Annotated in this window: 97 protein-coding genes and 1 pseudogene (2 of these 98 cut by a window edge); 44 read left to right on the top strand and 54 right to left on the bottom strand. The window is 67.9% G+C overall.

Annotated elements, in window-relative coordinates:
- Positions 1 to 579, bottom strand: partial view of an HpcH/HpaI aldolase/citrate lyase family protein gene (locus MB1_RS10925; protein WP_066906648.1) — the 5' portion only. It extends 270 nt beyond the left edge of the window; 579 of the gene's 849 nt are visible here — the first part of the coding sequence; its start codon is at positions 577 to 579; the stop codon falls past the left edge of the window.
- Between the two features lie 251 nt (positions 580 to 830).
- On the opposite strand from MB1_RS10925, the gene MB1_RS10920 reads away from it, so the two are divergent.
- The 3 genes from MB1_RS10920 (at position 831) to MB1_RS10910 (ending at position 3,135) form a co-directional block, all read left to right on the top strand.
- Positions 831 to 1,301, top strand: a complete 471-nt coding sequence (locus tag MB1_RS10920; RefSeq protein WP_066906646.1) for a hypothetical protein — start codon at positions 831 to 833, stop codon at positions 1,299 to 1,301.
- A gap of 79 nt (positions 1,302 to 1,380) precedes the next feature.
- On the top strand, positions 1,381 to 2,385 hold the full coding sequence (locus tag MB1_RS10915) for an MBL fold metallo-hydrolase (RefSeq protein ID WP_066906645.1): 1,005 nt from the start codon (positions 1,381 to 1,383) through the stop codon (positions 2,383 to 2,385).
- Positions 2,386 to 2,388: 3 nt separating this feature from the next.
- Positions 2,389 to 3,135: a methyltransferase domain-containing protein gene (locus MB1_RS10910; RefSeq protein WP_066906643.1), complete on the top strand. Its 747-nt coding sequence runs from the start codon at positions 2,389 to 2,391 to the stop codon at positions 3,133 to 3,135.
- 39 nt (positions 3,136 to 3,174) lie between these two features.
- Here MB1_RS10910 and MB1_RS10905 read toward each other — a convergent pair whose 3' ends face one another.
- From MB1_RS10905 to MB1_RS10885, 5 genes are all read right to left on the bottom strand, one after another.
- Positions 3,175 to 4,065 carry a 3-methyladenine DNA glycosylase gene (locus MB1_RS10905; protein ID WP_066906641.1) on the bottom strand — a complete coding sequence of 297 codons (891 nt, stop codon included), beginning with the start codon at positions 4,063 to 4,065 and terminating at the stop codon, positions 3,175 to 3,177.
- Between the two features lie 32 nt (positions 4,066 to 4,097).
- Positions 4,098 to 5,255, bottom strand: a complete 1,158-nt coding sequence (locus tag MB1_RS10900) for an alkaline phosphatase family protein (protein ID WP_066906639.1) — start codon at positions 5,253 to 5,255, stop codon at positions 4,098 to 4,100.
- 54 nt (positions 5,256 to 5,309) lie between these two features.
- A complete protein-coding gene (locus tag MB1_RS10895; RefSeq protein ID WP_245650129.1) occupies positions 5,310 to 5,861 on the bottom strand; it encodes a flavin reductase family protein in 552 nt (183 codons plus the stop codon).
- Positions 5,862 to 6,025: 164 nt separating this feature from the next.
- Positions 6,026 to 7,270: a lipase family protein gene (locus MB1_RS10890; protein ID WP_084351545.1), complete on the bottom strand. Its 1,245-nt coding sequence runs from the start codon at positions 7,268 to 7,270 to the stop codon at positions 6,026 to 6,028.
- Between the two features lie 127 nt (positions 7,271 to 7,397).
- Positions 7,398 to 8,090: a hypothetical protein gene (locus tag MB1_RS10885; RefSeq protein WP_169801639.1), complete on the bottom strand. Its 693-nt coding sequence runs from the start codon at positions 8,088 to 8,090 to the stop codon at positions 7,398 to 7,400.
- A 71-nt stretch (positions 8,091 to 8,161) separates the two neighbouring features.
- On the opposite strand from MB1_RS10885, the gene MB1_RS10880 reads away from it, so the two are divergent.
- Entirely contained in the window at positions 8,162 to 9,337 is a 1,176-nt protein-coding gene (locus MB1_RS10880) for an NAD(P)/FAD-dependent oxidoreductase (RefSeq protein ID WP_066906637.1), read from the top strand.
- Between the two features lie 44 nt (positions 9,338 to 9,381).
- A complete protein-coding gene (locus MB1_RS10875) occupies positions 9,382 to 11,598 on the top strand; it encodes a thiamine pyrophosphate-dependent enzyme (protein ID WP_066906635.1) in 2,217 nt (738 codons plus the stop codon).
- Between the two features lie 96 nt (positions 11,599 to 11,694).
- Here the strand turns inward: MB1_RS10875 and MB1_RS10870 are convergent, their stop codons facing one another.
- Both MB1_RS10870 and MB1_RS10865 read right to left on the bottom strand, forming a co-directional pair.
- Positions 11,695 to 13,389 (bottom strand): MDR family MFS transporter, encoded by a 1,695-nt coding sequence (locus MB1_RS10870; protein ID WP_066906633.1) that lies wholly within the window; start codon positions 13,387 to 13,389, stop codon positions 11,695 to 11,697.
- A gap of 2 nt (positions 13,390 to 13,391) precedes the next feature.
- The gene (locus MB1_RS10865) at positions 13,392 to 14,015 is read right to left on the bottom strand and encodes a TetR/AcrR family transcriptional regulator (RefSeq protein WP_157084011.1); all 624 of its coding nucleotides are present in this window, start codon (positions 14,013 to 14,015) and stop codon (positions 13,392 to 13,394) included.
- Positions 14,016 to 14,129: 114 nt separating this feature from the next.
- Here MB1_RS10865 and MB1_RS10860 point away from each other — a divergent pair, with 114 nt between their 5' ends.
- Complete coding sequence (locus tag MB1_RS10860; RefSeq protein ID WP_066906629.1) at positions 14,130 to 15,020, top strand: siderophore-interacting protein; 891 nt, start codon at positions 14,130 to 14,132, stop codon at positions 15,018 to 15,020.
- Positions 15,021 to 15,077: 57 nt separating this feature from the next.
- On the opposite strand, the gene MB1_RS10855 is transcribed toward MB1_RS10860, so the two are convergent.
- The 7 genes from MB1_RS10855 to MB1_RS10825 all read right to left on the bottom strand — a co-directional run bounded on the left by MB1_RS10855 (position 15,078) and on the right by MB1_RS10825 (position 22,631).
- Positions 15,078 to 15,935 (bottom strand): SDR family NAD(P)-dependent oxidoreductase, encoded by an 858-nt coding sequence (locus tag MB1_RS10855; protein ID WP_066906627.1) that lies wholly within the window; start codon positions 15,933 to 15,935, stop codon positions 15,078 to 15,080.
- Entirely contained in the window at positions 15,932 to 17,716 is a 1,785-nt protein-coding gene (gene chcC2 / locus MB1_RS10850; RefSeq protein WP_084351448.1) for a 4-oxocyclohex-2-ene-1-carboxylate 5-dehydrogenase, read from the bottom strand. Before chcC2 ends, MB1_RS10855 begins: the two co-directional genes overlap by 4 nt.
- A gap of 4 nt (positions 17,717 to 17,720) precedes the next feature.
- Positions 17,721 to 18,017 carry a YciI family protein gene (locus MB1_RS10845; protein WP_066906625.1) on the bottom strand — a complete coding sequence of 99 codons (297 nt, stop codon included), beginning with the start codon at positions 18,015 to 18,017 and terminating at the stop codon, positions 17,721 to 17,723.
- A gap of 98 nt (positions 18,018 to 18,115) precedes the next feature.
- On the bottom strand, positions 18,116 to 19,609 hold the full coding sequence (locus MB1_RS10840) for an FAD-dependent oxidoreductase (protein ID WP_066906623.1): 1,494 nt from the start codon (positions 19,607 to 19,609) through the stop codon (positions 18,116 to 18,118).
- 50 nt (positions 19,610 to 19,659) lie between these two features.
- Positions 19,660 to 20,493 (bottom strand): IclR family transcriptional regulator, encoded by an 834-nt coding sequence (locus MB1_RS10835; protein ID WP_066906621.1) that lies wholly within the window; start codon positions 20,491 to 20,493, stop codon positions 19,660 to 19,662.
- 22 nt (positions 20,494 to 20,515) lie between these two features.
- Positions 20,516 to 21,241: an SDR family NAD(P)-dependent oxidoreductase gene (locus MB1_RS10830; protein ID WP_066906618.1), complete on the bottom strand. Its 726-nt coding sequence runs from the start codon at positions 21,239 to 21,241 to the stop codon at positions 20,516 to 20,518.
- Positions 21,234 to 22,631: an MFS transporter gene (locus tag MB1_RS10825; RefSeq protein ID WP_084351443.1), complete on the bottom strand. Its 1,398-nt coding sequence runs from the start codon at positions 22,629 to 22,631 to the stop codon at positions 21,234 to 21,236. The genes MB1_RS10830 and MB1_RS10825 overlap by 8 nt, the downstream gene beginning before the upstream one ends.
- A gap of 203 nt (positions 22,632 to 22,834) precedes the next feature.
- Between MB1_RS10825 and MB1_RS10820 the strand changes: the two genes are divergently transcribed.
- Entirely contained in the window at positions 22,835 to 23,656 is an 822-nt protein-coding gene (locus MB1_RS10820) for a ribokinase (RefSeq protein ID WP_218000225.1), read from the top strand.
- Positions 23,657 to 23,730: 74 nt separating this feature from the next.
- On the opposite strand, the gene MB1_RS10815 is transcribed toward MB1_RS10820, so the two are convergent.
- From MB1_RS10815 to MB1_RS10780, 8 genes are all read right to left on the bottom strand, one after another.
- The gene (locus MB1_RS10815; protein ID WP_066906614.1) at positions 23,731 to 24,342 is read right to left on the bottom strand and encodes a DNA-3-methyladenine glycosylase I; all 612 of its coding nucleotides are present in this window, start codon (positions 24,340 to 24,342) and stop codon (positions 23,731 to 23,733) included.
- A complete protein-coding gene (locus MB1_RS10810; protein ID WP_066906612.1) occupies positions 24,339 to 24,626 on the bottom strand; it encodes an Ada metal-binding domain-containing protein in 288 nt (95 codons plus the stop codon). Before MB1_RS10810 ends, MB1_RS10815 begins: the two co-directional genes overlap by 4 nt.
- On the bottom strand, positions 24,623 to 25,360 hold the full coding sequence (locus tag MB1_RS10805) for a 2OG-Fe(II) oxygenase (protein WP_066906610.1): 738 nt from the start codon (positions 25,358 to 25,360) through the stop codon (positions 24,623 to 24,625). The genes MB1_RS10810 and MB1_RS10805 overlap by 4 nt, the downstream gene beginning before the upstream one ends.
- Positions 25,357 to 25,977, bottom strand: a complete 621-nt coding sequence (locus MB1_RS10800) for a methylated-DNA--[protein]-cysteine S-methyltransferase (protein ID WP_066906608.1) — start codon at positions 25,975 to 25,977, stop codon at positions 25,357 to 25,359. Before MB1_RS10800 ends, MB1_RS10805 begins: the two co-directional genes overlap by 4 nt.
- Positions 25,974 to 26,552, bottom strand: coding sequence for an RNA polymerase sigma factor (locus tag MB1_RS10795; RefSeq protein ID WP_084351540.1), 579 nt, complete (start codon positions 26,550 to 26,552; stop codon positions 25,974 to 25,976). The genes MB1_RS10800 and MB1_RS10795 overlap by 4 nt, the downstream gene beginning before the upstream one ends.
- Positions 26,553 to 26,632: 80 nt before the next feature.
- Positions 26,633 to 27,727, bottom strand: coding sequence for a DUF6670 family protein (locus MB1_RS10790; protein WP_245650128.1), 1,095 nt, complete (start codon positions 27,725 to 27,727; stop codon positions 26,633 to 26,635).
- Between the two features lie 254 nt (positions 27,728 to 27,981).
- Positions 27,982 to 28,893: an oxygenase MpaB family protein gene (locus MB1_RS10785; RefSeq protein ID WP_066906606.1), complete on the bottom strand. Its 912-nt coding sequence runs from the start codon at positions 28,891 to 28,893 to the stop codon at positions 27,982 to 27,984.
- 102 nt (positions 28,894 to 28,995) lie between these two features.
- Positions 28,996 to 30,042, bottom strand: a complete 1,047-nt coding sequence (locus MB1_RS10780; RefSeq protein ID WP_066906604.1) for an isopenicillin N synthase family dioxygenase — start codon at positions 30,040 to 30,042, stop codon at positions 28,996 to 28,998.
- Positions 30,043 to 30,569: 527 nt separating this feature from the next.
- On the opposite strand from MB1_RS10780, the gene MB1_RS10775 reads away from it, so the two are divergent.
- The 5 genes from MB1_RS10775 (at position 30,570) to MB1_RS10755 (ending at position 35,179) form a co-directional block, all read left to right on the top strand.
- Positions 30,570 to 31,148 (top strand): helix-turn-helix domain-containing protein, encoded by a 579-nt coding sequence (locus MB1_RS10775; protein WP_066906602.1) that lies wholly within the window; start codon positions 30,570 to 30,572, stop codon positions 31,146 to 31,148.
- Between the two features lie 74 nt (positions 31,149 to 31,222).
- Positions 31,223 to 32,032 carry an SDR family oxidoreductase gene (locus MB1_RS10770; RefSeq protein WP_066906600.1) on the top strand — a complete coding sequence of 270 codons (810 nt, stop codon included), beginning with the start codon at positions 31,223 to 31,225 and terminating at the stop codon, positions 32,030 to 32,032.
- Between the two features lie 112 nt (positions 32,033 to 32,144).
- On the top strand, positions 32,145 to 33,416 hold the full coding sequence (locus MB1_RS10765; RefSeq protein ID WP_066906873.1) for a CaiB/BaiF CoA transferase family protein: 1,272 nt from the start codon (positions 32,145 to 32,147) through the stop codon (positions 33,414 to 33,416).
- A complete protein-coding gene (locus tag MB1_RS10760; RefSeq protein ID WP_066906598.1) occupies positions 33,413 to 34,354 on the top strand; it encodes a hydroxymethylglutaryl-CoA lyase-like TIM-barrel protein in 942 nt (313 codons plus the stop codon). The genes MB1_RS10765 and MB1_RS10760 overlap by 4 nt, the downstream gene beginning before the upstream one ends.
- A 48-nt stretch (positions 34,355 to 34,402) precedes the next feature.
- On the top strand, positions 34,403 to 35,179 hold the full coding sequence (locus MB1_RS10755) for an SDR family NAD(P)-dependent oxidoreductase (protein WP_066906866.1): 777 nt from the start codon (positions 34,403 to 34,405) through the stop codon (positions 35,177 to 35,179).
- Between the two features lie 92 nt (positions 35,180 to 35,271).
- Here the strand turns inward: MB1_RS10755 and MB1_RS10750 are convergent, their stop codons facing one another.
- From MB1_RS10750 to MB1_RS10710, 9 genes are all read right to left on the bottom strand, one after another.
- On the bottom strand, positions 35,272 to 36,279 hold the full coding sequence (locus MB1_RS10750; RefSeq protein WP_066906596.1) for a malate dehydrogenase: 1,008 nt from the start codon (positions 36,277 to 36,279) through the stop codon (positions 35,272 to 35,274).
- A gap of 76 nt (positions 36,280 to 36,355) precedes the next feature.
- Positions 36,356 to 37,768: an aldehyde dehydrogenase family protein gene (locus MB1_RS10745; RefSeq protein WP_066906594.1), complete on the bottom strand. Its 1,413-nt coding sequence runs from the start codon at positions 37,766 to 37,768 to the stop codon at positions 36,356 to 36,358.
- Between the two features lie 87 nt (positions 37,769 to 37,855).
- Entirely contained in the window at positions 37,856 to 38,980 is a 1,125-nt protein-coding gene (locus MB1_RS10740) for an NDMA-dependent alcohol dehydrogenase (RefSeq protein ID WP_066906592.1), read from the bottom strand.
- Positions 38,981 to 39,040: 60 nt separating this feature from the next.
- Positions 39,041 to 39,844, bottom strand: coding sequence for an HpcH/HpaI aldolase family protein (locus MB1_RS10735; RefSeq protein WP_066906590.1), 804 nt, complete (start codon positions 39,842 to 39,844; stop codon positions 39,041 to 39,043).
- Complete coding sequence (gene hpaH / locus MB1_RS10730) at positions 39,829 to 40,614, bottom strand: 2-oxo-hept-4-ene-1,7-dioate hydratase (RefSeq protein WP_066906588.1); 786 nt, start codon at positions 40,612 to 40,614, stop codon at positions 39,829 to 39,831. Before hpaH ends, MB1_RS10735 begins: the two co-directional genes overlap by 16 nt.
- Before the next feature lie 58 nt (positions 40,615 to 40,672).
- Positions 40,673 to 41,839, bottom strand: coding sequence for a 3,4-dihydroxyphenylacetate 2,3-dioxygenase (gene hpaD / locus MB1_RS10725; RefSeq protein WP_066906586.1), 1,167 nt, complete (start codon positions 41,837 to 41,839; stop codon positions 40,673 to 40,675).
- Between the two features lie 160 nt (positions 41,840 to 41,999).
- Positions 42,000 to 43,556 carry a 5-carboxymethyl-2-hydroxymuconate semialdehyde dehydrogenase gene (gene hpaE / locus MB1_RS10720; protein ID WP_066906584.1) on the bottom strand — a complete coding sequence of 519 codons (1,557 nt, stop codon included), beginning with the start codon at positions 43,554 to 43,556 and terminating at the stop codon, positions 42,000 to 42,002.
- 22 nt (positions 43,557 to 43,578) lie between these two features.
- Positions 43,579 to 44,250: a GntR family transcriptional regulator gene (locus MB1_RS10715; protein WP_066906582.1), complete on the bottom strand. Its 672-nt coding sequence runs from the start codon at positions 44,248 to 44,250 to the stop codon at positions 43,579 to 43,581.
- A 52-nt stretch (positions 44,251 to 44,302) separates the two neighbouring features.
- Complete coding sequence (locus MB1_RS10710; RefSeq protein WP_066906580.1) at positions 44,303 to 45,799, bottom strand: fumarylacetoacetate hydrolase family protein; 1,497 nt, start codon at positions 45,797 to 45,799, stop codon at positions 44,303 to 44,305.
- Between the two features lie 210 nt (positions 45,800 to 46,009).
- Here MB1_RS10710 and MB1_RS10705 point away from each other — a divergent pair, with 210 nt between their 5' ends.
- From MB1_RS10705 to MB1_RS10695, 3 genes are read left to right on the top strand one after another with little or no spacing between them, the layout of a single operon-like run.
- Positions 46,010 to 47,323: an MFS transporter gene (locus tag MB1_RS10705; RefSeq protein WP_066906578.1), complete on the top strand. Its 1,314-nt coding sequence runs from the start codon at positions 46,010 to 46,012 to the stop codon at positions 47,321 to 47,323.
- A gap of 1 nt (position 47,324) precedes the next feature.
- Positions 47,325 to 49,259: an FAD-binding monooxygenase gene (locus tag MB1_RS10700; RefSeq protein WP_066906576.1), complete on the top strand. Its 1,935-nt coding sequence runs from the start codon at positions 47,325 to 47,327 to the stop codon at positions 49,257 to 49,259.
- Positions 49,256 to 50,725, top strand: coding sequence for an NAD-dependent succinate-semialdehyde dehydrogenase (locus tag MB1_RS10695; RefSeq protein ID WP_066906574.1), 1,470 nt, complete (start codon positions 49,256 to 49,258; stop codon positions 50,723 to 50,725). The genes MB1_RS10700 and MB1_RS10695 overlap by 4 nt, the downstream gene beginning before the upstream one ends.
- 69 nt (positions 50,726 to 50,794) lie before the next feature.
- On the opposite strand, the gene MB1_RS10690 is transcribed toward MB1_RS10695, so the two are convergent.
- Positions 50,795 to 51,487, bottom strand: a complete 693-nt coding sequence (locus MB1_RS10690) for a VIT1/CCC1 transporter family protein (protein ID WP_245650127.1) — start codon at positions 51,485 to 51,487, stop codon at positions 50,795 to 50,797.
- Positions 51,488 to 52,240: 753 nt separating this feature from the next.
- Between MB1_RS10690 and MB1_RS10685 the strand changes: the two genes are divergently transcribed.
- Both MB1_RS10685 and MB1_RS10680 read left to right on the top strand, forming a co-directional pair.
- On the top strand, positions 52,241 to 53,416 hold the full coding sequence (locus MB1_RS10685) for a hypothetical protein (RefSeq protein ID WP_157084008.1): 1,176 nt from the start codon (positions 52,241 to 52,243) through the stop codon (positions 53,414 to 53,416).
- Between the two features lie 150 nt (positions 53,417 to 53,566).
- Positions 53,567 to 56,302: pseudogene (locus MB1_RS10680) on the top strand (aminotransferase class I/II-fold pyridoxal phosphate-dependent enzyme); the annotation flags it as partial.
- A gap of 195 nt (positions 56,303 to 56,497) precedes the next feature.
- Here the strand turns inward: MB1_RS10680 and MB1_RS10675 are convergent.
- Positions 56,498 to 57,094, bottom strand: coding sequence for a superoxide dismutase family protein (locus tag MB1_RS10675; protein ID WP_066906570.1), 597 nt, complete (start codon positions 57,092 to 57,094; stop codon positions 56,498 to 56,500).
- Between the two features lie 127 nt (positions 57,095 to 57,221).
- The gene (locus MB1_RS25615) at positions 57,222 to 57,806 is read right to left on the bottom strand and encodes a TetR/AcrR family transcriptional regulator (protein WP_066906568.1); all 585 of its coding nucleotides are present in this window, start codon (positions 57,804 to 57,806) and stop codon (positions 57,222 to 57,224) included.
- Between the two features lie 34 nt (positions 57,807 to 57,840).
- Here MB1_RS25615 and MB1_RS10665 point away from each other — a divergent pair, with 34 nt between their 5' ends.
- Complete coding sequence (locus MB1_RS10665; protein ID WP_245650126.1) at positions 57,841 to 58,320, top strand: PaaI family thioesterase; 480 nt, start codon at positions 57,841 to 57,843, stop codon at positions 58,318 to 58,320.
- Between the two features lie 39 nt (positions 58,321 to 58,359).
- On the opposite strand, the gene MB1_RS10660 is transcribed toward MB1_RS10665, so the two are convergent.
- Complete coding sequence (locus tag MB1_RS10660) at positions 58,360 to 59,757, bottom strand: purine-cytosine permease family protein (RefSeq protein ID WP_066906565.1); 1,398 nt, start codon at positions 59,755 to 59,757, stop codon at positions 58,360 to 58,362.
- Positions 59,758 to 59,936: 179 nt separating this feature from the next.
- Between MB1_RS10660 and MB1_RS10655 the strand changes: the two genes are divergently transcribed.
- Complete coding sequence (locus tag MB1_RS10655) at positions 59,937 to 60,656, top strand: aspartate/glutamate racemase family protein (RefSeq protein WP_066906562.1); 720 nt, start codon at positions 59,937 to 59,939, stop codon at positions 60,654 to 60,656.
- Between the two features lie 3 nt (positions 60,657 to 60,659).
- On the opposite strand, the gene MB1_RS26810 is transcribed toward MB1_RS10655, so the two are convergent.
- Genes MB1_RS26810 through MB1_RS10635 form a run of 4 tightly spaced genes read right to left on the bottom strand, consistent with a single transcriptional unit; the run spans position 60,660 to position 65,884 of the window.
- Positions 60,660 to 62,189 carry a PucR family transcriptional regulator gene (locus tag MB1_RS26810; RefSeq protein WP_157084006.1) on the bottom strand — a complete coding sequence of 510 codons (1,530 nt, stop codon included), beginning with the start codon at positions 62,187 to 62,189 and terminating at the stop codon, positions 60,660 to 60,662.
- A complete protein-coding gene (locus MB1_RS10645) occupies positions 62,186 to 63,166 on the bottom strand; it encodes a DUF917 domain-containing protein (RefSeq protein WP_066906558.1) in 981 nt (326 codons plus the stop codon). The genes MB1_RS26810 and MB1_RS10645 overlap by 4 nt, the downstream gene beginning before the upstream one ends.
- A gap of 5 nt (positions 63,167 to 63,171) precedes the next feature.
- Positions 63,172 to 64,326, bottom strand: coding sequence for an S-methyl thiohydantoin desulfurase family protein (locus MB1_RS10640; RefSeq protein WP_084351438.1), 1,155 nt, complete (start codon positions 64,324 to 64,326; stop codon positions 63,172 to 63,174).
- Positions 64,319 to 65,884: a hydantoinase/oxoprolinase family protein gene (locus MB1_RS10635; RefSeq protein ID WP_066906556.1), complete on the bottom strand. Its 1,566-nt coding sequence runs from the start codon at positions 65,882 to 65,884 to the stop codon at positions 64,319 to 64,321. The genes MB1_RS10640 and MB1_RS10635 overlap by 8 nt, the downstream gene beginning before the upstream one ends.
- A 161-nt stretch (positions 65,885 to 66,045) precedes the next feature.
- Here MB1_RS10635 and MB1_RS10630 point away from each other — a divergent pair, with 161 nt between their 5' ends.
- Entirely contained in the window at positions 66,046 to 66,783 is a 738-nt protein-coding gene (locus tag MB1_RS10630) for an SDR family oxidoreductase (protein ID WP_066906861.1), read from the top strand.
- Here the strand turns inward: MB1_RS10630 and MB1_RS10625 are convergent.
- Positions 66,734 to 67,840, bottom strand: a complete 1,107-nt coding sequence (locus tag MB1_RS10625; protein WP_066906554.1) for an isocitrate/isopropylmalate dehydrogenase family protein — start codon at positions 67,838 to 67,840, stop codon at positions 66,734 to 66,736. The two genes, MB1_RS10630 and MB1_RS10625, sit on opposite strands and share 50 nt — an antisense overlap.
- 140 nt (positions 67,841 to 67,980) lie before the next feature.
- Between MB1_RS10625 and gabT the strand changes: the two genes are divergently transcribed.
- Genes gabT through MB1_RS10605 form a run of 4 tightly spaced genes read left to right on the top strand, consistent with a single transcriptional unit; the run spans position 67,981 to position 73,230 of the window.
- A complete protein-coding gene (gene gabT, locus MB1_RS10620; RefSeq protein ID WP_066906551.1) occupies positions 67,981 to 69,339 on the top strand; it encodes a 4-aminobutyrate--2-oxoglutarate transaminase in 1,359 nt (452 codons plus the stop codon).
- 32 nt (positions 69,340 to 69,371) lie between these two features.
- The gene (locus MB1_RS10615) at positions 69,372 to 70,568 is read left to right on the top strand and encodes an acyl-CoA dehydrogenase family protein (protein WP_066906549.1); all 1,197 of its coding nucleotides are present in this window, start codon (positions 69,372 to 69,374) and stop codon (positions 70,566 to 70,568) included.
- A gap of 44 nt (positions 70,569 to 70,612) precedes the next feature.
- Complete coding sequence (locus tag MB1_RS10610; RefSeq protein WP_066906547.1) at positions 70,613 to 72,082, top strand: aldehyde dehydrogenase family protein; 1,470 nt, start codon at positions 70,613 to 70,615, stop codon at positions 72,080 to 72,082.
- Between the two features lie 14 nt (positions 72,083 to 72,096).
- Positions 72,097 to 73,230, top strand: coding sequence for a CaiB/BaiF CoA transferase family protein (locus MB1_RS10605; protein WP_245650125.1), 1,134 nt, complete (start codon positions 72,097 to 72,099; stop codon positions 73,228 to 73,230).
- A gap of 484 nt (positions 73,231 to 73,714) precedes the next feature.
- Here MB1_RS10605 and MB1_RS10600 read toward each other — a convergent pair whose 3' ends face one another.
- From MB1_RS10600 to MB1_RS10575, 6 genes are all read right to left on the bottom strand, one after another.
- Positions 73,715 to 75,271, bottom strand: a complete 1,557-nt coding sequence (locus tag MB1_RS10600) for a PucR family transcriptional regulator (protein ID WP_066906541.1) — start codon at positions 75,269 to 75,271, stop codon at positions 73,715 to 73,717.
- 104 nt (positions 75,272 to 75,375) lie between these two features.
- Complete coding sequence (locus tag MB1_RS10595; RefSeq protein ID WP_066906539.1) at positions 75,376 to 76,314, bottom strand: universal stress protein; 939 nt, start codon at positions 76,312 to 76,314, stop codon at positions 75,376 to 75,378.
- Positions 76,311 to 78,131, bottom strand: coding sequence for an amino acid permease (locus MB1_RS10590; protein WP_066906537.1), 1,821 nt, complete (start codon positions 78,129 to 78,131; stop codon positions 76,311 to 76,313). The genes MB1_RS10595 and MB1_RS10590 overlap by 4 nt, the downstream gene beginning before the upstream one ends.
- Positions 78,132 to 78,319: 188 nt before the next feature.
- Positions 78,320 to 79,540: a PucR family transcriptional regulator gene (locus MB1_RS10585; RefSeq protein WP_066906535.1), complete on the bottom strand. Its 1,221-nt coding sequence runs from the start codon at positions 79,538 to 79,540 to the stop codon at positions 78,320 to 78,322.
- Positions 79,537 to 82,758 carry an NAD-glutamate dehydrogenase domain-containing protein gene (locus MB1_RS10580; protein WP_084351435.1) on the bottom strand — a complete coding sequence of 1,074 codons (3,222 nt, stop codon included), beginning with the start codon at positions 82,756 to 82,758 and terminating at the stop codon, positions 79,537 to 79,539. Before MB1_RS10580 ends, MB1_RS10585 begins: the two co-directional genes overlap by 4 nt.
- A 159-nt stretch (positions 82,759 to 82,917) precedes the next feature.
- Entirely contained in the window at positions 82,918 to 84,498 is a 1,581-nt protein-coding gene (locus MB1_RS10575) for a PucR family transcriptional regulator (protein ID WP_066906533.1), read from the bottom strand.
- Between the two features lie 127 nt (positions 84,499 to 84,625).
- On the opposite strand from MB1_RS10575, the gene MB1_RS10570 reads away from it, so the two are divergent.
- From MB1_RS10570 to MB1_RS10555, 4 genes are all read left to right on the top strand, one after another.
- Positions 84,626 to 86,689: a hydantoinase/oxoprolinase family protein gene (locus tag MB1_RS10570; protein ID WP_066906531.1), complete on the top strand. Its 2,064-nt coding sequence runs from the start codon at positions 84,626 to 84,628 to the stop codon at positions 86,687 to 86,689.
- The gene (locus MB1_RS10565) at positions 86,686 to 88,653 is read left to right on the top strand and encodes a hydantoinase B/oxoprolinase family protein (protein ID WP_066906529.1); all 1,968 of its coding nucleotides are present in this window, start codon (positions 86,686 to 86,688) and stop codon (positions 88,651 to 88,653) included. The genes MB1_RS10570 and MB1_RS10565 overlap by 4 nt, the downstream gene beginning before the upstream one ends.
- A gap of 87 nt (positions 88,654 to 88,740) precedes the next feature.
- Positions 88,741 to 89,622, top strand: a complete 882-nt coding sequence (locus MB1_RS10560) for a purine-cytosine permease family protein (RefSeq protein ID WP_066906527.1) — start codon at positions 88,741 to 88,743, stop codon at positions 89,620 to 89,622.
- Positions 89,613 to 90,098, top strand: coding sequence for a purine-cytosine permease family protein (locus MB1_RS10555; RefSeq protein WP_066906525.1), 486 nt, complete (start codon positions 89,613 to 89,615; stop codon positions 90,096 to 90,098). Before MB1_RS10560 ends, MB1_RS10555 begins: the two co-directional genes overlap by 10 nt.
- A gap of 78 nt (positions 90,099 to 90,176) precedes the next feature.
- Here MB1_RS10555 and MB1_RS10550 read toward each other — a convergent pair whose 3' ends face one another.
- On the bottom strand, positions 90,177 to 91,121 hold the full coding sequence (locus tag MB1_RS10550; RefSeq protein ID WP_066906523.1) for a LysR family transcriptional regulator: 945 nt from the start codon (positions 91,119 to 91,121) through the stop codon (positions 90,177 to 90,179).
- Between the two features lie 122 nt (positions 91,122 to 91,243).
- Between MB1_RS10550 and MB1_RS10545 the strand changes: the two genes are divergently transcribed.
- On the top strand, positions 91,244 to 92,698 hold the full coding sequence (locus tag MB1_RS10545) for an APC family permease (protein WP_066906521.1): 1,455 nt from the start codon (positions 91,244 to 91,246) through the stop codon (positions 92,696 to 92,698).
- Between the two features lie 115 nt (positions 92,699 to 92,813).
- On the opposite strand, the gene MB1_RS10540 is transcribed toward MB1_RS10545, so the two are convergent.
- Positions 92,814 to 93,563 (bottom strand): ABC transporter permease, encoded by a 750-nt coding sequence (locus tag MB1_RS10540; protein ID WP_066906519.1) that lies wholly within the window; start codon positions 93,561 to 93,563, stop codon positions 92,814 to 92,816.
- Positions 93,564 to 93,656: 93 nt separating this feature from the next.
- Here MB1_RS10540 and MB1_RS10535 point away from each other — a divergent pair, with 93 nt between their 5' ends.
- Positions 93,657 to 94,391: a B3/B4 domain-containing protein gene (locus tag MB1_RS10535; protein WP_218000224.1), complete on the top strand. Its 735-nt coding sequence runs from the start codon at positions 93,657 to 93,659 to the stop codon at positions 94,389 to 94,391.
- 37 nt (positions 94,392 to 94,428) lie between these two features.
- Here MB1_RS10535 and MB1_RS10530 read toward each other — a convergent pair whose 3' ends face one another.
- Both MB1_RS10530 and MB1_RS10525 read right to left on the bottom strand, forming a co-directional pair.
- On the bottom strand, positions 94,429 to 94,998 hold the full coding sequence (locus tag MB1_RS10530) for a P-loop NTPase family protein (RefSeq protein WP_245650124.1): 570 nt from the start codon (positions 94,996 to 94,998) through the stop codon (positions 94,429 to 94,431).
- 247 nt (positions 94,999 to 95,245) lie between these two features.
- The gene (locus MB1_RS10525; protein WP_245650123.1) at positions 95,246 to 95,821 is read right to left on the bottom strand and encodes a TetR/AcrR family transcriptional regulator; all 576 of its coding nucleotides are present in this window, start codon (positions 95,819 to 95,821) and stop codon (positions 95,246 to 95,248) included.
- Positions 95,822 to 95,928: 107 nt separating this feature from the next.
- Between MB1_RS10525 and MB1_RS10520 the strand changes: the two genes are divergently transcribed.
- The 11 genes from MB1_RS10520 (at position 95,929) to MB1_RS10480 (ending at position 111,986) form a co-directional block, all read left to right on the top strand.
- Complete coding sequence (locus tag MB1_RS10520; protein WP_369406862.1) at positions 95,929 to 96,354, top strand: tautomerase family protein; 426 nt, start codon at positions 95,929 to 95,931, stop codon at positions 96,352 to 96,354.
- The gene (locus tag MB1_RS10515) at positions 96,354 to 97,484 is read left to right on the top strand and encodes a zinc-dependent alcohol dehydrogenase (protein WP_066906510.1); all 1,131 of its coding nucleotides are present in this window, start codon (positions 96,354 to 96,356) and stop codon (positions 97,482 to 97,484) included. Before MB1_RS10520 ends, MB1_RS10515 begins: the two co-directional genes overlap by 1 nt.
- Positions 97,485 to 97,696: 212 nt before the next feature.
- Positions 97,697 to 100,189, top strand: coding sequence for an HAD-IC family P-type ATPase (locus tag MB1_RS10510; RefSeq protein WP_066906508.1), 2,493 nt, complete (start codon positions 97,697 to 97,699; stop codon positions 100,187 to 100,189).
- A gap of 73 nt (positions 100,190 to 100,262) precedes the next feature.
- Complete coding sequence (locus tag MB1_RS10505) at positions 100,263 to 100,577, top strand: ArsR/SmtB family transcription factor (RefSeq protein ID WP_066906506.1); 315 nt, start codon at positions 100,263 to 100,265, stop codon at positions 100,575 to 100,577.
- Positions 100,574 to 101,668 carry an ACR3 family arsenite efflux transporter gene (gene arsB / locus MB1_RS10500; RefSeq protein WP_066906856.1) on the top strand — a complete coding sequence of 365 codons (1,095 nt, stop codon included), beginning with the start codon at positions 100,574 to 100,576 and terminating at the stop codon, positions 101,666 to 101,668. Before MB1_RS10505 ends, arsB begins: the two co-directional genes overlap by 4 nt.
- Entirely contained in the window at positions 101,665 to 102,075 is a 411-nt protein-coding gene (locus MB1_RS10495) for an arsenate-mycothiol transferase ArsC (RefSeq protein ID WP_066906504.1), read from the top strand. The genes arsB and MB1_RS10495 overlap by 4 nt, the downstream gene beginning before the upstream one ends.
- A gap of 812 nt (positions 102,076 to 102,887) precedes the next feature.
- Positions 102,888 to 103,997 carry a tyrosine-type recombinase/integrase gene (locus MB1_RS10490; protein WP_066906503.1) on the top strand — a complete coding sequence of 370 codons (1,110 nt, stop codon included), beginning with the start codon at positions 102,888 to 102,890 and terminating at the stop codon, positions 103,995 to 103,997.
- On the top strand, positions 103,994 to 104,329 hold the full coding sequence (locus tag MB1_RS25045) for a helix-turn-helix domain-containing protein (protein WP_084351432.1): 336 nt from the start codon (positions 103,994 to 103,996) through the stop codon (positions 104,327 to 104,329). The genes MB1_RS10490 and MB1_RS25045 overlap by 4 nt, the downstream gene beginning before the upstream one ends.
- Positions 104,330 to 104,675: 346 nt before the next feature.
- The gene (locus MB1_RS25040; protein WP_369406857.1) at positions 104,676 to 105,818 is read left to right on the top strand and encodes a site-specific integrase; all 1,143 of its coding nucleotides are present in this window, start codon (positions 104,676 to 104,678) and stop codon (positions 105,816 to 105,818) included.
- Between the two features lie 142 nt (positions 105,819 to 105,960).
- Positions 105,961 to 109,227 (top strand): helicase-related protein, encoded by a 3,267-nt coding sequence (locus MB1_RS10485; RefSeq protein WP_066906501.1) that lies wholly within the window; start codon positions 105,961 to 105,963, stop codon positions 109,225 to 109,227.
- On the top strand, positions 109,224 to 111,986 hold the full coding sequence (locus MB1_RS10480; protein WP_066906500.1) for a DNA methyltransferase: 2,763 nt from the start codon (positions 109,224 to 109,226) through the stop codon (positions 111,984 to 111,986). Before MB1_RS10485 ends, MB1_RS10480 begins: the two co-directional genes overlap by 4 nt.
- 99 nt (positions 111,987 to 112,085) lie before the next feature.
- Here the strand turns inward: MB1_RS10480 and MB1_RS26315 are convergent, their stop codons facing one another.
- Genes MB1_RS26315 through MB1_RS10475 form a run of 3 tightly spaced genes read right to left on the bottom strand, consistent with a single transcriptional unit; the run spans position 112,086 to position 113,480 of the window.
- Positions 112,086 to 112,568 (bottom strand): hypothetical protein, encoded by a 483-nt coding sequence (locus MB1_RS26315; protein WP_218000223.1) that lies wholly within the window; start codon positions 112,566 to 112,568, stop codon positions 112,086 to 112,088.
- Positions 112,565 to 113,011, bottom strand: coding sequence for an HIT family protein (locus tag MB1_RS26310; protein WP_218000222.1), 447 nt, complete (start codon positions 113,009 to 113,011; stop codon positions 112,565 to 112,567). Before MB1_RS26310 ends, MB1_RS26315 begins: the two co-directional genes overlap by 4 nt.
- Positions 112,992 to 113,480 (bottom strand): TIR domain-containing protein, encoded by a 489-nt coding sequence (locus tag MB1_RS10475; RefSeq protein WP_066906854.1) that lies wholly within the window; start codon positions 113,478 to 113,480, stop codon positions 112,992 to 112,994. Before MB1_RS10475 ends, MB1_RS26310 begins: the two co-directional genes overlap by 20 nt.
- Before the next feature lie 668 nt (positions 113,481 to 114,148).
- Between MB1_RS10475 and MB1_RS26935 the strand changes: the two genes are divergently transcribed.
- The 3 genes from MB1_RS26935 to MB1_RS10465 form a co-directional block, all read left to right on the top strand.
- Entirely contained in the window at positions 114,149 to 114,544 is a 396-nt protein-coding gene (locus MB1_RS26935; RefSeq protein ID WP_157084004.1) for an AAA family ATPase, read from the top strand.
- A 497-nt stretch (positions 114,545 to 115,041) separates the two neighbouring features.
- A complete protein-coding gene (locus MB1_RS25025; protein ID WP_084351426.1) occupies positions 115,042 to 115,311 on the top strand; it encodes a type II toxin-antitoxin system Phd/YefM family antitoxin in 270 nt (89 codons plus the stop codon).
- A protein-coding gene (locus MB1_RS10465; RefSeq protein WP_066906496.1) for a type II toxin-antitoxin system VapC family toxin crosses the window boundary here: on the top strand, positions 115,301 to 115,343 show its 5' portion. The gene runs 392 nt beyond the window's last position; only the first 43 of its 435 coding nucleotides appear in the window; it begins with the start codon at positions 115,301 to 115,303; its stop codon lies off the right edge, out of view. The genes MB1_RS25025 and MB1_RS10465 overlap by 11 nt, the downstream gene beginning before the upstream one ends.

The following is a 115,343-nucleotide window of genomic DNA, read 5'->3' as shown; positions in this document are numbered from 1 at the left end:
CGGCGTCGGTCCGTCGATCGGGCCGGCGCGGTTCGCGGCGCCGGCCGCGACCACCAATCTGCCTCGCGCATAAGCCAATGCGGCGGCGTTCGCGCCGGCACCGGTATCGCGCCGGAAGTCGCCGCTCCCGAAGGCGAGGCGCACCACCGCGTCGGCGGAGGCGGTCTCGAAGGCGAATTCGATACCCCGCGAGGACTCGATCAGCGGGATGATCGGCACACCCGCCCGCAGGCGTTTGGAGGTGTCGTCCACCTGGCTGCCGGATTCGCTCTTGGCCAACATGATTCCGGCCAAGCCGGGCAGACCGTCGAGCGCGGCGAGGTCGTCGGCCCAGTAGGGCGTACTCGTATCGTTGATCCGCACCCAGGCGCGGCCGTGCTCCCCGGCGTCGTCGGCGTCGCCGAGGAAGGCGACAACCGCTTCGCGGGCGGCGGCCTTCGCCGCGGGGACCACCCCGTCCTCGAGGTCGAGCAGGACCGCGTCGGCCGGCCCCTCGACCGCCGGGAGGAACTTCTCGGGTCGAGCCGCGGAGACGAGCAACCACGACCGGGCGTGCGTATAGGGGATCGTCGACGTCATCGGGTCCTCCGCTCCAACTCCGGGATCGCTCGTGCCCTCGACGATAGGGTTCCGAGCCGTCTCCGGTGGCTCAACCGGGCGGTTCGAGGGTGAACATTCGAGGTTCGGTACCGGCCGGGGCTGACCTTCGGGTTACCGCAACCCCGACGGTGGAGGCCATCGCCCCCACCGAAGGAGATCACGTGCCGCAGCAGACCCCCGTGTCCGACCCGACCCCTGTATTCGACCCGACCCCTGTATCCGACCCGGTCATGGATCGCATCACCGCCGCCGTGGCCGCCGGCCGGGACGGCGACCGGGCCGGCGCGCGGGCCGCGCTCGAGCGGGAATGGGAGGCGGTCGCCCGCGCCGACGATGCCCTCCACCGGTTCACCCTCGCGCACTATCTCGCCGACCTGATGGACCACCCGGCCGAGGAACTGGTCTGGGACGTGCGCGCGCTCGATGCGGTCGAGGCGCTCACCGGCGAACGAGCCGCCCGCTATCACCACAGCCTGCGGCCCGCCGGGTTCCGCGCCTCCCTACATCTCAACCTCGCGGACGCGCTGCGCCGCCTCGGCGCCTTCGCCGCGGCCGCCGACCATCTCGACCGCGCCCGGATCGGGCTCGACGACCTCGGGGACGACGCCTACGGCCGGATGATCCGGTCCGCCTGCGTCGGTGTGGGCGAGGCGATCGCACGCCGGTCGACCCAGCCGCGGGAGCGCGCGCCGCACGACTGATCACCCCCTCCGGGAACGTTTCGGCAACCGGTTGGCAACACCTTTCGTCCGGGTTCGGCCGGAGAGTTACATTGTCCTGATGCAGGACACGGACGCGGCGCCGATCGGCAACGGAATCCTTCGGATTCCCGTCCCGATCACCGACAACCCGCTCGGACACACCCTGGTCTACGCCGTGGAATCACCTGGCGGTCTGATCCTCGTCGACGCCGGTTGGGACGACGAGAACGCCTGGGAGGGGTTGACCTCGGGGCTGCGGGCGGTCGGACACTCGATCACCGATGTCGAGGGCGTCGTCTTGACCCACTTCCACCCCGATCACACCGGCCTCTGCGGCCGGATCCGGGAGGAATCCGGGGCCTGGATCGCGATGCACGAGGCCGATATCCCGATGTTCGAGCAGATGGTCGAGCCGCGGGACGAGAACTGGCTGGCCGGGGAGTTGAAGAACCTGGCCCGCGCCGGCGCCTCCGCCAAGGAACTCGCCGCCTTCGAGGCCGCCCCGCACGATCCGCCGACCACCGCGCGGTCCGCCCCCGACCGGGTCCTGGTCGACGGCCAGGAGATCCCGCTGGCGGGCCGTTCCCTGCGCACGGTCTTCACCCCCGGTCACAGCCCCGGTCACGTCTGTTTCCAGCTGGTGGACAACGACATCATGTTCACCGGCGATCACGTCCTGCAGAAGACCACTCCGCACGTCGGCTCCTTCATTTTCCCGCTCGAGAAGCACGACGTCCTGGCCGAATTCATCGAATCCCTGCAGCGCGTCGGGACCTCGACGGGCATTCGCGGGCTCGGCTCACACGGTCTGCCGATCGACTGCGTCGCCGGCCGGGCGGGCGAGGTGATCGAACACCACGAGGAACGGCTGTCGGACATGGTCGACGCCTTCGGCGAGGACCACCTGACGCTCTGGCAGGTCACCAAGCGGATGACCTGGTACAAGCCGTGGAAGGAGATGTCGCCGATGGGCCGGATGCTCGCCCTGTCGGAGGCGTCCGCCCATCTGCGGCATCTGGTCGCCTGCTGCGACGTCGCCCGCGTCGGCGGCAGCGATCCGGCGGTATTCGTCCGCGTCTGCTGACCGGTGACCGGTAGCGGCGGCTACGACAGGTTCGGTCGCGGCTACGGCGTCACCCGACGGCCCGATCCGCGGATCGCTGCGCAGATCGATGCGGCACTGTCCGGGATGCGGTCGGTGGCCAACGTCGGCGCGGGAACCGGTTCGTACGAGCCGATCACCACGCGAATCGCGGTCGACCCGAGCCGGGTGATGACCGCGCAGCGCGCCGCGACGGCCGCGCCCGCCGTGCTCGGGGTGGCCGAGGCGCTCCCGATCGCGGATGCGGCGGTCGACGCCGCCCTCGCCGTCCTGACGATCCACCACTGGCCCGATCTCGAGAGCGGCCTGGCCGAACTGCGGCGCATCGCTCGGCGCCGGGTGGTGATCATGACCTGGGACGCCGACGTCTACGAAACGTTCTGGCTGGTCCGGGACTACGTGCGGGCCGCGGCCCGCACCGACCGCGGCTACGCCGTCCCGCTCGATCGGATTACGACGGCCCTCGGCGGCCGGGTGGAAACGGTCCTGATTCCGCACGACTGCACCGACGGCTTCGGGGCGGCCTATTGGCGACGTCCCGACGCCTACCTCGATCCCGAGGTGCGGGCCGGGATGTCGATGTTCGCGCGCACCGACCCGGGAACGACCGTCGAGGGACTCGACCGGCTGCGCGACGACATCGACAGCGGCCGATGGCGCCGGCGGTATGCCGATCTGCTGGACCTCGACGACTACGACGCCGGCTACCGCCTGGTGGTCGTCGACCTGTGACGGCGCTACCTCTGACGGCGCGACCGGGACCCGCCTCGGTTACCGCCGGCCGGCCTCGACCGGCGCGGACGCGGTGAGCAGCCGATCGACCCGTTCGATCAACCGCTCGCGCAGCGGCTGGGCGCGCTGCGCGAACTCGCGCTGGCAGTGCGCGTAGCGGGCCTTTCCCTCCGGGGTTTCCACCGCCACCGGCTCGTATCCCAGAGCGCTCAGGTCGTAGGGGGACGCGCGCATATCGAGCTCGCGGATATCGCGGGCGAGGTCGAAGCAGTCGGCGATCAGCTCCGAGTCGACCAGGGGCGCGAGCCGGAAGGCGTGCTTGTACAGATCCATCCCCGCGTGCAGGCAGCCCGGCTGTTCGAAGTCCGGCCGATCGTCGCGCTGCGGCTGGAGCAGATTCAACGAGCGGGCCGGCGGGGTGAAGAAGCGGAACGCGTCGTAGTGCGAGCAGGCGATCCGGTGGGTCTCGACCACCCGATCGGTGCCGTCGTGGCCGAGGCGCAGCGGCCACGACGCATGCCGGGTATCCGACGGGTCGAGCCGATAGACCATCGCCCATTCGTGCATCCCGAAGCAGCCGAACTGGGCGGGCCGCTGCAGCGTCGCGATCAGCAGCCGCCGGATATCGGCGAGCAGACCCCGCCGGGCGTCGAGCATGGCGACGGAAACGCGGGCGACACCGCCGTCGACCTCGTATCCCTTGACCTCGGCGTACTCGTCGGCGTCGGCGAGCGCGATCCCGTACCCGGGATGCCACCGACGCAACTGCGCCGGGCGAAACGAGTAATAGGAGAACAGGAAGTCGTCCACGGGGTGGGTCGCCCCGGTCCGGCGGCGCTCCAGGTACGGCTCGATCGCCGGCGCCATCCGGGCCTCGTGCGCCCGCACCGCCGCGCGCCATCGCGCCGCCTCCAGGATCTCGACCTCCACCCCTGCGACGGTACCGGCCCGCCTCGGTCGCTCTATACCCCGGCGAGCACCAGCGGCACGTACAGCTCCGCCGAGGTGAACGAGCCGTGATGGCCCGGCAGCGCCGACTCGTGCGGTTCGGCGGTACGGCGCATGACGGCGGACCGGCCGCGCGCCGCGACGACGACATCGCCGATGCGTGGACGTACCGCGTCGCGGACGGTATCCCCGAACCACCCGGCGGCGATCGCCTCGTCCCGCTCGACCACGAAGGCCAACTCGCCGAGGACCTCCCGCCAGGCCGCGACCACATCGGCGAGAGCACCCTCGGTGGTGTACAGATGGCGCGCCCGCGCCTCGCCGGCGACCGCGTCGAGCCCGGCGGTCAACCGCGGGTCGCCGTCCATGTCGATCGTCCGCTCCGGGTCGGTGCGCACCATGCCGTGATCGGAGACCACCGCGACCAGTCGACCGGCGGGCAGGTCCTCGACCACCGACTCGACCAGGCGGTCGACCTGGCGCAGCTGCATGCGCCAGGGCTGCGATCCCGGCCCGTAGAGATGCCCGATCGTGTCCAGATCGCTGTGGTAGCCGTAGCAGAAACCGCCGTCGGCCAGCGAGCGGCGGACCCCGGCGATCAGATCGCCCGCCGCGTGGACGCCGACGTAGGTGCTGCCGCGCAGCACCGACCGGCTCAGCCCCGACCCGGCGAACCGGGCGTAGTTGATCACGCTGACGTCGATGCCCGCGGCGGCCGCGCGTTCGAAGGTGGTCGGCAGCGGCTGCAACCGCTCGGGCGGCAGTTCGGTACGCAGATCCTCGCCGTCGGGGTGGCGGCACCAGCGCAGCGCGTTGAGCACCCGCGCGTCCTCCGCCGGGCGGAAGGTGTAGCCCACCATGCCGTGTTCACCCGATCGGCGGCCGGTGCCGACCGCGGAGATTCCGGCCGCGGTGGTCGAGGGATAGCCGACCTGGACGCGGCCACGTCGCAGCGCGGTCAGGACCGGGGCGTCGTCGGCGAACTCGTCGAGTTGTTCCGCGCCGAGTCCGTCGATCAGCAGGATGCAGGCGCCGGTGACGTGGTCGGGCACCTCGATGCGCCGTTCGGTATCCGGCACCCCCATCGCCGCCAGGATGCTCGGCACCACGTCGGCGAGGTGTGGATCGTCGGGGAGGCGGGGCAGGTCCGGGAGTGCGGCCGAATCGGTCATAGGGTCAGCTTGCCGGCCGCACCGGCCGCACCGGCCGGGTCCGCAGTCGCGGGATCAGTCGCCGAGCAGGCTCGAGGTCAGGTCGACCCGGCCGTAGCGACCGCGGAAGAAGAGCAGCGGCTCGAGGTCGTTGGCGTGCAGGTGGTGCAGCCGCGCGACGACGATCGTGTGATCGCCGGCGACGTGTTCGGCGTAGAGGTCGGCTTCCATCCAGGCCAAACAGTTGTCGATCACCGGGGCGCCGGACGGCGACGGCGTCCAGTCGATCCCGTCGAACTTGTCGGGCCCGCGGACGGCGAGCCGGCGGCTGACGTCGGCCTGGCCGTCGGAGAGCACGTTGATCGCGAACCGCTCGGCCGGGCGCACCCGCGGCCACGAGGTGCTGGTGAGGGCGACGCAGAAGGCCACCAGCGGGGGATCGAGCGATACCGAGGTGAACGAGTTGGCGGCCAATCCGACCGGCGTCGATCCGTCCTCGCCGACGGCGGTGATCGCCACCACGCCGGTGGCGAAGTGGCCGAGCACGTCGCGCATCGTGCGCGCGTCGACGGCGGGTGCCGCCGCCATCGAACCCTCGAGCGTCGCATCGTCGGATGCCTTCACCATCACCGAAACCCCTTTTCCCGAACCCGACGACCGGTGGCGTCGTCGGATGTGACCTCATCCACGGTAACCGCCGGATGTCTCCGGATCGGGGGTTCGCCGCAGCCTGATCCTGTGGTGGTGGTCTCGGACAAATCCGGCTACCGCCTCGGGCGGGTCGGGCCGGCTCAGACCGGGGGCAGCACGCGCCCGGCAAAATCCAGAGCCAGGTCGATGCCGCCGCGCACGGCGAGGTCGCCGTGCTGGGCGTCGAGCACCCGCAACTCGTACGGGGTGCCCGCCGCGGCGAACTCGCCGATCAGCTTCTCGGTCAGCCACAGCGGGACCGTGCGATCGCCGCTGCCGTGCACGATCAGGATCGGATCGCGGTAGTCGGCGGTCGGAACGGCCAGGTGTTCGCGCAACGCGGTCTCGAACTCGGGGGTGCCGAGCGGTCGGGACAGCAGCTCTCCCGGCGACCGATTGCCGATGATGTCCGGCCACTGCCCGTAGCAGGCGGTCGCCACCCGGTCGACCAGATCCCGACCGACCGGGGAGAGGTAGGAGTTCACGTCGAGCTGCGGATGAGTGGTGCGCACCGAGTTGAGTACCGCCGCGAAATTGCGCCGCGGGAAGAACGGCAGGCTCGGCATCTGCGGCGCGGCGAGCGCGTAGACGCTCTCGACGTTGGACGTCGGGGCGAGCGCGACGATCCCGCGCAGGTCGAGTTCGGGCGCGTACGTCGGCGCGAGGTTGCCGGTGGACAGGGCCGCATGCCCACCCTGCGAGTGGCCGGCGACCATCCATGTGCTCGACAGGACGTCGTATCGGGCCCGGGCCGCGCGGACGGCATCGATCGTGGCGGTCGCCTCGGTCTGCCGGTGCAGATAGGGATGCGGGCCGGGGGAGTCGGGGCTCAGCCCCAGGTAGTCGGGGATCACCACCGCGTAGCCGGCGTCGGAGAAGCGGGCGACGATCGGGGCGTTGCCGTTCGCCAGGCCGGCCGTGCCGAGCAGCCCGCAGTTCTGGCCCATCCCCGAGGTGCCGTGGGTCCAGGCGACGATCGGCAGGGTCGCCACCTCGGCCGCCCCCGCGGGGAGGCGCACCAGCGCCGAAGCGGTGGTCGGCAGGCCATCCGGGCCGCGGGTGCGGTAGACGATTCGCTCGACGCGATCGAGGCCGCCCCACTGCACGGCTTCCCACGACAGGAGCTTTCCCGGTACGTCCGCGTCCGCGGTCTGCGCGTCGACGCTGTCGGTCGGCGGGGTCGGATCGGTGGCGGGGTCGACGGCGCCGACATCGGAGGCGACGGTGAAGGTGGGTTCGGTGACGGCGAGGTCCGTGCCCGCGGTGATCGCGGCACCGGTCAGGACCAGCAGCAGCAACGCGACGGCGGTACCGCGATTGCCGCGCGTCGCCCTACGTGCCCGCATCGTTCCTCCGAGCGGCTTCATCGGAAACGGTCACGTTCCGATTGGATATACGTTCGGTCCCAATCCTGTATACCTTGTGACCGTCCCGTTTATCCCGATGGCCCGCTCCGCCGGACCGACGTGTCGCTCAGCCGCCGTGTGCCTGGTACTCCTTGACCTTCTTACCGCGACGGCGGTAGCCCCAGACGAACCATCCGACGAACAGTGCGATCAGCACACCGAAGATCGCGCCCCACAGGGATGCGGCCCGGAAGCCCGGCGCGTCGACGTCGAGGATCCGCTGCCCGGCGTGCGAGGCGTTGTTGGTGCCGAGCACCACACCGAGGGTCAGCAGGTTGGGGATCGAGACCAGGACGCCGAGGCCGCAGAGCGTCAGCGCCGGGATGTTCTTGAGGCGCCCGCGGCTGAGGAAGGCGAAGCCGATCAGCAGCAGCGGCACCAGGGTGCACAGCAGGCCGATCGTCAGGCCGGTGCCGATACCGCGGCCGAAGGAGCCGCCGACCATCGAGCCGATCCAGCCCGCCCACCAGCGGGGGAGGAAGGCCGCGAGCAGGAAGTAGACGATCACCGCGACGATCGCGGTGATCAGTACCGCGATGCCGCGCTTCATCCAGTGATCGAGGCGATCGCGGAAGGTCGGTTGCGCCGGCCCCTCGGCGAGGCGAGCAGGGTCGACCGGTGCCCCGGGGGTGGTCTCGACCGGGGCGGACGGCCCGGGTGCGATCTCGGCGGCCGGTGCGGCCGGTGGTGTGGACTTCTGCAGCGGTGTCGGTGCGGCGGCCGGTTCGGACGGCCCGCCGGCTACCTGGTCATCGGCCATGGTGCCGAGTCTAAGCGCACCCCGTGGCGCTCGAGCCGCCCGAATCGCCCACCGGTACTACCGTCGCTGATATGTCTGCCGCACCGATACGAGAGCTTCCCGAACGGGCCGAGGTGGTGGTGATCGGCGGTGGTGTCATCGGCACCAGCATCGCCTATCACCTGGCGAGCGCCGGTGTACCGGACGTCGTCCTGCTCGAACGGGACGAGCTGGCGGCCGGGTCGACCAGTCGGGCCGCCGGCGGGGTGCGCGCGACGTTCAGCAATCCCGCCAATATCGCGCTCGGCCTGCGCGGCCTGGAGATCTACTCCCGCTTCGAGGAGCTCTACGGGCAGCCGATCGACTTCCGTCGCGACGGCTACCTCTACCTGCTGTCGGACGCGGACGACGTCGGCGTCTTCACCGAGAGCGTCGCGGTGCAGAACAGCTGTGGGGTACCCAGCCGCATGGTCGACCCGGCCGAGGCGCAGCGGCTCTCCCCGCTGATCGCCACCGACGGGCTGTTGGCCGCCTCCTGGTCGCCCGCGGACGGCAAGGCCACCCCGGAGTCGGTGGTCCAGGGCTACGCGTCGGCGGCCCGGCGGCACGGCGCCCGGATCATCCGGCACTGCGAGGTGACCGACATCGCCAGTTCCGGCGGGACGATCACCGAGGTGCGCACGCCCGACGGCGCCATCCGCACCTCCCGGGTGGTCTGCGCGGCCGGCGCCTGGTCCGCGGCGATCGGCGACATGGTCGGCGTTCCGATTCCCGTACAGCCGGTCCGGCGACAGATCGCCTTCACCGAACCGATCCCGGACCTGCCGCCGGTGTCGCCGTCGTTGACGATCGACTTTCCGTCGACCTTCTACTTCCATCCGGAGGGCGGGGGATTGCTGTTCGGCTGGTCGGACCCGGATGAGCCGGTCGGCTTCAACCGGCGCTTCGACCTCGAGGGGTGGCTGGCCGGGGTCGCCCCGATCGCCGGGGTGCGGGTGCCGATCCTGCTCGAGCAGGGCATCCGGACCGGCTGGGCGGGTCTCTACGAGGTCACCCCGGACGCCAACCAGATCATCGACCGGTCGACCGTCGTCGACGGATTGTTCATCGCCACCGGCTACTCCGGCCACGGCTTCCTGATGGGACCGGCCACCGGGGAGATCGTCCGGGACCTGGTGCTCGACCGCACACCGACCTACGACATCGAGGACTTTCGACTGGGCCGCTTCGATCGGGTGGTCGCCGCCGGCGAGGTCAACATCGTCTGACCGCGCGGCCGGTTCGCGCCGGGTGTCGTGGAAAGCTGGGACGCATGGCCGAACCGATCGACGACTACTTCATCAGCGCGGTACGACAGGTGCAGCGGCCGCCGACGTCGGAGTCGGGGTCCGGGCCCTCCGGTCCGGACGCCTCGATCGTGGCCGGTTCGGACCTGACCGTCGCGGAGGCTCTGAACGTCTTCGACGCCCAACTGGGCAGTCGACACCTCGACCTGGCCGCCCGCGCCCTGCGCGGCGACGGTATCGGCTACTACACGATCGGCTCGTCGGGCCACGAGAGCAATGCCTGGGTCGCCGCGGCGCTGCGGCCCACCGACCCCGCGCTGCTGCACTACCGGTCCGGCGGCTTCTTCCTCGCCCGCGCCGCGCAGGTCGCGTCCGACCGCGACGCGGAACGCGATGTGCTGCTCGGGGTGGTCGCCGCGACCGAGGAACCGATCTCCGGCGGCCGGCACAAGGTCTTCGGCCGGCACGACCTCGCCGTCGTTCCGCAGACCTCGACGATCGCCTCGCATCTGCCGCGGGCGGTCGGTGTCGCGTTCTCGATCGTGCGCGCCGGCAAGCTCGGCGTCGACGGGCCCTGGCCGACCGACGCGATCGCGGTCTGCAGCTTCGGCGACGCCTCGGCGAACCACTCGACCGCCGTCGGCGCGATCAACACCGCGCTGCACAGCGCCTACCAGGGGATGCCGATGCCGATCCTCTTCGTCTGCGAGGACAACGGGATCGGTATCAGCACCCGCACCCCGGACGGCTGGATCGCCGCCGCCTACGGGGCGCGCCCCGGGCTGCACTATGTGACCGCCGACGGCACCGATCCGGTCGCCGTCCACGAGGCCGCGACCGCGGCGGCGCAGTGGGCGCGCACCCGCCGCGCCCCCGCCTTCCTGCACCTGCGCACCGTGCGGCTGATGGGCCACGCCGGCTCCGATGTCGAGTCCGCCTACCGCACCCCGCGCGAGATCGGCGCCGACTACGACCGCGACCCCGTCCTGGCGACCGCCCGCCTGTTGATCGAGTCCGGGGTCTGCGACGCCGACGAGATCGTCGACCGGTACGAGGCGTGCCGCAGTCGGGTGCTCGGCCTGGCCAAGGAGGTCGCCGAATTGCCGCAGCTCGACAGCGCCGACGCGGTGCTCGCCCCCCTGACCGCGGCGCTCGACGACGCGATCGCCGCGTCCGCCGATGCCCACCCCGCCGACAACCCTCCCGGCGATAGCTCCCCGGCCGAACCGTCTACCTTGGCGCAGACGATCAACCGCACCCTCGGCACGATCCTGGCCGACCACCCCGGCGCGATCCTCTTCGGCGAGGATGTCGCGCGCAAGGGCGGCGTCTACGGGGTGACCCGGGGCCTGCAGAAGGCCAACGGGCGGGCCAAGGTCTTCGACACCCTGCTCGACGAGCAGGCGATCCTCGGGCTCGCCCTCGGCGCCGGGGTGTCCGGTCTGCTGCCGATCCCGGAGATCCAGTACCTCGCCTACGTGCACAACGCGCTCGACCAGATCCGCGGCGAGGGTGCGACGCTGCAGTTCTTCTCCGACCGGCGCTACCGCAACCCGGCGATCGTGCGCATCGCCGGGTACGCCTATCAGAAGGGCTTCGGCGGCCACTTCCACAACGACAACTCGGTCGCCGCGCTGATGGACATCCCCGGCGTGATCATCGCCTCGCCGGCCCATCCCGACGACGCCGCCGCGATGCTCACCGCCTGCGCGGACGCGGCCGCCCGCACCGGGGCTTTCTGCATTCAGCTCGAGCCGATCGCGCTCTACCACACCCGTGACCTGCACCGGGAGGGCGACGGTGGCTGGCTGTCCGGCGCCGCCGAGGGGGCGGTCGACGGCACGATCGGCACCGCCCGCACCCACGGCTCGGGCGAGGACCTGGTGCTCGTCACCTTCGCCAACGGTGTGCCGATGAGCCTGCGCGCCGCCGAGCGCCTGCGCGCCGAGCACGGCATCGACGCCCGCGTCGTCGACCTGCGGTGGCTCGCGCCGCTGCCGATCGACGACGTCCTGCGGGAGGCGAACGCGGTCGGGAAGGTACTCGTCGTCGACGAGACCCGACATTCCGGCGGCGTGGGCCAGGCGGTGATCACCGGACTGGTCGAAGCCGACTTCGAGGGGCGAATGGCGCGGATCTCCGCGCGCGACAGCTTCATCCCGCTCGGCGACGCCGCCCTCGAGGTGTTGATCTCCGAGGACGACGTCATCGCGGCGGCCCGGCGGATGGTGCCGGGCCGATGAGACGGTGGCCCGCGCCGAGGATTCCCCGGAGCGGGCCACCGCGTCGATAATCTCCTCGGCAGCGCTGTGCGGAAGATGGTTGCACAGCGCCCAGGGTCAGGTCCGGCTATCCGTGTCGCCGTCCCCGGCGATGGGCTCCGCGGTGATCACCGAGCCGGCCGCGGTGCTCGCCGAGGTACCGGAGATGGGTTCGGCGGTGGTCACGGTGGTCCGCCCGTCGTCGGTGACGTGGACGCCGTCGACCGCCTCGCCGCGGGCGACCATGCCCGCCACATCGGACAGCTTTACCTGCCGCAGGAAGAGCGCCAGGACGAACGCGAGCACCAGGAACGGCAGCAGGTACCAGAACACCGGGGCCAGGGCGTCCGCATAGGCGGCGACGATCCCGTCCCGCACCGCCTCGGGCAGCTGCGCGAGGGTCTGCGGGTCGAGCGTGGCGGTCGCATTGGCGGCCTCCTCCGCGGTGCTGCCCGAGTTGGCGAACACCGAGGTGAGGTTCTCGGACAGCCGGTTGGTGAAGATCGTGCCGAAGATCGCCACGCCGAGCGTCGCGCCGACCTCGCGGAAGTAGTTGTTCGTACTGGTCGCCGTACCGATCTCGGTCGCCGGGACCGCGTTCTGCACCACCAGGACGACCACCTGCATCACCAGGCCGAGCCCGGCGCCGAAGAAGAACAGGTACACCATGATCAGCCAGACCGGGGTTGACGCGGTCAGGGTGGTCATCACCGCCATCACGATCGCGGTCAACAGGGTGCCCATGATCGGGAAGATCTTGTACTTGCCGGTGCGGGTGATCGCCAGACCCGAGGCGACCGCCGTACCGAGCAGGCCGACCATCATCGGCACCATCAACAGACCCGATTCCGCCGCCGACGTACCGGTCGACATCTGCAGGAACGTCGGGATGAAGCTGATCGAGGCGAACATGCCCAGGCCGATCGCCAGGCCGATGGCGGTGGCGTTGACGAAGATCGGGTTGCGGAACAGAGACAGTGGGATCACCGGGTCGGCGACGCGCGATTCGGTGAAGATGAACGCCGCGACCGCGATGATCAGTCCGACACCCCAGGCCCAGGTCGTCGTCGAGCTCCAGCCGTGGCCGGCGTCGCCGCCGAAGTCCGCGAACATGATCAGGCAGGTCGTCGCCGCGGACAGGAACAGCACGCCGAGGATGTCGAGCGGCTTGGTGGCCTTCTTGCTCGGCAGCGTCAGGGTGAACCAGGCGATCGCGAAGGCCGCGATGCCGACCGGGATGTTGATGTAGAACGCCCAATGCCAGGTCAGGTGGTCGACGAAGTAGCCGCCGAGCAGCGGTCCGGCGATCGCCGAGAGACCGAAGATGCCACCGAGCGGGCCGAGGTACTTGCCGCGCTCCGACGCCGGGACGATGTCGGCGATGATCGCCTGCGACAGGATCATCAGCCCGCCGCCACCGGCACCCTGCAGGGCGCGGAAGATCACGAAGGTCCAGAAGTCGTCGGCGAAGGCGCACCCGATCGAGGCGAGGGTGAAGATCGCGATCGCGAAGAGGAAGAGCCGTCGTCGGCCGAGGACGTCACCGAATTTGCCGTAGATCGGCATGACGATCGTCGTCGCCAGCAGGTAGGCCGTGGTGATCCAGGCCTGGTGCTCGACGCCGCCGAGATCGCCGACGATCGTCGGCATCGCCGTGCTGACGATCGTCTGGTCGAGGCTCGACAGCAACATCCCGGCGACCAGCGCGCCGAAGATGATCCAGATGCGGCGCTGGGTGAGGACCAGCGGCTCCGCGGTGGTGGGTGCGGACATGTTCAGTTCCGTTCGGAAGCGGGGGACGTGGAGAAGACGGCGCGGGCGATGTCGAGCCGCTCGCGCAGGAGTTGGGCGTAGGTGACGTCGCTGTCGCCGCCGAGGGTGAGCATCGTGTGACCGGATTGGCGCATCAGGGCCAGGACGAGGTGGACCGCCGTCGCCACGTACGGGTCGTCCGCGGGAACACCCTCGCGGCGGGCGGCCAGTTCGACATCGCGGGCCTCCGCCTCTCGGGCGAACTCGAACATCGAGGCCGTCAACTGGGGCTCGCGCTTGGTGACGCGAATCATCTCGAGGTGCGAGGCGGCGGAGAAGCCGAAGACCGTCCAGCGGGCGATCGCCAGGTCGACCAGGGCTTCGACGAGCGGGCCGGTGGAGGTCAGGAAGGCCTCGATGACGGCGTCGTGTGCCTCGTCCTTGATGCGGATGCCCAGTACCGCGTGTTCCTTCTTCGCGAAGTGGTTGAAGAAGGTGCGCCGCGACACGCCGACGTGCTCGCACAGCTCGTCGACGGTGAAGCCGGCCAGGCCGCGCTCGGCGGTCCACTCCCGCGCCGCGGCGATCAGCAACCCGGCCGTATCCCGGCGGGGGCGCAATCGCAGCAGATCTGCACTATCAGTCACATAGTGCAGAATGGCACTTTCGAACCGATAGTGCAACAACGATGCGGGCGCGGCGGACCCGCGTCGGCGGATGGAGCCCCCGGCGCCGGCGACAAGTGAGGTTAGGATGGGCTAATGCGCTGGGAGAATTTCGTCGGAACTTTTGTCGGCCGCGAACGGGTGGGCACGCATCTGCTGCGCCTGCGATTCGAGATCGGGGACGGCACCGCGGCCGGCTATCTGCCGATCGAGCCGGGCGACGAGTCGATCGCGTTCTATCACTCACCCGACGGCACGCCCTTGCAGGCTCGCACCAGCGACGACCCGGAGGCGACGGACGGCTGGGAAATCACCGACGAGGATCGCGGCATCGGGCACCGCAACTTCACCGTTCGCTCCTACGATCCGGACACCCGCGAGATGGTGGTCGACATCGCCGAACACGGGCACGGTCCGGCGATCGAATGGTTCCGGGCCGCGGAGCCGGGATGGCGGCTGCTGATGGCCGGACCGCGTTCCTGGTACGCACCAACCACAACGGTTCGGCACGTGCTCGCCGGTGATCTCGCGGCATTGCCGGCGCTGGCGCGGATCGTCGAAGGGACCGACCCGGCCACCCGGATCACCGCGATCGTCGAGATCCTCGACCGGCGCGACCTGTCGTATCTGCCCGAGCATCCCAACCTGGAGATCGTCGAGGTGATCGGTTCGGGAAATGGGGTGACCCCGACGCGCCTGTCCGAGGCGTTGACGCATGTCGAGCTGGACGACGACACCTATTGCTGGTTCGCGGGGGAGGCCGCTGATATCCGCGCGGCGAAGAAGCATCTGCGATCGCTGGGCTGGACGCGCGACCGCTACACGATCGTCGGCTACTGGCGGCAGAACGCCGACCAGTGGACCAAGGATTTCGAGGCCAAGCGGCCGGAATTGGTACAGGTATATCAAGACGCGCTGGCCGCCGGGAACAGCGCGCAGGAGGCCGCCGATCTCTACGAGGCGGCGCTGGAGAAGGCCGGGCTCTAGCGGAATCCGCCGGGCGCCGTGGAGTCGGCGCCCGGCAGGTGATCGGCGCGGTGCCGATCAGTCCGCGGTCGGTGCGGCCTCGTAACCCGGTCGCGGGACGTGGTTCATCAGGGTCCGACAGAAGCCGCCGTCGACCTGAATGTCCTGGCCGGTGACGTAGCCGGCCCGATCGCCGGCCAACCACATCGCGGCGTTCGCCAGATCCTGCGGCGTCCCCACCCGGCCGATCGGCACGACGGCGCTGCGCCGTTCGGTCACCCCGGGCTGGGTGTAGAAGCTCTCGGTCAACGGGGTGCGGGTCATACCGGGGGAGAGCACGTTCGAGCGCACCCCGGCCGGACCCCATTCGACCGCCAGGGTCTGGGACAGCATCGACACCGCGGCCTTGCTCGGCGAGTAGGCGCCGGACGAGGACTGCGGATTCGACGCGGAGATCGACGCGATGTGCACGATCGATCCGCTGCCGCGGGCCCGCATATCGGCGCCGAAGGCCCGCGCGCACAACAGATATCCGGTGACGTTGACGTCGAAGACCCGCTGCCAGTCCGCCAGGTCGATCGCGGCCAGCTCACCCGGCAGCATGATCCCGGCGTTGTTGACCAGCACGTCGATCCGGCCGAACCGCTCGAGCGCCTGCTGCGCGGCGGCGTTGACCGCATCGGGATCGGTGATGTCCGCGCCGACGCCGAGGGTCTCGACGCCGAGACCGGCGGCCCGATCGGCCACCTCGACGGCGCCCGCGACGTGCACGTCCAGGGCCACGACGTGCGCACCGCAGGCGGCGAACTCCATGGCGATCGCGGCGCCGATACCGCTGCCGGCGCCGGTGACCACCGCGACCCGGTCCCGCAGGCCCAGCCAGTCGCGACCCGCGCGGGGATCGGTGTCGACGGTGACGGTCTGTTCGATGGTCATGATGCCCTGCTCCTTCGTGCCGCCTCGGTGATCGACGTGACCGCGGCGGGTGATTCGGTGTCGGTGGAGGTATCGCGGACGGACGTGTCTCCGGATGCGCTTGTCCCGGTAGCGATATCCCGCCCGACCAGGTAGCCCAGGACCATGCCCGGGCCGATGTTCGCGCCGTATCCGGGGTAGGCCCCGCCGAAGACGCTGACCGCGGCGGTGCCCACCGCGTGCAGACCCCGGATCGTGGCGCCCGCGGCGTCGAGGACCCGGCCGTCCGCGTCGACGGAGAGGCCGGCGTAGGTGCCCAGATCGCCGACGCCGATGCGCACCGCGTAGTAGGGGCCGGTGTCCAACGGGGCGAGATTGGGGTTCGGCGTGTGCTTCGGATCGCCCTTGAAGTGGTGGAACCACGTCGAGCCGCGGGCGAAGCGCGAGTCGACCCCGCGCTCGGCGTCGGCGTTGAACTCGTCGAGCGTCGTCTGCAAAGCCTCCGCGGGCAGTCCGATCTTTCCGGCCAACTCGGCGACGGTCGGTGCGGCGGTCAGATAGCCGACCCGACGGTAGTACCAGGTGGGCAGCGGCCACGGCTTGGCGTACCCGATCCCGTAGCGGCGCATGGCCTTCCGGTCGGCGATGATGTACCCGTAGGTGCCGTTCTCGTCGGCGTTGTCGGCGATCAGGGCGGTACCGAAGTCGTGGTACGACAGCGACTCGTTCGCGAACCGCTTGCCGTGCCGGTTGACCGCGATCAGGCCCGGCAGCCCGAAGGCCCGCAGATGCGGGAAGACGCGCCGCTTGCCCCGCAGGGTGCGGAAGTGGGTCACCGGGGCCCACGACGCCGGCTGGTGCGGGCGGGTGGTGAAGTCCGCCCCGACCGCCGTGCCGAGGCGATAGCTGTCGCCGTCCTGGCCGACCGTCGGGGTGACGTGGTCGTCCTCGGCGCGGTCGTGGGCGAAGACGCGCCGGCGGACCGCGGGATCGCCGCCGAATCCGCCCGCGGCCAGTACCACTCCGAGCCGAGCCTCGATCACGCCGGGCTTGCTGCCGCCGACCCGGGCACCGATCACCGCGCCGTCGGCGTCGGTCAACAGCTCGGTCACCGGGCTCGACGTCCACATCGGGATGCCCATCCGCCGCGCGGTCGCCACCAGCCCGGTCATCAGGGCGTTGCCATTGGTCCGGGTGAAAGCGCGCCGATGACGCAGCGTCTCGTACCAGGTGCGCAGCAGCGCCCGCGCGACGTAGCCGGTCGCCCGCACCGACCGGTTGACGTCGAGGAAGGTCGACAGTTCCTTGCCGATCTCCGGCATGTAGCCGAAGACGGTGAAGCTGTACAGGTACGGGCGCAGCCGCAGTCGATCCTCACCGAGGATCCGCGCGTCGGCCCGTCGCACGGTCACCGCCCGGCCGCCGCGCCGGGCGCCGGGGGCTTCCATCCGGTAGTCGGGGGCCGCCTCCGGATAGACGAACTCGACGTCGGTGCGCCGTTCGAAGAAGTCCATAGCCTCCGGGACGGTGTCGAGGAAGGTCGCGACCGCCGCGGCGTCGTAGGACTCGCCCGCGAGCGCCCGGATATAGGCTTCGGCGTCGGCGCGGGTGTCGCCGTCCGCGATCCCGGGCGCATTGCCCGGTACCCACAGCCAGCCGCCGGAGATCGCGCTGGTCCCGCCGAGGTATTCGTCCTTCTCGACGACCAGCACGGAATGCCCCTGCGCGCCAGCGGCGATCGCGGCGGCCATACCGGCCGAGCCGGACCCGACCACCAGCACATCGGTGTTGAAGGTCACCATCGGATCACACCTCGCTCGCGAGCCGGCCGAGCATCGGAACCCACTCGGTGGCGGTGACGTCCGCGACGAGTGCGTTGAGCCGGAAGGGGTCGGCGTCGGTGAGCGCCAGGGCGTCCTGCTTCGAGTCGGCCCGCACCAGGATCAGCGCGCCGGGGGTCTCGTCGGCACCCCAGGGCCCCGACATCAGCACCGAGCCGCGGTCGGCCAGCGCCGAGATGTGCTCCTTGTGGCCCGGTCGGTGCTCATTGCGTCCGCTCTCGCTGCCGTCGGCGTAGACATAGGTGATCGCGAATACAGCCATGGTGATGTCCTTCGTGTTCGGAGGGTTGTGACGATCGAAACTCGTGGCGGCCGCAGGTTGAATAGACCGGTGGCACAACGGATGTGAAGAGGTGAAACTCAGACGGCCGAGGCGGCGTGCGTCTGCGCGTGTGCGGCGTGCCTACCGGCGAGGCGCCCGGAGGTGAACGCCCAGCCCAGGTGGTGGCCGTGGCCGAAGAGGGCCAGCCCGCCCTGGCCGGCATTGCCGACGGCGTAGAGGCCGGGGATCGGGGCGCCCGCCCCGTCGAGGACCTCGAGGTCGGTCGAGACGGCGAGCCCGCCGTTGGTCTGCAATAGGTAGGCGCGGATCGGGCCCAACGCGAAGTACGGTCCGACGCGGCAGGTTCCGGCCTCGGCGACCGACGCGGCGAGCCGTTCGGGGGAGACCCCGATCCCGCGGGCGAGCTCGTCGATCGTGGCGGCTTCGGTGAAGACGTCCCGCCGTGAGCGCCGGAAGTCGTCCATATACGCGAACGCGACGCCGGGCGCGGTCGCCACGTAGTGCGGTGCGGCCGAGTACTTCTCGTAGAGCTCCCGGTCACCGATCAGGTAGCCGCCGGTCGCGCCGAGCTCGGCGACCACCAGGTTGATGTTCTCGTCGGTATTCGAGCGCAGCGCGCCGTCCCCGTCGACCAGCAGCGCACCGTCGGTGAAGAGCTGCTCGCGCGGCGACAGGTAGGTGGTGACGAAGCCCATCATCAGCGAACGGATCACCCGATCCGGCAGATGCCGCAGACCCCAGCGGATCGTGCGGGTCAGGGCGCGGCGCGGCGGAACCTTCTGCAGCAGACCGTAGATGCCTTCGGACGGCGGCGGGGCGAGCCGCATACTCGGCACGTCGAAGACCTCGGCGTTCAGGACCCGGGCGCCCAGGTCGATGCCCATCCGCTGGGCGTCGCCCTCGGCGTGCGGGTTGACCGGAAGGAAGCTCGCCACCCGATCGTTGATCCAGCGCGCCTTGAGGTCGGTGCTCGCCGAGAAGTCGCCGGTGGCCAGGATGATGCCGCGGCCGGCGCGGTAGGTGACCGTGCCGCCGTCGACCGCGGCCTCGACGCCGGCGACGCGACCGCCGTCGACGACGACCAGACGCGATACGCCGGTGCGCAGTTCGATGTCGATGCCCAGATCGCGGGCCCGCCGGGCGAGGTGGTGAATGTAGGAGCGGGAGCCGGGCAGGATGTTGTGTAGTCGCGGCGCCGAGTGCGGCGGCTCACCGACCGGGCCGAAGAACTCCATCCCCATCGACCGCAACCAGGCGAGCGTATCGGTGACGTTGTGGGTCAATACCCTTGCCAGGTCTGCGCTTTCGGTGTCGGCCAGCGGTCCGGACAGGACGCGGTAGTCGGCGAGGTGGCTGTCGGCGTCGTCGACAATCCCGATACGCCGCTGATCCGGGGTGCCGGAGGCGGCGATCGAGCCCACCGAGCGTCCGGTGCTGCCGATCAGCTCCTCGCCCTTCTCCAGGACCAGCACCCGGGCGCCGGACTCGGCGGCGGAGACGGCGGCGGCGAGTCCGGAACCCCCACCGCCAACGACGATTACGTCATAGTCGTACTGGGTTTCGATATCCACGGTTCTCCTCCGCTCGGTGCGACTGTTACGTGGATCACTGTGCCCGAGGGTCAGTGTTTGGAACGGCGCTTATTCCGTTGAACGGCAAAGAACCGGGGATCGCTTGCCGGCTGCGCGGAATCCATCAGCGATGCGCTGCCGCCGAGACTGCGGGAGATCCCGCGCGCGGCGGTCATCAACGCCGGGACGTGCCCGACCACCCGTTCGGCATCGGACGGCAGCACGATGGTCAACGCCGCGGCGATCTGCCCGTTCGCGTCGAAGACCGGCGCCGCCGCGCCGATGGCATCGGGAATCGTCATCCGATCGGCGACGAAGTGGCCGCGCGCACGGATGTCGGCGAAGATGGCCCGCAGCTTGGTCGGATCGACAATCGTCCTGGCGGTATAGCGCTCGAGCGGCTGCGCCAGCAGCTCCTCGCGGCGTTCCTCCGCGGAGTAGGCCAACAGCACCAGGCCCGCGGAACAGGCGTGCACCGGGAGCCGACCCGCCACGTGGGTGGCGTTGATGATCGACCCCGGCGTCGAGAGCCGCTCGATGCTGAGCACCTCGTCGCCGTCGAGGACGCCGAGTTGGGTGTGCTGTCGGACCACCGCGTGCAGGTCCTCCATGAACGGCAACGCGACGTCGCGCAGGCGTATGACTCCGGACGCGCGCGCCGACAACTCCCACAGTCGCACCCCGACGTGGATCCCGCGGTCTCCCGTGCGTTCGAGCAACCGGATATCGAGCAGGTCGGTGACCAGTCGATGTGCGGTTGTGACGGGCAGATCGGCGCGGCGGGCGATCTCGGAGATCGTCAGCACCGGCGAGTGCGCGTCGAAGGACTCGAGGATGCGGACCACCCGTTCGATCAGGGATTCACCCGAGGGCGAATGTGCCATGCCACCTGCTCCTAGTCGTGTTCTAGCCGGACCAGAGATATCCGCCGTCGATGTAGATCGTCTGGCCCGTGATGAACAGCGCTCCGGGCGAGAGCAGATGCAGCGCACTTTCGGCCACATCGGCGATCGAACACATCCGACCCAGCGGGACGCGGGAGTTGAAGTCGTCCTCCAGAATCCCGTCGCGGATCATGCCCTGCAGCAGCGGGGTGTCGACCCACGAGGGGCCGAGCGCGTTGACCCGGATCCCGTGTTCGGCCCATTCGGCGGCCAGGGCCCGCGTCAGCCCGACCACACCGGCCTTGGCCGCCGAGTAGGCGACCCGGCCGGGCAGCCCACGCGTCGCGGCGATCGACGCGATGTTGACCACCGCGGCGTTCTCGGCGAGATGCGGGAAGGCGGCCCGGCAGGCGTAGAAGGTGCCGTTGAGGTTGACGTCGACCACCAGCTGCCAGTCGTCCGGGTTCATCGACGCGGCCGGGGCCGGGCGGGTGAGGCCGGCGCTGTTGATCAACCCGGTGATCGGCCCGTAGGTCGCGACGATCCGTTCGAAGGCGGCGGTCAGCTCGGCCGGCCGGGTGACGTCCGCGGCCGCGGCGCTGGCGCCGATCTCGGACGCGACCGTCTCGACGGCGTCGCCGTCTCGGTCGATCAGTCCGACCGCCCAGCCCCGGGCCAGGGCGGCTTCGGCGATGCCGCGCCCCAGCCCGGAGGCTCCACCGGTGATCACCAGGGTGCGATCAGCCACGTCGCACCGGTCCCAGCTCGGCCAGCGGCACTCGGTAGGTCTCGCGGGCGGTGAAGACGGCGATCGCGGAGACCACTCCGCAGACCGCGGCGAAGATCGCGACCGGCACCCAGCCGTTAGGCCCCTCGGAGACCAGCAGGTAGCAGATCGACGGGGCGAAGCCGGCGAGCAGGAAGCCGAACTGGCTGCCGACCGCGAAGCCGGAGTAGCGCACCGGGGCGGCGAACAATTCGGAGAAGTAGGCGGGCCACAGCGCGTTGACGCCGGAGTACGTGAAGCCCAGCAGCAGCGCACCGATCGTGTAGATCAGCGGCAGACTGCCGGTCGAGATGGCCCAGAAGTACGGGAAGATCAGCACCGAGCAGCCCAGCGCCGAGGTGATCCACACCGGTCGGCGGCCGATCCGGTCGGAGAGCATCGCGGCGAGCGGGATCATCATCACCGCCACGACGTTTGCGATCACCGTCACCCACAGGATGTCGGCGCGGTCGATGCCGACCTCCGAGACCGCATAGGTGACACCGAAGATCGTGATCACCGTCTGGAAGATCGCGAAGATCGCCGCGAACATCACCCGGATCACGTCGGACCACTGGGTGCGCATCAGTTCGGCCACCGGCAGCTTCGGGACCTCGCCGTGTTCGACCTCCTCGCGGAAGACCGGTGTCTCGTCGAGGCGCGAGCGCACCACGTAGGCCAGCACGATCACCGCGAAGCTGCTCCAGAACGGGATGCGCCATCCCCAGCTCATCAGGAATTCGTCGGGCATCGCGGCGACCGGGATGAAGACCAGCGTGGCCAGCAGGGTGCCGGCCTGGCAGCCGGACATGGTGAAGGAGGTGAAGAGGCCGCGCTTGCCGACCGGTGAATGCTCGAGCGTCAGGGTGCTGGCGCCCGCCGCCTCACCGCCGGCGGAGAAGCCCTGCCCGAGGCGCAGCACCACCAGCAGCGCCGGGGCCAGCAGGCCGATCTGCTCGTAGGTCGGCAGGAAGCCGATGCCCATACTGCAGACGCCCATCAGCACCAGGGTGAACAGCAGCACCCGCTTGCGACCGATGCGGTCGCCGTAGTGGCCGAGCACCAGGCCGCCGAGTGGCCGCGCCACATAGCCGACACCGAAGGTGGCGAGGGCCGCGACCACACCGACGGTCTGGTTCTCGGCCGGGAAGAAGAGCGTGGGGAAGACCAGCGCCGCCGCCGCGCCGTAGATGACGAAGTCGTAGTACTCGAGCATGCTGCCGAGGAAGGCTGCGGTGGCGGCCTTTCGGCCGGCCGGCCGCGAACCCTCGGGCCCTGTGGCGATGGCCGTACCGGATGTGGTGCCGAGTCGTTCGGGCTCGAGACGTTCGGGCTCGAGACGTTCGGGCAATGGTGGGTCCGCGATGGTCATCCGATCACTCCCTCGTGCGGTGGGCCGACCACTGTGACTCGGCCCTCATGGTGCACAGAGTGTGAGGATCATCATCACTCGCTCGATGTGATCTTGCCAATGAACGGCAAACGGGTCGCCGCACGGTGTCCGGAAGGCGGCGAGCGATGGTCGGACGCCCGGTAGCGTCGGACGGGCCGCGCACAACACCAGGGAGGTTCGGGGTGGGACGCATCCTCGTCGTCGGATCGATCAACCAGGACCTGCGGGCCGGCGTCGAGCGGCTACCCGGTCCCGGCGAGACGGTGATCGGTCGCAGCCTGGATCGCTCCGCCGGCGGCAAGGGCGCCAACCAGGCGGTCGCCGCGGCGGTGGCGGGCGCCGCGGTCGACATGCTCGGCGCGGTCGGCGACGACGATGCCGGCCGCGGCAGCGTTGCGGCGATGGCCGCGCACGGCGTGCGGGTCGAGCACATCGCGGTGGTCGCGGACGAGCCGACCGGTACCGCGATCATCCAGGTAGACGACGGCGGCGAGAACTCGATCGTCGTGATCCCGGGCGCCAATCATGCCGTCTCCGAGGCGGATCTGGGGCCGGTCGACGGTCTGACCGCCGGGGACATCCTGCTGCTGCAGTTGGAGATTCCGTTGCCGGTGGTCGCGGCGGCGGCACGTCGGGCGGCGGCCGCCGGCGCCCGGGTGGTGCTCAACCTCGCCCCGTTCGCCCCGGTCGATGCGGACGTCCTCGCGATTGCCGATCCACTGATCGTCAACGAGCACGAGGCCGCGCAACTGGCCGCCGCCGGGCTCGACGCCCCATCGGTATTGACCACCCTCGGTGCCCGCGGCGCGACCTGGGCCGATCTGTACGTTCCCGCCGAACCGGTCGAGGTCGTCGACTCCACCGGCGCCGGCGATTCGTTCTGCGGCGCCTTGGCCGCCGCGCTCGCGGCCGGCGCCGATCGGCAGGACGCGATGCGGGCGGCGACCGCGGCGGCCGGTCGCACCGTCGGGCATCTCGGCGCGCAGCCGCCGGCCGGCGGATAGCCGCGGCCCGACCGGACAGGGCCGTGACCGAGCGGGGCCGCACCGGGCAACGCCCGACCGGGCAGGTCCGCGACCTAGCGCGGCAGGTCCTGCCAGACCCCGGAGGTGCCGCGGCGGTGCGAGTCGAGCAGGTGGGTGTCGACGATGCCGATCGCCTCCATCAGCGCGAACATCGTCGTCGGCCCGACGAACGCGAATCCCTCCCGGCGCAGCGCCTTTGCCAGCGCCACCGATTCCGCCGAACGGGTGGGAATCTCGGCGATCGTGCGCGGCCGCGGGGTGTCCTTCGGGCGGAACGACCAGACGAGATCGACCAGCCCGCCGCGATCGCGCAGATCGATCGTGGCGCGGGCATTGGTGATCGCCGCGGCGACCTTCGCCCGGTTGCGCACGATGCCGGGATCGGCGAGCAACCGTTCGACGTCGGCGGCCCCGTAACCGGCGACCACGTCCGGATCGAAATCGTCGAACGCCGCCCGGAATGCCGGCCGCTTGCGCAGGATCGTCGCCCAGGACAGCCCGGCCTGGAAGGCTTCGAGGCTGATGCGTTCGTACATGCCGCGCTCGTCGCGCACCGGCATGCCCCACTCGGTGTCGTAGTAGTCGCGCAACATCGGGTCGACCGCCGCCCAGGCCGGTCGGGCTCGACCGTCGTCGCCGACGACCAGGCCGGGATCGTTGGTCATCGCGCCTGCGCCCTCCCGATCTTCCAGTCCCGATAGCGGTCGGGCAGACAGACCCCGCAGGGGCGATAGCCGGCCCGCACGGCGGTGGCCTCGTCCGCGAAGAACACCCGGTGCGCAGCGTAGCCGCCGCGGGCGAGGGCGCGGGCCGCCGCACCGCAGTCCAATCGGCCGTAGATGCGGCTGCGGCGGTGGCCGCCGAGGCTGCCGGGGACGGGGGAGCGGTAGGCGATCCGATCGGCGCCCAGCAGCAGATAGCCGGCGGCGGGCGCGGTTGGCGCGGTCATGCGGCGTCGTGGAAGACCAGCGCGAGCGTGACCCGCTCGCCGCTGTGCACCGTGGACACACCGTGGCGCATCGGGGCGACGCTCCACCCGCGGGCCGAACGAATCGGGCGATCGCGGGTGGTGAACACCAGGCCGTGCCCGTGCGGAATCGTGAACGACGATCCTCGCGACTGCGCCCGCGGCCGCTGCTCGACCAGCAGGAATTCCCCGCCGCTGTGGTCGATCTCCGGACGGCTGAGCATGACGACCACCTGCAGCGGAAAGACCAGATCGCCGTAGAGGTCCCGATGCAGGGCGTTCCAGTCGCCGGCGCCGTAGCGCAGCAGGATCGCGGTCGACTTGGTCTGCCCGGCGTCGTGGCACATCGCCAACCATTCGTCGAGCGAGTCCGGCCACGGCGGATCGCGCCGCAGCTTCGTCCACCAGTCGCGGGCGATCGGGAGCAGACGCGGATAGAGCGCATGTTTGAGCTCGTCGATCACCGCGGGTTCGGGGCGGTCGAAGTAGCGGTACTCCCCGCTGCCGAAGCGATGTCGGTTCATATCGATCGTCGACCGGAACAGGCCGTCCCGGGCGTACAGCGCGCGCATTTCGGCGGCCTGCTCGTCGTCGATCAGGCGCGGCAACAGGGCGCCGCCCACGTCGTCGAGACGCTCGCCGATCGCCGTCCAGTCGGCGGCCGCCGCCGCTGCGGTTCCGGTGATGGTGGCGGCCGGGCCGGGCGTGGCGCTCATGCCGCGCCCTCCAACTCCAGCAGCGCGGTCTTGGCCGCGAGTCCGCCGAGGTAGCCGCCGAGCCCGCCGTCCGAGCGGACCACCCGATGGCAGGGGACCACCACCGGCAGGGGATTGGTCGCGCAGGCCGAGCCGACCGCACGCACGGCATTCGGGTTGCCCACCGAGGCGGCGACCTGCTTGTAGGTGGCGGTCCGTCCGTAGGCGATCCGCGGCAGATAGTGGCGCACCACCTTGCGGAAGCCGTCGGACAGGCTGTCGTCGAGCGGCAGATCGAAAGTCGTCCGCCGGCCGCCGAAGTAGTCGTCGAGCTGGCGGGCGGCATCGTCGAGTCGATCGCGCTCGCTCAGGATGCGCGGGCTGACCCGGTCGGCCAGCTCGCCGAGCACGGTGTCGAAGTCCTCCCGCTCGAAGGCGACCCGCAGCAGCCCGCGGGAGGTGGCGGCCAACAGCAGCGGGCCGATGGGGGACTCGACGGTGCGATAGGCGATGTCGAGCAGGTCGTTGTCGCGGGCATCGCGGGCGAGCCGCTCCCGCAGTCGGGCGAGGTCGTCGCCGCCGATCGGGAAGAGCGGCGCGACGGCGGGATCGGTACCCGGGGAGTTGTCGGTGTTCACCGGCGTCCTTCCGTTGAGAGGATCTCGGGGATGCCGTGAACGCGGTCCGAGTCGCCGGGGGCCCGGCCGTCGGGGGCCCGGCCGTCGGGATCGTGCAGGGCCCGCACACCGCGGTCGCCGCGCAGCGCCCGCAGCCCGTCGGCCGCCGCGCGGCGCACCGCTGCCGGGGTACCGCCGATCAGCTGGGCGGTCTCGGTATGCGGCAGCCCGCCCAGATAGTGGTAGGCGACCGCCAGGCGTTGGCGTTCCGGCAGCCGGGCCACCGCCTCCCAGATGTCGCCGGGCGCGGTATCGGTGGTCGTCGGCGCGGCGGTCTCCGGCACGGTGTCGGTGGGGATCGCCCGCCGGGCGCGCAGCCGGATGATGTCGATCGCCTTGCGTTGGGCCACCCGGACCAGCCAGGCCTCGACATTGGTGTCGTCGGCCAGGTCGTCCCACCCGCGCAGCGCGGCGAGGAAGGTCTCCGACCAGGCATCGTCGGCGTCCGGCCCGCAGCCGAGCACCGCACGGCAGACCCGCAGCACGGTCGGGCCGTGTGCGGTGACGGCCCGGTCGAACGGTTGCTTCACAGTCATCACCCGGTAGACGACGCCAAGCGCGCAAATGTGAGGTCGATCGATGCCATCGTGCCGGCTGTCCCCGACAGCGGCGGGAACTACCGGATGGGTTCGCAGTCGATCCACTCGAGGTAGCCGGTGCCGGCCACGTCGTCGTCCATCCAGGTGCCGGTGTAACTCATCGCCGCGACGAAGCCGTTGCCGTGGCCGTAGCGCGGCCGCGAGTCGACATCGCCGACGATCGTCGCGACGATGTCGTGGCCGTCGTGGATGGTCCAGCGCATCAACCGGGGGAACGCCATCCGGTCGCCGTTCGGCTCGTCCAGCGGAGGGCCGTATTCGAGGACCTCGAAGCTGACGTCGGTGTACACCGTCGCCGGCCGGTCGAGCCAACGGACGTGTGCGAGCCGGCAGGCGGACGCCCCGGCGATCCGCACATCGGTCAGCAGCAGCTGGGCGCCGTTCGGCAGCGGCAGGATCTGGTAGGTGAAGAAGTCCACCGGCAGCCGGCGATGCGGCGCGAGCGGACGGCGGCTGGTCACCTGCGGGGACATCGCGCGGGCGTAGTCGACCGTCCCCACCCCGGAGACCTCGATCCGACGCTCGCCGTCGATGATGCTGCCGCGGTAGGGCGCCAGCAGACTGAAGTGCTGGTAGCCCGGAATGTTGACGAAGTACGAGACGTGCTCGGTCGCGGTGAATTCGAGGTCCGCGCCGAAGTCGCCGTAGTTGCCGCGCAGCCGGTACGTCGGGTGATCGGTGGTCACCTCGAGATCGGCACCCCAGCGCAGCGACGAGCCGTCCGCGGCAAAGTCGCAGTCGGTGCGGGCGTCGTAGGCGCGGTAGTGGTAGTGGCCGCCGGAGGCGGTGGACGCGAGGACGGTCGCGTTGTCGCGGGCGTCGGGCGCGGCGAGCAGATCGTTGTCGAAGGCGATCGTGCCGGTGGTTCCGATCAGCGTCATCGTGTTCATGTACCGGTACGGGGCCGGCAGGTCGGGAACGAAGAAGCCGTAGTGCGACCAGCCCCATCGACGCGATTCGAGGTGCGGCAGCATGATGTGCGCATCGCCGAACGGGCGCCGCGATCGCGGATTACGGCGGTCGACCACCGGTCGTGCGAATTCGACGAAGAGCCGCCCCAGCGCATCGAGACTGCGGCTGCGTGTGCTGCCGAGCGCCAGAGTCCCCGCCACCGTCTCACCGCCTCGCTCGAGTTGATGCAACCTTTAGTTACATATAGTTCGCGTCCCAGCGGGCCGGCCGGCTCGCCGTCGCCATCGTCGGGCGACATGGACACGATTGTTCAACTCTTGAGAATAGGTGCAAGACTCGGGAAATCCGGGCTCGCGCCCCGGTTTCCCGGTCGATTGCAGGCGCAACCAGCGGTAGTGACCTGCGTATATTCCGGTCGTGTGGGGTTGGCCACTCCTATACGCGAGTGTCGCACTTATGACGAGACGCGCTCCGCGTGATGTTCGGCGGCGTCCGGATGCCGGCCCACCGGGCAGCCGGTCGGAAAGGTCCCGAGCTGCTCCACCCGGTAGCCGTTCGGGTAGCTGCGGATGTTCGGCAGGTCGACGGTCCGGACTGCGGTTCGGCGCGGCGGCATCAGCCGCACGATGCGACCCCGCAGCCGCAGGGCGCCCTGCGCGAGGAACCGCTCGAGCCGCAGGGGATGTCGATAGCGGAACGCGTCGAGCAGCGGATCGTCCATCAGCCCGCGGGCGAACCGGCGCACCAGCGCGGCCGGAAGGCGATCGTTCGGCGGGAAGGTGCACATCAGATCGAGCGTCGAATCGGCGACCGCCCGACCGCCGGCGTCGAAGGCGAAGTGGTCGCGCTCGTACCGGTCGAGCAGATCGGCGAACTGCTCGTAGGTCTCCGGGACGTCCGGGATCGCCATATGCCGGCCGAGCTCACGGTAGTAATTGGTCCACCCGACGATCTCGGTATGCGTCATGCGCCGCCAGCCGTACGCGCGCATCCATCGGACCGGGCAGACCACGAAGGTCGCCAGCACATAGCGCATATCGTCGGCGGAGATGTCGTACGAGCCGTGCATGCGGTTCATCCGGCGGATCGCCGAGCGTCCCGTCGGCGAGGCGAAACCGTGCTCGAGCACGGCGTCGAGGATCAGCGCGGTGTCGTCGTAGCGCTTCTGAACCCGCTCGGTGAATTCGCCCGTATCGAACAGCAGACCGCCGATGCTCGGCACCCCGTAGGTCCGGAAGAGCGCGAAACTCAGTGCTTGGTTGATGTCCCAGACGAATTCGCGGGTGGTGAGCAGTCGGGCTATCTGCTCGAACTCGGTGGCCGGGTCCAACCCGTCCGTGGTCGAGCGGATGGCGAATCGCTGCATCGCGGGCCTCCTCGGCGGGGCGAACGATGCCCCGGTCGCGTCCTGAGACCACTGTGCCACAGTGTGGCGCGCGTCACGTACGGACGTTGAAGCGCAGCGGCGCTACCGCTCCTTGGCGGCCAGCACGCGGGCGGTCTCCCCGCCGGTATTCGGGTTGGCCTTGCCCTGCCGCGAACCGGCCAGCTTGGCGGCGATGTGGTCGCGCACGGTGATCGGCTCGTAGCCGGGCGCCGCGCCGCCGGGTAGCAGCGCGTCCGGGGTGGAGATCACCGCGTCGACATTGCCGTCGTGGAAGAAGGCGGCGGACCGGCGCCGGCGAATCCGTCCGTCGATGATCGGCGGCTTCACCCGGTGCAGGGTCGACATCCAGCGGTCGTTGGTGATGCGCGCGGTCAGATCGCCGAGGTTGACCAGCAACGCGCCCTCGAGCGGGGCGACGTCGTGCCAATAGCCGTCGGTCCCGAGCACCTGCAGGCCCGCCACCCGGTCGGCCCACAGCACGGTGACGATGCCGAAGTCGGTGTGCTGTCCCATCCCGATCAGGCCACCGTCGAGCGTGACCGTTCCCTCCGGCAGGGCGTAGTTGTTCATTCGCAGGACATCGATCGAATGATCGGTCAGCCGGTCGAAGTAGTCGGCGGGTAATTCCAATGCCGCGGCGAACACCGACGTCAGGGTGCGCGCCACCCGGCCCGCTTCCGCGAAATAGCGCTGTACGGCGGTTTCGAATTCCGGCACATCCGGCCACAGATTGATCCCGTAGTCGTCCTCGTCCAGCTGAAGATCCGTGAACGAACGAGCCTCGACGCCGACATTGAATGCCTCGAAGAAATCGTTCATCCGGTCGGCGGATTCGACGCCGAGACTCAGGCTGAGCGATTCGCTCTTCGGCGGGCTGTAGCCGCGGTTGGCGCCGTCGACGCGGTAGGACTTCTTCGCGTCGATATCCAACGCGAAGAATCTGTCCATCGCGGCTGCAAAACCCTCCTGCACGACGCTCGGGATTCCGTGCCCGAGGATTTGCATGAAGCCCACCCGGGAGCAGGCATCGTCCACCTCCCGAGCGACCCGGGCGCGGGCCGCCGCGTCGCCGTCACCGACCCAGGCGCCGATATCGATCGCCGGGACCTCGAATGTCCGATTCCTCATGGGGACGGGATCCCTTCCTTCGACGGTTCTGTGCACCAATACATCCCGAGGACCCGAGTGATCCCCCCGGCGGTGACGCGTGTAATCGGTTCGCGCGACCCATCGTTCGACACGGCGGCCGGGTACCGACACGCCGACGGCGCCGTCCCCGTCCGAAAGGACGGCCGCACGCGGTATTCGGGCCCGCCGGCACCGGGGTCGGTCATCACCCCATTTTCCCGCTCACCGGGGAGGTCGCAAGCCGAAACGATGATGCACCGACCTCGGGGCATCGATCGGAAATGCTGATCCACTGCCGGTTTACGGCCGCAAATCCGCTGCTCCGTGCTGTTTCGGACCGGGTTGTATGCGAGGATGACGAGCGGTTGCCGGCGAATTGCCGGCAACCGGGTCGGGGGCCCGAGAGGTCGACGGGTCACCTGCTCGGGGACCAAATGTCTACGACCACAACTTCGATAGTCGACAGCGATCTACTCGATGGGAAGCTATGCGCCACTTATCGCTCGTGACTTGCCCGCCGGCCGAACATGTCTAACGTTGACGTGGACGAGCAGGCGTTGGCGGCGCGCACCGGTGCCGCCATTCGCTCGCTCAGAGTTAAGTCACAGCAATCAATGCGCGATGTTGCGGCGAAGGCGGGAATCAGCCAGCCATTCCTCAGTCAGATCGAGCGCGGTCTGAGTATGCCGTCGATGGTCACGGTTTACCGTTTGGCCGAAGCGCTCGGAGTCGACCCCGGAGATCTGCTGCCGAGCTCCGCCGGCGCCCGGGCGACGGTGGTGCGGCGGGGGGAGGGCCGGGTGCTTCCGGTCGCCGATCGTCCCGATGCCGCGAGTGGCCGGATCCTGATCGAGGACGGCGAACGCGGTCGCCGGATCATCGAGTACCGCATCGAGCGCGACCAGTACCCGGGCACCTGGTGGTCGCCGACCGGGCGGGTGACGGTCTTCGTGATCTCCGGGCAGCTCGACGTCGAGGTCCAGGGCGCGCCGACCTACCGACTCGCCGCCGGCGATCTGTTGGCCCTGCCGGCCCCCGTCCGCCAGCGGTGGCTGCTGGTCGACGGCGCCCCGGCGGACGCCCTGCTGATCGTCGACGAGACCTGACCGCCCGCCGGGCTCGACGGGCGGCCGGCTACCGTCGTCGGCATGTGGTGGGAGATCTCGTTGGGGTGCGGCCGATGACCGCCCGTACCGCGCTGGTGACCGGCGCGTCCTCCGGTATCGGTCGCGAGGTGGCGCGGCTGCTCGCCGCCAAGGGATATCGCGTTCTGGGGACCAGCCGCCGACCCGAGGCGATCCCGACGCCGGAGCGACTTGCCGGCGTCGAGTACCTCGCTCTCGATCTGGCCGACCGGGAGAGCATCGTCGCCTGCGCGGCGGCCGCCGGGCACGTCGACATCGTGGTCAACAACGCCGGGGAGAGCCAATCCGGACCCCTCGAGGAACTCCCCGCCGACGCGGTCGATCGGCTCTTCCAGACCAACGTCTTCGGCGCCGTGCAGCTGACGCAGCTGCTGCTGCCCGCGATGCGCGAACAGCGCTGGGGTCGGGTGGTCACCGTCGGCTCGATGTTGGCGAGTTTCCCGCTCGCCTACCGGGGCTCGTACGTCGCGGCGAAGGCGGCGCTGCGCGGTTTCGCCGCCTCGGCCCGCCAGGAGCTCTCCCCGTTCGACGTTTGGGTCTCCCACGTCGAACCCGGTTCGATCGCGACCGGCATCGGGGAGCGCCGGACCAAGTACATCGCCGACGGCTCACCGTACCGGGCCGACTTCGACCGGATGATCGACCGGCTCGACGCCAACGAGCGCGCCGGCATCCGTCCGGAGAAGGTCGCCGAGGTGATCGTCGGCGCGATCGAGGCGAAACGGCCGCGCGAGTTCTACGCCGTCGGCAGCAATGCCCCGGTGGTCTTCGTGCTCAAGCGGCTGGCGCCGGTCGGACTGATCTCGACGATCGTCGCCCGCAGGCACGGCCTGACCGGTCGCTAGCGGCGGTCGACTTGCGGGAACCCTGCCGCGGCCCCGGCGCAACAGGGCATGCTCGACGGCATGACCGGTCGCCGAACCGACGGGCGACCGATGACGCGTGGAGGGCATGACGATGGGTGACAGGCCCGACGGTGGGATTCGACCGCTCGACGGGGTCCGGGTCCTCGAGCTCGGCAACTACATCGCCGCCCCGACCGCCGGTCGCATGTTGGCCGACTTCGGCGCCGAGGTCATCAAGGTCGAACGGCCCGTCACCGGGGACGAGATCCGCAATTGGCGCCTCTACGCCGGCGACACCTCGATGCTGTACCGCACGATCAACCGCAACAAGAAGTCGATCGTGCTCGACCTGCGCTCCGACGAGGGCCGCACGATCGTGCTCGATCTGCTGCGTACCTGCGATGTGCTGCTGGAGAACTTCCGACCGGGCACCCTCGAGAAGTGGGGGCTCGGCCCCGAGGTCCTCGACGCAATCAACCCCGACCTGGTGATCACCCGGATCTCCGCCTTCGGTCAGACCGGGCCGCTCGCGCAGCGCCCCGGATTCGCCGCGGTGGCCGAGGCGGTCGGCGGCCTGCGCGAACTCGTCGGCGATCCCGACCGACCGCCGGTGCGGGTCGGGGTGTCGATCGGCGATTCGATCGCCGGCATCCACGCCGCCTTCGGCACGGTGATGGCGCTCTTCGCGCGGGAGTCGGCACGCGGCCGTGCGGCCGGGCCGATCGAGCTTAAGCAACGCATCATCGACGTCGCGCTCAACGAGTCGATCCTGTCGGTGATGGAATCGCTGGTGCCGGACTACCTGGCCTACGACGTCCAACGCGAACGGGTCGGCGGCCGGATGGAGGGCATCGCCCCCTCGAACGCCTACCCGTGCAGCGACGGCACCAGCGTCATCATCGCCGGCAACGCCGACGCGATCTTCGGCCGCTATATGCGGGTGATCGGCCGGCCCGACCTCGCCGACGACCCGGCGCTGGCGACCAATGCCGGTCGCTGGGAGCGCCGCGACGAACTCGACGCCGCCATCGGCCGGTGGACCCGCGAGCGATCCCGCGACGAGGTGCTCCGCCTGCTCGACGAGGCGCAGGTGCCGTCCGGGCCGATCTACACCGCCGCGGATATCGTCGCCGACGAGCAGTACGCGGCCCGCAATATGATCCAGTATCTCGACGTCGACACCGGCGAGGCCGCCCCGCGCCGGGTGGGCTTTCCCGGCATCGTGCCGGTGATCGGCGGCGTATCGTTGCCGATTCGCACCGTCGGCCCCGACCTCGGCGAGCACACCGATCAGATCCTCGGCGAGCTGCGGGGGCATGCGGACGCATCCCCGGCGCCGGAGGTCCCGCGGGTGGAGCGGGCGGCGGGGGAGCCGGTGCGATGACGTACACCTTCGCGCCCGCAGCCGAGCTGCGGGACGTCACCCTGCGCGACGGACTGCAGCTGACCGGCAAGCTCCTGTCGACCGAACGCAAGGTCGAACTGGCCCGCACCCTGCTCGACCTCGGGGTGCCGCACCTCGAGATCGGCTCGCTCGCCCGCGGGGATCTCGTCCCTCCGATGGCCAATACCCTCGAGGTGATCGGCGCGTTGACCTCCGACGAGCTCGAGCGCTGCTGGGTCTGGGTGGCCACCCCGCGACACGTCGAGAAGGCCGCCGCCGCGGGCGCCCGCAATTTCCAGTACTGCCTGTCGGCGTCCGACTCGCACAACCGCGCCAATATCGGCCGCGACACCGAGGCGAGCGTCGCGGCCTTCCCGGAGGCCGCGCAGCGGGCGGCGGAGGTCTCCGGGCGCATCCAGTTGTGCCTGGCGACGGCGTTCACCTGCCCGTTCGAGGGCGCCGTCCCCGTCGAGCGGGTGGTCGGGATCGCGGCCGACCCGCGGACGGTCGCCGCGCAGGACGTCGTGCTCGCCGACACGCTCGGCCAGGCTGTACCGGTTCAGGTCGCCGAGCTGTTCGCCGCGGTCCGCGCCGGCTCGCCGCCGCGCCGGATGGTCTACCACGGTCACGACACCTGGGGCCTCGGCGTGGCGAACACCCTGGCGGCCATCGAGGCCGGTGCGACGATGGTCGACGGAGCGCTCGGCGGTCTCGGCGGGTGCCCCTTCGCGCCCGGTGCGGCGGGAAATACCTCGACCGAGGATCTGCTCTTCGCGCTGCGACCGGACTGGTTCGGCCCGGAAACACTGGCGACGATGGCGGGGATCACCGAAGCCCTGCTGGCCGACCTCGGGGAACCGAACCGATCCAGAACCGTGCAGGGCGCTCGTTCGCAGGCCTCCGCCTTCGAGTGGACGGCGCCGAATCCCGCGAGCTGACCGGAGCCCCTGTCGCCCGCATCACAGCTACGCCTAATGTCGGCAGTCGTGGATATCAATGGTGCAAGTGCAATCGTCACCGGTGGCGCGTCCGGTATCGGCGCCGCGTGCGTCCGTGGACTCGCGGCCAAGGGGGCGACGGTCCTGATCGCCGACCTGCAGGCCGACAAGGGTGAGAAGCTCGCGGCCGAGGTGGGTGGCTACTTCGTCCCGGTCGACGTGACCGATACCGGCCAGATCGAGGAGGCCGTCGTCAAGGCGACCGAGCTGGGGCCGCTGCGTGCGGTGGTCAACTCGGCCGGCATCGGTTGGGCCCAGCGCACGGTCGGCAAGGACGGCGAATTCGCCTCCGCGCACAACCTGGACGTCTACAAGAAGGTCATCGCGATCAACCTGATCGGCACCTTCGACATGGTGCGATTGGCGGCGACGGCGATGAGCCGCAACGAGCCGCTCGCGTCCGGTGAGCGCGGGGCGATCGTCAACATGGCCAGCGTCGCGGCCTTCGACGGCCAGATCGGGCAGGCCGCCTACTCGTCGTCCAAGGGTGGCGTGGTCGGCATGACCCTGCCGGTGGCCCGCGACCTCGCCGCCGTCGGAGTGCGCGTCAACACCGTCGCGCCCGGTCTGATCGATACGCCGATCTACGGCGAGGGCGAGGCCTCCGAGGCGTTCAAGGCCAAGCTCGGGCAGTCGGTGCTCTTCCCGCATCGCCTCGGCGTCCCCGAGGAGCTCGCGTCGATGGTCGTCGAGCTGATCACCAACTCGTACATGAATGCCGAGGTCGTCCGCGTCGACGGCGGCATCCGGATGCCCCCGAAGTAACCTGCCCCGTCGAACGCCGCGGGCCGGCCGCACCCGACATGCGTCGGAGTGCGGTCGGCCCGCTGTCGATGGTGGGTCGGTCGCCGGCGAGGTCAGGCGCCCGCGGACCGCTCGTCGCTCAGTTGCAGGAAGGTATCCCGCTCGGCCTCGAGCTCGGCGACCGAGGCGTCGATCCGCGCCCGGGAGAACGGGGAGATCTCCAGGTCGGGCACGATCGTCCAGCGGCCGTCGGCGGTGGTCACCGGGAAGGAGCTGATCAGCCCCTCCGGGACGCCGTACGAACCGTCGGACGACACCGCCATCGACACCCAGTCGCCCTCCGGCGTGCCGGTGATCCAGTCGCGCATGTGATCGATCGACGCGGATGCCGCCGACGCCGCGGACGAGGAGCCGCGGGCCTTGATGATCGCGGTGCCGCGCTGGGCGACGGTCGGGATGAAGGAGTCGGCGAGCCACGCATCGTCGTCGAGGACCGCGCGGGCGGGCCGGCCGCCGATGGTCGCGTGGTCGACGTCCGGGTACTGGGTCGCGGAGTGGTTGCCCCAGATGGAGACCCGACGGATGTCGCCCGCTGGTACGTCGGCGCGGCGCGCCAGCTGCGCGATCGCCCGGTTGTGGTCCAGGCGGGTCAGCGCGGTGAAGTTCTCCGCCGGTACGTCGGGCGCGGACCGCTTGGCGATCCAGGCGTTGGTATTCGCCGGATTGCCGACGACCAGGACCTTGATGTCGGAGCCGGCGACCTCGTTGATCGCTCGGCCCTGCTCGCGGAAGATCGCGCCATTGGCGGCGAGCAGGTCCGAGCGCTCGATGTCCTTGGTGCGCGGCCGGGCGCCGACGAGGAAGGCGAGGTCGGCGCCGTCGAAGGCCTTGGTCGGGGTATCGCTGATGTCGATCCCGCGCAGGGCCGGGAAGGCGCCGTCGTCGAGTTCCATCGCGACGCCCTCGGCGGCCTGCACGGCGGACGGGATGTCCAGCAGGCAGAGCCGGATCGGCGTCTCCGGTCCCAGCAGGTCACCCGCGGCGATGCGGAAGAGCAACGAATAGGCGATTTGGCCGGCGGCACCGGTCACGACGACCGTCAACGGTTCGGTATTCCCCACCGCGCCGAGGTTACAGGCGTGTTAAGCGGTTGGGCCGTAATCTCAGTCACTGAGCAGGTGCTCACACCCGCCGGGGTCAGCCGTTGATCACCTGCGGAGCCGCAACCGATTTCAGCCCTTCCACACCGAATTCGAGGCCGTACCCGGACTTCTTGAGCCCGCCGAACGGAATCATCGGGTGGACTCCGCCGTGCGCGTTGATCCACACGGTGCCCGCCTCGAGCCGGGCCGCGACCTCGCGGGCGGCGGCCCGATCGGAACTCCACACCGAGGCGCCGAGCCCGACGTCGAGACCGTTGGCCATCGCGACCGCCTCGTCGACGGTCGAGTACCGCACGATCGGCAGGGCAGGCCCGAACTGTTCCTCGGTGACCAGGGGATTGTCGTTGTCGATATCGGCGATCAGCGTGGTCGGATAGAACCATCCCGGCGCGTCGTGGTCCGGGTTCGCGCCGAGCAGCACGGTTGCCCCGGATGCGGTGGCGCTGTCGACCAGTCGGCGGACGATCTCGTACTGGGCACCGTTCTGGAGCGGTCCGAGCACGTTGTTCTCGTCGAGGCCCCGGCCCTGCGGCGCCGCGCGCGCGACGTCGACCAGGGCCGCGCAGACGCGGTCGTAGACGTCGGTGTGCACGTAGAGGCGCTTGAGCGCCGCGCAGGTCTGCCCGGTGTTGATGAACGCGCCCCAGAACAGGTTCTCGGCGATCGCCTCGGGGTCGACGTCCGGCAGCACGATGCCGGCGTCGTTGCCGCCGAGTTCGAGGGTCAGCCGCTTGATCGTGTCGGCGGAGTCCCTGATGATCGACTGCCCGGTGCGGGTGGAGCCGGTGAACATCACCTTGGCGATATCCGCGTGACCCGCCAGCCGGGAGCCGACCTCGCGGCCGCCGGGCACGACGGTCAGAACGTCGTCGGGCAGCACCGCGGTCAGCACCCGCACCAGCGCGAGCACACTGAGCGGCGTGTACTCGGATGGCTTGACCACCACGGTATTTCCCATGCGCAGCGCCGGTGCGATCTGCCAGATCGTGATCATCATCGGCCAATTCCACGGCCCGATCGCGCCGACGACACCCAACGGGCGGTAGGTCAGCTCGGCGTGCGTCTCGTCGTCGTCGATCAACACTTCGCGCGGGTAGGGAGTGGCGGCGGTGGCCCGCAGCCAGGCCGCGCAGGCGCCGACCTCGAACCGCGCATTGGGGCCGTTGAGGGGCTTGCCCTGCTCGCGCGAGAGCAGCACCGCGAGCTGTTCGCCCGCGGCCTCGACCGCGTCCGCCGCGCGCAGGAGTCGATCACATCGTTCGGTATCCGGGGTTGCCGCCCAGCCGGGTTGGGCGGCGGCGGCCCGGGCGACCGCGGCGTCGAGATCCTCGACCGTGCGGTCGGGCGCGATGCCCACCGGTTCGCCGGTCGCCGGGTCGAGGATCTCCCGACCCTCGTCGACGGTGATCGCGGCCAGCAGGTCCTCGTAGCTGAGAGTTGACGTCATTGTCGTGACTTTCTTTGTCGAGCACGGGTGGGGGTCGGAGGGGTCGACCGGGGTCGAACGCGCCCGGGTCGGCCGAGGGCGTGCGGGTCAGTCGAAGACGACAACTCCGCGAATGTTGGTGCCCGCGTGCATATCGTCGTAGGCCTCGGCGACCTGATCGAGGGTGTACTCGCGGGTGATCAGCTCGTCGAGCTTCAGCTGACCGACCTGGTACATCCGGGCCAGGTTGGGGATATCGCGGCGCGGGTTGGCCTCGCCGAAGAGCGAGCCCTGCAGGCGCTTCTGCATCAGCGTCAGGTCGCCGAGCAGGATCGGCGCGCCCGCGGCGGAGATATCGCCGAGGCCGGTCAGCACGACCGTGCCCGCCTTGCGGATCGAGGCGAGCGCCTGCGCGACGTGCTCGCCGTCGACGACGCCGATCGTCACGATCGTCGCGTCCGCGCCCTGACCGTTGGTGACCGATCGGGCGAACTCGGTCGCCTCCTCGATCGTCGAATAGAAGTGCGTCGCACCGAATTCCTTGGCCTTCGCCAGCTTGAAGTCGACCGGATCGACCGCGATGATGTGCGATGCCCCGGCGTGTACGGCGCCCTGCAGGGCGTTGGCGCCGATGCCGCCGATTCCGGCGACGATCACCGTGTCGCCCGGCCGCACCCGGGCGGAGTTGACCGCCGCGCCCCAGCCGGTGGGCACCCCGCAGCTGAGCAGGGCCGCCTGCTTGAGCGGCAGCGACTTGTCGATCTTGATCACCGAAGCGACCGAGGCGGTGGTGTACTCGCTGAAGGTCGAGATGCCGCACTGCTGGCCGACCGGCACGCCGTCGAGATGCATGCGGAAGCTGGTCGGATCGTTCCAGCGCGAGCCGACGAGCAGGGTGGCACCGAGATCACAGAGGTTGGACAGTCCGCGCGCACAGAATTCGCAACGACCGCAGGCGGGCAGGAAGGAGAACACGACGTGGTCTCCCACCTCGAAGTCCGGGGTGTCGGGGCCGACCGCACTGATGACGCCGGCGCCCTCGTGCCCGCCGGCGAACGGGTAGGTCCCCACCGGGATATCTCCGGTGGCCGCGTGATCGTCCGAGTGGCACAACCCGGCGGCCACCATCTTGACGGTGACCTCGTTGCGGCGGGGTTCGTCGAGTTCGACGGTGACCGTCTCGTAGCGTCCCGGCGCCTGCCGGAGAACCGATGTGCGTGTGGTGAAGGACATTCCGAACTCCCTTGTTCAGTCAGTTCTGTTTCGGTGAGTGCTGTTTCGGTCGGCGGTCGGTCAGTAGCTGCTGCGCGGGCCGCCGGTCGCCGAGGTGATGAAGTGTTCGGCGAGCGCCTCGGATCCGCGCGCCAGGAGGGCGACGTCGGCGCCCACCAGGACGAACCGGGCTCCGGCGTCGACATAGTCGGCCGCCTGGTCGGCGACAAAGGCGTTGACCCCGATCGGTTTTCCCGCCGCCGCGATGCCGGCGAAGGCCCGCTTGACGGCCGCGACCACGTCGGGATGGGTCTGTTGACCGAGCAATCCCATCGACGCGGCCAGGTCGCTCGGGCCGACGAAGACGCCGTCGATCCCGGGGGTTTCCGCGATCTCCCGAGCGTGCTCGACGCCCTCGGCGGTTTCGATCTGCACGATCACCGAGACGTACCGCACCGCCTGCCCGAGATAGTCCGGCACCCGATTCCAGCGGGCCGAACGAGCGAGGGCGCTGCCGACACCGCGTCGGCCGGCGGGCGGATACTGCGCCGAGCGGGCGACGTCGAGAGCCTGCTCGGGGGTCGAGACCATCGGAACGAGGATCGTCTGCGCACCGAGGTCGAGGACCTGCTTGATGATCACCGGATCGCCGGTCGGCACCCGCACCACCGGCGTGCACGGATAGCCGGAGACCGCATAGAGCTGGGCCAGAACGGATTCCAGACCGTTCGGGGCGTGCTCCATATCGATCAGCACCCAGTCGAGTCCCGACCCGGCCATGATCTCCGCCGCTACGGGTGAGCCGGAGCAGATCCAGCCGCCGAAGAGCGGCCGGTCGGCGGCGTCGATCGCCACCCGCAGGGTCGGGCTCAGACGAAGCGGCATGACACCGTACCCATCGATCCGTAGTCGGCCAGAACCGTGTCGCCGGGGTGCACCCACATCGGACGGGTGAACGATCCCGCGAGCACGATCTCGCCGGCTTCGAGGCGGTCGCCGTGCGCGAACAGCTTGTTTGCCAGCCACGCCACCCCGGTCGCGGGATGGTTGAGCACCGCGGCTGCGACGCCGGACTCCTCGATCGTCTCGTTGCGGTACAGCAGCGCCGCGACCCATCGCAGGTCGATCGCGGTGGGTGGGGTGGGATTCCCGCCGTGGACCAGGCCGCCCATCGCCGCGTTGTCGCTGATCGTGTCGACGATGGTGCGCCCGGCCATATCGATACGGGAACTGAGGATCTCGAGCGCCGGTACGACGTACTCGGTCGCCCGCAGGACATCGAAGACGGTCGCGTGCGGTCCGTCGAGCGGTGCGCCGAGGACGAACGCCAACTCCACCTCGATGCGCACATTCGAGAAGCGGTCGTGCTCGATGACCGACCCGTTCTCGAAGACCATGTCGTCGAGGATCGCGCCGTAGTCCGGCTCGGTGATGCCGGTGGCGGCCTGCATCACCTTGCTGGTCAGGCCGATCTTGCGGCCGACCTGCCGACGCCCGGCCGCGATCGCCCGGCGCCGCCATTCATTCTGGACCGCATAGGAATCCTCGACGGTCATCCCCGGATAGCGGGCGGTCAGCAGCGGCACGGTCGTCCGATCCCGCTGCGCGGCGGCCAGTTCGTCGGCGATCGCGACGACGTCACCGTCCGAAATCATGATTCTCCTTGTACGTGCATGTGCGACAGTGGATTCCGTCGGCGAGAGATTCCGGTGATCAGAGCTGGGCGCCGAGCTTGTACTCGCCCTGCTTCCACTCCGGCATCTCCTGCTCGTCGCTGCGGCGGGTATAGGAGAACCCGTCGGCGCCGATCGTCACGGCCATCTCGGAGTCGTCGGTGCGCGCCACCACCGGCTGCGGCTTGCCGTCGAGGTCGAGCACCAGGGAGGCGTCGGTGTACCAGCTGGGCACCACCGGGGTGCCCCACCAGTCGCGGCGCTGGTTGTCGTGGACGTCCCAGGTCACGACGGGGTTGTCGGGATCGCCGGTGTAGTAGTCCTGGGTGTAGATCTCGACGCGATGGCCGTCCGGGTCGCGCAGATAGAGGTAGAAGGCATTGGAGACGCCGTGCCGACCGGGGCCGCGCTCGATGCGATCGGACATCCGCAGGGCGCCGAGCTTGTCGCAGATGGCGATGATGTTGTGCTTCTCGTGGGTGGCGAAGGCGACGTGGTGCATCCGCGGGCCGTTGCCGCCGGTCATCGCGGTGTCGTGCACGGTGGGCTTGCGCCGCATCCAGGCCGCGTAGACGGTGCCCGCCTCGTCCTGGATGTCCTCGGTGACGCGGAAGCCGAGGCTCTCCATGTAGCCGACCGCGCGGGGGACGTCCGGGGTGACCTGGTTGAAGTGGTCGAGTCGCACCAGCGCACCGGGGGTGTGCAGGTCGTAGTGCCAGGCCAGGCGATCGACGTGGCGAACGTCGTGGAAGAACTCGTACGGGAAGCCCAGCGGGTCCTCCACGCGCACCGAGTCGCCGATCCCGAGGGTATAGCCCTCCGGGCGCCGTTCGACGCGGCAGCCGAGTTCGGTGTAGAACGCCTCGGCGCGGTCGAGATCCTCGGGGGAGCGGACCCGATAGGAGAAGGCGGCCACCCCTGCGACGGGGCCGCGCCGCAGGACGAGGTTGTGGTGGATGAACTCCTCGAAGGAGCGCAGGTAGACCGCGTCGTCATCTTCGGCGGTGACCACCAGGCCGAGCACGTCGACGTAGAACCTGCGGGAGGCCGCGAGGTCGGTGACCACCAAGTCCATATAGGCACAGCGCAGGACGTCCGGCGGTGGGCTCGTGGGTACGGGAAGGGGATGGGCGGCGCGAATCGGGTCGTCGGCGGTGACGACGGGGCCGGTGGTGTTGGGGTCGATGGTGTGCGGATTGAGGGTCATGATGGCGTCCTTGCCTGTGAAGACGAGCCAGTGAAGACGAGCCAGTGAAGACGAGCCTGTGAAGACGAGCCCTGATGGCGGGCTCGGAGCAATGGCGGGCTGCGAAGACGAGCCCGTAGACGAGTGCCCGGATGGGGGAGGAGGGAGGGTCGGTCCGCTGTCAGCGCGGATCGGGATCGTCGAGCGACGGCTCCGGGTGTTCCTGCTTGCCGAAGGTCGGGTTGTGGACCTTGCCCAGCGTGATGTGGACCGCCTGCTGATCGGTGTAGAAGTCGATCGAGCGGTAGCCGCCCTCGTGGCCGAGTCCCGACGCCTTGACCCCGCCGAACGGGGTGCGCAGGTCGCGCACATTGTTGGAGTTCAGCCACACCATCCCGGCCTCGACCGCCTGGGAGAAGTTGTGGGCGCGCTTGAGGTCGTTGGTCCAGACGTACGCGGCCAGACCGTATTTCACACCGTTGGCCAGCTCGAGGGCCTCAGCGTCGGTGTCGAAGGGGGTGATCGCGACGACCGGGCCGAAGATCTCCTCCTGGAAGATCCGGGCGTCGGCGGGCACGTCGGCGAAGACCGTCGGCGCGACGAAGTTGCCGGTCTCGAATCCGGCCGGGCGGCCACCGCCGGCGACGAGGCGGCCCTCGGTGCGGCCGATCTCGACGTAGCTCATCACCTTGTCGTAGTGCTCCGGGTGCACCAGGGCGCCGACCTCGGTACCGGCCTCGTGCGGATAGCCGACGACCACCCGCTTCGCCTGCGCGGCATACCGTTCGACGAATTCGTCGTAGATCGGCCGTTCGACGAGGATGCGGCTGCCCGCGGTGCAGCGTTCACCGTTGAGGGAGAAGACCCCGAAGATCGTGGCGTCGATCGCCGCGTCGAGGTCGGCGTCGGCGAAGACGATCGCCGGGCTCTTGCCGCCGAGTTCCATCGACAGCCCCTTGAGGTAGGGGGCGGCGTTGGCGAAGATCAGCTGGCCGGTGCGGCTTTCGCCGGTGAAGGAGATCAGCGGCACGTCCGGGTGCTTGACCAGCGCATCGCCGGCGTCCTCGCCGAGACCGTTCACCAGGTTGAACACGCCCTCGGGCAGCCCGGCTTCCTCGAAGATCCCGGCCCACAGCGACGCCGACAGCGGGGTGAACTCGGCCGGCTTGAGCACGACGGTGTTGCCGGTGGCCAGCGCGGGCGCGAGCTTCCACGACTCGAGCATGAACGGGGTATTCCACGGCGTGATCAGCCCGGCGACACCGATCGGCTTGCGGTTGACGTAGTTGATCTGCCGGTCGGGCACCTTGTAGGTGTCGTCGGCCTGCGCGACGATCAGGTCGGCGAAGAAGCGGAAGTTCTCCGCCGCCCGCCGGGCCTGGCCGAGCGCCTGGGTGATCGGCAGCCCCGAATCGAAGGACTCGAGTTCCGCCAGTCGGGCGTCGCGGGATTCGACGATGTCGGCGATGCGGTGCAGGACGCGGGAGCGTTCGCGGGGGAGTAGCCGCGGCCACGGTCCGTCGGTGAAGGCGGTGCGCGCCGCCGCGACCGCCGCGTCGATATCGGCCTTCCTGCCGGCTGCCGCCCGCACATAGGTCTCGTTGGAGACCGGGTCGATCACGTCGAAGGTGTCACCGTCGATCGAGTCGACGAACGCCCCGCCGATGTAGTGCCGAATGTGGTCGGGCAGGTCGGCGGGCACGTGCGCGCCGGTGACGGCAGATACGGTTCGGGTCATCTCTGTCTCCCTTTCCGGGGTGTCAAAAGGCTGGTAGCCCGAGTGTTTCGTCGGGATGTTCGTGAACCATGTAGGCGTCGAGGGTCGCGGCCCGATGCCGGCGCGCGACCTTCTCGATCTCGCCGAGGGGAGCGCCGATTTCGATCAGGCGCACGATGTTCTCGTGTTCGCGCACCGACTCCTTGGCGCGTCCCGGGACAAACGCGAAGGTCGACGTGCGCAGGTGACCCAGTCGACCCCACTCGGCCTCGACCAGGGTGATCAGCCGCGGATTGGTGCACTTGCCGTAGAGGACGGCGTGGAATTGCTGGTTGAGCGCGGTGAATTCGGCCGGATCGAACCGATCGAAGGACTCGATCATGCGTTCGTTGATCGACCGCGCGCGGCGCAGGTCGTCCTCGGAGAGGCGCCGGGCGGCCAGCGCGGTCGCCGCCCCCTCGAGAACGCTGAGACTCTGCATGCTGTAGCGGTATTGGGTGTCGTCGACCATGGCCACCTGCGCGCCGATATTGCGCTCGAAGGTGATCAGGCCTTCGGCCTCGAGCTGCCGGATCGCCTCGCGGACCGGCACGACACTCATATCGAGTTCCTTGCCGATCGTATTGAGAACCAGGCGATATCCCGGCGGGAAGTCCCCTCCGGAGATCTTCTCCTTGATCCAGTGATAAGCCTTCTGCGACTTGCTCTGGGTCATCTGCCGCTCCCTCCCGCTCGTGTCGCTCCGAGGTGTCCGCGCACGATCCGCTTCAGTCGGTCGTGCTCCGGCGCCACTGCTCGTAACGCTGCCGCCATTCGGCATTCGGGGGAAACAATCCGTCGACCGGATGGCCCTCCGCAACCCGATCGGCGATCCAGGCGTCGAGATGTTCCTGTTCGGCGGCGGCTTCGGCCACCTCGCGCGCGATGCTCGGCGGGATGACGATCACGCCGTCGGCATCGCCGACGATGATGTCGCCGGGTTGGACGGTGGCGCCGCCGCAGGCGATGGTGATGTCGGTATCCCAGGGCACGTGGCGCCGTCCGAGCACGGCCGGGTGCGGTCCGACGGTGAAGACCGCAAGTCCGGTGGCCGCGACCGCGTCACGGTCGCGGACCCCGCCGTCGGTGACCACCCCGGCGGCGCCCCGCGCCCGGGCGCGCAGCGCGAGGATGTCGCCGAGCGTGCCCGATCCGGACTCGCCGCGCGCCTCGATCACGATGACCTCGCCCGGTTCGACGGCGTCGAAGGCGCGCTTCTGCGCGTTGTAGCCACCGCCGTGCGATCGGAAGAGGTCCTCGCGGTTCGGTACGAAACGCAGGGTCCGGGCGGTGCCGACCAGCTTGGTGCCCGCCGCGAGGGGGTGGACCCCATCGATCGAGACGTTGTCGAGGCCGCGTTTGCGCAGCTGCTGGGACAGGCCGGCGACCGGGACGGCCAGCAGCGCCTCCCGTAGATCGGCCGGCAGGCTCCCGGCGGTGTCGGTGGCGGGTAGGCCCGCGGCTTCGCGCGATCCCCAGGCCTCCACCCGCTGCTTCTCGTCGACCGCCGGCAGCGATCCGAGATCCGGATCGAAGGCCTGCGTGCCCTGGACGACGGTGGTGATCAGCCGTCCCGACGTCGGCGCACCCTCGGTATCCGGAGCGTCGACCTCGACCTCGACCACATCGCCCGGCTGGACGACCGAGGAGCCGGCCGGGGTGCCGGTGAGGATGACATCGCCGGTCTCCAGGGTGAAGTGCTGGGACAGATCGGCGATCAGCTGGGGGAGCGAGAAGATCAGACCCGCGGTCGTATCATCCTGGGCGAGTTTGCCGTTGACCCAGGTCCGCACCCGGATGCGATCCGGATCGATCGCATCCGCGGCGATCGTGGCCGGCCCCAACGGGGTGTATCCGTCGCCGCCCTTGGATCGGACATTCGAACCCTTGTCGTTGGCGCGCAGGTCGTAGAGGCCGAAGTCGTTCGACGCGGTCACCGCGGCGATATGGCTCCAGGCGTCCGCGGCCGGGACCCGGCGAGCCGGTCGGCCGACGATCAGGGCGACCTCGCCCTCGAAGGCCAGCAACTCGGTGCCCGCGGGCCGTTCGATGGTCGATCCGCCGGATGCGACCGAGCTCGACGGCTTGAAGAAGTACGAGGGGTGCGCCGGTCGGCGGCCGCGCTGATCCGCACGCGAGCCGTAACTCAGATGTACCGCAACGATTTTGCCGGGACGAGATATCCCGTCGACCGCCGATCCGGCGACCTGATCCCCGAGCGTCATGACCCTCCTCGTTTCAACCGACCCTTGCATCGTATCTTAAATCATATACGATGAGTGACGCAGATCGCAATGATTCCTCCCCGGTGTTGGTGACCACAGCGTTGGTGGCCACACCGGGTTCTGGAGGACAAAGGAGTCTCATCAATGAGCACATCACCCGAAATTCGCCCGTCGACCGCCTCAGCCGTCACGGAGATCGACCGTCGTCGAGTGGTCCTTGCCACCATCGTGGGGACGACCGTCGAGTGGTACGACTTCTTCATCTACGCGGCAGCTGCCGGACTTGTGTTCGGGCAGTTGTTCTTTGCTCCGGCCGGACCCGGGGTCGCGACGATCCTGTCGTTCCTGACCGTCGGCATCAGCTTCCTGTTCCGACCCCTCGGCGCCTTCCTCGCCGGCCACTACGGCGACCGCTACGGCCGACGGGTGGTGCTGGTGATCACGCTGATCACCATGGGCATCGCCACCACGCTGGTCGGTCTACTGCCGACCTACGCCTCGATCGGGATCGCGGCCCCGCTGCTGCTGATCACGCTGCGCATCCTGCAAGGTATCTCCGCGGGCGGCGAGTGGGGAGGTGCGGTGCTGATGGCCGTCGAACACGCGCCACCCGGTAAACGCGGTGTCTTCGGCGCGTCCCCACAGATAGGCGTCCCCCTCGGCCTGCTGATGGCGTCCGGCGTCATGGCGTTGATGACGCTGATCGCCCCCGGCGACGCCTTCGAATCCTGGGGATGGCGTGTGCCCTTCCTGATCTCCTTCATCCTGATCCTCGTCGGCCACTACATCCGGCGCAGCGTCGAGGAGAGCCCGGTCTTCCGGGAGATCTCGGTGCGCAGCGAACAGACCAAAACCCCTGTCGTCGAACTCTTCCGCAAGCACACCCCGCTGGTCCTCGTCGCCGCCCTGGTCTTCGCCGGCAACAGCGCCGTCGGCTACATGACCACCGGTGGGTTCATCCAGAACTACGCCACCAACCCGAATGGCCCGGTCGGACTCGACCGCGGACCGGTGCTCTGGGCGGTGGCCGGCTCCGCCGCCACCTGGTTGCTGTTCACCTGGGTGGGCGCAGTCGTCAGCGACCGCATCGGTCGTCGATCGACGTATCTGATCGGGTGGGTGCTGTTGCTCGGGGGGCTGTTGGTGTTGTTCCCCCTGGTCAACACCGGCCGGCTGGGGTTGCTCTTCCTCGGATTGGCGGTGGTCACCGTCGGTCTCGGTTTCACCTACGGACCGCAGGCGGCGCTCTACGCCGAACTGTTCCCGGCCTCGATCCGCTTCTCCGGAGTGTCGATCTCCTATGCGCTCGGGGCGATCATCGGCGGCGCCTTCGCCCCCACCATCGCCGCGTGGCTGATGAACGCCACCGGCACCACCACGGCGATCACGATCTACCTGTCGGGTATGGCCGTGATCAGTCTTCTCGCGACTCTCGCCCTGCGGGACCGCAGCGGGATTCCGCTGGGACCCGATCACGAGGACGAGCAGTCCATCAGTCCGATCCGAGGAATGTCGAGGGCTTGACATGCAGTTTCATCATCACGGGTACGTCTCGGGCGACCCGCGTATCCAGCCGGCCGCCGGTGTCGGTATCGACCGGCCGGACGAGCTTCCGGATGTGATGGACGTGCTGATCGTCGGCAGCGGGCCGGCAGGGATGATCACCGCGGCGCAGCTGTCGCAGTTCCCCGACATCACCACCCGCATCATCGAGCGGCGTCCCGGACGCCTGGCGGTCGGCCAGGCCGACGGCATCCAGGCGCGCAGCGTCGAGACCTTCCAGGCCTTCGGTTTCGCCGAACCGATCATCGCGGAGGCCTACCGCATCACCGAGATGTGCTTCTGGAAGCCCGATCCCACCGACCCGACCCGCATCGTGCGGGCGGCGCGCACCCCCGACGATCCCACCGGCATCAGCGAGTTCCCGCATCTGATCGTCAACCAGGCCCGCGTCCTGGACTACTTCGCCGAGGTGATGGCCGCCGCGCCGACCCGCATGCGGCCGGACTACGGCTACGAGTTCGTCGGGCTCGAGGTCGCCGACACCGGCGAGTATCCGGTGACCGTCACCCTCCGCCGGACCGAGGCACCCGAGCAGATCCGCACGGTGCGGGCGAAGTACGTGGTCGGTTGCGACGGCGCGCACAGCGGCGTCCGCACGTCGATCGGATGTACGCCGCTCGGTGACAAGGCGTTCCACGCCTGGGGTGTCATGGACGTGCTCGCGGAGACCGACTTCCCGGATATTCGCACCAAGTGCGCGATCCAGTCCGGCTCCGGCGGCAGCATCCTGCTGATCCCCCGCGAGGGCGGGCACCTGTTCCGGATGTACGTCGACCTCGGACAGGTCCCCGCCGACGACGCCGGCCGCGTCCGCACCACCTCGCTGAACCGGATCATCGAGATCGCCAACGAGATCATGCATCCGTATCACGTCGACGTGCGGCACGTCGCCTGGCACAGCGTCTACGAGGTGGGTCATCGGGTGACCGATCGCTTCGACGATGTTCCGCTCCGGCAGGTCGGCGAGCGGCGGCCGCGGGTCTTCATCGCCGGGGACGCCTGCCATACCCACAGCGCCAAGGCCGGCCAGGGCATGAACGTGTCGATGCAGGACGGATTCAATCTCGGCTGGAAGCTCGCCCACGTGCTCGAGGGCCGCAGCTCCCCGGATCTGCTGTCCACCTACTCCACCGAGCGACAGGTGATCGCGCAGAACCTGATCGACTTCGATCGGCAGTGGTCGGCCATGATGGCGAAGCGGCCCGAGGAGTTCGACGATCCGTCGGAGCTCGAGGACTTCTACGTCAAGACCGCCGAATTCCCCGCCGGGTTCATGACGCAGTACAGCCCATCGATGATCACCGGCACCGCCGAGCACCAGGACCTTGCCGCCGGCTTCCCGATCGGCAAGCGCTTCAAGTCGGTTCCGGTGGTCCGGGTCGCCGACGCCAACCCGATCCACCTCGGCCACGACCATCGCGCCGACGGCAGGTGGCGGATCTACGCCTTCGCCCCGGCGGCCTCCGATGCGTCGGCACCCGTCGACGGGGTGCACCGGTCGGCGATCGACGACTGGGCCCGGTGGCTGGCGACCGATGAGGACTCACCGGTGGTGGCCTTCACCCCCGAGGACGGCGATATCGACGCGCTGTTCGACGTGAAGGTGATCTATCGACAGGACCACACCGGCGTCGACCTGGCGGCGGTACCGTCGGTATTCGTACCGAAGGTGGGCCCGTACGGGTTGACCGATCGCGAGAAGGTTTTTGCGACGCATCCGTCGATCGACATCTTCGCCGAACGGGATATCGATCCCGAGGGCGCGGCGGTCGTGGTTCGACCGGACCAATATGTCGCCACGGTCCTTCCGCTGACGGCGACCGCCGACCTGGCGAGGTTCTTCGGCGGTATTTTTGTTGCACAGCGCGTCACCCAGTTGATGGAGGAGCCGGTATGACCGATCACCAGAGCACGCTGTTGGCAGGGGTTCCCGACAACCTGTTCATCGCAGGGTCGTGGCGCCCGTCGGGGAGCGGCGCGACCTTCGACGTCCATGACCCGGCCACCGGCGAGGTGCTCGCCTCGATCGCGGATGCCACACCCGAGGACGGTGCTGCGGCACTCGACGCGGCCGTCGACGCCGCCGCCGATTGGGCGGCGACACCCGCGCGCGAACGCGCGGACATCCTGCGGCGCACCTTCGACACGCTGACCGCCCGCCGCGAGGACTTCGCCCTGCTGATGACGCTCGAAATGGGCAAGCCACTGGCCGAGGCGCGCGGCGAGGTGACCTACGGCGGCGAGTTCCTGCGCTGGTTCAGTGAGGAGGCCACCCGGATCCAGGGTCGGTACGGGCCGAACCCGGAAGGTACCGGCCGAATGATCGTCAGCCAGCATCCGGTCGGCCCCTGCCTGCTGATCACCCCGTGGAACTTCCCGCTGGCCATGGCCACCCGCAAGATCGCCCCCGCGCTGGCCGCCGGCAATACGGTGGTCGTCAAGCCGGCGGCGCTCACCCCGCTGACGACCCTGCTGCTGACCAAGGTGCTCGAGGAAGCGGGTGTTCCCGCCGGCGTGGTCAACGTGATCACCACGACCGCGTCCGGCGCGGTCACCGGGCCGATCATCGACGACCCCCGACTGCGCAAACTGTCCTTCACCGGGTCGACCCCGGTCGGACGGCGCTTGCTCGCCCAGGCGGCGAACGGTGTGCTGCGCACCTCGATGGAACTCGGCGGCAACGCTCCCTTCGTCGTCTTCGACGATGCGGACCTCGACAAGGCGGTCGCCGGCGCCCTGGCCGCGAAGTTCCGGAATATCGGGCAGGCCTGTACCGCCGCCAACCGGTTCATCGTGCACCGCTCGGTCGCCGACGAATTCAGCCGGAGCATCACCGAGAAGGTGCACGGATTTGTGGTCGGCCGGGGGACCGAACCGGATGTGACGATCGGTCCGTTGATCGACGACAACGCGGTGGCCAAGGCCGAGCAACTCGTCTCCGACGCGGTCGGCCGCGGAGCGACCCTCACCACCGGCGGCGAGCGCCTGGACCGTCCGGGAACGTTCTACGCGCCAACGGTTCTCACCGATGTGCGGCCGGGCAGCGAGATCCTGCGCGAGGAGATCTTCGGGCCGGTCCTGGCGATCGCCGCCTTCGACACCGAGGACGAGGCGGTCGCCCTGGCCAATGACACCGAGTACGGGCTAGTCTCCTACGTCTACACCGAGAACCTCCAGCGCGGGCAGCGGATGATCGACCGGTTGGCGACCGGGATGATGGGGCTCAACGTCGGCGTGGTCTCCAATGCCGCGGCCCCATTCGGCGGTTGGAAGATGTCCGGTCTCGGCCGCGAGGGGGGCGCCGAGGGCATCCACGAATACCTGCAGACCAAGTACACGCTGACCGAAAACCCTTTCGCCTGACCTGTCGGTGCCCGGCGGATCACCCACCTGCCGGGCACCGAGTCGGGGCGCCGAAGGACAGCGGGCGGATCAGATCAGCCAGTCTCCGAGCAGGTAGGAGGCCGCCAGGGTCCCCAGGCCGACCGCGACCGAACGCAGGATGGTCAACCAGATCCGGGACTTGCCGCGCCGAGCGAGGACGACCGACGTCGCCACCAACGACGCAGACGCCACCGCGACGGTCCACTCCGTGCGCCACGGAAGTGGGGTGACGATCGCGACGAGCACCGGCAGCAGGGCGCCCAGCAGGAAAGCCAGCCCGGACCACAGCCCATCGGACCAGGCGTCCCGCCGGGTGGTCAGGTCGCGGATGCCGTACTCGATCTCCAGCTGGGTCGACAAGGCGTCCGTGGCCGAGAGTTCCTTCGCCACCTGCCGGGCGGTGTCGGTGGACACGCCCTTCGCCTCGAACCACGCGACCAGCTCGGCGCGCTCCTCGTCCGGGGTCAGCGCCAACAGTCGGCGTTCCTCGGCGACGGTCGCCTGCTGTGCCTCGCGGTCGGCGAAGGACTCACCGAGCTTGGTTCCCGCCACCGACAACGCCCCGGCGGTCGCGCTGATCGCGATCACCGCGTACGAGGTCGCCGCCGCGACCTCCGCTCCCGCCAGGCCCAGTCCCATACCGGCCACCGCGATGATGCCGTCGTTGATGTCGGTGATGCGTTCCCGGATCGCCGCCGGTTCGGTCCGGCGCCACCACGAGACCATCGGATGCACGATCATCGTGTTCCCTCCCTCCCGGACCGGCCGATTCGCCTCGATCGAGGATAGGGAGTCGCCGTCACCCACGGGTGCGGGTCGGGGGAGGAAGCGATTGCCGACGACTGCGACGTCGAAGAACACGGCCGCAGTCGCCGACGGCGAAATGTCGTTGGAGAATGGTGACCGCCGAATTACCGGCCGCCGGTCCGACAACGGGCGGGAATCCTCGCTGTCGGAGCTCGACCCTATTATCGTGCCGTGCCCGAACTGTCTCAATCGCTGGTAATCCGCCGTGGGCGGCTGCTGCTCATGATCGCGGATGACGTATCCGTGACCGCCATGGAAATGGTCGCCTCGGGTGACCATTCTCGTGTCGGGATGGAGGACCTGCGCGGAACGGCGCAGCGCTTGCGCTCCGACAGGAGCATCGTCGACCTGTCCGAGGCGCTCTTCGTGACCGAGCGAGAAGATCTGATGAGTTCGCTCGACGGTCTGCCCACCGGTGTAACGGACGACGGCCTCGACTCCGGGTGGGCGCTCGACCCGGCCACCGAGACGAACATCCTGGCGGAGGCGGCCTGGGCGGTTCGCCGACAGCGACTCGCCGACGCGTCGGATCGACTGACACCTCTGACGGACGCCGAGGCGGCTCTGGTCGGACGGCTCGACCTCCCCGGAAACCCTTCGCTCGGTGAGCTGCGCGCCGAACGCCGCCGACTGCAGATCACCCCCGACAGCACGGCAGGCGGTGGTCGTTCCGACGGGCATCGGTTGTTGGAGCGCATCGACGAAGTGATTTCCGACCTGCGCGCCGCGGTCCGATACGGCGCTGCCGGTCTTGCCGACGCCGCCGATTCGGCGGTTGCCAAGTCGATCCATCGGGCCGCCGAATCGGACGGCTGGATCGGTCGCCTGCGGGTACTCATCGTCGCCGAGGAGATCCGTGCGCTCGCCATCCTCGACGAGATCGCACGCGCGCTCTCGGCCGACCATGACACCGCTCGTGAGGGCAGGGATCTCCTCGCCGCCTACGAGCGCGACGCCGAACAGTCCGCCCTGCTGATCACTCTTCTCGAGGAAGCGCTCGGCCGAGCCCCGGCCGTTCCGGAGGGGGTGATCGGTCGGGTCGCCAAGCGCGGTCTGCACCGGGAGACGAACCTCCTGCGGGATGCCGTGTCGGCGTATCGCCTGACGGGGCCCGCCACCGAATCGGGACCCATCGCGGCCGGGTTCGCATTCGCCGAGGCGGTGGAGGCCGTGGCACTGTTCGATGCGGGAGTCGACGAATCGCGAGATCAGACAACGGACGAGCCCATCGATGAGGAATCGATGGACGACTTCGCGAAATTGCTCGGCGACATCTTTGCTGCCAAAGCCGAGGAAGCCCAAACGCTTGTCGATCAGCTCCGGCGCGACCATCCCGGAATGGACGCGGAAGGTCTGATTCGCGTCCTCAAGAGGCGTGCGACCCGCGACCTCGCTGAGGCGCTCGGCGACGATTCCGTGGGCGACTCGCCGATTGATGTCGTCGCGGTGCTGACCCTGGGGATCGCTCTTCTGCGCGGCGTGGCACCACGGACCGCGGAGGAATATGAGGAATATGGGGCGATCGGCCTGAGAATCGTCTGGTGGACCAACCGGGTCACGCAGGGGCACGGCAAGGTCCGTGGCACGGTTCCGACCGCACTGAATCGCCAGTGGGTGCGATACGCGCAACGGGTGGCTTTCGAAGCGATGTTCTCTGCGCTCGGTGGTGCGAAGCCCGGTCGGCCGGGAGCGGCGCGGGACGCCTACAAGGCGCTTCGGTCGCTCATCTGGGGACTGCGTTACGACCGGAACGTCACCGATGCCGCATCCGAAGGTGCCGCCGCCGCGGTGGGCAAGGGAGTGGATGCCCTGGCACCGTGGCTGATCGTTCGCTTCGTCGATCGCGCCGTTCGGAAGCGTTAGGTCGGGCGGCCTGCAGACCAACGACTCGGTGACCGAAAACCCGTTCTCCTGATTCGACCCGCGCGCCGATTCTCGGGGAGACTCGACACTTGTGCTCCGGGATCGCGCCGCGACGACCCGAGCACACCCGTCGGTCGGACAAGGAGTCAGATGAGCATTCACCGCAGCAGCAGGCGTCCGCGACGGCTTCGGGTCTCCGCGTTGGCGGCGGTGGCCAATCCGTCCACCCAGCGCCTCGACACCTGGAACATGCTCGACGATGCCTGCCGGCAGCTCGCGGCGGTCGAACGGGCGGGGCTGGATTCGGAGTCCGAGGTCGGGCGGGTTCGTCGGATCATGGATCGGCTCTCCGCCTACGAGCGGTACTGGCTCTACCCCGGCGCGGCCAATCTGGCGGCTCTGCGGCGCCAGCTGGACGACATGGAAACCGAACGGCTCTCCGAGCAGGTGTCCCTGGCCGTACGGTTGTTGGCCGAACACTCCGACCGCGCCGCCTCGTTCGATATGTCCGCGCCCCTGGCCGAGCAGGAATTCGCCGCCCGCGCGAGCAAGCGGCACTTCTATACCGTCCTGCTGGCCGATGATTCACCCGCCGGGCAGGACAGCATCGCCGAAAGCCTGCGCGCCCTCGGACCGTCGACCGACGTGCAATTCGAGCTGCTGATCGTCACCAGTGTCGAGGACGCGGTCTGCGCGGTCGCGCTCAACGGGGACATCCAGGCGGCGATCATCCGCCACGATCTGCCGCTGCGGTCGCGCAACCACCTGCCGTTGATGACGACGCTGTTGGGCGTCGAGAAGCATGCGGTGGCCACCGATCGCACCAACGACTGGATCGAGTGCGGCGAGTGGATTCGCGAACTGCGCCCGCATATCGATCTCTACCTGCTGACCGACGAGTCGATCGCCCAGATCGGCGAGGACGAACCGGATATCTACGACCGGACGTTCTATCGGCTCAACGACGCGACCGATCTGCACTCGACACTGTTGGCCGGGATTCGGGGACGATTCGCCACGCCGTTCTTCGACGCCTTGCGCGCCTACGCCTCGGAGCCGGTCGGCCAGTTCCACGCCCTGCCGGTAGCCCGCGGAGCGAGCATCTTCAATTCCAAGTCCCTGAAGGACATGGGGGAGTTCTACGGGCGCAATATCTTCATGGCCGAGACGTCGTCCACGTCGGGCGGGTTGGATTCGCTGCTCGATCCGCACGGCACGATCCGGGAGGCGATGGACAAGGCGGCCCGCACGTGGCACGCCAACGAGACGTACTTCGTCACCAATGGCACCTCGACGGCCAACAAGATCGTCGTGCAATCGCTCACCCGCCCCGGCGACATCGTGCTGATCGACCGCAATTGCCACAAGTCGCACCACTACGGACTGGTGCTCGCCGGCGCCGATCCGCTGTACCTCGACGCATATCCGCTCGAGGAGTACGCGATCTACGGCGCAGTCCCGCTGGCCACGATCAAGAAGGCGCTGCTCGACCTCGAGGCCGCCGGGCAGCTGCATCGGGTGCGGATGGTGTTGCTGACCAACTGCACCTTCGACGGCATCGTCTACAACGCCCGTCGCGTCATGGAGGAGGTGCTGGCGATCAAGCCGGACATGGTGTTCCTCTGGGACGAGGCGTGGTACGCCTTCGCGACGGCGGTGCCGTGGGCGCGGCAGCGCACGGCGATGGTGGCCGCCGAACAGTTGGAGGCGATGCTCACCTCGCCCGACTACGCCATCCGGTACGACCAGTGGGTTCGGGACATGGAGGGAACCAGCCGGGAGGACTGGGCGACCACCCGATTGCTGCCGAACCCCCGACAGGCGCGGGTGCGCGTCTACGGCACCCACTCGACCCACAAGTCGCTCTCCGCGCTGCGGCAGGCGTCGATGATCCATATCCGCGATCAGGATTTCAACGCGCGCACCCGCGACGCGTTCGGGGAGGCCTTCCTCACCCACACCTCGACCTCGCCCAATCAGCAGTTGCTCGCCTCGTTGGATCTCGCCCGCCGGCAGGTCGATATCGAGGGCTTCCAGATGGTCCGTTCGGCCTACACGATGGCCCTGGTCTTTCGGCAGCGACTGGCCAACGACCGGGTGATCAGCAAGTGGTTCAGCGTGCTAGAGGAGCGCGACCTGGTACCGGAGGAGTTTCGACCCTCCCGGGTCAGCGCGTATCAGCAGAACGCCGACGGCGTCCTCGAGGGGTGGAACGAGGCATGGCGTTCCGACGAGTTCGTGCTCGACCTGACCCGCGTGACCCTGTTCATCGGGCGCACCGGCATGAACGGATACGACTTCCGCGAGAACGTGCTGATGAAGCAGTTCGGTATTCAGATCAACAAGACCTCGATCAACAGCATCCTGCTGATCTTCACCATCGGCGTGACGTGGTCGAGCGTGCATTTCCTGCTCGACGCCCTGAGGCGGGTGGCCCACGATCTCGACCGTAAGCAGGCGTCGGCCAGCAAGGCCGACCGGGCGTTGCAGGAACGTCGCATCATCGAGCACACCGAGGATCTGCCGCCGCTGCCGAATTTCAGTTCGTTCGCCGCGGCCTTTCGGCCGGATCCGGCCTCCGCCTTCGGCGATATGCGGGCGGCCTTCTACGCGGGGTACGACGAGGAGGATCGCGAGTACGTGCAATTGGGTGAGGCCGGGCGTCGGATCGCCGAGGGCCGCACGCTGGTCTCGACCACCTTCGTGGTCCCGTACCCGCCGGGGTTCCCCATTCTCGTGCCCGGCCAGGTTGTCTCGAAGGAGATTTTGTACTTCCTCGCGCAGCTCGATGTGAAGGAGATCCACGGGTACAACCGCGACCTCGGCCTGTCGGTGTTCCCCGAACCGGTCCTGGCCCGCCTGACCGCCGCGCGCACGACGACGGCCATCCTGACCCACCACAGTGAGGACGCGATCGACACCGCGGCGCGGATCGACAGCGCGATTCAGAACTCGTTGGCGCCCTCCGGGACGGACTCGATCTCCCCACCCGAGGCCGACGGCGAGCACACGGCATCTTCGGACGCGGCCGCTCGGGAGTCCGTGGGGTAGCGCGCCGGCGAAGGAGGTGGTCGAGGCGGTTCAGCCCTCCGTGATGACCCCGCAGGCGATGCGACCGCCGGCGTTGCCAGCCGGTTGAGAGACGTAGTCGTCCGGGTCGGCGTGCACGACCACCGCCCGACCCAGCACGTCCTCGGGGCCGCCGTCGCCGAGCGTCACGCCCACGAAGTCGGCGTCGACCGTCGCCACCCCGTCGGCGTCCGCGACGACGTTGTTGGCGTCACCCGCGTGGTGCTCGCCCATGCCTGCCTGCCCGTGCGGCTGCCCGGTGGGATTGAAGTGGCCGCCGGCGCCGGCGAAGTCCGGGGCACTGCAGTCACCGAACTCGTGAATGTGAAAGCCGTGCTGAGTGTTCGGTTCGAGGCCCTCGATCGTGCCGGACACCAGCACCCCGTCCGCGCTGGGCGCGACCGTCAACTGCCCGGACACCGAACCGCCGGGGGCCGGCGCGAGGGTGACCGTTGCCGTCCCGCCGGCATCCGGCGCGGCGCTCGTGCCGGTCTGTTCGGCGGTCGTCGACACCGTCGTTGTGGCGGTCGACGTGTCGGTGGACGATCCGCAGGCGACCACCCCAAGAAGAGCGGCAGACAGGATGATTCCGGGTACAACTACGCGCATATCGATCCCCCAATACTCGGTAATCCGCTGGTTGACAACGTCGTTGGCGGCAGCGGACCCCGAGGTTCGGCACTGCACCGCTGCAGCCGACTCCTCGACACTACCGCCGGGCGGCGCCCGTACCCCACTACCGACCGTGAATGATCCGACCGGCCAGACGCCGCGCGAGGTCCCCGGCCCGTTCCGGCGGTCGGCGACCGGCCTGCAGGTACGGGCGCACCACCGCCAAGGGCAGATCGAACATGGCGAAGGCGGCCTCCTCCGGTGTGCACCCGGATCGGTCCGCCACCAGTCGGGCCAGGGTGCCGATCTTCTCGTTCTGTTCGGCACGCAGCGCCGCCCACCGGGCGCGAACGGGGTCGGGCCAGTGGTGTTCCTCGAAACTCTGCGGCCCGGCCTCGAGGACGGCGGCCTGAGCGAGGTTGTCCCGACACCATCGCACGGTCCACGGCGCACCCTCGACGGCTCGCTCGACAGGTGGGTCGTCCGTCACGAACTCGAGATAGGCCTGCTGAAAGCGATGGACGGTACGCATCCAGACCGCCGCCAGCAGGCTCGCGCGATCCGGGAAGCGGTTGTAGAGGGACCCACTGGGTGCCCCGGCTTCGCGGGCGACCGCCGAGACCGTCAGGGCGCGCACGCCGTCGCGGGCCACGATCGCCACGGCGGCGTCGAGCAACGCATCCGGATCGTGCAGAGTCGGTCGGCCCATGGCGAGCAGCCTATGCCGAGCGTATTTTGGAGAGATGTCGCTAAAATCATCGGACGATCGGATGTCCCCCGCCGATATCGACCACGCCGACCTCGACATCGACACCGCTCGGGCGGTCCTGGCCGGTCAGCCCTTCAACACCATGATCGGCGCCGACCTCACCGGATTCGGGGACGGATCGGCGGAACTGGTGCTGACAATCGAACCGCGCCACCGTCAGCAGTACGGCGTCGTGCACGGCGGAGTCCTCGCGTATCTGGCCGACAACGTGGTGACTTTCGCGGCCGCAACCCGGCTCGGTTCGCAGGTGCTGACGTCGGGTGTGGACGTGAGCTATCTGCGGGCGGCGCGGGCGGGCACACTGCGGGCGATCGGCACGGTCGTCCGGCACACCGACGCGTTGGCGATCGGGCGGGTGGAGATCTGGAACGATCGACCGGACGCGCCGGACCCGCTCCTGTGCGCGATCGCTCAGGGGACTGTGGTGGCGAGCCCGGCGCGGACACGCCGGTGACCCGATCCCCGTTCGGGGACCGGGCCGGATCGGGAGCGGTCAATCGGCGAGCGGAACGGGCCGTTCGGCCGGACCGGCCACCAGCTTTCGGGCCGCAGGGGCGTCCGCCCGGGTCGACGAGGAACCCACCCCGCGCACCAGACCGAGCCTCGAGGCGATCAGGTAGACCGCCATCGCGACCAGGACCGAGTTGACCGACGGGATTCCCCAGTCGACGTAGTGGCCGAACAGCCCGGCGATGATCCAGGCGGCCAGACCGGCGGGCACCCAGGTCGGCGCCGAGGCGGGCAGCGCCCCCGAGGCGCCGGACGCTTCCAGATCGCGCCGCCAGGTCCGGGCCACGAAGTACTCGGCCACCATGATTCCGGCGACGGGCGGGAAGACCACACCCAACAGGGTCAGGAAGCTCACGAAGCTGTTGAGAATCCCCGCCGCCCCGAGAGCCGTTCCCAGCAAGCCGATCACGACCGTGGCGATCGACCGGTTGATCCGCCGACCGAAGACCTGGTCGACGAAGTTGACCACCCCGAGCGAGGCCGCGTACAGGTTCCAGTCGTTGATCTTCAACGTCGCGGCGATGATGACGATCGTGCCGATGAACCCGGAGGTCGACGTGACGATGGCGATGACGTCATTGGTGCGCAGCGCCAACGCCAACAGCACACCGGTCAGACCGATCACGTACTCGCCCAGCGTGATTCCGACGAAGGTCTGCTTGACGACGTCGGCGACCGAGCGGTTGTACCGGCTCATATCGGGGGTGACCACCGCCCCGACGATGAAGCCGCCCGCCACGATCGTCGTGCCCTGCACCAGCGACAACGCCGGCCCGGCGGGCTGCGCGTTCAACAGGTCCCCGAAACTGTGTCGGGACAGCTCAGAGATGATCGACCACCCGGCGAGCAGCAGAAACGCCGGCACCGTCACGTACGCCGTCCACGCCATCGACGCGATCCCGAAGGTGACGATCACCGTGGTGGCCACACCGGCGACGACCGCCCAGAACCACACCGGTTGGCTGCCCACCAGCAGGGCCAGCCCCTCGGCCGAGACCTGATTCTGGACGCCGAACCAGCCGATCGCGCTGATGCTGATCGCCAGGCCCACCAGCGCCGAGCCGGACCGGCCGAAACCGGTCCAGCGGGCGAGGACCGACGTCGACAGTCCCTCGCGCTGCCCGGCGATCCCGGTGAAGACGGACAGCACCTCGAGGATGACCGCGCCGAGGGTGATGGCCAGTACGGCATCCCGGAACGACATGCCGAACCCGAGGGTGGCGCCGATCAGGAAGCTGGCCAGTGAGGACAGCATGCCGAATCGTTGGGTGGCGATCGAGAACCAGTGATAGCGAGCCGCCGGCGGAACGCGACCGAGCGAGTAGTCGTCGCGCTGCCGTTCCGCGGGGCTGCCCGAGGAGGTGGTGTCGTTGTCCGTCATGACGCTGATCTCCGTGGCGTAGTTGTGATGTCGTTCACAACGTAGGGTCGACGCGACTCCCCGAGCACAGTGCGAAGTGCCCGGTCGAGCGGTCCGATCCGGGCGAACCGCCGGTGTCGGCCGGTCCCGGGTCCGGCCGATAATCATCTCGACAGACGATCGCCGGCCGAGGAGAAGCCATGCACCTGCGAGTGATCCGACCGGTGATCGACACCACCCGCACGCCGGCGGTGCTGGCGGAGGTGCGCAGCTGGGTCAGCCCGGGGACCACGATCGATGTGGTCTCGATCGCGCACGGCACCGACAGCATCGAATCGGAATACGACGAGGCGTTGGCCGGCCCGGGCATCCTCGAACAGGTGCGGCGTGCCGCCGCCGACGGCGTCGACGGAGTCTTCGTGACGTGCTTCGCCGACCCGGGGGTCCATGCCGCCCGGGAGATCATCGACGCGCCGGTGGTCGGCGGCTTCGAGCCGGCGTTTCTGCTGGCCCTGGGGCTGGGGGAGCGGATCGGCATCGTCACGGTGCTGCCCACCGTCGTGCCGATGCTCCGGTCGTTGGTCCGCCGGTCCGGCCTCGACGCGCGGCTCGGCTCGATCCGGGTCGTCGATCTCGCTGTCGTCGACCTGGTCGAGCGGGACAGGCTGGTCGATCGGCTCGTCGATCAGGTGACCGCCGCAGCGGTGGCCGACGAGGCCGATGTGATCGTGCTGGGATGCACCGGCATGCTCGGGGTGACGTCAGCGGTTCGGAATGCCCTGCGAGGCAAGGGTATCGAGATGCCGATTGTCGACCCGACCGCGGCGGCGATCGGGTGGCTGGAGACCTCCGTTCGGCTCGGGCTGACCCCGAGCCGCAGCAGCTACCCGCGTCCGCGACACAAGCAGCGGGTGCCCTGAGGGTTACCGGGCCGGCAGCGACCGACAGGCCAGGTGCAGCGCGAGCCGGGTTTCGGCGTCGTCGAGATCGACCCCCAACAGCCGCTCCACCCGGGTGATCCGCTCGGTCACGGTATTGCGGTGTACCCCGAGAATCGAGGCGGTCTCGGTGGCCGACGAGCGCGCATCGAGATAGGTCACCAACGTCTCGAGCAACCGGCCCTGACCGGCTTCGGTCAACGGGGAAAGCAGTTCGCGGGCGGCGGGCACGAAGGTATCCGTCTGGGTCCAGGCGAGCAGCAGTTGCGCCAGGCCCAGCCGGTCGACATGCAGGAAATACGCGGTCTGCGGGCGGGACGCCGCGAGCCGGGCCGCGTCGGACGCCTCGGCGAGCGATTCCGCGATCCCGGCGGCACCGCGATGGACCCGCCCCACCCCGACACTGGTCGGCGTCGAATCGTCCCAGCGGGCATGCGCACGGCGGATGCGTCGCACCGTCGACGCGGTGGTCGCCACATCCGGTTCCACGCCGAAGGTGGTCCAGGCGGCCCACCCATTGGTCTGCTCGACCACCGTGCAGTCGACACCCTCGTCGGTCAACGCCCCCAGAACATCGGCGCGGTGCGCCACCGCGTCGACCTCACCGCGACCGACGATCCGCACTCCGATATGCCAACCGTCGGTGGGCCATCCACGCTCGACGGCCCGTCGCAGGATCGCATCCGGGATCGCCGGAGACGATTTGAGGAAGTCCCCGAGCAGACTGGTGCGCTGCCAGGCCATGCGCTCGTCGGCGACTCGCCGCAACGCCAGCCGATGCCCCACCGCCAGCGCGGCCACCGGCAGGACCCCGGCCACCTGATCGAGCTCCGGGCGGGCCGCGCCCGGTACCGGCACCACCAGAAGCGGGGGTTGGGGGAGACCGGAGTCGACGGGAATGGTCACCACCTCCGCGGCCGGGTACGGCGTCAACCGCGCCAGAGCGCGAGTATCGCCCTCGAGGATCCACCGGGTCACCGCATCGTCGAGTACGCCGCCCTCGGGGGCGATCACCCGGGCGGCCCGATCGCTCAGCAATACCTCGCGGCCGAGAATCCGCGATACCCGGCGCAGCACATCATCGACATCCGGGCCGGCGTGTGCGATCTCGGCCGTCACCGCCCGGATCCGCTCGGCCACCACCACCTGCCCGCCGAGGAGTTGATCGCGCAACGCGACGGCCACCCGCCACGGATCGTCGGTGGCAAGAACCGTCAGCCGAAGCCGCTCGGCGAGCCGGATCGTTCCCGATGCCGGCGTCGCCCGCCGGTCGAGCACCACCACCTTCGCGCCGGCGGCCCGCAGGTCGCGCAAGGCCATATCGAAACGCCAACTGGTGGCCTCGAGGCGATCGAGCAGCACGATGATGTCGGCCGACGGGGTGGGGACGTCGTCGCCCAGCAGATCCTCGAGGCGGGTCGCCTCGACGGTATGGACGACCGCCTCCACCGAGCCGGTCACCACGGTGACGGAGGTGAAGGCCGGACGACCGAGAAGCGCGGCGACGGTGGTCATCGGCGGGCCCGCCACCACGCGGGCGCCGGCAGATGCAGCAGCGATACCCGGGTTCCGGCGCGCACATCGTCGATGCTGAGTACCTGCCGATCGGCAGCCGCGATCAGGCAGATGATATCCGGTGCGGCGCAGACGATGTCACCATCGAGCAGGACCAGGACGAACTCGTTGTCCGCCTCGACCCGCAGCACCGCACCCGAGGCGGAATCGGTGATCGTCACCGAGGTCCGTCGGGATCCGTCCCGTTCGGGGGCGGCGTCGATCGCGCTGATCCGACCGTCCGCCAGGACGGTCACCTCGTCGATCTCGTGCAGGTGGTCGGCGGTGGCCATCGCTCGCCCGAGATGCCGCGCCCGCGCCGCCGTGCCGGTGATGGCCACCGCCCCGAGAGCCGCCACCCGTTGGAAGGCGAACGCCAGCGCGGCCCACCCGCCGGTCGCCGTGATCACCGTCCGGATCAGGGTTTCGGTGCGGTGTGCGTCGGTTCCGTCCACCAGTACGGTGGTGCCGCCGGCCTCGGTGACGACGCACGGCGTCGGCCGGCCGCCGGCGACGCAGACCGACAGTTGGTCCAGGCGGGGGAGCGCCCGGCCGGTGAAATCCGCGTCGAGCAGCGGAAGTCCGCCGCGTGCGGCCGTATCGAGGGCGGCGATGCCGTTGACACCGGCCATCTCGACCGCCATGACCGCCACCGGCCGGACGCCGGTCCACCGGGTCAATGCCTCGACGGCGGCGACCAACTCGGTTCCGGCGGGCAGCTTTTCCCGGATCGCGGCGGTCGCGCCGATATACGCGACGGGCGCCACCCATCCATCGTCGGGCAGATCGTCGAGGGTGACCCAGTCCACCGGATGCTCGCGCAGCACCGTCGCGGTGGACAGCGCGAGCAGGTGCGGGTCGCCGCCACCGCCGGAGCCGAGCAGACGCAGTCCGAGCACGAATTCATCGAGTTCGGACGGGCTCCACCGGGTTGGCACGCGGCTCAGCCTACGGCGGGGACGGTCGACGGTGGGGCCGGTGAACGAACCACATCGACGTCGTAGCCGAAACGGCGCGGACCGACCAGATCGACCCCGGCGACGGAATGCCACCGCTCGTCGCTCGGGCCGGACAGCACGCGCACGCGTTGGCCGTACCGCACGGCCTCGGTGGTGATCGCCGCGCCGGTCTCGTCGTCGACCAGGATGATCAGGTCGGGCGTCGTGCACACGACGGTGCCGTCGACGGTCGCCACCAGGTTCTCGTTCCGGAACCCCACCGTCAGGCACCTGCCGTCGTCGTCGCCGATGCCCTCGATGAACGCCTCGCCGCGCACGAATCCGCCGACGGTCTCACGCCGCACGTCGATCACTTTGCCGGTCAACAGGATCGAACCACCGAGCCGATCGGCCAGGGCGGTCACCGGATCGGTATGCGAGGTGACGGCCGAACGGGTGAGGATCCCCAGTTCCTGGCAGAGGGACAGCGTGTCCGGCACGAAGCTGTCGCGCACCGCGGCCCCGGACATCGGGAAGCAGGAGATGACGATCGAACTGCCCATCTGCACCGCGAGCGGGCGGGTCAGGCGTTCGGCCCAGTTGTTGTCGATCGAGTCGACGATGCCGGTGTTGCCCTTTTCATCCGCGAACGACAGGGGGCCTGCGGGTATGCCGGACAGGGTGGGCAGCACCATCTGAATCTCCGGGAAGGCCCGCCCCATCCCGTCGCCGTCGATCAGTGGCAGTCCGAGGCGGGCGGCGGCCACCACCGGAAGCATCGAGTTGATGCCACCGGCCTCGATGCAGGCGATATGGGTCGGCGGGGTGCCCAGATATCTGGCCATGGCGCCGATCGCGGTCTCCAACTGGTCGGCGGAGGGGATCTTCTCGATGACGACGGTCGGTGCGCCCATCAGGGCGACCGGCAGCACGACGGCATCGTCGGGTACGGCGTCGAGACCCACCACCTCCACCGGGCCGTGGCGGCGGATCGCCTCGGCGGCGAGCAGTCCGCCGATATGGGGATCGCCGCCTCCGCCGGTGCCGAGCAGGGCCGCGCCGACGGTGATCGGATCGACGTCGTCGGTGGAAATGCGCGCGAGGGTATGGGGGTGGTCGGGGTAGGGCCGGCGGGGTCGAGTCATGGTGACGTCAGACATGAGCGGGAGCCTCCTTGCCGAGATCGAGGACGCCGACCGCTTTCACGCGAACGCGCACCGCGTTGCCCGGTAGATAGGGGATGGGTAGTTCGTCGAATTCGACGATGCGGACCGAATCGGCGGTCGCCCCGGCGAGGACGGCGCGATTGATCGCCTCCTGACGGGCCTGCTCGACGATCCGATCGCGGGAGAGCCGATCGGTGGAGTACATGCGGTCGACCTCGCCGCCGACGTTGGCAATGGCCGCGCCGACGGCGTTGGCGACCGCGTAGTTGTCCGGTCGCAGGATGGTCCCGAAACCGGGGAGGCTCTCCGGCAGCAGGATCGAACCACCACCGACGGCGACCACCGCCAACGGATCGGCCGACACCCGCATGCGATCGACACCGCGGGCGATCTCCTCGTCGATCCGGGCCAGAGCATCGCGAACGACCGACCCGTCCAGATGCGCCACCAGGTTCGGGTCGCCGACGACGCCGCGACCGGCGGCGACCGCGATGTCGGTGGCGGTCAGTGCGGTTCCTCCGAAGACGCGCGCCTCGGACGGCAGCCGGTAGCCGACCGAGTCCGGGCCGATGCGTCGGCCGTCGTCGCGGATGCGCGAACCGCCTCCGATCCCCAGGGAGATCACGTCGGGCATCCGAAAGTTGGTGCGCACGCCCGCGACGTGGACCTCGGCCCGCGACTCGCGCGGGAATCCGCCCTCGAGCAGACCGATATCGCTGGTGGTGCCGCCGATGTCGACGACGGCGCAGGTCTGCATCCCCGACAACAACGCCGCCCCGCGCATCGAATTGGTCGGCCCGGAGGCGAACGTCGCCACCGGGTACCGGCGCGCCTGTTCGAGGTTCATCAGAGTGCCGTCGTTCTGGCTCAGATAGAGCGGGGCGTCCCACCCGCGGCGATGCAGGGATTCGGACAGGTCGGCGAGGATCGCGTCGGCGATATCGCGCAGGGCGGCGTTGATGATCGTGGCGTTCTCGCGTTCCAACAGCCCGATTCGGCCGATCTCGTGGGACAGCGAGATCGCCACGGTGGGACCGAGGTGCGCGGCGAAGATGTCGGCGGCCGCTATCTCGGCGTCCGCGTTCACCGGTGCGAAGACGCTCGAGATCGCGATCGACCGGATGCCGCGTGCCGCGATGTCGTCGCCGATGCGGTGCAGTTCGTCGGGATCGAGGTCGGCGAGGGCGGAGCCATCGAATTCGTATCCGCCATGGGCGAGGTAGCCCTGGCCGTCGATCGCCTCCACCAACTCGGTGGGCCAACCGACAAACGGTGGAAGCGAACTGGTCGCCGGGAGACCGAGCCGGACGGCGGCGGTCGGCGCCAGCCCACGCCGTTCGATCAACGCGTTGATGAAGTGGGTGGTGCCCACCATGATCGCGTCGATGTCCTGCGCCCCGAACGGATGGGCCGACTCCAGCGCGGAGATCGCGTCGAGAATGCCGCGGGTGACGTCGGGAGCGGTCGACCGCTTGCAGGCGGCGACCACCCGATCACCGCGCATCAGCACTGCGTCGGTATTGGTGCCGCCGACGTCGATTCCGATTCTCATATGCGCCGCTTTCTGCTGTTGGCCGCCCGCCGGTCAAGCGTCTGCGGTCAGCCTATGGATCCTTCGGCCACGGCTCACCGGGCGCAGTGCCCTGATTCGGACCTCCAATCCGGCGGGATGCACATCGAGGACGTCGGGCCGGGCTTCTAGTGTTCGGGTCCATGACCTCGTTTCTGTCCGAAACCGCCTTCGCCGACCGCACCGTCGTCCTGATCGGGGGTGGGACCGGCATCGGACTGGCGGTCGCCCGACTGGTGACGGCCGCAGGCGGCAACGTCGTACTGGGTGGCCGCACCGCTGCGACGCTGGAGGCGGCCGCATCCGAACTCGGTGACGCCGCACGCTGGGCGGTGGTCGATACCTCGGACCAGGACACCATCGACACCTTCTTCGCGGGGATCGAGACGGTGCACGGCATTTTCACGACCGCGGCCGACTACGTCACCGGGTCGATCGCGGACTTGTCGGTCGAGCAGGCCGCGACTCCCTTCCAGTCGAAGTTCTGGGGGCAGTACCGGGTGGTGAAGTCCGCCCTGCCGAAGCTCGCGGCCGACGCGTCGATCGTGCTGATGTCGGGTGCGGCCAGCATCCGCCCCGCCGGGAACGCTCCGGCCTATACCGCGGCCAACGCCGCCATCGAGGGCTTGGCGCGCGGGTTGGCCTTCGAACTGGCCCCGATTCGGGTCAACGCGGTGGCGCCCGGCACCGTCGACGGGCACCTGTGGGACCAGCGCGATCCGGCGGTTCGGGCCGCGGCCTTCGACTTCTACACCTCGATCTCGACGATCGGCCGGATGGGAACCGAACCCGAGGTCGCCCAGGCGGTGGTCTACCTGCTGCTCAACACCGTCACGACCGGGTCGACCCTCTTTCCCGACGGCGGCTACTCGTTCCGATGATCCGCTCGATCACCGCATCGGTGAAGGCGGTGGTCGAGGCGGTGCCGCCGAGGTCGCGCGTGCGGATCGGGGAGGCGATCACCGCGCCGATCGCGTCCTCGGTGCGCCCCGCCGCTTCGCCGAAGACGGGGGAGGTGTGGCGGCCCTGCAACCAACGCAGCAGCATCGCCACCGACAGGATCAGCGCTGTCGGGTTGGCGGTATCGGTACCCGCGATGTCCGGCGCGGCGCCGTGTGCGGCCTGGGCCATCGCCCGGGTCGCCGAGCAGTTCAGCGAGGCGGCGATCCCCAGTGAGCCGGCCAACTCCGCGGCGAGGTCGGACAGGATGTCGCCGAAGAGGTTCTCGGTGACGATCACGTCGAAGATCGACGCGTCGCGTACCAGATGCGCCGCGGCGGCGTCGACGAACTGCTCGGACACGGTGACGTCCGGATAGTCGCCGGCCACCTCGAGGCAGACGTCCCGGAACAGCCCGGTCGTCATCGTCAGGACGTTCGCCTTGTGCACGATCGTCACGTGTCGGCGGCGTTGCTCGGCCAGCCGGAACGCCTCCCGCGCGATGCGCTCGCTCCCGGCGCGGGTGATGACGCCGACCGCGAGGGCGACGTCCGGTGTCGGCATGAACTCGCCGGAACCGGCGAACATATTGCGGTCCGCGTAGAGGCCCTCGGTGTTCTCCCGGACGATCACCAGATCGGCGCGCGGGGCGATCGGATCGGTGCCGGGCCACGCCCGCGCCGGCCGGATATTGGCGAACAGATCGAAGTGTTTGCGGATCGCCCCCGCCGGCGGCACCGCCGCGGCCAGCTGCGCCGGATACGAAGCGCTGTCGTGCGGTCCGAGAATCCACCCGTCCAGGCGGTCGAGCGCAGCGAGCGTCTCGGCCGGCACCGCGACGCCGTACCGCTCGATCGCCTCGTGCCCGATCGGCAGCGGATGCCAGTCGATGGTGAACAGGTCGGTGGCGGCGGCCTCGAGGACCCGGGCGGCGGCGGGAACGATCTCCGGACCGATCCCGTCTCCGGCGACGAGACCCAGCTGTATCGACGGTGTCACCGGCGCGAGTGTGCCATGAACCCGCCGGGCGGGGCGTCGACACCACGGCGAACGTCGTCGTTCACCTTGTCCGTCGGGGCGATATCGAAGGCCGGCGGCCGCTCCTAGGGTTCATCGGTAACCGACCGTGAGGTGATGACATGACCGCAGTACACGCTCCTGTCGGCGGACCCCAGCTCGAGCAGGTCCGCCGTCTGATCACCGAGGTCCCCGGACCGCGCTCCCGCGAGATCGCGCAGCGCCGCGGCGCCGCGTTGCCGACCGGACTGACCAGTGCCGTCGGCGTCTACGCCGCGGCCGCCGGCGGCGGTGTGCTGCTCGACGTCGACGGCAACTCCTTCATCGACTTCGGCAGCGGCATCGCGGTGACCACCGTCGGCAACTCCGCTCCGCGGGTGGTCGAACGGGCTCGCGAGCAGCTCGGGAAGTTCACGCACACCTGTTTCCTCGCCACCCCGTACGAGTCCTATGTCGAGGTGGCCGAAACCCTCAATCGCCTCACCCCCGGCGACCACGAGAAGCGCACCGCACTGTTCAACACCGGCAGCGAGGCCGTCGAGAACGCGGTCAAGTACGCCCGGGCGGCGACCGGCCGACCGGCGGTGGTCACCTTCGACAACGCCTTCCACGGCCGCAGCCTGCTGACGATGTCGATGACCGCGAAGGCCGCGCCCTACAAGGCGGGCTTCGGTCCCTTCGCACCCGAGGTCTACCGGGCGCCGATGGCCTACCCGTACCGGTGGCCGAGCGGCCCCGAGAACGCCGCCGACGAGGCGTTCACCGCCTTCCGGGATCTGATCGACGTGCAGATCGGCGCCGGCGTGGTCGCCTGCGTCATCGTCGAACCGATCCAGGGTGAGGGCGGCTTCATCGTGCCCGCGCCGGGCTTCCTGGCCCGCGTCGCCGACTTCTGCCGGGAGCGCGGCATCGTCTTCGTCGCCGACGAGGTCCAGGCCGGTATCGGCCGCACGGGGGCCTGGTTCGCGAGCGAACACGAGGGCCTCGTGCCCGACCTGGTCGTCACCGCCAAGGGGCTCGCCGGCGGACTTCCGCTGGCCGCGGTCACCGGCCGCGCGGACATCATGGACGCCGCGCACGCCGGCGGTATCGGCGGCACCTACAGCGGAAACCCGGCAGCCTGCGAGGCGGCGCTCGGGGTCTTCGAGACCATCGAGCAGGACAACCTGCTCGAGCGGGCCCGGGTGATCGGCGACATCATGACCCGGCATCTGCGCGAGATCGCCGCCGAGCATCCGATCGTCGGGGAGATCCGGGGTCGCGGCGCGATGGTCGCCGTCGAACTGGTCGAACCGGATTCCGACACCCCGAACCGCGACGCCGTCGCCGCGATCAACCGCGACTGCGTACAGCATGGGCTGTTGACGCTCACCGCCGGCACCTTCGGCAATGTGCTGCGCTTCCTGCCGCCGCTGTCGATCTCCGACGACCTGCTCGACGAGGGTTTCGAGATCCTGCGCGCCGCCTTCGCCGCCCTCTGATCCACCGCCCCACCGACCGACGAGGACCCGATATGACGACCGTGACCGCCCCCCGCTCCGACAACCGCGCCCAGAAGCCGCTGGAGCTCTTCGGCACCGACCGCCTGCTCGACGACGACGAGCGCGATATCGCCGCCACCGTCCGCAAGTTCGTCGACACCCGCCTCAAGCCCAACGTCGCCGAGTGGTTCGAATCGGCCACCCTGCCGCGCGAGATCGCCCGCGAATTCGGCAGCCTCGGCGTGCTGGGCATGCACCTGCAGGGCTACGGCTGCGCCGGCACCAACGCGGTCAGTTACGGCCTGGCCTGTCTGGAACTCGAGGCGGGCGACAGCGGCTTCCGCAGCTTCGTGTCGGTGCAGGGTTCGCTGTCGATGTTCTCGATCTACCGTTACGGCTCCGAGGAGCAGAAGCTCGAATGGCTGCCGAAGCTCGCGGCCGGCGAGGCGATCGGCTGCTTCGGCCTGACCGAACCCGACTTCGGCTCCAACCCCGCCGGGATGCGCACCCGCGCCCGCCGCGACGGTGACGACTGGATCCTCAACGGCACCAAGATGTGGATCACCAACGGCAACCTCGCCGACGTCGCCACGGTGTGGGCGCAGACCGACGACGGTGTCCGCGGCTTCGTCGTCCCCACCGACACCCCGGGATTCACCGCCAACGTCATCCACCACAAGCTGTCGCTGCGCGCGTCGGTCACCTCGGAACTGGTCCTCGACAATGTGCGGCTGCCCGCCTCCGCCCAGCTGCCCGAGGCCCGCGGCCTCAGCGCCCCCCTGTCCTGCCTGAACGAAGCCCGCTTCGGCATCGTCTTCGGCGCCCTCGGCGCCGCCCGCGACAGCCTCGAGTCCGCGATCGACTACGCCGCCGCCCGCGACGTCTTCGACCGCCCGCTGTCGAGCTTCCAGCTCACCCAGGAGAAGCTGGCGAATATGACCCTCGAGCTCGGCAAGGGTCTGCTGCTCGCCCTGCACCTGGGCCGCATGAAGGACGACGGCGGTATCCGACCGGAGCAGCTGAGCCTGGGCAAGCTGAACAACGTGCGCGAAGCGATCGCGATCGCCCGCGAATGCCGCACCATCCTCGGCGGCAGCGGCATCACCCTCGAGTACCCGCCGCTGCGGCACGCCAACAACCTCGAATCGGTGCTGACCTACGAGGGCACCAGCGAGATGCATCTGCTGTCGATCGGCAAGGCCCTCACCGGGCACGCCGCCTTCCGCTGACCAACCGATCGAACCGTTCCGGGCACGGGAGAAACGAGACCGCCATGACCGCACCGATTCAGAACCTGCACAACCTCGTCGACGGCACGTGGACCGAGGGAAGCGGCGGCGACGTCGTCAGCATCAATCCGGCGGATTCGTCGGTGGTGGTGGCGGCGGGACAGCGCGCCGACACCGCGCTGCTCGACGCCGCGGTCACGGCGGCCTCCGCCGCCCGGGCGCAATGGGCGCATACCCCGGCCCACGAGCGGGGGGCCGTGCTGGTGCGGGCGGCGGCGATCGTCGAGGCCCGAGCCGACGAGTGGGGCCGGGAGCTGTCCCGCGAGGAGGGCAAGACCCTCGCGGAGGGCATCGGCGAGGTCGGGCGCGCCGCGCAGATCCTGCGCTTCTACGGCAACGACGCCGACCGGGAGGCCGGCGAGGTCTACTCCTCGCCGCGTCGGGGTGAACGCATCCTGGTCACCCGCAAGCCGGTCGGCGTCGTCGGGGTCATCACCCCGTTCAACTTCCCGATCGCCATCCCCGCCTGGAAGATCGCCCCCGCCCTGACCTACGGCAACACCGTGGTCTGGAAGCCGGCGAGCACCGTGCCGCTGCTGGCGGTGCGGCTGGCGCAGGCGCTGACCGAGGCGGGCCTGCCGGCCGGCGTGCTCAACCTCGTCCTCGGCGACCGGGAGATCGGTACCGGCATCATCGAACACCCCGGCATCGACGCAGTGACCTTCACCGGATCGACCGGGGTGGGCCGCCGCCTGGTCGCGGCCGGGGCGCTGCGCGGCGTACCGGTGCAGGCCGAACTCGGCGGCAAGAACGCCGCGATCGTGCTCGGCGACGCCGATCTCGACCTCGCGGTCCAACAGGTGGCTCTCGGCGCATTCCGTTCCACCGGCCAGAAGTGCACGGCGACGTCCCGGTTGATCGTCACCGACGACATCGCCGACGACTTCCTGGCGGCGCTGACCAAACGAGCCCGCGAGATCATCGTGGGCGATCCGCTCGATCCCACCACCGAGATGGGCCCGGTCATCAACGGCGCTGCCCGCGAATCCATCCGGGGTGGGATCGACCGTGCGATCGAGCAGGGCGCCGACCTGCTCGTCGGCGGTACCTCCGCCGATCCGCAGCTGCGGGAATCCGGCTACTTCCTGTCGCCGACCATCCTGGATCTGCCCTCCGGTGATCTCGACATCTGGCGCGACGAGCTCTTCGGACCGGCCCTGGCCATACGCCGGGTGGCCTCCGTCGAGGACGCCTTCACCCTCGCCAACGACGGCGACTACGGCCTGTCCGCCGCCCTGTTCACGCAGGACCTCACCCGCACCCTCGAGGCGGTCGACCACATCGACGTCGGCATCCTGCACGTGAACTCCGAATCGGCCGGCGCCGACCCGCACGTGCCGTTCGGCGGCGCCAAGAAGAGCGGCTACGGTCCCAAGGAACAGGGTCGTTCGGCGCGCGAATTCTTCACCCACACCACGACGGTGTACCTGCGCGGCGGGGCGGCCCGCATATGACGGGCGGAGCGGACGTGACCGAAGGCGGGACGGGCGGGGGAACCCTCGACGGTGTGGTGGTGGTCGACTTCAGTCGAGTGCTCGCCGGGCCGTACGCGACGATGATGCTCGGCGACTTCGGCGCCCGGATCATCAAGGTCGAACGCCCCGGCACCGGTGACGACACCCGGGCCTGGGGTCCGCCCTTCGACGCCGACGGCACCGCCACCTACTTCAACGCGGTCAACCGCAACAAGACATCGGTCGTGATCGACCTGGGCAGCGAGGACGGGCGGCGGCAGGCGCTCGAGCTGGTGCGCACCGCCGACGTCGTCGTCGAAAACTTCCGCACCGGCACGATGGAACGGCTCGGGCTCGGCTACGACGACCTCGTCGCGGTCAAGCCGGACCTGATCTTCTGTTCGATCACCGGGTTCGGGGCCGACGGGGGAGCCGCCCTCGCCGGCTACGACCTGCTGGTGCAGGCCGTCGGCGGCCTGATGAGCGTCACCGGCCCCGAACCGGGTGCGCCCACCAAGGTCGGCGTGGCGCTGGTCGACGTGATCACCGGGCTGCACGCCCTCGCCGGCATCCTCGCCGCGCTCGCCCACCGCTCCCGCACCGGCGAGGGCCAACGGGTCGAGACCAATCTGCTGTCGTCGCTGTTGTCGTCGCTGGTCAACCAGGCGTCCGGCTTCGTCGGCGCCGGGGTGGTGCCGGGCATCCTGGGCAATCGGCACCCCAGCATCTCGCCGTACGAGACCTTCGCGACCGCCGACCGCCCGGTCGCGCTCGCGGTCGGCAACGACAAGCAGTTCGCCCAGCTGTGCGCCGCGAGCGGACGTGCCGATCTGGCGACCGACGAGCGGTTCGCCACCAATACCGCGCGGGTGAGCAATCGCCAGGAGTTGACCGCGACGCTGGAGAAGGCGCTGGCCGATCACGGCGCCGACCACTGGTTCGCACTGCTCAGCCCGCTCGGTGTGCCGATCGGCCCGATCAACAACATCGCCGAAGCCTTCGACTTCGCCGAGCAGCTCGGGCTCGCGCCGTCGGTCGAGGTGCCCGGCAGCGCGACCCCGCAGGTCGCCAATCCGCTGACCTTCTCGCGGACCCCCGTGCAGTACCGCAGCGGACCACCGCCCCTGGGGGACAACCCGACCGCCTGACAGCCCGCCCGGCCCGGCGCCACCGGCCCACCGACCGCCCGGCTCACCCGGCCCAGCGGCCCCGGTCCACCCGACCCAGCGCACCCCACCGGGCCCGGCACCCCGCCTCCTCCCGCGAAAGTGTCGCTTTCTCCGGTTCAGCCGCAGAAAGTGACACTCTCGCGGCGGCTCGGCGGCTCGGTCCACCCCGAGCGCCTGGCAGCCCGCTCTGCCCACCCGACCCAGCGCACCTGGAGCAGCCCACCGGGCCCGGCGCCCCGCCTCCTCGCGCGAGAGTGCCACTTTCTCGGGTTCAGTGGCGGAAAGTGACACTCTCGCGGCGGCTCGGCAGCCCACCGGGCCCGGCGCACCCCGCCTCATCCCGCGAGAGTGTCGTTTTCTCCGGTTCAGTCGCAGAAAGTGACACTCTCGTGGCGGGGTGGCGGGGTGGCGGGGTGGCGGGGTGGCGGGGTGGCGGGGTGGCGCGGTGGCCCAGTGGCGCGGGTCAGGGGCGGCGGAGGGTTTCGGCGAGTTCGTGGGCCTTGACGGCGATCCAGAGTTCGGCGCGGGCCTGCGCGGTGTCGAGGTCGCGGTCGAGAACATCCGCGGCCTTGGCGATCCGGCTGCGCATCGTATGGCGGTGGACGCCCAACTCGGCGGCGGCGCTTTCGATCTGAGTGTTGTGCAGCAGCCACACCCGCACGGCGGTCAACAGGTCGGGGGAGGACGGGGTCGCCGCGTCGTGGTCGATCAGCGGACCGAGGACCTTGCGCGCCAGTACGGACAGTTCCTCGACGGACCGGCCGTCCAGCAGCAGCGAAAACGTTCCGGCATCGGCGAAGTCGCTGACCGCCGAGGATGACGAGGCCCCGATCCGGGCGGCCGCGCGGGCCTGCCGGACACCGGTCGCCGCGTCGACGACGCCGACCGGGCCACCCCGCCCCGCTCGAACGGGTCGACCCAGGGCGATCGACAGGGTGCGCACCAGGGCGGCGACCCAGGCGGCATCGCGCTCACCGCCGACGAGGACGGCGAGATCGCCGTGCGTGGGGGCCATCAGGTAGGGGACCGACTGCGCGGCCAATGCGGCGGCCGCCTCGCGCTGCGCCGGCAGCAGCGCCCCCACATTGGTCATCACGATCGCGACAACCGTCGACTCCTCGGTGAAGCCGAAATAGCGCAGCAAGCCGGTATCGAGGTCGGCTCCGATTGCGAGGAGGGCCTCGGTCACCACCGTGCGCAACCGTTGTTCGGCGTCGGCCACCTTCGCCGGCTTGCCCATCTCGATCGAGATCAGCGACACGGTGTGTGCGACCAGCAGCCGGTCCTCGGTCGCGAGCGGCCCCGCCGAGCCGATCGCCAGATATCCGCGGATGTCCCCGGCCACCGAGACGCTCTGCACGACACAGGAGCCGGCCCGGTCGGAGGCGACCGAACTGGTCGATCGCCCTCGCCCCGAGGTGGATCCGGCCGCGCGGGCGACGGAGCGGGCCTGCTCGATCACCCGCGGCACATCGGTGCCGTGGGCCGCGAGCGATTCGCCCTCCGCATCGATCAGCACGACCGTCGCGGTCAGCGCCCGCCCCAATGTCGCCGTCAGTAGGGGGATTCCGCCTCGGAGGGTCGCGCGAGCCAACTTCTCCTGTTGGTCGACGATGCCCTGCACCACCCGGACCCGATCGGCGGTCAACTCGTCGATCACCGCGTGGGTGATCGCGATGAACGGGGTGCGTTGGGGTACGGCGATGATCGGCAGCCCCAGTGCGTCGCCCGCGGCGAGCACCGCATCGGGCACGTGCTCGAAGGTCGTCCCGGTATCGAAGGCGAGGGCGACGGCATTGGCGTCGACGAGCCGCGACACGTAGTCGAACTGCTCCTCGTCGGAGGAGCCGATGTTCAGACCGGTGGTCATCACCAACTCGCCGCCGGTGATCCACGGCGCCGGGTCCGCGAGTTCGATCGCGTGCGCCCACTCGATCACCCGATCGGCGCCCGCGTGGCCGGCCACCACGGTCAGGCCCAGATCGGGATTCCGAACGAGCCTGCGAACGGTCAGCGCCATCCTCACCCTTCGGCCATCGACATCCGCCGGTCGAGGTCACCCTTCGGCGACCATCACATCCCGGCGGATGCCGACAACCGTACCCGGCCGGCCGAACGATCCGACTACAGCTCGCCGCCCCCGCCGTGACCGGCCGCCGCACCCGCCGGCTGCGGAATCGGCAGCTGGTGACGCGGCACGATCATCGTCGGAACGGGTGAGTGCCGCAGGATCTTCGAGGCGGCCGACCCGAGGAAGACCCGGGAGGCCTGCCCGGCGGCGCCGGAGCCGAGCACCAGGACGTCGCCCGGCTCCCAGGTGATGTCCTCGACCGCCTCGCGCCAGTCGTGCCCGCTGCCGACCACCACGTCGACATCGCCGACATGGATGTGTTCGCGGACCAACTCGAGCTGTCGAGCGGCCTCCTCCTGCATCCGCCGCGACCACTGCGCCACAACGAGACTCTCGGCGGACGACTCGAGCGCGCCACCGGACATCCACACCGGCCGCACCGTGAACGACGCGATGCGCAGCGCCGTCGACCACTGCTGTCCCAGAGTGGCGATGGCGGGAACCAGGCCCTCGATATCCGCGTCACCGCCGTATGCGGCGGTCAGGCGGGTGACCCGGTCGAGGGTCTGCGGATAGCCGCGCGGGGCGATGGCGACCGGGATCGCCGCGGTGTGCACGAGCCATTCGGTGACGCTGCCGAGCGCCACCCGGCCCATGAGCCCGGCCGAGGACGACCCGACGACCACCAGGCTCGCGTCGTGCGTCGTGGTCACCTCGATCAGCCCCTTGGGCACCGAGGTCGACTGGTGCACGACGACACTGATGTCGAGGTCCGCGGGCAACTGCTCGACCGCGCGGACCAAGGATCGCTCGGCCTCCGCGGTGACGTAGCGCAGGTACTCGTCCTCGATCGGGTCGCCCTTCGGCGGCCAGGGCCGCTCCACGATCGCGGTCGCGACCACCGATTCGCCCGTCGAGTGCGCGATCTGGGCCGCCAACTGCAAAGGGGCGAGGCCGTGTCGGCTCCAGCTGAAACCCGCGATGATCGTCACGAGGACGGTTCCTCGGTCTTGGCGCGAGCGGTGACGTTGATGACCGGCACCCCGTACTCGGCGCGGGCCCGATCGACGACATCGAAGCGATGCCAGACCGAATCCTCCAGGGGCAGCGTCGAGATCACGATCTGATCGGGGTGGAAGGTGCCGACCGCGGTCGCCAGGGCGCGCAGGGGACGGTAGTCGCCGATCTCGCCCTCGGCCTCCAGGTTCTCCGACCGCAGGGTGGTCAGCGTGTGGTCGAGCCGCCGCTGGGCCTCGACCCGGGTGGCCTCCCAGACATCGAGCGGACCGTGCGTCGCGGCGGTGCCGGTTTCGATCGGGCTGGCCGGGACGACGACGAAGTAGCTGGTGCTCCGATCGGCGCCGATACCGCGCAGCTCCGCGAGCAGCTCGTCGGATTCGACGGTCTGGTTGGCCAGCACGAGCACCCGGTGGGGCCGATCGCCGCCGGCGACACCCTCCACGACCGGTCGACGCTTGACGAACCAGCGGTTGGCGACGAACAGCAGGATGACCACCGCCCACGACAGAAGGCTCAGCACCAACTGCGAACGGACCGCCTCCTGCAGGAACATCTGCACCAGGACCGCGAAGATGCCGATCGCGGTGAGAATCGACAGCACCGGGAACAGCCACATCTTGACGCGCAGCTGCGAATCGGGGGTGCGGTAGCGCAGCACGATCTGGGAGATCACGATCAGCAGGTAGACGAACAGGATGATCGCACCGCTGGAGTTCAGCAGGAAGGCGAAGATCGTGTCCGGCGAGAACGCCGCAGCCACGACGCACAGGAAGCCGACCACCGACGAGGCGAGGATGGCGATCGCCGGAACGCCGCGCCGGGTGACGCGCACCAGCTGAGCCGGCGCCTCGCGGCGTGCGGCCAGCACGAAGAGCATGCGCGAGGCGGTGTACATACCGGAATTCAGACAGCTGAGCACCGCCGTCAGAACGACCGCATTCATGATGTGGTCGGCGTAGGGGATACCCATTTCGGTGAACGCCGCGACAAACGGGGACGCGCTGGCGTCGTCGTCATTCCACGGAAGGATGGTGACAAGCAGGAAGGACGAGCCGACGAAAAAGACCGCTATGCGAAGAATGACCGAATTGGCCGCTTTTGCGACGGCGCGCTCGGGGTCCGAGGATTCGGCGGCGGCGATGGTCGCGATCTCCGCGCCGACCATCGAGAAAATCACCGTAACGACGGCGACGGTGATTGCCAGGGGGCCGAAGGGGAAGAATCCGCCGTGGCTCCACAGGTTCGAGAAATCCATCGACTTGTTCGGCCACATACCGAGGACGAAGAGGGAACCGAGCACGAGGAACGCGATGATCGCCGCGACCTTCACGCCGGCGAACCAGTACTCGAACTCACCGAACGACGAGACCGAGAACAGGTTGGTCGCGGTCATCGCCACCAGCAGAACCAGAGCTACCAGCCACAGCGGCCAGTCGACCCAGTACGCGATGATCTTCGCGCCGGCGATCGCCTCGAAACCGACGACGATCACCCAGAAGTACCAGTACAGCCAGGCAACCGAGAAGCCTGCCCAGTCGCCCATCGCCTGTCGCGCGTAGTCGGCGAACGAACCGGTGGCCGGATGGGCGACCGCCATCTCGGCCAGCGCCCGCATCACCATGATGATCAGGATTCCGGCGAGGCCGTACGTGAGGAATGTGCCCGGACCGGTCTCCCTGATGACGACGCCGGAGCCGACGAACAGGCCCGCGCCGATAACACCGCCGATCGCGATCATGGTCAACTGCCGTTGACTCAGGGCCTTCTTCAACGCTGGTGTTTCACCCATTTGACCTCACCCGGAATTCTCATCGATCAGCGCTATTCACTTCGGCGCTGTTAGAAGTCGAACGTTAGGCTCACCTGCGCCGCATTGTGCGGCGAAGCTGTCTGGAATTTGGGCGGATCATTCGGACAGTTGTCGAACTGCATCGGTTCACCGATCGGCCTCGATAAACCGCGCGGACCTGCAGGGGGTCACCGCATCGGTCGATACAACCCCGCGAGCTGAGCCAGTCGGATACCGAGAGTCAAAGCGAACCGAATTTCCCCGTCGCCGAGGTCCTCTCCTATTGCCCGGGTAAGCTTCTCCAACCGGTAATACATCGTCGACCGGTGCAGGTACAGATCGGTCGCCGCCTGCCGGGCGTCACCGCCGTTGGCCAGGTACACCTCGAGGGTGTGGATCAGGTCGTCGCGGCCCTGTTCGATCAGGCCGATGATGCCCGGATGCACCATCTCTCGCAGGTGATTGCGGTCGTACGACTCGGCGAGCAGCGCCAACGTCTGCCAGGAACCCAGCCGCGTCCACACGGTCACCCGGGCGTCGGAGACGCCGATCTGCCCGAGCGTCAAAGCCAGCCGGGCCCGCTGCACCCCCAGCGTCACCTGACGTCCCGGATAGCGATCGCCGGACCACCCGACGGCGGGTCGGATCCCGTAGCTCGCCTCGATCCCCTCCAGCACCGCATCGATCGTCGCCTCGGTGTCGATCGACGCGTCGGGCCGGGAGACCGCCAGGATGACCGTCGGGGTGACCGTCGCGGGGAACCACTGGTGCGAACGGTCGAGGGCGGCGAGGCGCAGTCGCAGAGCGATCGCCCCGTCGAGGGCGGCGACGTCCGACGCCCCCGAATCGAACGTGAAGACGCTGAATCGGCTGTCCGGCTGCGCCATCCCGCGTGCCTGCAACTCCAGCTGGACGCGTTCCCGATCGCTGTCGCTCAGCAACCGTTCCAGCAGAGCCTGTTTGGACAACTCCTCGGCCCGCAGCTCGCCGTTGTGACGATCGAGCAGGGCCGCCAGGTCGGCGCCCGCCCGCACGGCGACCCCGCGGCCCTCCTCGGACAACGAATCGTCGGGATCGAGGATCCACAGGTAGCCGAGCCGCCGTTCCGCCGAGCGGATCGGAACGCACCAGCGCGCCATCTGCCCGTGCTCGGGGACCGCCGGCATCCGCACCGGCTCGGTCGCGGTCCGGATGCCGAAGCCCAGGAGTCGCGACTTCGCCTCGGGCAGGGTGCCCCGCTGCAGCACGCTGTAGAGCCGCAGGTCGTCGAGGCGGCCCAGCTGACGGCTGTGCGTGATCGAGGTCAATTCCTCGTCGTCCAGGAGCACGGCACGGTCGAGCGCCTGCGAGAGGGTATCGACGATCGACTGCACCTGCGATGTGAAGTCGACGTTCACCGAATCGGTCACCCTGAGATCATCTTCCCGAGATCCCCCGATGCGCGAGTGGCGCGCACGAGCAGATCCAATTCGGCGTTGACCGTGCAGGCGCGGGCGATGTCGATCGTGCCGTCGCGGCGCAGTTCCGCGATCAGCCGGGTGAAGCGATCGACCTGCTCGCCGCGACGGTCCCGCCACGAGGTGTATCGGTCGCCGCCCTCCGGTTCCCGATCCAGGATCGCCCCCACCAGCGCGTGATGATTGTCGGCGAGGGCATCGCGGACGGTGGAGATGGCCATCCCGTCCCACCAGCCGATCGGGGTGTGCTCCTCGATCCGGCCGGCCAGCCAGTCCAGACCGAGACCCCGGCCGGTTTGCGCGTACACCTCCGCCGCCGTGGCCGGGGTCGAGCCGTACCGCTGCGCGGTCTCGGTGTGATCGAGCACCTCGACGGGACCGCCCGAGCCGGCGGCGATCCGGTCGACGGCGGCGGCCGGATCCGCCGCGGCCTCGAGCGCCGCCGGTCGGTAGCGGGCGATCTCGGAGGGGATGTCGATCGGACCGGGTCGGCGGCGCAGCAGCCAGGAGGCGGTGCGTTCGATGAAGTGCTGCAGCCGGGACAGCAACGCCCGCCGTTCGGCGGCGCTCAGATCGTCGCGGTCGCGGGCGTACCGCCACATCGCGTCGACGTCGAAGACGCCGCGCACCACCGCATAGGCGCGCGCCACGTCCGCCGAACCGACCCCCAGGCGCTCCTCGAGCTGATAGATCAGGCCGGGGCCGACATGGTTGATCAGGTCGTCGGCGATCGTGGTGGCGATGATCTCGCGGGCGAGACGGTGGGTGCGGATCCGATCCCCGAGGACCGCCCGCAGCCCTTCGGGGAAGTAGGCGGGCAGCGCCCCGGCGAAGGCGGCATCCTCCGGCACCGACGACGCCAACAATTCGTCGCGCACCACGTTCTTCGATTGCGCCAGCAGCACGGCGATTTCGGGACGGCTCAGTCCGACGCCGGCCTGCGCCCGCAGCGACAGTTCCTTGCCGTCGGGCAGCACCTCGCCCGCGCGGCTGATGCCGTTGCGATCCTCGAGGTTGCCGATCAACCGCTGGTGGCGGGCGAGCAACCGGGGTGCCTGCGCCGACGCGAGGTCGATCGCCAGCGACTGGCTCTCACTGTTGTTCAGCACGGCCCGCGCGACATCTTCCTGCGCCGACGCCAGCAGGGCGTTGCGTTCCGGCACGTCGATATCGCCGGCCCGGACCGCCACGTCGAGCGCGATCTTGAGATTGACCTCGAGATCGGAACTGGCGACGCCGGCGGCATTGTCGATGAAGTCCGCGTTGATCAGGCCGCCGCCGAGGGCGTACTCGATGCGGGCGCGCTGCGTGAAGCCGAGATTGCCCCCCTCGCCGACGATCCGGCACCGCAGGTCGGCCGCGTCCACGCGGACGGCGTCGTTGACCGGGTCGGCCGCGTCGCCGTGCACCTCCCGGCTCGACTTGACGTAGGTGCCGATTCCGCCGTTCCAGAACAGGTCGACCGGAGCCGTCTGGATCGCCTTGATCAGGTCCGGGGCCGACAGTTCGGTCGCGGTGATGCCCAGCGCGGCCGCCGCTTCGGGCGACAGCGGGATCCGCTTCGCCGATCGGGGCCACACGCCGCCGCCCGCCGAGATCGCGTCCCGGTCGTAGTCGTCCCAGGAGGAGCCGCGCAGACCGAACAGGCGTCGGCGTTCGGCGAAGGCGCGCTCGGCCGGTGGGTGCGGGTCGATGAAGATGTGGCGGTGGTCGAAGGCGGCCACCAGTCGGATCGCCGGCGACAGCAGCATCCCATTGCCGAAGACGTCGCCCGACATATCGCCGATCCCGACCACGGTGAACGGGTCGACCGCGGCGTCGATCCCGAGGGACTCGAGGTGGCGGCGCACCGACACCCAGGCTCCGCGCGCGGTGATGGCCATCGCCTTGTGGTCGTAACCGGTCGACCCGCCGGAGGCGAAGGCGTCGCCGAGCCAGTAGCCCCGTTCGGTGGCGATCGAGTTGGCCAGATCGGAGAACGACGCCGTGCCCTTGTCCGCGGCGACCACCAGATAGGTATCGGGCTCCTCGCGTCGGACGGTGTTGTCCGGTTCGACGATCCGTCCGTCGACCAGATTGTCGATCACGTCGAGCATGCCGCGTACGAAGATCGAATACGCCTCCGGTGCGGGGACTTCCGGGTTCTTGCGCACGAAGGCGCCCTTGGCGCCGACCGGCACGATCGGTGAATTCTTCACCGTCTGGGTCTTCATCAGGCCGAGGACCTCGGTGCGGTAGTCCTCGGGTCGATCCGAGAAACGCAGTCCGCCGCGGGCCACCTCGCCGCTGCGGGCGTGAATGCCCTCGACATCAGCGGAGTAGACGTAGATCTCGCGATGGGGGACCACGGGGCCGCCCACCGACAGTGCGGCGGAGTCGAGCTTGAAGGCGGCGTAGTCCTTGACCGCACCGTCGGGGGTGCCGTCCGCGATGCGCTGATACCAGTTGGTGCGCACGCAGGCGGTCACAAACGATTCCAGCGAACGCAGGATGCGGTCCTCGTCGAGGGTGCGCGCGGTCTCGATGTGCGCCTGCACATTCCGGCGAGCCGGCGCCTCGGCGTCGGGGTCGGCGGCCGGGTCGAAGCGCGCGGCGAAGTAGTCGACCAGTGCCCGCGTGTACGCGCGATGGCGCTGCAGCGTCTCGATCACGTACCGCTCCGACCAGCCGGGTCCCGCCTGGCGCACGAAGCGGGTGGCCGCACGCACGAGTGTTACCTCGCGCCACGTCAATCCGGCGCCGATGATCAGCGTCGCGAAGTGGTCGATCTCGAAACCCCGGGCAAAATGGGCGGTGAAGGCATCCGAGACGAGGGTCAGCCGACTCGGGTCCGCGAGTCCCGTTGCCGCGAAGGTGAAGCGGTGCAGCGTCGGCGGAGTGGCGCGCGGATGCGCATCCGAAAGGCCCCCGTCCGCATCGAGCGTTAGCAGGTTGCGGTCGGCCACCCGCAGACCGAAGTGCTCGAATTGGGTGGCGATATCGGCCAGCAGCGGACTCGCCCCGGGCCACAGGGCCACCCCCTCGACATACTCGGTCGCCTCGATCGGGGAGGTGAACAGGATCGCGGGCAGCGCCGGACCCATGCGGCGAGCGGACAGCAGCCGTTCCACCGTTTCGTTCACCTCCGCGGACGCGGCTGAGGAACGGGTGTCGGTGGCGGGAATGCCCATCGCGGATATCCTTGCTCGTCGGAGAGTTGCCCGCCAGTGTGCGTGGCAATTCGGCTTGGGAGCGATGGACGAAGTGGCAGTGGTCCGGACCACTTTGTACTCTTCGGCGATGGTGTGTGCGGGCGCCCATATGGCAGGCGGCGGCTCCAGGTCGGAAGATCACCGCTGTGGGGTTGACTGGCGTCGGCGGCCATCCTCGAGTTCGAGCACCTCCAGACTCAGGTGTATCGCGGTGATGAGCGCGGGTGACCGCAGCGACTCGCCGAACATCGATTCGATCCGTTTGATCCTGTGCCGCACGGTGTTCGGGTGCACGGCCAAGGATTCGGCCGTCGCGCCGACATCGAGGTCGTTCGCGAAGAAGACACGAAGAAACTCGACATAGCCCGAATCCTCGCCGAGGACGGCCAATTGCTCGGCGGCCTTGGCTGCGGTGGTCGTACGATCGTGGCCGGTCAACAACCAGTCGGCGATATCGACATTCTCGAATTCGGTATGCCGCATGCCTCGCGTCTGCGCGACGCGCAGGGCGCGCTGAGCCTTCCGTAGTCGTTCCGCGCCTGTGCGCAGATCCCGGAAGGGCTCGGAGAACCCACACGTCACTCCGTCGGACAGATTCGCGATCCAGCCGCTCAGCGCGGGCATATCGGCCGGAACGACGCCGACCAGTCGACCGTCGAGTTGAGCGAACATGACCGGTAGCCGCAGCAGGCGAGCGAGATCGACCGCATCGTCCTCCACCGCGTCGAGCACGGTGGCCGCGCGCGTTGCCCACCGGCCGTTGTCGTAGTCCGCGGCGGACGACAGGACGAAGACGCGTAGGCGCGGGCGGTGCCCGAACCGCAGCGATTCGAGATGCCCCTCGGCGCCGAACTGGTCGACGATCTCTCCGGTGACCAACTCGCGAACGAATGCGGCCTGCCGTGCTCGATTCTCGACGGCGGCGCGGTATCGCGATCGCTCGATCGCGTTGAGCATCCGCACGGAGATCTCGAGGGTCGCGCGGGCCAGGGCGTCCGGCACCTCATGACGGGTCGAGGCAACTACCAGCCAGTGCGGCTCCCCGCCGGGATGGATCGAGTCGGCGGTCACCGACCACTTGCCCACCCGGAACCGCAGGTGGCCGGAGCGACCCTTCAACTGGGACTTCATCAGATGCGATGGAGCGCGGCCGGAGGACGCCACCACGTTGCCCAGGTCGTTGTAGAGCAGCACGCTGCACCGCAGAATCGTGGCCAGCCGCGCGGTCAGTTCCTGCTCCGGATCGGCGGCCCCCAGTGCGTCGAGCAACCGCTCCTGCATTGCCAGGGTGCGCCACAGCACGTGCGATTCACCGGAATGGGTCTGTTCGACCACCCGGTCGATCACCGCCATGAAGGGGACCTCGCGCGGGACGCTGAAGACCGCGAAATGATGTCGGTTCGCCTCGTCGATCAGCGGGCGGGGCACCTCTTCGGTGACGATGCCGACCCCGTATCCCAATGCCGCCACCCCGGCGGAGACCAGTTCGCGGACGAGGCCACGCAGAGCCTGCGCCGGATTCTTGGCGATCTCCGCATCGCTGAAGAGCGAGCCGGTGGTCAGCATGACCGTCCCCGGCTGGAGCCAGTCGGAAGGGTGCGCGATCTCTATCGAGTGCGCGCCGGCGAGGGGCATATGCGGGCTGCAGTCACTGACGAGCTCGAGACCGAGGGTTGGATCCAGCAGCAGATCAACAAGCCGGAAATTGTCAGTTTGCATGGCGGAAACACCACCCACCGATCTGTGAAAAAGTCCAACCACAGCATAGGTGATCGTCACTATCTACAATTGCCGGGCCGTTTTCCCAGGTCAATACTTGGTCACACTTCAACGAAGGAGACCTCCTATGAGTCAGGACACAGCCGCGAAGTCGCTTCGTGTGGCTGTCGACGTCGGCGGCACGTTCACCGACGTATGCATCTTCGACGAGCGTGACCAGACCACGCGGGTGGCCAAGGTGCCGTCCACACCGCACGACCCGATGGAGGCGGTGGTGGCCGGGATTCGATCGGCCGAGATCGACCTCTCCCGTGTGACCCTCTTTTCCCACGGAACCACGGTCGCAACGAATGCGCTGATCACCCGCCGGTTCCCGGCCGCCGCCATGGTGTGCAGCGCGGGCTTTCGCGACATCCTCGAGATCCGCGACGGTACGAAGGACGAACTGTGGGACGCCTACGCCGACGTCGGTGAGCCCTACATCAAACGGCGCAACCGGTACGAGGTACCCGAACGGATCGACTACGCCGGCGCAGTGATCACCCCGATCGACGAGGTGGAAGCTCGCCGAGTGGCAGGTGTACTGCGGCGCAAGGATGTTCGGACCGTCGCCGTGTGTTTCATGAACTCCTACGTCAACGCCGCCCACGAGAAGCGTATGCGCGACATTCTGATCGAGGAGATACCGGATGTCGTGGTGTCGACCTCGAGCGAGATCCTCCCCGAGATCTTCGAATACGACCGGGCGTCGACCACCGTGGCGAATGCCGTCCTCGCGCCGTTGGTCAGCGGCTACGTCAACCGGCTCGAGGATTCCCTGCGATCCGACGGCTACGAAGGTGATCTGCTGCTGCTGCACTCCGGCGGCGGCTCGATGACGCCGGCCATGGTCGACCGCTACCCGGTGCGGCTGGCAGCCTCGGGCATCGCCGCAGGCGCCATCGCGGTAGCGGACATCGCCGGCCGATGCGGCTATGTCAACGCGATCGGTCTGGACATGGGCGGGACGAGCACCGATATCTCCCTGGTCTACGACGGCGAGATCCGCACGACGAAGCAGTGGCAGGTCGAATACGGCTTTCCGATCTGTTTCCCCAGCATCGAGGTGCTGACCATTGGAGCAGGCGGTGGTTCGCTGGCGTGGATCGACGAAGCCGGCTCGCTGCGCAACGGCCCGCAATCGGCCGGCGCCGCACCCGGCCCGGCCTGCTATCAGCGGGGCGGAACCGAACCGACGAATACCGATGCAAACCTGGTGCTCGGCCGACTCGGCGACCAGCTGATCGGCGGCGAACTCGCTCTCGATGTCGACGCGGCCCGAGAGGCGGTGCGCTCCCGCATCGGCGAACGACTGGACCTCGAACTCGACACTGCCGCTTCGGACATCATTCAGGTCGCCAACGCCAACATGGCCGACGCGGTGCGCCTGCTGTCGGTCCGGCGCGGCTACGATCCGCGCGACTTCGTGCTGGTGGTTGCCGGCGGGGCCGGTGCGCTTCACGGAGCCGCCCTCGCGAAGGAACTGTCGATACCGACCGTCGTCGTGCCGGCCCACCCGGGCATTACCTCGGCCCAGGGATGCCTTCTGGTCGACATCCGGCACGACCTGTCGGCGATGTTTCAACGCACCGCGTCCCGGGTGGACCCGGCCGAACTCGAGGTCGAGTTCGGCCGACTCGAGAAGGAGGGGCACGCCCGGCTGCGTCACGAGGGTGTGGACCCGAATCGCATGCGACTCGACCGCTCGATCAGCATGCGCTACGCCGGCCAATGGCGCTCGTTGACCGTCGCGGCGGACAGCAGTGACGGCTTCCTGGATCGTGCCGTCGAACTCTTTCACGAAGAACACGAGCGCGACTACTCCTTCCGGCGCGACGACATCGCGGTGGAGATCTACCAGATCGGTGTGCGCGCGATCGGCGAAACACCGAAACCACGATTCCCCCGACAACAGGCGACCGACGAAGCCGTTCCATCCGCCCTCGCGGAGCGCGACGTCTACTTCGACGAGATCGGTGCGCGGGTGCTCACCCCGGTCTACAACCGCGACGACCTCGCCGCCGGTCATTCCATCGAAGGCCCGGCCATCATCGACCAACTCGACTCCACCACCGTCGTACCGCCCGCAACCACGGCGGTTGTCGACGAGTGGGGCAATATCCGCATCCACATCCACCAGGAGCAGCAGTGAGTACCGCCCCCGCCCGTCGACGGCTCGATCCGGTCACCTTCGAAGTCCTGAAGAACGCGTTCGCGACCTCCGTAGACCTGATGAGCGAACAGATCCTGCGGACCTGCTACTCGTTCGTGATCTACAGTCGCGACTTCTCCTCCGCATTGTGCGATGCGCGCGGCAATACCGTGATGCAGGGCAGTCAGGACATCGCCGTACATGTCGGGACACTGCACTTTCAGTGTCGGGCGGTACTCGAGGAGTTCGGCGACGACATCAATCCCGGCGATATCTTCTGCGTCAATGATCCGTACCGCGGCGGCACGCACCTCAACGACGTGAGCTTCATACGACCGATCTTCGCCGACGACCAGCTGATCGCCTTCGCACAGAACAAGGGGCACTGGGCGGATATCGGCGGCAGTGTGCCCGGATCTTTCGACGTCACCGCCACCGAGCATTTCGCCGAGGGGCTGCGAATCACCCCGGTACGTCTGTGGTCCGAAGGTCGCTACCTGGCGGACGTCGCCAAACTGCTGGTGGCCAATACGCGTTCGCCCGAGGTCAGCATGGGCGACCTGCATGCCCAATCCGAGGCAACCGGGGTATGCGAGCGGGAGATCCATCGTCTCGTCGGAAAGTACGGCCGAGACACCGTCGTCGACGCGATGGACGAGGTCCAGGACTACGTGGAGCGCATCGTACGAAGCCGCGTCGCAGATCTGCCCGACGGATCGTGGGTAACCGAGGACTATCTGGATTCGGATCCCTCCAAACCCGAAGGCATGGTCCCGATCCGCGTCAAAATGACCATCGAGGGCGATCAGCTCAGCTACGACTTGTCGGGGAGCGCGCCGGCGGTAGCCAGCTTCCTGAACTGCGGTTACGGCACCGCTTTCTCCGGCATCGTCGCCGGCACCAAGACCTTCTTCCCCGATGTCCCGTTGAACTCCGGCCTGTACGCCGCCATCGATACGCAGATCGGGCCGGAGGGCACCGTGGTCAATGCCGGCTGGCCCATTGCGGTCACCGGTTTCTGTTCCGGTCCTTACGAAAAGATCATGAACGCCATCTTCGAATTGTGGTCCGGAATCGTCCCCGAACGCGCGATCGCCTGCTCGTTCAACCTCGAGTATCTTCTGGTCGGTGGCCGAGACGCGCGCGGCCCTGATCGCCCCTTCTTCATGTGGTACGACTGGATGGCCGGCGGCTGGGGCGGCCGTCGGACCAAGGACGGTTCGACCGCCACTGCACCGGTTTTCGGTGTGGGACTGGCCGTCCAGCCGTGCGAGGGTCAGGAGCGTCTTACCCCGGTACTCACCACCGAACACGCGATCATCCCGGACTCCGGCGGACCGGGGCTCCACCGCGGCGGATGCGGAGTGCGCAAGGGCGGCACGCTGACCGACTGCGACAACGCGGTGATGTCCTATTGCTGTGACCGATCCCGTTCGGTCACCTGGGGTATCGAAGGTGGTCTGCCGTCCATCCCGCACGGGGTGTGGCTGAATCGGGGAACTCCGGAGGAGTCCTTCCTCGGATCGGTATTCTCCAGCGTCCCGGTACAACCTGGCGACACCTTCGAACGACCGTCGGCGGGCGGAGGTGGGCTCGGCGACCCCCTCGAACGTGACCCGGCGGCGGTCCTCGAGGATGTCATCGACGGGTACGTGACCACCGCCGGAGCCGCCCGCGACTACGGGGTGGTCATCACGCCCGTGGACCCCGATATCGACCGATACGATCTCGACGGCCCGGCCACCGACACGTTGCGGAACGACATTCGCGCCGCCCGCAAGCAGTGGCTCAACGCCGATCCCGAGGATATCGCCGGTCGTTACCGCAGCGGCGAACTCGACTCCTTCGACCTGCTGCGTCGCTACGGCGTGGTCGTCGACTGGGGGACCGGCGAACTGCTGAGCAACACCACCAAGCAGTTCCGGGATCTCCTGCACGTGCGCACTGCGGCGCACTGGGCGTAGCGCCCGCTCTCCTTCTCTCGGGTGTCATCCGGGGTGCGGCACGGCCGCACCCCGGATGACACCTGTCCGCCAACGATCGGAAGACCCATGAAGATTCCAGATAACGCCGGCGTTCCCGCGTCGGTTCCGACCGAGGTTGTCGATGAGGACACCGTCCATCTCGTTCCCGATGGCAACCGCGCATCTCGATGGTCGCTGTCGATGGCGTGGTGGGGCTTGTTCAGTGCGATGTTCTGGCTCTATGTCGGGGCAGCGTCGGCCGACAGTGTGGGGGTGGTCAACACCCTCGTCGGATTGACATTGTCGGTGATCTCCTACGGCATCATCAACGCGGCGCTCTCCCGCTACGCCGCACGAACCGGCGAATCGGTCGAACTGCTGTCCCGACGGATTTTCGGCATCGTGGGGGCGGCAATGGGCCCGCTCCTCTTGGCCGCGACGGCCTTGTACTACGCGGTATTCGAAGGATCGATCGTCGCGATCGCGTTCCAGCAGTACTTCGGCGGATCGATCGATCTGTGGTACCTGCTCTGTGTGCTGTACATGGTGCCGCTGGTGATCGGCGGAGTTGCGACCTGGCTGGACAAGTTGAACGGCATACTCCTGCCGTTCTATGTCATCGGCCTCATCGCGATTGTCGTGGTCACGACCATGCAAAGAGGTGCTCCCACAGACTTTTTCGAGCATGGGTCGGCTTCCGGTCCGCTCCCGGGCTGGGTGGGGTCCTACCTGATCTACATGGGCGTGTGGATCCTGATGATGTATACCGTGGATTTCGCACGACTCGGCCGCCCCGCGGACCAACGTTCCACGCTCACTTCACCTTTGGCTGGCTGTTCTATCTCTTCACCTTTGGCGTCAACGCCCTGGTGGGGATCTACATCATCCTGGCGTGGGACATTGCCGGGTCGGAAACGGGAATCGTCGATTCCATCATCCGGTCACTGGGTTTCGCGGGCGTGGCGTTGATCTTCATCTCTCAGACTCGAATCAACAGTGCCAATTACTTTCTGGCATCCGACAACCTGAGACTGCTCGGCTGGATGGTCGGTGTGCGGGCACCTCGCAGCTTGTGGGTGATCGTGGTCGCGGCCCTGGCATACGTATTGATGTTGACCGATGTCCTGAGCTACTTGCTCCAAGCGTTGGCATGGCAGGGCGTACTGGTCACTGGCTGGGTGGCCATCGCGATCGTCCACATCGTCGTCGCCGGGAGGACCGCAGGCGAACGCGCGACGGGGACCGCATGGGCGGTGGCTGCCTGGTGCATCTCTTCGATGGCGGGGATCGCCCTTCTCGTACTGGGTTCGGGAGTGGGCGCACAGGTGGCTCCGGTTGTCACCGTGGTCTCGGCCGCGGGCGTCTACGGGATCGGAATCATCGCCGGACGGTATCGAGGTCGAACTGCGGTCGGCGGCGGGGACGGTAATCCCGCGGGACCTTAGGTGCGACCGCGACGCGGTGGGCCAACGCCCGGATGCAAGCTGCGCGTGATGGTCGAGGAGCGGACCACAGGGGTCACCCTACGAACGGTCGATATCCTGCTCACCGATCGCCACATCCGCGGCCGGGTACGCCCCGTGGCCTGCGTCGGCGGGCGCATACATCTGGGCGCAAAATGCGCGCAACCGTTCGGCGAGCGAGCGGAGTGCCTGTTGGGCATGGTGGTCGGCACGCCACGCCATGTGGTATCCGACTACCAGTGGGCCATCCGAGCCGATCACCTGGAGGGGGATCAAACCGAACCGGGGGTCGTCGCTGAGCACCGCCACGCCCCGGCCGGCCGCGGCCAGCGCCTGGGCCACGCGGGCATGGAAGGTCTCGACCATCCCCGGCGGGGGCGCTCCCGTTCGTTCGATCTCGGCGTCGAGCAGTCGGCGAGCGCTGAGCGCACGTGAGGTCACCACCAGCGGGCGCGTCATCAACTCCGGTATCGACACCTCACGACGATCGGCCCACTCGTCGTCCGGACGGACATAGGCCACGATCGGGAAGTTCCACAGCGGCAGCGACGCGTGCTCGGGATGGGGACGTTGCGGAAGTGCCAGCAAATCGGCCGTGAGCAGCATCTTTCCCGGGTCGACCGGGACCTGGACCTCGTCGACGTATGGCGTCGGATCGGCGGGGGTGAAGGTGGCGAGGAAGGGGGCGATCACGTCGACCAGAGCGGTCGACGTCGAGGCGATCGTCACCGTCGACAGGCGGCCGGTCGCCATCTGACTGGCCAGCCGACGGACCTTCTCGGACCGTTCCACCAGGTCCGCCGCCAGATGCACGAACTCGCGACCGGCGGCGTTGAGGGCGAGCGTTCCGTGGGCTCGGACGAACAGGTCCATGCCGAGCTCCTGTTCGAGCTGACGGATCTGGCGCGAGAGTGTCGGTTGTCCCACCTGCAGTTGTTGGGCCGCTCCCGAGATCGTTCCGGCGTCCACGACCGCCAGAAAGTAACGGAGCAGCCTCAGGTTCATGCCTAAAAAGCATACTAAAGATTAACGTCTAGCGTTGGACAGCATGGCGGGCGTGCCCGACGATTGGAGAGCTTGCGCAAAGCGGTCAAATCCGGCGAACATCCCATGAGGGGGCACCACCCATGAACAGTCATTCACCACCGGCCGCGCACGGTGGAGAGCGCAGCTTCATCCGCACGCTCGGCAATGTCGATATCTTCTTCCTCGGCTTCGGATCCATGATCGGCTTCGGGTGGATCGTGTTGTCCGGTGACTGGCTGCTCGCGGCCGGCTCGCTGGGTGCCGCCGTCGCCTTCATCATCGGTGGCATCATCATGGCCTTCGTCGGCCTGGTGTACTCCGAACTCGTCTCCGCGATGCCGCTGGCCGGCGGGGAGCACAACTATCTGCTGCGCGGTCTCGGACCGGTCGCCGCGCTCCTCGGCTCCTGGGGAATCATCGGCGGCTACCTCACGGTGATCCTCTTCGAATCGGTCGCCGTCCCGCGCACCGCGCTCTACCTGTTCCCGGATCTCAACCAGATCCCGCTGTGGACGATCGCCGGCTCGGAGGTTCACCTGACCTGGGCGCTGATCGGGTCGGGTACGGCCCTGCTGCTCACGCTGCTCAATATCCGCGGCATTCGGCTGGCCAGCCTCTTCCAGACCTCGGTGATGATGTTCCTGGTGGTCATCGCTGTGATCATGTTCATCTCCGCCTTCTTCGGTGGGGACACCTCGAACATGCAGCCGTTCTTCACCGGCGGTGCGCCCGGCCTGATCGCGGTGCTGGTGGTGGTGCCCTTCCTGTTCGTCGGTTTCGACGTGATCCCGCAGTCGGCCGAGGAGGCGAACGTCGCCCCGCGTCAGATCGGCAAGCTGGTCGTGCTGTCGGTGATCATGGCGGCCGCGTTCTACATCGGCATCCTCATCCTGACCTCGCTGGCCGTGCCGGTCTCGCAGATCGGCGGCCTCGACCTGGCCACCGCCGACGCGATGTCGATCATGCTCGGCGCCGACTTCTGGGGACAGCTCGTGGTCGCTGCCGGTCTCGCCGGCATCGTGACCACCTGGAATGCCTTCCTGATCGGCGCCTCGCGCCTGCTGTGGGCGATGGCCAACTCCGGCATGATCCCGGCCTGGTTCGCCAAGATGCACCCGACCAACGGCACCCCGGTCAACGCGATCCTGTTCATCGGTGTCGCGTCGATGATCGCGCCGTTCTTCGGCGAGGCGATGCTGGTGTGGGCGGTCGACTCCGGCTCGCCGAGCATCGTGATCACCTACCTGATGGTGGCGATCGTGTTCCTGGTGCTGCGTCGCCGCGAACCGGATATGGAGCGTCCGATGCGGGTCGGCGGCGATCGTCCGGGTATCGGCACGATCGTCGGCGTGCTGGCCGTGGTCAGCACCGCGGGCATGCTGAGCCTGTACCTGCCCGGCATGCCGGCCTTCCTCAGCTGGGAGGCCTGGATCATGTTCGGCGTCTGGTGGGCGCTCGGCTTGGTCTTCGCCTTCCGTTTGCCCCGCGGCGTCAAGCCCGGCCCGAATGCCGAGGAGGATCTCCTCGAACTGATCGCGGCGCGCAAGAACGGCTGACCGTTCGAACGCTTCGCGTCATCAGCAGCGGCTCCGCCTCCCGATCACCCCGGGGAGCGGGGCCGCTGTCGTGTCCGGGGCCGAGTCTCCGCCGCGACGCGTCGCCGGCGCCGCTCTACAGATAGTCCCGCGCGACCATCTCCAGGGTCACGGCCATCGCGATCGCGGTCACCGCCAGCAGCGCCACGAGCACAAATAGCTGCATGATCGCCGCCGACACGACCGAGGCGCCGCCGAGGACCATGCCGACGAAGGCGCCCGGGATGGTGACCAGCCCGACCGAACGGGTCTGATCCAGGCCGGGAATCAACGCCGTGGCGGCCGCCTGTCGGCAGATCTCCAGGCGGGCATCGCGCGGGAGGAACCCCAGCGACAGGGCCGCCTCCACTTCTCCGTGGCGGGTGCCGAGTTCATCGTGCGCCCGCCGGCCCGCGAGGGAGGTGGTCACCATCGCGGCGCCCAACATGATCCCCGCGGTCGGGATGATCGCTATCCCGGTCGCCGGCAGCACACCGATGATCACCAGCAGCAACACGATGACCAGCGTGGGCGCGGCCGCAGGCACGAGACATCGTGCGGTTGTCCGCACCCGGGACAGGTCATGGGTGACCCGACCTGCCGACGTCCACGCCGCCGTCACCGCCATGACGGCCACGAACAACGCGGACGCCCACAGCCGCGGCATCACGGTGGCGAGCAGCGCGGCCAGGATCGCCAACTGCACCACCGCCCGGATCGCTGCCACCAATGTGGAGGTCGCGAACCCGCTGACGTGATTGACCGCCATCGCCAGAGCCACCAGCAGGACCATGGCCACTGCGAGGACGGGTCCGATATGCACCACGGCGTCGCCAATACTGTTCACTCGGTCAGTCCACCAGACCGATATCTCCCGGCAGGGGCTGCCGGTGGGGATCGCGCACGTGACGAACTCGAGCGGGCGGGAGAGGATATGGCGGTGCCACATTCAGCCACCTCGACGTACTTGCGCGACTTTGTCGGCGCCGCCACCGTCGCCGAATCCGTGTTCGCCTTGCGGCCCGACTACCGCGCGCTGCTGATCGCGGTCAGTGGCATCGAGCCGGCGCCGAGTGATGCGCACGGTGAGGAACTCCTCCGCCGCGCCGAGGTCGCCGCGCGCCGGGCGACCGAGGACATGCCCGTGGAGGACCAGCCGACGATCGCCGCGTGGCGAGATGCCTACCGCGCCTTCGGTGCCAAGCCGCAGCGCACCCGCAACAGCGTCGAAGCTCTGACCCGGCGCGCCGAGACCGGACTACCCCGGGTCAATCGGCTCACCGACATCTACAACGCGATCTCGGTGCTCCACCGGATTCCGGTGGGCGGCGAGGACCTGCTGCGATATGCCGGGTCACCGCGCCTGATTCGAGCCACCGGCGCCGAACCGTTCGACACCACGTCCGCCGGCGAGAGCGTTGTCGAGTTCCCACCTGCCGGTGAGGTCGTCTGGTGTGACGACGCCGGCGTCACCTGTCGGCGGTGGAATTGGCGGCAGGCGCGACGCACCCAACTGAGCGAGAGCACCACCTCGGCGCTGTTCATTCTCGACGCCCTCGCGCCGATGACCGATGACGAACTACACACCGCCGCCGATGAACTGGCCGAGCACGTGCGCGCGCTCGGACCATCGGTCCACGTCGAGCAGCGATTGGTGACGCGGTCGGATATCTGATGTCGTCGGGACCGTGGACCGGCCCGTGGTGCACCGATTACCGAGGACGACAGTCGGATGCTCCGGCCAAGGGGCCGTGCACCCATCGCTCGATCTCCGCCCGTGACGTCAGGCGCACGATTCGGCGCGGAGCTGCGGGGCCGAGCAGCCGCCGGTGGTAGCTATGCCTGGTGGAAATCGACCAGCGGACGATGTGATCGTCGTCGGTGAAGAAGGTGTAAAGCGGCCTCTCCAAATTGCCGTTCCAGAGCACCTCGCGGCGTATCCGTCGGCGCAGGGTCCGTCGGACGACGCGAGGGAACGTCGTTGTCCAGAACGGTAGGTCGAGCCAGACGAGCAGATCGGCGCGCTCGGCGATCAGCGGACGGGCCAAGCTGTACTGCCACTCGGTAACCCAGGCGTCGCGGGCCACCAAGGCGCGCACGTCCTCGGCGAACGACGGTCGCGGCTGCCAGTTCGGCCCGTGATACAGCCCGTCGATCTCGACATACTCGGCGTCGATAATCGCGGCGATCCGTCGGGCAAGGGTCGTCTTGCCGACACCCGAGACCCCGGCGACCGCCACCCGACGCGGCGCGTCCTGCAACGGATCATCGGCAGTCCACACAGCTGGACAGGCTACCGGTGGGGCCTGAGCGCACAGATATCGTGCCGGCTTGGACGAACAGTAGACGTGGTTGGAGTCGCATGTCCGAAGGCTCCGGGCAGCTGCACGTCATCACCCACGACGGCGTGGTGTTGGTCGACGAAGGGTTCGTCTGTTTGCGCCCCGGATTCGAGGGCGGGTGACACCCCCGGTCTCGCCGACCTGCCCGGGCCGCCGCCCATCGACGGGCTCCGCAGCCGTCGGTGAGCTAGTGCGGGAGCGCGGCGGTGACGACGTCCTCGAGCGCGGCGGCGGTGTGATCGAGGGCGCGGGTATCGCGCTGCGCCCGGCAGATCGCCACCGTCCCCTCGAGCGCCGCGACGATCAACGTGCCGGTCCGCGCGGCGATCTCCGGGTCCGCGCCGTGCTCGACGAGCGAACGCGCCAATAGGTCGCGCCACTGTTCGAACACCGCCGCCGCCGCCCGAACCGGCGCATCGTCCCCCTCGTCGGGCTCCTCGACCGAGACGGCCAGCACCGGACAGCCCGCGCGGAAGTCGCTGTCGGTGACGATGCGGCGCCAGACGGCGACGAAGGCGCGCAGACCGGCGATCGGGCCCTGCCGAAGTTCGGCCGCCAGGACCCGAGCGGTCAGATCCCCAGCGAACTGCACCGCCTCCGTCGCCAGCTGCGACTTTCCGTCCGGGAAGTAGTGATAGGTCGAGCCCAGGGGAGCGCCGGAACTCTTGGCGAGTTGGCGAATGCTCGCCGCACGAAGGCCGCGGCGACCGAGCAATTCGGCTGCGCCGGCGATCATCTGTCCCCTGCTGGGTGTGCGCGTCACGGCGACCCCTCCACCTCACTCCCTTGTCTATGACGGTCGTCTTAGAATACGCTTCGGCGAAGTTATAACAGGCGTTATAACTTCTGCGCGAGGAGACAACTGTGCCGATGATTCATCTCACCGCCCCGATCGGTGTCCTGACCGATCAGTCCCGGACGCAGGTGCGGGCATCGCTGTCCGCGACCCTGCTGAGGTGGGAGGGAGCGCCCGATACGGCCTTCTTCCGGTCGTTGGCGTGGGTGCGCATCGACGAGGTGCCCGCCGAGTCCTTCGGCAGCGTCGAGGATGATCTGCCCCGATTCAGAGTCGATGTCACCGTGCCCGAGGGGGCGCTGTCCGAGCGGCGGAAGGCCGGGCTGGTCGGTGACGTCACCGCCGAGGTGAGCGCCGCGGCGGGGCTCGACGCGTCGGACGTGCTGCGCGTCTGGGTCCTGATCCACGAGCAGCCGGAGGGGACGTGGGGAGCGGGCGGCGCGGTCATCCGCTTCGCCGACCTGCGGGCGGCCGCGGCCGGCGCGAGGGCCGGCAGCTGATGCGCGAACTGCAACTGATCGGCCCGCACCGGCTCGAATGGCGCGAGCGTCCGGACCCGACTCTGCGCGGGCCGCGCGATGCGATCGTGCGGCCGTTCATCGCCTCCCGGTGCGACGGCGACACCCTGCCGATCCACCGCCACGTCTCCCGGCCGATGCAGGCCGGTCTGCGGCTCGGGCTGATCGACCCGATCGTCGCCGGGATCTGCGGGAACGTCCCGTTTCGCGGGCCGTTCGGTATCGGGCACGAATGTGTTGCCGAGGTGGTCGCGTTGGGCGGCGAGGTCACCGGTTCGGCGGTGGGGGACATCGTGATCGTGCCCTGGGCGGTCTCCTGCGGCGACTGCGTCGAATGCCGGCGCGGACTGACGGCAAAGTGCTCGACGACCTCGGCGGGGGTCCTGTCCGCCTTCGGTTTCGGACCGGCCTCCGGGCCGTGGGGTGGCATGGTCGCCGATCTGCTGCGCATCCCGTTCGCCGACCACATGCTGGTCAAGGTGCCGGACGGTCTCGACCCGCTCCGGGTGGCCGCCGCGAGCGACAATCTGTCCGACGCGTGGCGCACCGTCGTACCGATGCTCGAACAGCGCCCGGGCGGGTCGGTCCTGGTCCTGGGCGGCGCCGCCCAGAGCATTGGCCTCTACGCCGCGGGCCTGGCCGTCGCGCAGGGCGCCGGGGTGGTCGACTATGTCGATCACCGGACCGAGCGGTTGGAGATCGCGGAGAAGCTCGGCGCCACCGCACATCGCGTCCCCAAGGGGAAGCTGCGGCTTTCCGATCTACCGGGCCGCAGCTACGATGTCGCCGTCGAGGGCACCTCCACCGCGGCGGGCATCGATGTCGCGATCCGCTCGCTCACCCCCGGCGGGCACTGCAATGCCGCCGGCTACTACCTGCCGCCGGGCACCAAGGTGCCGATCATGCACATGTACGGCAACGACGCCACCCTGCGTGTCGGCATCTCCCATGTGCGCCCGATCCTGCCCGCTCTGCTGGACTTCATTGCCCGAGAGGACTTCCCGGCGGAGGTGGTCACCACCCGGGTCGCCGACTGGGACGACGCCCCCGACGCCTACCGCGAGCGCACCACCAAGCTCGTCCTGCGGCGGCCGCGGCTGGGTGCCGCCTAGGAGTATGCAGAGGCTCGGAGTGTGCAGAGGATCTGCGACAGAGCCGCGGCGAGGAGATATACGCCTCGCCGCCTCGCTCTCACCGGTCCTCTGCACGACCCCCGTGTCGACCGGTGACAGACTGGGACGAGCGACCGAAACGATGCGCAGGTGCGGTCCGGTGCTAGCGTCCGGGACGAACGGATAGTCCCGTAAACAGATGAGGCGGAAGTATGCGGGCGACACGCGCCGGCGGTCCCAACGGGTCCGAGCACAGTTCGGGTCCTCCCGCCCTCGGCGGGCTCACCTCCGCCGAGGTCGCGGAGCGGGTGCGCGCCGGGCAGGTGAACGTCCTTCCGGCACGATCCGGTCGAAGCAACTGGGACATATTCCGCGCCAACGTTTTTACCCGCATCAATGCGATGCTCGGGGTGCTCTTCCTGCTGGTGGTGTTCACCGGTTCGCTGATCAACGGACTGTTCGGACTGTTGATCGTGTTCAACTCGGCGATCGGTGTCATCCAGGAGCTGCGGGCGAAGAGGACCCTGGACTCGCTCGCGATCGTGGGGCAGGCGCATCCGGTGGTGCGACGCGACGGACGGGCGATCGAAATCGCGCAGTCCGAAGTGGTACTCGACGATGTGATCGAGGTCGGTCCCGGCGATCAGATCGTGGTGGACGGTGAAGCCGTCGAGATCGACGCGTTGGAGATCGACGAATCACTGCTGACGGGCGAGGCCGACCCGGTCGACAAGCAGTTTGGCGACGAGATCCTGTCGGGCAGCTTCGTGGTCTCGGGGTCCGGCGCGTACTGCGCCACGAAGGTCGGCGCCGACGCCTATGCCGCGCGGTTGGCCGAAGAGGCGAGCAAGTTCACTCTGGTCAATTCCGAGCTGCGGGCGGGGATCAACCGGATCCTGCAGGTCATCACCTGGCTGTTGGTGCCCGCCGGCATTCTCACGGTGTTCAACCAGCTGGTGATCTCCCAGCAGGGACTCAACCAGGCGATCCTCGGGATGGTTGCGGCGCTTGTGCCGATGATCCCCGAGGGTCTGGTCCTGATGACGTCGATCGCGTTCGCCGTCGGCGTGGTGCGGTTGGGGCAGCGCAAATGTCTGGTGCAGGAGCTCCCGGCGATCGAAGGGCTCGCCCGGGTGAACGTCGTGTGCGCGGACAAGACCGGCACCCTGACCGAAAACGGGATGCGCTTTTCGGAGCTTCAGGTCCTCACCGGGGACCGAGCAGAGATCGAGAGCGCGCTGGCGGCGATCGCTGCACTGGATCCGCGCCCGAACGCGAGTGTCCAAGCGATCGGTGAGGCATATCCGGCGGCACCCGACTGGCGGGCTGCTGCGAACGCCCCGTTCAGCTCGGCGAAGAAGTGGTCGGGCGTGTCGCTCGCCGAGGGCGATACGTCACGGGGGAATTGGATCGTCGGAGCGGCCGACGTGCTGCTCGACCCCGATTCCGACACCGCGCGCCGGGCGACCGAGCTGGGTTCGAGCGGCTTGCGCGTGATGCTGGTCGCTACGACGGACCTGCCGGTCGATACCGATACCGGTGGGCTCGGTGCGCCCGGGCACCTGGTGCCCCGCGCACTGCTGACGATCGAACAGCGCGTGCGTCCCGATGCCGCCGACACGTTGGACTACTTCACATCGCAGGGCGTCGAGGTGAAGATCATCTCCGGCGACAATGCGGTGTCGGTCGGAGCGGTTGCCCATTCGCTGGGCCTCGGCCGGCCCGGCTCGTCGGTCGACGCTCGACGGCTGCCGACCGACGCCGACGCCTTCGCGAGCGCGGTGGCCGATGGGGTCACGTTCGGTCGGGTGCGCCCCGACCAGAAGCGTGCGATGGTCAAGGCGCTGCAATCCCGCGGAGACACGGTCGCGATGACCGGTGACGGCGTGAACGACGTCCTTGCGCTCAAGGAAGCCGATATCGGTGTGGCGCTGGGGTCGGGCAGTTCGGCCGCCCGATCGGTGGCGCAGATCGTGTTGTTGGACAACAAGTTCGCCACCCTCCCCTTCGTTGTTGGTGAGGGGCGCCGGGTAATCGGGAACATCGAACGGGTGGCCGGCCTGTTCCTGACGAAGACCGTCTACGCGGTGTTGCTGGCCTGGCTGGTCGGCCTCGCCGGAGTGGGGGCAAAGGTCTTCGGGTTCGCTCCGATCTCGTATCCGTTCCAGCCCATTCACGTCACCCTGGCGGCGTGGTTCACCATCGGCATCCCGGCCTTCGTCATGTCGCTGGCGCCCAACAATGAGCGGGCCCGGACCGGATTCGTGGGCCGTGTGTTGCGACTGGCGGCGCCGTCCGGTGTGGCGGTGGGCCTGGCGACCTTCCTGTGCTACCTGATGGTCAACCCCGGAGGATCCGGCCCGTCCCTCGGCGACAAGACGACGGCCATGAGCGTCGAGCAGGTCCAGGCGTCTACCGCCGCCCTGATCACATTGCTCGTCGGCTCGCTGTGGGTATTGGGAATCATTGCCCGCCCGTACAACTGGTGGAAAGTCGTGCTCGTGGCGTTCTCGGTGCTGTTCTACGTGGTGCTGTTCACCATCCCCATCGCGCAGGAGAGGTTCTTCCTCGACATCGGTGATCCGCAGAAGGTTGTAACCGGCTTCGCCTTCGGGATTCTGGCGATCATCCTGATCGAGGTGTTCCGCAGGGTCACGCCCGCGTTGCTATCGGCCAGACGCGGCGCGGACTCCACGATGGCGTAGGGGAGGGACCCGGGGCGACAGCTCCACCGCTTCGGTCCTTGCCGACGATATAGATGACTGTCAATATAGATAGATGTCAATACGGACGTCGGGTGATGTGGCCGTCCGGTTGAAGGCGCTCGCGGACCCCGTCCGCCTGCGCCTCCTGCGGGAGATCGGAGATCGACCCGGCGGCGAATCGTGCGTCTGCGACCTGCTGGACGTGGCCGACGTGTCCCAGCCGACGCTGTCGCACCATCTGAAGATCCTGCGCACCGCGGGGCTGGTTGCCGGCGATCGGCGCGGCACCTGGGTGTACTACCGGCTGATTCCGGAAGCGGTGATCGAGGTGGCGGAACTGCTGGCCGATATCGCGACGGTCTCCGGTGTCGCCGAGGAGTGCCGATGACCGAACGGCCGCCGGCCCGGCTCCCACTTCTGGACCGGATGCTGCCGGTGTGGATCGGCCTGGCCATGGTCGTGGGACTTGGTGTGGGGCGGCTCATCCCCGCGGCGGGCGACGTTCTCGGCGCGGTCGAGGTGGGCGGAATCTCGCTGCCGATCGCCGTCGGGTTGCTGGTGATGATGTACCCCGTCCTGGCGAAGGTCCGCTACGACCGGCTCGGTGCGGTGACGGGGGACCGGCGCCTGCTGGTGGGCTCGCTACTGCTGAACTGGGTGGTCGGCCCGGCCGTCATGTTTGCGCTGGCTTGGCTGCTGGTCCCCGACCTGCCGGAGTACCGCACCGGTCTGATCGTCGTCGGGTTGGCCAGATGTATTGCGATGGTGATCATCTGGAACGACCTGGCGTGCGGTGATCGTGAGGCGGCGGCCGTCCTGGTGGCCATCAACTCGCTGTTCCAGGTGGTGATGTTCGCGGTCCTCGGCTGGTTCTACCTGTCGGTTCTGCCGGGATGGTTGGGCCTCGAGACCACCGATATGGCGACGTCGCCGTGGCAGATCGCGCTCTCGGTGTTGGTCTTCCTCGGTCTGCCGCTCGTCGCGGGATTCGTGACGCGGCGGCTGGGGGAGCGGACGCGGGGTCGCGCCTGGTACGAGGGGCAGTTCCTGCCGCGAATCGGTCCGTGGGCGCTGTACGGGTTGCTCTTCACGATCGTGGTGCTCTTCGTTCTACAGGGTGAACAGATCACCTCTCGTCCGTGGGACGTGGCGCGGATAGCGGCGCCGCTGCTGGCGTACTTCCTGATCATGTGGGGCCTCGGGTACGCCTACGGCGTGGTGGCCGGTTTGGGGTATGCCCGTACCACGACGGTGGCATTCACCGCTGCGGGCAACAACTTCGAGTTGGCGATCGCCGTGGCCATCGGTACCTGGGGTGCATTGTCCGGTCAGGCTCTGGCCGGCGTCGTGGGCCCGTTGATCGAAGTGCCGGTGCTGGTCGCGTTGGTGTACGTCTCGCTGGCGCTGCGGCGGCGGTGGTCGATCGGTTCGTCGGATGACGCGCCGGCCGATCGGGCGAAACTGGGGGAGTCGACATGAACGAGCCGTCCGTCCTGTTCATCTGCGTCTCGAACCGCGGCAAGTCCGTCATGGCCGAGACGCTCATGCGCCGACGCCACGGGACTCTGGTTGTGGCTTCCTCCGCGGGAACGAACGCCGCGCTCGGCGGAACGGTCAACGACCTGTCCGCACGGGTGCTCGAGGAGATCGGCGCGCCGGTGGATGCACACGAACCTCGGCAGGTGACCGACGATCTGATGGTGGCCGCCGACCTGGTGGTCATCGTCGGAACCGCGCACCTCGACGCCCCGCCGGGCGTTCCGGTCGAGGTATGGGCCGTCGACGAACCGTCCGAGCGCGGGATCGACGGAGTCGCACGCATGCGCCTGATCCGCGACGACATCGCCGCTCGCGTCGACGATCTGGCCACCCGCCTGCACACCTGAGGCGGGCATGACCGACCGGCCACCGGGTGCGCGTCCACAACACGGTGCCACAGAGCGACGGCACGGCATATATGTCCGCGGCGGTGCTCTGGGAGCCGTCTTGTGGACACCATCGCGATCATGGCGCGGGCGAACGCAGTGCCTGCCACGCATCCATTATTACGTCACTGTGACGTATTATCCGGTCGCAACTGGTTTGTTGCGCAGGGGATTTGATATCGAGGCGTGGCCGGCTACCGGTCCTGCCTGATCTCGGGCCCGGCAAGCGGGTCCCGCAGGAGTCCGGGGCCGGTGACGCGTCGCGTACCGCAGGTCAGGCCGAGCGTTTCGATGCGGCCGGGCCGGGATGGCCCATTCGGATAATCCGTCGACCACCCGGGTGTGTCGGGTCGACCCATCCGACGCCCGGGTCGACCCGACGTCCCGTGGAACGACAGCGCGGCATCCGGGAACTGCGCATGTGCGCGGAATCTACATGCGTGCAGCCGTTGCGGTGTGCATCGAAACGTGCGCGACCAGCCCCTCTCGCCCCTGCTCCACTTAGCCGATAATATACATTATGTTAAGTACACCACTGCATATTGCATCAGATGAATCACAGCTAGACCATCGCCAGCTCCCACGGCGACTTCATCAAAGGCGTAGTCCGCCATTGGATTTCCGCCTCGTCACGCGCCCTCCGGGAAGCTCGTGCCACGGTCGTAAGGTCACCGTCGGGTATCGTGCGCGAGTCGCTGACCTGGAGCCTTGACTTGATGATGCATCCGATGAATCATTGATGCAACAGATGAGATAGTTAGTGGAGGCTCCTCATGGCGGTGGACGACGTTGGTCGCGCGTACCTCGTTAGTGCTGTCCGTCCGCTGCATCCTGAGGAACAGAGTCTCGCCGAGATGCTTCAGGGATGGCGCAACCAACAACTCAGTCGCAATCTTCGCTTCGAAACGATCGACGCCCGGATCAAGCAGGTTGAGCGGTTTGTACAACACTCGAACGAGCATCCGTGGACCTGGACAGTGGCGATGGTCGACGAGTTCTTCGGCGATCTACGATCCATCCACAATCTGTCGCAGTCGTCCATCCGGTCCTACCAGGTAGGGCTGCGGCAGTTCTGCTCCTACGTCGCCAATCCGGACTACGGCTGGGACCGCGTCTGCGAGGAACTCTTCGGTACGCATCCCTCGCAGGTCTTCTTCGACTGGAACACCGCGCAGCACGTCCAGGAGAACGAATCGCGGCCGGACAAACGCGCATTCACCAAGCGCGAGATTCAGGACTTCTTCGACCACGCCGATGAACAGGTTTCTGCGGTCTCGGCATCAGGTCGTAAGGGATGGCTCCCCGCATACCGAGATTCGGTGATGTTCAAGCTCGCATACTCTTACGGTCTGCGGTTCAACGAATTGGCGCACCTCCAAACCGTCGACTTCGCTCGAAACCCCCACGCGAAAGAGTTCGGCAAGTACGGGCTCGTCAACGTGCGTTATGGCAAAGCCAAGAAAGGCTCACCTCCCAAGCGCCGCGGCGTTCTCACCGTCTTCGATTGGACTCCCGAGGTCATCGCAGATTGGCTCGAGAACGGCCAGCCCCACATGGACGATGGAATCGACCTGTTCCCCAGCGAACGAGGAAATCTAGTATCGGAGACCACTCTCATCCGCCGATTTCGCCGGTACTGCGATGACCTCGACCTCTCGTCCGGACTCGACCTTCACTCCTTCCGACGTTCGTACGCGACACACCTACTTGAAGACGGCTGGGACTCGATGTTCGTCCAACACCAAATGGGACACGAACACGCATCCACCACCGCCATCTACAGCTGCGTGAGCAGCGACTATCGCACCCGAACCCTCCGCACCGCGCTCGATGCGACGATCTCTGCCGCACTCTCGGCCACCGAGAATGGTGGAGCATCGTGAAACGCGATGTCGACTACACCTGGCGGCTCGCCGAGCTCATGGCCGGAAACCAAATGCACAACAGCACGGACCTCATCCCCCGCCTCCATGAGCGCGGAATCACACTTTCCCGGCCACAGGTCTACCGGTTGGTCCACCAACGTCCCGAGCGCGTGTCACTCAAACTCATTGCCGCGCTCTGCGACATCTTCGACTGCGGCCCAGAGGATCTAGTCACCGTGACAGCCGCCAATGCTCGCAAGAAGGCAGCCAGTGCCGGCCGAGAGAACGTCGTCGAATTGAACAAGTCTGTCCGTCCACGACGAGCGAGGATTGTCAGTGACGACGATTGAACCACGCCGACGCAACACTGTTCGCGGGCGGCCTCAAGCAACCGACGGCGATCTTCAGTGTGCTCGCTGTGACCGCCACATGCGCAAGGCCGCAGTCACATGGCCAGACGGCAAAATCTGCAACTCGTGCTACTACGACGCCACGAACCTCTACGGCACCTGTCCCAGTTGCGGAATGAACCGAATGCTCCCGGGTCGCCTAGACATCGGCGAACAGCCCGTCTGCCGCGGCTGCGCAGGAATCAGTCAGAATTATCAATGTCTGACTTGTGAGCAGGAAGCACGCCCCTACCGTCGGGGTAGCTGTGCGCGCTGCGCACTGCGATCCGATCTAGAACGCGACCTCTTGCGCGACGGTTCACCGGACGGCATCAAGACCCTTATCGATGCGCTATGCGGCGCCGACCGGCCAGAGAGCATCCTTACCTGGAAGCGTTCCGGCAAAGTGCAGAACCTCCTGTCAGCGATTGCCTCCGGAACGACACCACTCAGCCATGACGGTCTTGATCAGTTTGAACCAAGCGGCAAACATGTTGAGCACCTTCGATCAGTTCTCCTGCATCACAAGGCTATTCCCCCGCGCGACAAGTACATCGCACTGTTCGAGCGATGGCTGGACGAGAAGCTCACGCACGTTGACGAACCTGACATCGAGCGACCTGTTCGTCAGTTCGCTACCTGGCATCATCTACGCAGGATCAACGAAATTGCGCTGGCCGGAAACTCAACACGCGGGCCAGTTCACTCGTCCAAGCAAGAGATCACGGAGACTCTGAAGTTTCTTCAGTGGCTTCACGACGAGCACGGGCGCACGATCGCGACGTGCGTCCAGCAGGACGTAGACCAATGGGTGACTGCTGGCCCGACGACACGCCACTTGATCCGGACTTTCCTTGTGTGGTGCGCGAACTCACGCATCAATCGTTCAGTGTCCCTCGGGTTTCGTCAGGCCAAGTCCGTACGACTGCTCACGCAAGAGCAACGACTCGCGTGGATCCGAGAACTCCTCGACGGCGACAGTGAATCACTTCCCTACCGCGTGGCCGGTACCCTGCTGCTTCTTTATGCTCAGCCGCTCGTAAAGATCGCCGAGCTACCCATGGCGAAAGTGATCGTCTCGCCCGACGGTCTTGCTTTGCAGCTGGGGGTGACGCCCTCCCCTGTCCCAGCCCCCTTCGACTCGCTTCTTCGACAACACATCACCCAACGTCACAACCTGCGAACTAGCGGATCAGACAGTCCGTGGCTCTTTCCTGGCTACAGACCTGGAGAACACCTGCACCCCAACACCGTGATGATCCGACTCCGCGATCTCGGGATCAACCTGCTCGGCGCACGAAACACTGCAATTCGGGAACTCGTCACTCAAGTCCCAGCCCCGGTCGTCGCAGAGATGCTTGGGTATAGCGACCAGGTGACGCAGAAACACGCTGACCTCGCTTCCGAGCCGTGGGGCAGATATGCCAGCGCACCGAGGCCAGGCTCATGACGGTACAACGGGATCGCATCCTCGATCAACAGGTTGTGCTTCTCACGCGGCGACGGCCAAGGAAGCTCGGGCGCTGTTCTCCGTCTGACGACCAGGACAGCTACGTTCAGCTTCGATCGAGATGTAAGGAGCGCTGACCCGCGTGACACGGATCTTCGACAACATCAAGTTCAACCTTGGGACGCACCTTCAGCAGTCGCTGCAGGTGTCGGACCGGATGGACGTCGCGGTCGGCTACTTCAACCTTCGCGGCTGGGGTGCGTTTGACTCCCTCGTCCGGGAGAAGGTCGCCGCTGGCTCAACCGGTCCGGTTGTGCGAATCCTGATCGGGATGGTTATGACCGGCCCGCAGCAGGAAACGTTGGAAGATCTACAGGCCGGGGTCGACGGCAAACCTCGGCCGGACGCTGACGCGAACGCAGCCCGTGAACGCAAGGCACAGCTGCTCGAACAGCTACGCACACAGCTGATGCGAGGGCTTCCGACCAACGCAGATCGTGCGGCGTTGCAGTCGCTGCGGGATCTTCTCGCCCAGGGCGCAGTGGAGATCAAGGTGTTTACCCGCCGGCCCCTGCACGGAAAGACCTACATCTGTCACCGGCAGGACCTGAATAACCCGATCACCGGTTTTGTCGGTTCTTCCAACCTTACGGCCCCCGGCCTCACCCACAATCTCGAACTCAACGTCGACGTCCTCGATACATCCGGCGCCGAAACACTTGCGCAGTGGTTCGAAGACCGCTGGAACGACCGGTTCAGCCGGCCGGTCACCGCCGACGTGCTTGACCTGCTCGACGAATCCTGGGTCCGCAAAGAGCCCCGCCGCCCGTACGAGGTGTTCTTGAAGGTTTGCTACGACCTCTCTCGCGACGTACGCGAGGGTTTGGCCGAGTACTCGGTGCCCTCCGAGATCAGCAAGCAATTGCTGGACTACCAGGCCACCGCGGTGCAGACACTTGCACGCCGAATCATGACTAAACGCGGCACCATGCTCGGCGACGTCGTCGGACTAGGTAAGACCCTCACCGCAATCGCGGTCGCGTTGATGCTGCGAGATGAGCACGGATACATGCCACTCGTGGTGTGCCCGAAGAACTTGGTCTCAATGTGGGAAGAGCACTTTGAAGCATACGACCTGCATGGTCGGGTCGTCCCCTACAGCATGGCGCACACGATCCTGCCCGAACTGCGGCGGTATGCGTTCGTCATCGTCGACGAATCCCACACCCTGCGCAACGACACCCGCCGCGACTACAAGGCGATCCAGGACTACATCCACGTCAACGACAGCAAGGCACTGCTGTTGACCGCCACCCCGTACAACATCCGGTTTCAAGACGTGGCGAACCAGCTAGCCCTGTACGTCGACGATGACGACGACCTCGGAATCGCCCCGGTCAACGCACTGTCCGCCGACCCACGCCTGGCGGACAAGGTCGACGGCAAAACGACCACAATGGCGGCATTCCGACGATCGGAGGACCCCGACGACTGGAAGCGGTTGATGAGCGAACACTTGGTGCGGCGCACCCGCACCTTCATCAAGAACAACTACTCACTTACGGACGAGAACGGCCGCCAGTATCTCGAGTTCGCAAACGGCACCCGCTTCCAGTTCCCGCAACGCATCCCAAAGCCTGTCGATCACTCCTTCGGACCCGAAGATCCAGCCGTGCTAATGGCCAGCGACACCACCCTCGACGCCATGACCAAACTGATCCTGCCCCGCTACGAACTCGGCAGCTACATCTCAACGACCGTCCAACTCCGAGAATCGGAGAAGGAGTTCGTCGACAATCTCGCCCGCGGACGCGGTAACGTCGCCGGGTTCGTCCGCACCACGTTCTACAAGCGCTTGTCCTCGTGTGGGCACTCGTTCACCCTCTCGCTCAAACGGCACATCGCACGCAACGAATTGTTCTCGTACGCAATCGACAACGACCTGGCGATACCGACCGGAACCATCACCGAGAACACCTTCGGTGAAGACGAAGACCCGAACAACGACAAGATTCCTACCGCGGACGAGGTGAGTCAAGAAGCTTCGCTGCGCTACGAGGCACTCCGAGAAGCGAATCCGGCGGGGCTAACCTGGGTCAGGCCAGACATCTTCACCAAAGATCTGCGTCAGGATCTGGCCACCGACACAAACACCCTCTGGTCCCTCCTTGCCAGCTATGGAAACTGGACGCCGGGACGGGACTCCAAACTCGACGCCCTTCTCACCCTGCTGAGCACCAAGCATCCGAACGAAAAGGTGCTGGTGTTTACCGAATACAAGGACACCGCCGACTACATCGGCGCCGCATTGCAAGCCGCTGGCATCACCAGGGTCGGGATCGCCACCGGTGACAGCGATGACCCCACCCGCCTCGCGCACCGCTTCTCCCCCCGCTCGAATACACTGCCCGGCCAGCAGACCGACACCACACCCGACAACGAGTTGCGAATCCTAATCGCCACCGACGTCCTCAGCGAAGGACAGAACCTACAGGACGCGCACATCGTGGTCAACTACGACCTGCCGTGGGCGATCATCCGGCTGATCCAACGCGCCGGCCGCGTCGATCGCGTCGGCCAGAACGCCGACACAGTCCTGCTGTACTCGTTCTTCCACGAGTCCGTCGACAATGTCATCTCCCTACGGCAACGCATCAGCGACCGACTGCACGCCAACGCCGAGGCATTCGGCTCCGACGAGCAGTTCTTCGGGAGCGACACCGAAGTCAAGGCCATCACCGACCTCTACAACGGCAACCTCGACGATCAAGATGCCGCCGACGACGTCGACGCCTCAAGCCTCGCCTACCAACGCTGGCACCAGGCGCAGAAGGACACCCCAGAACTCGCGGCAAAGATCGCCAGCCTCCCGGACATGATCTCGGCCACCCGCACCCGCCGCCTCTCAGACACCAATGACGGCGTGATCTGCTATGTAAGAACAGAATCCGGCATCGACGGGTTCGGATCCGCCACCGCCGACGGGCAGACCAGTCTGCTCACCGGCCATGAGGTGCTCCGGGCTTTCGAAGCCACTCCCGAAGAACGCGGTCTCGAACACGCCGACGACCACGACAGTCTCCTCGAAACGCTCGTTCGCGGCGACCTGGCCAACCCTCACGTTGCGGCTGGCAGGCCACGTGGAGTACGCCGCACCCTGTGGAACCGGCTTAGCGTAACCCTCCACAATCACGCCGCCGACACCGAACTCGCCCTCGAAGCGCTGTACCAGCATCCCCTGATGAAGGACGCCGAGCACCGCCTGCGCCGGGCGGTCCGAAACGGCGCTGACAACGACGACCTGACCGCCCTAATCACCGCCCTTCACAAGGATGGGCAGCTCGTCATCGCCACTCGCACCGGCAAAGATCCGATCCGCATTGTTTCCAGCATGGGAGTTCGTTCGTGACTAGCACCCGCCTACTCGACCTCGTCGACACACGGGAATTCCGCACCCTATTCATCGACGAGCTCGGCTGGAACAACCCAGACCGCCCCGACCTCGCAATCGAGGTCGATGACGAGATCTTCTCACTCACGCAGGTCGCCGGCTACAAGGGACTGCGCATCTGGCACTGTCCAGTGCTCCCGCCACGCAAGACACAGCGAATGATCGACGTGCTCGTGGGCAAGGACAACCACGAACGCCTCGTCATCTTCAGCAACGAGCGCCGACAGGAATGGCGCTGGCCGCGACGCGCCCAGCTCGGAAGCGCCAACGCCAAACTCCTCGTCCACGAACACCACGTCGGTGACCAGGCCACACACCTGACCGACCGGTTACAAGCGATCGAACTCGACTTCGATACCGACATCACCCTCGTCGCCCTACTCGACAAGATGCGTGACGCCTTCGACCACGAAGCCGAAACCGCATCCGTCGCCGCCGCCCGACTTATGGGCACCCTCTACACCGAACTCGAAGCCGCTGGCGTCGGCGAACACGACGCCACCCTGCTCCTTGCCCGGCTGCTATTCCTGCTGTTCGGTGACGACGCGGACATGTGGAAGCCGGAGGGACTGTTCGAGCGGTACCTACGTGAAAGCACGACCGCGGCCGATCTTCACAAGGATCTGCAGGGCTTGTTCGAGATTCTCGACACTGATGAGAAGCAGCGCCAGCTTCGCGCAGACAGCCCATATGCGGCGTTTCGATACATCAACGGTGGACTTTTCGGAGATCCACTACGGCTGCCCGCGCTGACCTCGGCGTTCCGTGATGCGCTGATCGCGGCGTGCGAGTTCGACTGGTCAATCATCTCGCCCGCAGTGTTCGGGTCGATGTTCCAAACCGTCAAGAGCAAGGAAGCCCGTCGGCACGGCGGCGAGCACTACACGACCGAAGCGAACATCCTCAAGACAATCGAGCCGCTGTTTCTCGACGACTACCGGGATCGCCTCAAGCGGTCGTGGGACGACAAGGGCCAGCTCACACGTCTCCATAATGAGTTGGGACAGCTGCGGTTCCTCGACCCAGCCTGCGGATGTGGCAACTTCCTCGTCGTCTCCTACCGCGAGCTACGCTCTCTCGAACTTGAGATCCTGCGCCGGCGCCGCGACCTCGACATGCTCGACGGAACTGCCACGGGCGTGGACCGTGCGCAACTGACGTTCGACGTCACGGCCGACATACAGGTCACCCTCGACCACTTCTACGGCATCGAGATCGACGAGTGGCCTGCCCGCATCGCCGAGACCGCGATGCTGCTCGTGGATCACCTCGCCAACCAGCAAATGGAACTGGAGTTCGGCGTCGCACCCGACCGCCTACCTATCACCATCGCGTCCAAGATCAAGCAAGGAAACGCGCTGGAAATCGACTGGACAGCGGTACTTCCGTCCAGCGAAAAGGTGATCGTCTTCGGAAACCCACCTTACGCTGGCCAAAAGGAACGCACCCCAGCACAGACTGCCGACCTCCGGACCGCCCTGGGGCGAGACTACAACGGCAACCTTGACTACGTTTCGGCATGGTTCCGGAAAGCGTCAGAGTACCTCACAGCCCCGAACTGCCGGTTCGCGTTCGTCGCCACCAGCTCGATCTGCCAGGGCCAGTCAGTCGCGCCGCTGTGGCCCCCCATCCTGAATTCGGGGTGGACGATTGGATTTGCACACCGTCCCTTCGACTGGGACTCCGAGTCCGACAACCCGGCTGGTGTTCACGTCGTGATCGTCGGACTGGTACGGGCGACTAAGCTCATCGAGCGCAAGCTGTTCCGCTACCCCGCCAACGGCGTAGGGAAGCCGGAGGTTCGGAGCGTCCGAAATATCAATCCTTACCTACTGGACGCCCCAAATGTCGCCGTCCGCGCATCGCGGAAACCGGTACCTACCCACTTGCCGCCACTGGTCGAGGGGAACAAATTATGGGACTTCAACAACCTCGTCGTGAAGCCTGAGGCTCTCCCCGCCTTTCAAGCAGACCCCATCGCGTCCAAGTTCATCAGGCCGCTACTCTCCAACACCACCCTGCTGAAGGGAAAGCCACGGTGGGTTCTGTGGCTACGCGACGCAGACCCGGACGACTGGGCTGGCAGCGAGCTGATTGAGGAGCGACTGCGAGAGGTCAAGAAGCGGCGCACTGACAGCTCAGATGCGGAGGCGAACCGTAAGGCGTTGACCCCGCACCTGTTCACCAACTACCGCCAACCCTCCGAGCCTTACCTGGCTATCCCAAAGGTCACAAGCCACAGTCGCCTCTACCTGCCCGCAGGGCACTCGACTCCCGATGTCGTCGTCAACAACACACTGTTCACGGCCCCCGACTCGGACGGATTCATCTTCGCCATCGCCGGATCCCGAATCTTCGCGGTGTGGCAACGACTTGCGGGCGGGCACACGCGCGCGGACAGTAACTTCTCGAACACCCTGGTCTGGAACACTTTTCCAATCCCGCAGTCCGATAGTGGCTTTCGAGCTGCGGCGATCGCCGCGGGAAGAGAAGTTCTGGAAGTAAGAAAGATGTTCCCGGGCAAAACGTTGGAAACACTCTACGATGCCAATGGAATGCCCAGCGAACTCCTGTCCGCGCATCGAAGGCTTGATGCAATCGTCGAGAAGCACCTCGACGTCGACATTCGTGACGTCGAGCAATGCGAAGTACTACTGTTGTCCCGCTACGCCCGAATGATCGGAGAGGGAACAGGGAAGTCGAAGGGGCGAGTCTGACAGCGTCCGCCTCGGCAACGCCAACACTGTCAAAAGACCCAACGCCTCGCGTGAACAACCTCTGGCTGCTGTCCTATAAGCCTATAGGCATGCACAGCTCTACCGCACCACACAGGCGATCACCAAACCCAACGCGGCAACCGGAAAATAGAAGATCCCGACTGACCATGAAAGCCAAACGCTTGGACCTGGCAGCAGCCGATTGATCCAGCGTGGCGTTCCTGGCGGCCAATCACCCTTCTCCTTGGATGGCACCTCAGATGGCAGATCGTCCGGTTGAAGAGAAAAGCTCTCGATGTCGTACCGCCCTGAGGCAACCGCCTTATAGAGGCTTCGGAAGCGCTTCTCCTGCCGCAGGTAGTTGGCGTCCAGATAGGCGAAAAGCAGAGTGGCCCCGAGGCCGAGTAGAGCAACGGAGTCGGCCCTGCGGGTGAGGGCGTAACCGTATGCGGCAGTGACCACAGGCAGAAGCCATGCCTTCGCGTTTGACGACGCTGCGGACATGCGCGTGACGACGGCCTGGATAAAGTCGAGATGTTTCCGTCTATCCTCGGAGTCTGGGCTTGGAGGTTGCGTGGTCATCGGGTGTCGATTCTCCGACAAGCCTGTCGAACTCGCTCCTGCATCAGATCCTTTGCCTGCTCTGTGTAATCCGTCTCGTTGGGCCAGATAGGTCCCATCGCGTCGCCATCCCATCGTGGGACAAGGTGCACATGGAGGTGGAAGATCGTTTGTGTTGCGACCTCTCCATTCGATTGGATGATGTTCAAACCTTTCAACTCCGTCGCCTCACGGACAGCTGATGCGACCCGGACAGTAGCGCGCGCTAGATGCGTCGCAATATCCTCGTGCAGTGACCAGATATCTGGAATGTGCTCGCGAGGTGCGACCATTGTGTGCCCCAGTACTGCAGGCTCGGTGGGAAAGAACGCTATGACGTGCTCGTCACGGTAGACCTCCCGAGCGTCCAGATCGTCGCGTCGAACGATGTTGCAAAATGGACAGTCACGATGACTTGTAGGCACGGGAATTCACCCAATCCTCCAAGTTGTCCTGGATCGTTCGGTAGACGGCTTTGCTGTCGCCGCCGCTCGGGTTGATGACCTCTACGTAGTCCGCCATCGTGCCGCCGCCCGTCATAGAAATGGCGGCAAACGGGTCATCGCCCCACGAGGACGCGTATCCATCCTTGTCCAGGAGATTGTGAATACGGACTCCCAGCAGGGGACGATGGTCGTTCCACCCCTTGATAATCTCGTGTTTGACCCAGCGGCTATCTGCCGTGCTCGCGCCCACGAGGACGATAACGGCCTTCGTGTACGACATCTGCTCATGAATCCACTTCTCGATGGCGGCGTCAGTCTTATAGCGCACGGACTCCCAGTCCTGCGGAGTGAAGGCCGAACCTCCGGAAACTGCACCCATGTTCATTACTTGCTGGACACGCCAGTTGTCGGGCTCGTACTGGAAACTGAAGAATACTGACTGCGCCATCGCGACTCCCACTCGTCGTCCCCGTCAATCGGGCTCACCGACATCCAAGCAGACGGGGCCGACATTCTGTTCGCCTCCGTCGGTCCGAACATAGCGATTCAGATCGCCTTGGCTGGCGAATTGACTACGGCTCACGCATTCGACGGCTAGCGTAGCGAGCCCCCGGTTCGCATGGGCCTACTCGCCACGAACGCCCTCGAGATCCAGGCCGCTGGCCGTGATCGCCTACCTCCGGTACGGGGGGATCCCATCCCTACTGAGATTATGCAGCGATCGAATATGCAGGGTTACCAGTAGTGTCGACTTCATCTTCGCCGGGCTTCCGCTGCCATCCGTGTCGGATGACACGGTAGATGAGAGTTTGACACCATAGATGGGAGTGAGTGACAACAATCTGGGAGTCGTGTTCCTCAGCCATGAACAACGCTCCAGTAGGTCTCCACTGCGTGCCGACTGAAGCTGATTCGACTTTCTCACCCCCGCTGCGCCAGTTTCGGCTACAACAACCGACGACTAACCAACCAACAACCAATAGGGGGTCAACTTTCAACCGTCGAAAAGGGGTCACATTTCAACCGTCGTTGACAGAGGGAAATGACGCACGCACGGTCCGTGGTCCTGACCCACGAACGACATGATGTCGGTGATGACGACTAGGGTTCCAAGTTATGCTTCGCAGACTTGATGTCAGATCCCGTTGGCGGTCGCTGGATAAGGGCTTCTGGGCTGAGGAACTTCCGGCCGGATCTAGGACCGTCGTCTACGGCCACAACGGCAGCGGAAAATCCACTCTGTCGGAGTTGCTCCTGAGCGTGGCTGAGGGCAGCTCAGTGGCAGACGTCATCTGGGAGGACCGCCAGCGGCAGCGGACGAGCATTGCGGAGGGCGATTCGAGTCCAGCCCCTACCATGGCCGTCTTCACTCGCAGGTGGGTGGACGCGAACCTATCGGCGTTCCTCGCTGGTGCCAGTGCATCGGCGATCGTCACACTGGGTCGCGAGGCGATTGACGCCAAGGAAGAGGAAGAGCGCCTGCGACTTCTGCAACCGCTACTCCCACGGTGAGGGGAGCGAGACTGTCGACGTACTGGACGCTCGCGCCGTTCACGGGCAGATCCGGCGTTGCATGGAGTTCCTCCGAGCCGCCGATGCCGAACATTTCGAGCGCATGTACAAGGCGACAGATGTTGACTCAACGACGTTAGACTAGAGCGGCGACCCCCAACGACTCCAACCATGCTGGCATTGAGGTCCGCGCAGGCGTCAATTCGTCGGAACTCTCGTTTCAAGCGTCACGCGAACGTTCTACTTGACTGGATCGATCGAAGTCAGAGACTCCCAGATTGCTGGCAGCACTACCACTTTCAGTGTCCACCGACAATCCGCGTCTCTCACGGAGCGCGAGACACCCAGTAGGTCGCCGACGAGACTTCACACGACTCCCCGACCTGGAGTCCGTAATGGCTCACGTCAATATGCCCACGAAACGTGACCGCATCAGCAACATCCTCTGCGTATGCTTGTCTCTCCAAGCCGTGCTACAGCGTGCTATCATGTGACACATGAGTGCTCCGCGTGAAGTCAGCCAGCGTGACCTCCGCATGCGATCCAAGGAGATCATGGACGCGGTGGAAGGCGGCGATTCCTTCACAGTCACCCGCGACGGACACCGGATCGGAGAACTCATCCCTCTGCGTCGGCGATCGAACTTCGTTTCGCGCGCAGAGTTTGCCCGTGGCTCGATACTGGTTCCACTGATCGATGTAGAGAAGTTTCGGGCGGATCAAGAACGTACGTACGACGAAAGCTTGAGCGACCCGTATGCCCGATGAGCCGCAGCGCGGGTTGCTCGACACAAACATCT

This window comes from Millisia brevis NBRC 105863, from assembly GCF_001552615.1.
Taxonomy (GTDB): Bacteria; Actinomycetota; Actinomycetes; order Mycobacteriales; family Mycobacteriaceae; genus Millisia; species Millisia brevis.
Note: the sequence above shows the minus strand (reverse complement) of the source record. Positions and strands in the feature narration are given on the sequence as shown.

Bases quoted from the DNA above. Each gene is read 5' to 3' on its own strand.
- MB1_RS10920 (WP_066906646.1), top strand. From the start codon at position 831: ATGGATCGCATCACCGCCGCCGTGGCCGCCGGCCGGGACGGCGACCGG.
- MB1_RS10915 (WP_066906645.1), top strand. From the start codon at position 1,381: ATGCAGGACACGGACGCGGCGCCGATCGGCAACGGAATCCTTCGGATT.
- MB1_RS10900 (WP_066906639.1), bottom strand. From the start codon at position 5,255: ATGACCGATTCGGCCGCACTCCCGGACCTGCCCCGCCTCCCCGACGAT.
- MB1_RS10895 (WP_245650129.1), bottom strand. From the start codon at position 5,861: ATGGTGAAGGCATCCGACGATGCGACGCTCGAGGGTTCGATGGCGGCG.
- MB1_RS10890 (WP_084351545.1), bottom strand. From the start codon at position 7,270: ATGCGGGCACGTAGGGCGACGCGCGGCAATCGCGGTACCGCCGTCGCG.
- MB1_RS10885 (WP_169801639.1), bottom strand. From the start codon at position 8,090: ATGGCCGATGACCAGGTAGCCGGCGGGCCGTCCGAACCGGCCGCCGCA.
- MB1_RS10880 (WP_066906637.1), top strand. From the start codon at position 8,162: ATGTCTGCCGCACCGATACGAGAGCTTCCCGAACGGGCCGAGGTGGTG.
- MB1_RS10875 (WP_066906635.1), top strand. From the start codon at position 9,382: ATGGCCGAACCGATCGACGACTACTTCATCAGCGCGGTACGACAGGTG.
- MB1_RS10870 (WP_066906633.1), bottom strand. From the start codon at position 13,389: ATGTCCGCACCCACCACCGCGGAGCCGCTGGTCCTCACCCAGCGCCGC.
- MB1_RS10860 (WP_066906629.1), top strand. From the start codon at position 14,130: ATGCGCTGGGAGAATTTCGTCGGAACTTTTGTCGGCCGCGAACGGGTG.
- MB1_RS10855 (WP_066906627.1), bottom strand. From the start codon at position 15,935: ATGACCATCGAACAGACCGTCACCGTCGACACCGATCCCCGCGCGGGT.
- chcC2 (WP_084351448.1), bottom strand. From the start codon at position 17,716: ATGGTGACCTTCAACACCGATGTGCTGGTGGTCGGGTCCGGCTCGGCC.
- MB1_RS10845 (WP_066906625.1), bottom strand. From the start codon at position 18,017: ATGGCTGTATTCGCGATCACCTATGTCTACGCCGACGGCAGCGAGAGC.
- MB1_RS10835 (WP_066906621.1), bottom strand. From the start codon at position 20,493: ATGGCACATTCGCCCTCGGGTGAATCCCTGATCGAACGGGTGGTCCGC.
- MB1_RS10825 (WP_084351443.1), bottom strand. From the start codon at position 22,631: ATGACCATCGCGGACCCACCATTGCCCGAACGTCTCGAGCCCGAACGT.
- MB1_RS10815 (WP_066906614.1), bottom strand. From the start codon at position 24,342: ATGACCAACGATCCCGGCCTGGTCGTCGGCGACGACGGTCGAGCCCGA.
- MB1_RS10810 (WP_066906612.1), bottom strand. From the start codon at position 24,626: ATGACCGCGCCAACCGCGCCCGCCGCCGGCTATCTGCTGCTGGGCGCC.
- MB1_RS10805 (WP_066906610.1), bottom strand. From the start codon at position 25,360: ATGAGCGCCACGCCCGGCCCGGCCGCCACCATCACCGGAACCGCAGCG.
- MB1_RS10795 (WP_084351540.1), bottom strand. From the start codon at position 26,552: ATGACTGTGAAGCAACCGTTCGACCGGGCCGTCACCGCACACGGCCCG.
- MB1_RS10785 (WP_066906606.1), bottom strand. From the start codon at position 28,893: ATGCAGCGATTCGCCATCCGCTCGACCACGGACGGGTTGGACCCGGCC.
- MB1_RS10780 (WP_066906604.1), bottom strand. From the start codon at position 30,042: ATGAGGAATCGGACATTCGAGGTCCCGGCGATCGATATCGGCGCCTGG.
- MB1_RS10775 (WP_066906602.1), top strand. From the start codon at position 30,570: ATGTCTAACGTTGACGTGGACGAGCAGGCGTTGGCGGCGCGCACCGGT.
- MB1_RS10770 (WP_066906600.1), top strand. From the start codon at position 31,223: ATGACCGCCCGTACCGCGCTGGTGACCGGCGCGTCCTCCGGTATCGGT.
- MB1_RS10765 (WP_066906873.1), top strand. From the start codon at position 32,145: ATGGGTGACAGGCCCGACGGTGGGATTCGACCGCTCGACGGGGTCCGG.
- MB1_RS10760 (WP_066906598.1), top strand. From the start codon at position 33,413: ATGACGTACACCTTCGCGCCCGCAGCCGAGCTGCGGGACGTCACCCTG.
- MB1_RS10745 (WP_066906594.1), bottom strand. From the start codon at position 37,768: ATGACGTCAACTCTCAGCTACGAGGACCTGCTGGCCGCGATCACCGTC.
- MB1_RS10740 (WP_066906592.1), bottom strand. From the start codon at position 38,980: ATGTCCTTCACCACACGCACATCGGTTCTCCGGCAGGCGCCGGGACGC.
- MB1_RS10735 (WP_066906590.1), bottom strand. From the start codon at position 39,844: ATGCCGCTTCGTCTGAGCCCGACCCTGCGGGTGGCGATCGACGCCGCC.
- hpaH (WP_066906588.1), bottom strand. From the start codon at position 40,614: ATGATTTCGGACGGTGACGTCGTCGCGATCGCCGACGAACTGGCCGCC.
- hpaD (WP_066906586.1), bottom strand. From the start codon at position 41,839: ATGACCCTCAATCCGCACACCATCGACCCCAACACCACCGGCCCCGTC.
- hpaE (WP_066906584.1), bottom strand. From the start codon at position 43,556: ATGACCCGAACCGTATCTGCCGTCACCGGCGCGCACGTGCCCGCCGAC.
- MB1_RS10715 (WP_066906582.1), bottom strand. From the start codon at position 44,250: ATGACCCAGAGCAAGTCGCAGAAGGCTTATCACTGGATCAAGGAGAAG.
- MB1_RS10710 (WP_066906580.1), bottom strand. From the start codon at position 45,799: ATGACGCTCGGGGATCAGGTCGCCGGATCGGCGGTCGACGGGATATCT.
- MB1_RS10700 (WP_066906576.1), top strand. From the start codon at position 47,325: ATGCAGTTTCATCATCACGGGTACGTCTCGGGCGACCCGCGTATCCAG.
- MB1_RS10695 (WP_066906574.1), top strand. From the start codon at position 49,256: ATGACCGATCACCAGAGCACGCTGTTGGCAGGGGTTCCCGACAACCTG.
- MB1_RS10690 (WP_245650127.1), bottom strand. From the start codon at position 51,487: ATGATCGTGCATCCGATGGTCTCGTGGTGGCGCCGGACCGAACCGGCG.
- MB1_RS10675 (WP_066906570.1), bottom strand. From the start codon at position 57,094: ATGCGCGTAGTTGTACCCGGAATCATCCTGTCTGCCGCTCTTCTTGGG.
- MB1_RS25615 (WP_066906568.1), bottom strand. From the start codon at position 57,806: ATGGGCCGACCGACTCTGCACGATCCGGATGCGTTGCTCGACGCCGCC.
- MB1_RS10665 (WP_245650126.1), top strand. From the start codon at position 57,841: ATGTCGCTAAAATCATCGGACGATCGGATGTCCCCCGCCGATATCGAC.
- MB1_RS10660 (WP_066906565.1), bottom strand. From the start codon at position 59,757: ATGACGGACAACGACACCACCTCCTCGGGCAGCCCCGCGGAACGGCAG.
- MB1_RS10655 (WP_066906562.1), top strand. From the start codon at position 59,937: ATGCACCTGCGAGTGATCCGACCGGTGATCGACACCACCCGCACGCCG.
- MB1_RS26810 (WP_157084006.1), bottom strand. From the start codon at position 62,189: ATGACCACCGTCGCCGCGCTTCTCGGTCGTCCGGCCTTCACCTCCGTC.
- MB1_RS10640 (WP_084351438.1), bottom strand. From the start codon at position 64,326: ATGTCTGACGTCACCATGACTCGACCCCGCCGGCCCTACCCCGACCAC.
- MB1_RS10635 (WP_066906556.1), bottom strand. From the start codon at position 65,884: ATGAGAATCGGAATCGACGTCGGCGGCACCAATACCGACGCAGTGCTG.
- MB1_RS10630 (WP_066906861.1), top strand. From the start codon at position 66,046: ATGACCTCGTTTCTGTCCGAAACCGCCTTCGCCGACCGCACCGTCGTC.
- gabT (WP_066906551.1), top strand. From the start codon at position 67,981: ATGACCGCAGTACACGCTCCTGTCGGCGGACCCCAGCTCGAGCAGGTC.
- MB1_RS10615 (WP_066906549.1), top strand. From the start codon at position 69,372: ATGACGACCGTGACCGCCCCCCGCTCCGACAACCGCGCCCAGAAGCCG.
- MB1_RS10610 (WP_066906547.1), top strand. From the start codon at position 70,613: ATGACCGCACCGATTCAGAACCTGCACAACCTCGTCGACGGCACGTGG.
- MB1_RS10600 (WP_066906541.1), bottom strand. From the start codon at position 75,271: ATGGCGCTGACCGTTCGCAGGCTCGTTCGGAATCCCGATCTGGGCCTG.
- MB1_RS10590 (WP_066906537.1), bottom strand. From the start codon at position 78,131: ATGGGTGAAACACCAGCGTTGAAGAAGGCCCTGAGTCAACGGCAGTTG.
- MB1_RS10580 (WP_084351435.1), bottom strand. From the start codon at position 82,758: ATGGGCATTCCCGCCACCGACACCCGTTCCTCAGCCGCGTCCGCGGAG.
- MB1_RS10575 (WP_066906533.1), bottom strand. From the start codon at position 84,498: ATGCAAACTGACAATTTCCGGCTTGTTGATCTGCTGCTGGATCCAACC.
- MB1_RS10570 (WP_066906531.1), top strand. From the start codon at position 84,626: ATGAGTCAGGACACAGCCGCGAAGTCGCTTCGTGTGGCTGTCGACGTC.
- MB1_RS10560 (WP_066906527.1), top strand. From the start codon at position 88,741: ATGAAGATTCCAGATAACGCCGGCGTTCCCGCGTCGGTTCCGACCGAG.
- MB1_RS10550 (WP_066906523.1), bottom strand. From the start codon at position 91,121: ATGAACCTGAGGCTGCTCCGTTACTTTCTGGCGGTCGTGGACGCCGGA.
- MB1_RS10545 (WP_066906521.1), top strand. From the start codon at position 91,244: ATGAACAGTCATTCACCACCGGCCGCGCACGGTGGAGAGCGCAGCTTC.
- MB1_RS10520 (WP_369406862.1), top strand. From the start codon at position 95,929: ATGATTCATCTCACCGCCCCGATCGGTGTCCTGACCGATCAGTCCCGG.
- MB1_RS10515 (WP_066906510.1), top strand. From the start codon at position 96,354: ATGCGCGAACTGCAACTGATCGGCCCGCACCGGCTCGAATGGCGCGAG.
- MB1_RS10510 (WP_066906508.1), top strand. From the start codon at position 97,697: ATGCGGGCGACACGCGCCGGCGGTCCCAACGGGTCCGAGCACAGTTCG.
- MB1_RS10505 (WP_066906506.1), top strand. From the start codon at position 100,263: ATGTCAATACGGACGTCGGGTGATGTGGCCGTCCGGTTGAAGGCGCTC.
- arsB (WP_066906856.1), top strand. From the start codon at position 100,574: ATGACCGAACGGCCGCCGGCCCGGCTCCCACTTCTGGACCGGATGCTG.
- MB1_RS10495 (WP_066906504.1), top strand. From the start codon at position 101,665: ATGAACGAGCCGTCCGTCCTGTTCATCTGCGTCTCGAACCGCGGCAAG.
- MB1_RS10490 (WP_066906503.1), top strand. From the start codon at position 102,888: ATGGCGGTGGACGACGTTGGTCGCGCGTACCTCGTTAGTGCTGTCCGT.
- MB1_RS26315 (WP_218000223.1), bottom strand. From the start codon at position 112,568: ATGACCACGCAACCTCCAAGCCCAGACTCCGAGGATAGACGGAAACAT.
- MB1_RS10475 (WP_066906854.1), bottom strand. From the start codon at position 113,480: ATGGCGCAGTCAGTATTCTTCAGTTTCCAGTACGAGCCCGACAACTGG.
- MB1_RS26935 (WP_157084004.1), top strand. From the start codon at position 114,149: ATGCTTCGCAGACTTGATGTCAGATCCCGTTGGCGGTCGCTGGATAAG.
- MB1_RS25025 (WP_084351426.1), top strand. From the start codon at position 115,042: ATGAGTGCTCCGCGTGAAGTCAGCCAGCGTGACCTCCGCATGCGATCC.